Raw genomic sequence first — 113,402 nt, forward strand, 5'->3', positions numbered from 1 at the left:
CGTCCGATGATGGCCTCTGTGGTCACCCAGGGTCCCGACGAAATCAGGGTAGATTGCGAATTTCATCACGAGGGCGAGCTGGCCGGGCTGATCTGGGAAAGCGAGGATACACTCGATCACCCGCTGCTCGCCTACGCTACCGACCGTGACTATGCCCGCACGACTTTGCGCTTCCATTGGCAATCGAGCGGGCTCATTCCGCTCGATCAGCCAAACGGGCCGACATTGACGATCGAAGGGCGCGACCAGGCAGGCGTTTCGCGCAGCTGGTATGTCCGCCTTTGGAACTATGCCTCGGGAGATCCGCACAGCGCCCAGATCACCCTGCCCTTTTCAGAGCTTGAAAGCGGCTATGGATTGCCCGGTGAACCGGTCCACCCCGGTGACATCGACCGGATGTTTATATCGATGGTTCCGCCCGGCTATGCGGCGGGCAGCGATCTGCCACTGCCGCAGCGGGCAAACGCCACTGTCACACTGAGCGGGATTTCTTGCGACGGAGATCGCCCGCTGCTGGAAATCGGTGATGTGATTTTGCCGCCGCATGAAGAGCAAATCGCGACCGGCTATGATGACGCCTACAACCAGACCCCGGCGCGGCTGCTGCGCAATATCCGCGGTCTCGGCTATCGCGGGCGAATATTGCACTATGTCGGGATGAGCCATTTTTTCCGGCTGGAACCGGGAGAAGGCCGCTTGATTGCCGCCGCCAATGGCCAGCTTTGCGTGCCCGCCTTTCGGTGGCATCGCGGTTTTTATACGGGCGCAGCCGAGCAGGGCTTTGAAGTTATCACTTCGCTTTCCTACGAATTATTCGCTGACCATTGCCCCGCCGCTTGGCAGCAGATTGCCCATGACGGAGAGCCCGCGCGGACCGGCTGGGTTCCGCCCTCTGCGCTGTTATCGCCGGCCAATTCGCAAGCGATGAACTGGCTGCAATCGACCGCCCAGTTCTTCGTCGTGATCGTGCAAATGGCCGGGCTTCCCGTGCTCTTCCAGATCGGGGAACCTTGGTGGTGGGTCACGCCAGAGGGCAAGCCATGTCTGTACGATGCCGCCGCGATCGCAGAGTTTGGCGGTTCGCCACCGACGATTGCTTCGATGAAAGAACCGCTCTCGCAGGTCCAGACCGATTTGCTCGATCAGGCGGGCACGCTTTTGGCCCAGTCGACATTCGATCTGGCGCAGGCGGTGCGCGATGCGGCCAATGGCTCTGCCGAAATTTTGCTGCTGGCTTTTACGCCCACTATTCTCGACCCGGACATGCCCGAAGCAAAGCGGGCAAATGTCCCTCTTGAGTGGGCGTGGCCTGCATTCGACCGGTTGCAGCTTGAGGATTACGACTGGCTCACCTCCGGTGCGGACGCCTTGCGGCGGGCCGCCAATTCCGAATTTGATACGCGGCTGGGTTATCCGCTTGAGCAGCAAGACTATCTTTCCGGCTTTGTGCTGAGCGCGGAGGATGCAGATGCCTACTGGCCGCGCATCGATTCCGGTCTTGACCAAGCGAAGAAGCGGGGAATTTCGCACCGCTTCGTCTGGGCGCTCCCGCAAATTACCCGCGATGGCTACACGCGCCTCGCCTTGACAGAGGACGATGAAAAGCAGGCTTTCGACGACATTCTCTACCCGCTTGCGCTGGGCCGCGACACGGGCGTGAGCCCCGAATTTTCAACTTCGGTTGCGGTCACAGCATCGGGCCACGAGCGGCGCAATTCATTGTGGTCCGATGCGCGTTTGCGGTTCGATGTTGGTCCAGGGATCCGGTCCGAAGAAGAGCTCGGGACGTTGATCGCGTTCTTTCGCGCACGCCGCGGCCCCGCGCGCGGTTTTCGGGTGACCGATCCTTTCGATTTCAGTTCGAACGGGATGACCGCGACCCCTACTGCGCAGGATCAACTGCTCGGAATGGGTGATGGCACCACATCCAGCTTTGCATTGACCAAAACCTATGGAGATGTGCCCGAGCCGCAGATTCGCCCGATCACACGGCCACGCATCGAGACGCTGTCGGTCAGCATTGATGGCACAATTTCGAACGAGTGGACATATAGCACAGAGGACGGAATCACTTTCACCCAGGCGCCAGAGGAAGGAGCCGAGATTCGCGCAGGTTTCCTGTTCGATGTGCCTGTTCGCTTCGCCGAAGACCGGCTCGACATCACCGGAGCAAGCTTTGCCGCTGGAGAAGCCCCTTCGGTCCCGCTGGTCGAAATTCGCGAGGCATCATGAGCCACGTTTTCTTTCGAAAAGAGCTGGAGGGCGTCGCCAACTTCTGGCGCATTTTCCGGCGCGATGGTGTGACGTTGGGATTCAACAGCCACGACCGCGATCTGTGGTTTGACGGCATTCTGCATCGCGCGGCGCCCGGGATGGTTCCCAGTGCGATCCGCCGGACCGCTGATCTATCGCCCGACAGCGTCGAGGTCAGTGGCGTTTTGTCGCACAGCTCGATAGGCGCAGAGGACCTCGCCGCGGGACGGTTCGACAATGCCGCGATCATCGTGGGCGCGGTCGATTGGGAAACGCTCGATCGCGCGTCGCTATATAGCGGGAAGTTGGGAGCCGTGACCGAAGATGGGGCGAGCTTCACCGCAGACCTCCATTCGGCCAAGGCAGCGCTCGATTGCGACCATGTCCCGCGAACCAGCCCCACCTGCCGCGCCGCGTTTTGCGGGCCCGGCTGCACATTATCTGCGGCCAAATTTACGACAGAAGCAGCCGCGACCAGCGTTGATCCGAACGCAAACAGCGTCACCTTTTCGGGCATCCAAAATGATCTGTTTGTCCATGGCGAAGTCCGCTGGCTGGGCGGGCCCCATGCAGGAATGCGGATGCAAGTTCTGGCAGACCAGAGCGGTGCATTGCTGTTGGACACCCCGCTATCGACCGACATCCAAACCGGTGCACGCGCGATATTGACGCAGGGTTGCGATCATCTCTTGGCAACATGCTCTGCCCGGTTTGGCAATGCGGTCAACTTCCAGGGCGAGCCATTCTTGCCCGGCAACGATTTGCTCGCGCGATACCCATTGCCGCGATGAGCGATGCGAGAGAGGCCTTTGCCGCTGCAGCAGAGGCTCTGGTCGATACGCCATTCAGGCTTCACGGCCGCAGCACAATCGGCGGGCTGGACTGCGTTGGCCTTGTCGAAATTGCTCTTAAGCAAATTGGCAGGTGCCCGGTCCCGATACCCGCTTACGGATTGCGGAACGCCAACTATCACTTTGTTCCGTCATTTGCCGCGCGCAACGGCTTTGCAGAGGCCCGGCCACCCGCCATTCGTGGTGATGTGGTCGCCACCCGGCCCGGACCGGCTCAACTCCATTTGCTGATCGCCATCGGCACCGACGAGTTTGTTCACGCCCATGCGGGCCTGCGCCGAGTCGCCCGATTGTCCGGCCCATTGCCATGGCCGAAAACGCATCATTTCCGCCTGAAAGAGGACGATTAGATTATGGCCACTTTGGCGCTTGGTGCTTTGGGCACATTGTTCGGCGGTCCCGTAGGCGGGGCGATCGGCGCGCTTGCGGGCAGGCAGATCGACGCGTCCATAATCGGCGGCAGTACGCGCGAAGGCCCCAGGCTGGAAGATCTGACCATCACCACGTCAAGCTACGGCAGCCCGATCGCCAAACATTATGGGCGCATGCGTGTTGCCGGGACCATAATCTGGGCCACCGATTTGCAGGAAAATCGCGAAACAACCGGCGGCGGCAAGGGCAAGCCCAAGACAACTAGGTTTAGCTATTCGACCTCGCTCGCGGTCGCGCTTTCGAGCCGCGCGATACACAGCGTGGGCCGGATCTGGGCTGACGGAAATCTGCTGCGTGGTGCGTCGGGTGACTTGAAAACAGGCGGGCAGATCAGAGTTTATGCGGGCCATGGTGATCAGCCGGTCGATCCCTTGATCGCGGCTGACAAGGGCAGTTCTGCGCCAGCCTTTCGCGGTTGCGCTTATGTCGTGTTCGAGGACTTGCAGCTTGAGGATTTCGGCAATCGGATTCCCGCGCTTTCCTTCGAGGTGTTTGCCGACAACGATGCGCTGACTCTCGAAGGGTTGATTGGGCCGTATGTAGCCGAAGCGACTGGTGATGTTGATCTCGCGAGCCTGGCGGGGTTCTCCTACTCGGGCGGATCGCTGCGCGATGCGATCAGCACTATAGGACAAGTCTATCCCATTTCGGTTTCGGCCAAGGATGAACACATATCCTTTCTGCCAAAACGGCTGGACCCAGCCCAAGCAGTTGCACTTGGTGAAGCGGTCCCGGCATGGACCGATGGCGATTTTGGGGACGCCGACGGTGCAAGCAGAGAGCGATCGACCGGAGCCAGAGTGCCTCCCCAAACGCTGCGCTATTACGATACAGACCGCGATTACCAGCCCGGCACGCAAAGGGCGCATGGCCGCGCGCCAGTAGGAGCCATCTCCGCGATCGAGTTTCCCGGCGCATTGACACCCGCCAATGCCAAATCGCTGATCAACAACGCCGCGCTGCGATCGGGAGACCTTCGCGAATCGCTGCGGTGGCGGATTGCGGAACTCGATCCTGCACTGGCGCCGGGCGCGATTGTGTCTGTGCCGGATATCGCCGGATATTGGACCATCGAAGGGTGGGAATGGCGTGATCGCGGGGTCGAACTGGACCTTGCGCGCGCGCGGGCCGAATCTATCCCATCAGCCTCTGGTGACGCGGGTTTCCCCGCCTTGCCAGACGATCTCCTGCCCGAACCCACTCACTTGCGTGTTTTCGAACTTCCTTGGGATGGCGCGGGTGCATCGGGTGATGTGCATATCTATGCGGCTCTCGCTGGCGAGACCGAAAAATGGTCAGGTGCCGCCTTGTTTGCGGGGGCCAACGGACCGCTTGTTCCCTTGGGGCCAAGCGGTCGCGCGCAAACCGCCTTGGGCGCGCTGGTAACTCCGCTCGCGCCGTCGCAATCGGTCCTGTTTGAACCTGTGGCAGCGCTCGAGGTCGAGCTGATTGCGCCTTCCATGACCTTTGCGTCCAGTGATCTCTCCGGAATTGCCAAAGGGCAAAACCGCCTTCTGATAGGCGAGGAAATTGTCCAGTTCGCGACCGCGGAACAGGTCTCGCCGGCGGGTTGGCGTTTGCATGGATTGCTTCGCGGGAGAGGCGGCAGCGAACATTCCGCCGCCATTTCCCATCCGGCCGGATCGCCCGTCACTTTGCTGGGAAGCCAATTGGTTCCACTCGACACCTCGCTTGTTTCGCAAAGTTCATCCGATGCGATTGCGGCTATCGGACGGGGCGATGAAGAACCGGTCGTCGCGGCGATTGGCAATTCGGGAATGGCTCTGCGGCCGCTTTCGCCGGTCCATCCGAAAATCACATCACTTGCCAATGGTGATTTGTTAGCGTCCTGGACCAGACGCGCGCGCGGCGCGTGGAACTGGCCTGACCATGTTGAAACGCCGTTGAACGAAGAGTCAGAACGGTATCAGATTGGTATCGGCAGCACTTTGGCCCCTGATCTTTCGTGGGAACTGGGCAGCACAGATATCACAATTCCCCAGAGCCAGCTCGCAGCCCATTTGGGCAAAGACTTATGGGTGAAACAGATCGGGCGCGCTTCGCGGTCCCATGCGCTCTTGCTCGGCACGATTCCCTGATCGTGCCGGCGAATCCATGGATTGCAAGCGATTCGCTAGCTCAATCCGTTCCCAACAACGCCCGCCGAAAGGACATCCATAATGGTCGACCCCATCGAGTTCACCGAAACCACACCACGCTTCAAGCTTCCTTTTCTGTTTACAGGTCAATCGCAGAAAGAGTTTTACGTCAATGAAGCGCATGCAATCGCGGACCTTCTGATCCATACTGCTGTCGTGGAGGAATTGACCTCTCCACCCGCTTCTCCTGCAGATGGGGGAATCTGGCTGGTCGGCCCCGGCGCGAGCGGAGAATGGGAAAGCCACGATGGCTGTTTGGCAGGCCGGCAGGCAGGGACATGGAAGTTCGTGACTCCGGTCGAAGGCATGCGAGTGTTTGACGAATCGGCCGGTCAGACGATCATCTACAAATCAGGGTGGATCAGGCCGACCGCGCCCGATTCGCCAACAACCGGCGCGGTGGCCGATGCGGAATTGAGAATCGCTTTCGGCGAGCTAATCGAAACCCTTAGGAATGCGGGAATTTTTCCGGAAACGAGTTAGGAACCACTCGCCTCCACATGCGTTGGTGAGCAAATCGGGGTCGAAAAGCCCCGTATTTCGAGTCCAACCGTGCAAAGAGAGGCATTCTTGCAACAGTTTATTTCATTGATTGCTTGCCTCTCTCAGCGGGAAAAGTTAGATGAACCGCTACTCGGTGGCTCTATTTCGCTAATATAAGGGGAATTACATAATGCGGAAACTCGTCATAGGCATGGCGATGGCTTCAACAGCCCTTGCTTCGCCTGCACTCGCCCGCGACGGTCAATGGTATGTCGAGCTCGGTGGCGGCCCGATGCTCATTGAAGACGTCGAATTCGATGTAGACAATGGGACCGGTGAAATTACTGCCGATACCCAAGAAGGTTACGACTTCGGTGGCGTAGTTGGTTATGACTTCGGTGCGTTCCGCCTCGAAGCTGAAGCTAGCTATCGCGAAGGCGATGTTGACGCGATCAGCGCAACCGTTGGCCTTCCACGCGATGTTGCACCAAACCAAACCGGCCCAGGCACTTTTGATGCCGCTGGTGACGTTAACGTGCTGAGCTTCATGCTGAACGGTCTTTTTGACTTCGGTCCAGACGATGGCCTTCAAGGTTTCGCTGGCGCCGGTATCGGCGTAGCTCGCACTGATGCGCAAGCTTCGATCGACCGTCGTTACCCTCAAGTTGTTGACGATTCGGATACAGGTCTGGCTTGGCAACTGCTTGCTGGCGTTCGCGCTCCATTGAGCGACAGCTGGGATGTTGGCCTGCGTTACCGCATGTTTACAGCCGAGAACGTGGATTTGGTTGACCAAATCGGTCGTAACCTGGACGGCAAGTTCCGTTCGCACTCGATCCTAGGTACGCTGACATACAACTTCGGCGGCGAGCCAGATCTTCCACCACCACCACCAGTGGTTCAAACACCTCCACCACCGGTTGTGACACCTCCACCGGTTGTGACACCTCCTGCACCACCACCGTGCAACAAAGGTCCATACATCGTGTTCTTCGAATGGGATCAGTCAGACATTACGCCTGAAGCTGCAACCATCCTGAACAACGCTGTTTCGGCTTATGCAAATTGCGGTATGGCTTCGGTTATGCTCGCAGGTCACACCGATACTTCGGGTTCACAGCGCTACAACGATGGCCTCGCCAAACGTCGTAACGCCGAAGTAACCAGCTACCTTGCTGGCCGCGGTATCCCAAGCGACCGGATCTCCAGCGAAGCGTTTGGTGAGAACCAGCTTCGTGTTCCAACCGCTGACGGTGTTCGCGAACTGCAAAACCGTCGTGTTGAAGTGAATTACGGTCCAAACGCGGGCATGTAATTTCGCCAACGCGAAAACAAAATTAAAAAGGGGCTGGAGCAATCCGGCCCCTTTTTTGTTATGGCTTCTATAAATCCAATCGGAGGTATTTATGAAGCTCACCAAATTCGCTCTTGCCGCTAGCCTAGCTACCGCACTCACCGCATGCTCTGGCCAAGGAGAGAATGCTCCGGGCGCGGGAGACTCTGACGATCAGGCAGTGCAGACACCGAACCGTATCGCCTATGGCGATCTTGCGCTTGGTGACGGCAGCGAAGCAGGCGCCGTGAAGATCGTATCAGATGGCCAAGCCATCAAGCTCCTCGTCGCGGCACAGAACCTGCCGGAAGGCACCCACGGCTTCCATTTGCACGAAACGGGCTCTTGTGAAGCCCCTGACTTCGCATCAGCCGGTGGCCATCTCAATCCGCTGATGAAAAGCCATGGGACCGAATCAGCCGACGGTGCGCATGTCGGCGATCTCCCCAATCTGGTGATCACAACGGACAAAGACGGACCGCAGGAGTTCGCCCTGCAAGGAAGCGAACAACAGATCTCCGACTGGATTTTTGACGCAGATGGTACCGCCGTGGTGATCCACGCCGACCCTGACGATTACAAAACCGATCCTTCGGGCAATGCCGGGGCCCGGATCGCCTGTGCCGTCCTTACGGGCGGCGACTAGGCGAGCCCGTTAGCCGGCATCGGCTGGCAGGACTTCACCCGCAGCCACCGCCCGCTCCTTAACCGTTCTGGCCGCCGCCGGAACCAGCTTTAGCGCCGCGAGCAGGAGCACGAGCCCGATCGGGAGTGCGATCAAGGTGCTGATCATCCCAGCAGACAAATTGTCTCCATTGGTCGCGGAGACATAGCCTGCCATGAACGGTCCGATCCCCAACCCGATCAAGGTTGTCGCCAAGAAGAATGTCGCCGTTGCCATGCCGCGCATACGCGGAAGGACCAAGGCCTGGCTGCTGGCAGCTGCTGCGCCGAGCGCCGATGCCCCGAACATTTGTGCGAAAAAGCTGGCGACATAGAAGATCACCAGCTGATCGGTGGTGAAGGCGATGTAGAGCGGTAGCGGTGCCGCAACCAAACCGAACAGCACCACCCAAATCCGTCCATCTTCGCGTCGCTCAAGCAGGTAATCCGCCATGCGTCCACCCAGTATGACCCCCGCAAACCCCGCCAGTGCCGACGGCATACCAAGGAACCAGCCCAGATCACTCTTGTCTGCGCCCAATGCACGTTCGGCATAAGGTGCGCCCCAATAGGACGCAGAGTAAGCCATGAAGGCAACCATGCCGTAGCCAAGAATGACCAGCAGGAATGCCGGTGAGCCCCAGGTCAATTTGAAAGTGGGCAAATCCCGAGAGCGGAGCGACATTGCCCAACTGAACACGGCATAATAGCCCACGCCGAGGAACAGCCATTGGTCTGAAAACGCGTCAAAAATTGACGCCTGGCTGGGGACCAGCCGCGACAGAAGAAATGCAAGTCCGGCGAAACCAAGCGCCGCAGCGACATTGATTGCAAAGGCAGCCGGTCCGCGCAGCGCGGCACCAACAAAGGTGAATGGCGGAATAACTTGCAACAGCTCTTGGGCAAATCCCTTGAAGGGCTGCGGATCCTCGGGCGTCGGCAGTCCATCAATCGCCCCGCGCACCGGCTCGCGCAAAGTCAGCACCCATATCGCAAGAATCAAGCCCGGCAGGCCGACCGCCAGGAATGCCGCTTGCCAACCCGCCAGGCCTAGTGGGCCGCCATCAGGATAGGCTTCGTTCCAATTCTCGACGACCAGTGCACCGATCCACAGCGAGATACCGCCACCGATATAGAGGCCGGAAGAATAGATCGCCAAAGCCGTTGCGCGAAGCCGCGCGGGAAACCAGTCTGCAATAAGCGAGTAGGCGGATGGGCTGGCAGTCGCTTCACCGACACCCACGCCGATACGTGCCACGGTAAGAGTGGTTGCATTCTTTGCGAAGCCCGAAAGCGCAGTCATTGCCGACCACAAGGTCAGGCCGAGCGCCATCAAGCGAACTCGTTTCCAGCTATCCGCCAGCTTGCCCAGCGGAATGCCGAATAGCGAATAGAATACCGCAAAGGCTGTTCCGTACAGGAAACCGAGATAGTCATCCCCGACGCCCAAATCGGCTTTGATGTCATTTGCCAGAATTGACAGGATCTGCCGGTCGATAAAATTCAGCACATAGATAATGACAAGCACAGAAAGCGCATACCAGCTGTAGCTTGGAACTTTCTGTTCGCCGCCAGCCACGCTCGCAGTCGCGGCACCATCGTCATTTTGCATAAATTGTCCCATCCTCAATGCCTGCTTCGGCAAATCCCTTCTGCCTCAATCGGCAGCTGTCGCAAACCCCACAAGCTTCGCGATTTTCTGTCGGGTCATAGCATGACCAGCTCAGCCCTGTATCAAGCTTTAACCGGGCCGCCTCGCGGGCGATATCAGCTTTGGTCATATTCTCGAGCGGGGTGTTGATCCGAAACGGCCCATCCTCAACACCGGATTTGGTTCCCAATCGCGCCGTCTCGGCAAAGCTGGCGATAAATTCGGGACGGCAGTCGGGATAGCCCGAATAATCCAGAGCATTCACTCCGATAAAAACATCGTGTGACCCGGTTGTTTCGGCCCAAGCGAGAGTAAGTGAGAGAAACACCAAATTGCGCGCGGGCACATAGGTCACCGGAATATCATCTCCGACGCCGCTCTTTGGTACTTCGATGTCATCAGTTAGCGCAGAGCCCCCAAAGGCGCGCAGATCCAAAGGCAGGATGACGTGTCGCTTGCAGCCGAGCATTTGTGCAATCTGTTTAGCAGATTCCAATTCAATCCGGTGGCGCTGCCCATAGTCGATTGTGAGAGCATATAACGCAAAGCCCTGCTCACGCGCCAACGCGGCTGAGACCATCGAATCAAGCCCGCCCGAGAGCAGCACAACCGCAGATTTTTGGGGTGAAGAATTGTCGCTCATTGCCGACGGGCTAGTCGCAATCACTGCCACTCGCAATCCCGTACAACGATCAAAAGCAAACTAACCGGTGCAGCTACCGATCCTGCGCGCTTCCGCAGTGAATTGAAACGGGCTTTCGTTGGTTGTCCCTTGCCCTTCAATCTGCACCAGCGATGATGTCTCGCGCCGGATACTGGTCCGGCCATAGCCGTTGCCACTGCAAGTATATTGCACGGTAACCTCGTCGGGGCTGTCTTCGACAATGAAACGTTTGCAAGACGATCCTGCATGACGAAGCTGTAACAGCTCGCGTCCGGTCCGAACGCAAATCTTGCGCGATTCCCCTTTGGCCCGGTTGCGGATTTCCCACTGCCCCTTCTGCAGACCATCCAGCATCGCAAGAGTAGGGGCCTGTGCAGTGGCGGGAATCGCAACACAAACGCATGCAGACAGAGCTGCAAACACAGCAGCCAGACCGCGAATTGGCGGTGTTGCCATTGCCTGTTTGATTGTCCTGCGTGTCATAGTCTCTCGCATATCACAAATTGTGCCTTGCCCAGAAGCAATATTCGTTCGGCCGCTCCTACGCCGCAATCGGGAACACTTTGGAACAAAACGCACAATCGACCTGAATGATCCCGTGTTCGTCTTTCATTTCCTCGCGCTCGCTTGCTGAGAACCGGCCGATCAGTTCCTGATAGTGCTCGATCGAGCAGCGGCAGCCGCGCCGCAGGTCCGCACCCGGCTGCACCCGGATTTCGTCCTCTTCATGGAACAGCCGCCAGATAAGTTGATCAAGCGATAGCGCGCTGTCGACCAATTCTTCATAGCGCGTGCTGCCCGCGAGCACCGATACATGCTCCCACTCGGGATGATCGAGCCGGGCATGCAAGCGCTCGCGACCCTCTTCGCCGTCGGGCAGATGCTGGACCAGCAGCCCTGCGGCGACGCAGCTATTACCGGCGGAATGCACCGCGATTTTGATCAGCGTCGGGATCTGTTCCGACTGGATGAAATAGGCTTCGCATGCAGCCGATAGCGTATCCCCTTCCAGCGGTACGATGCCTTGATAGCGCCCCCCCTTACCCGGCCGGTCGAACGTGATCGCAAGATAGCCTTTGCCGAAAAGCGCAAAGAGCGACGGATTGGCACCAAGTTCCGCCAGCCGCGCCGCGTCAAAATCGACATATCCGCGAAGCTCGCCCTCTTTGAAATCGCAAGCGAGAAGGCGCACGACTCCGTCTTCGGTCTGCGCTTGCATTGTCATCTGCGCGCCTTCTTCCTTGAGAAGGCCGCCGATTAACGCCGATAGGACCAGCGCTTCGGCCAGCAAATGGGTGATCGCTGGCGGATAGTCATGCGCCGACAGAATCGTGTCGAGCACCTTGTCCAGACGCACCGCGCGCCCGCGCGCGTTGCGACCCGGGAGAGTAAAGCCCAGCAGTTGATCGCCAAAAATCTCGGATGGTTCGGTCATGACCCGAATATGGGGTCATAGCGGCAGAAAGCCACCCCGAATCATTTCAGAGCTTGCCCAGAGCCCACAGCAGAATCGATTTTTGCGCGTGGATTCGATTCTCTGCCTCGTCGAAAACGCTGGACTGCGGGCCTTCGAACACTGCTTCATTGACTTCGTCACCGACATGCGCGGGGAGGCAATGCAGAAAACGCGCATCGGGTTTCGCCCGCGCCATCAGCGCTTCATTGACCTGAAAAGGCGCCATCGCGCCAAGCTTGTTTTCGACATTTTCCTGACCCATCGACACCCAGGTGTCGGTAATCACGACATCAGCACCTTCAGCCGCCTGTTCCGCGTCTTGCGTTAGCGTGACCACGGAACCCCCAGCGCGGGCCATTTCGACGAATTCTGCATCAGGCTCGAAACCGGCAGGGGTTGCTACGCGCACGTTGAATTTGAGTAATCCGGCTGCCTCCAGAATTGAGTGCAGCACGTTATTCCCGTCTCCGAACCAGGCCACTTCAAGCCCCGGGAGCGGTTTCTTTTGCTCCAAAATTGTCAGCAAATCGGCGACGATCTGGCACGGGTGCGACCGATCGGTCAGGCCATTGATCACCGGAACCGATGCATGCTGCGCCATTTCCTCGATTTTTGCGTGATCGTCTGTTCGGATCATGATCGCATCGGCCATCCGGCTCAGCACGCGGGCGGTGTCAGCAATCGATTCGCCGCGCCCGAGCTGGCTCGTTCCTGAGTCGAGAATGATCGCGCTGCCGCCCAGCTGGCGCATCGCAATGTCGAAGCTCACCCGCGTGCGGGTCGAGTTTTTTTCAAAAATCATCGCCAGCACATACCCATCGAGCGGCTTATCCGCGTCGGGTTTGCCCTTGGGCCAAGATGCGCGGGCGGCTTTTCGCTCATGCGCATCATTCATCATTGCCGCAATGGCATCTGCACCTGCATCGGACAGATCGAGAAAGTGCCTAAGTTCCATCAGCTAGCCTCGGGGATTTTGTAATCAGCAGCGCCCGCCGAAAGTTTCTCGAAGAATTCTTCGATTTCGGCATCGCCGATGACAAGGGGCGGCAGCAACCGCAAGGTGTTGTCGCCTGCCGCGACCATCAGCAATTGGTGATTGTCGCGCAAATGGACAAAAAACGGGCGGCTTTCGACCTTCATCTTTATGCCCAGCATCAAGCCTTTTCCGCGAACCAGTTCAAACAGATCGGGGTAGTTGCCGATGAATTGTTCCAACCGCGTACGGATCCGTTCGCCAGTCTCGCGCACATTGGCGAGAAACGCCTCGTTGGCCACCGCTTCCATCACGGCGGTGCCTGCTGCCATCGCAAGCGGGTTGCCGCCATAGGTCGAGCCATGCGTGCCGAATGTCATCCCGCGCGCAGCTTTCTCTGTCGCAAGGCAAGCGCCCAGCGGGAATCCGCCGCCAATACCCTTTGCCGTAGCGACGATGTCGGGCGTGATTCCGTAATGCTCGTAAGCGTAAAGCTTGCCCGTACGCGCCACACCGCACTGCACTTCGTCGAGCGCGAGCATGAGATCATGCTCGTCGGCAAGCGCGCGCAGCCCTTTGATAAACGCATCGGACGCCGGGCGGATGCCGCCTTCACCCTGAATCGGCTCCACCAGGAAACCGGCGGTGTTGGGACCGATCAACGATTCAGCCATCTCCAGATCGTCAAACTCGCAATATTTGAATCCTTCGAGCAGCGGCTGGAAGCCGTGATGCATTTTGGTTTGGTTCGAAGCGCTGATCGTCGCCATCGTCCGACCATGAAAGGCATTGGTGAAGGTAATCAGCTCATGCTTGTGGTCGTTGCCAGCTGATTGGTGATAAGCGCGAGCGGTCTTGATCGCGGTCTCGACCGCTTCCGCGCCCGAATTGGTGAAAAACACCGTATCGGCAAAAGTGTTGTCGACCAGCATTTGCGCCAGCTTTTCACCCTGCGGACTGCCATAGAGATTGGAGACATGCATCAATGTCTCGGCCTGCTTCTGGATCGCCCCGATCAGCCCTTCATGCGAATGGCCAAGCAGGTTCACCGCAATACCGCTCGCGAAGTCGAGATAGCGCGTGCCATCTTCGTCAATCAGATGACAATGCTCTCCTCGCACAGGGCGAACACCGCAGCGGGGATAGACGGGCATGAGCGGAGTGATAGCCATGAAAAATTCCTACGATTGAATACAGTAAGAGAGTGCCAAAAACGAATGGCGACCCCATAGGAGCCGCCATCCAGAATTTCTATTCACTTGTAACTATATTGGTCAATCGCCGCCCTCAATAAGCGGTTGGCAACTGCCTTTCGCCACAAGTGGGGGTCAAAAAAGCGCGAGCTTACTCAGCCGCGACCAGATTGACCGCCGAATGTTTTCCTCGTCGGTCCACTTCGAGGTCGAACTGGTAACGCTCACCCTCGTTGATCGCCGTCAGGCCCGAACGTTCGACCGCGCTGATATGCACGAATGCATCGGGTTGACCATCATCGCGCACGAGGAAGCCAAAGCCCTTCATGGAATTGAAGAATTTGACTGTGCCGGTTGCTTTTTCGCCGGTTAGTTCGCGCTGCGGAGGCCCGCCGCGATCACCGCCGCTTTCAACGGCAATCACATCGCCAACGACTTGCAAATCCTGGGCAGAGGTTTTCCCGCCGCGATCGACAAGGTTATATTCCAGGCCCTGACCTTCGGCGAGACCCTGCAGGCCTGCGCGCTCTACCGCAGAGATATGCACGAACACATCTTCGCCACCGCCTTCTTGCTGGATGAAGCCAAAGCCCTTCTGGCTATTGAAGAACTTCACCACGCCTTTGCCGGTCCCGACGACCTGTGCGGGCATACGATCGCCGCCACCACGAAAGCCACCGCCTCCGCCGCCACCACGGAAGCCGCCACCACCGCCGCCGCCGCCGCGATTACCACCGCCGAAACGGTCGCCGCCGCCTCCGAAGCGATCACCGCCACCGCCAAAGCCGTCGCCGCCGCCAAAATTGCCGCCACCGCCGAAAGGATCGAAATCTTCACCGATGTTATCGCGCTTGTCACGGCCCCGGCCACGGCGCCCTTTATCATAACCCATAATCTAAAACGTACCTTCGTATTCGCCGTCCAAATTTGTATTCTGTTGGTGATGCGGACAGCAGGCTCACTCAACAAAAAAGACTGTCAGACAATTCTGCACAGACTCGCAAGCAATAATCATAGCGCAGAACGCTCTACAGCGCGACTATTTTCACTTTATCGCGCTTTCTACCGTTCAAATGTGACATTTTCGCATAGCGCATTGGATGCCATGCTCTACATTGCGCCGCACAATTGCATGCTATTGGAGACTGGATGATGAGTGATTTTCGCCGCTTGAGCAGCTCGGTATTGGCGAGCCCGCAGATAAGCACTGACGACATTGACGCGGCGAAGAAGATGGGCGTCACATTGATCATCAACAATCGTCCCGATGGCGAAGCCCCTGACCAGCCCGAAGGCGCGCTGATCGAGCAGGCCGCACGCGCAGCCGGCCTAGACTATCTGGCGATACCGATCGGCCAGGCCGGATTTGGCAAAGAACAAATTGCCGCGATGGCTGACGCGTTCGTGCAAGCTGACGGGACAATACTCGCCTATTGCCGGTCGGGTACACGGTCGACATTCCTGTGGTCGCTTGCGCAAGCGAGCCAAGGGCAGGATCCGGCCGAAATCAGTCAGGCCGCAGCCGATGCGGGCTATGATGTGTCGCCAATCCGGCCGATGCTCGATGCATTTTCCGGAGAAAGTTGAAACGGGAAATTTTGGGGATCGAGTAGGGTGAGAAGCGTATATCTTTGTTTGCTGGGAAGTGTCGCCATGTGCAGCGTGCCGGCCGCATCGCACGCCGATAGCGGCGCGGGCTATCCGCGCGACGACAGTTCATATTTGTATGAACTGACACCCGAAACTGTGAGCACATGTGCCCTGCTGCAGAAAGAATTCTCGCTGCTCAAGAAAGACAGCGATGCCGAATGGTCGCGCCGCCACATGGCTATGTCGCTGACATGGCAGCAATTGCTGCGCACTATTTCTCCTGAGGACCTCGATCCAATGGCCAAGCTGGCCTCCGAAGAGGCGGCGCTTAGCGCGACTCTTGCCAAACAAGCCGATCCAGCCGCCTATCTGGCAGAGCAATCGCGCGTTTGCGAGATTGTCGCGACAATCCATTCGGAAACCTTCAATGGCGCAACGCTTGATATAGAAGATACCGACCCCGAACTCTTTGCCGGCTACGCCGCGAAGAAAAACCAATCGGGGCTCGATGAATTTCCCGAACCCCCGACCAAGACTCTGACATTCGGAGATTGGAACTTCGAAGCAAAGGGCAATTCTTGCATTGCGACCCATACATTCGATGACGGCGCGGTTCTGCAATTGGGCCTCACCAATTTCTTCGATGGCGCATTGCGGTTTACCTGGGATGGATTGCCAGAGCTGGACGCGGAATCAGAAGAGGGCGCGGATGAATATGAGGTGCAAATGGCGCGCCACCGCGCCGGTTCCGCTTTTGATGATGATTACAATACCATCATGGCCGAGGGCGTAACTTTCGAGAACTATCCCGGCACCGCATTGTTCGTCGATGACAAGCTCATTGCGGGCCCGGCCGGTGAAGGTGCGAGCCACGGCCAGCGCTACATTTTCGGCCCCTATATGCAGTCAAATTATTACAACATGCTGCCGCTGGGCACTGAAATTCGCGTCAAAGTTTTGGGCAAAGACACCCATAGCGTGAAGATCGACGATCCGGCGATGTGGAACGAGATTTCCAACTGTATGGCGCAATATCCTTACGGATAATCCGCCAGTATCAGCCAAACCCGCCGGCCTATTTTCGATAATCAAGCGGTGGGTCACGGTCGCCCAGAAGCGATTGGTAGACATAATCGGGTCCGCGCGATTTATCGAATTCAGCGCGTGCAGATTCGCGTAGAGCGGGATTGGTATAAAGCTCCACCGCCATCAGCGACATCGCCTTTGCGGCCAGCTGCGTGCCCTTGGCGCCGGTCGAATGTCCGCTGGCGGCCGCCGACTGCCAGCTATGTGCACTGGTTCCCGGAACCCAAGTGGCTGTGCTCACGCTGACAGTTGGTGTCGCCCAGGAAACATCACCGACATCGGTTGAGCCGTAACCCAAAGTGACTTCGTAGGGTGCGATTTCTTCCACTTCGTCCAGTGGCCGCGCCGCATCGCCCAGCGTCGCCGAGATCTCCTCAGCCCAAGCGGATTCTTCTTCGGTATAGGTGAAGCCGCCCAGCTGGTGCAGCTTGGCATCCATCGCCTTCTGCAGCGTCTCGTTGACCAGTTTGGGATTGTTGCCGTGGATGATTTCCCATTCGACTTTGGTGCCGGTGCCCATCGCAGCACCCTTGGCGGTGTCTTCCAGCCGATCCCAAAGCTCCAGCACTTCGTCCGTGTCGGAATGGCGAATATAGTAGAAGACTTCTGCGAAATCGGGGATCACGTTGGGCGCAGAACCGCCTTCGGTGATCACATAGTGGATGCGCGTATCCATGCTGGTATGTTCGCGCATCATATTGACCATCATGTTCATGGCCTCGACCCCGTCGAGTGCTGACCGGCCGCGCTCTGGCGCGCCAGCAGCATGCGCCGAGACGCCGCGAAAGCGGAATTTGGCCGAACGATTGGCAAGGCTGGTTCGCGCGGCGGCGGAGTTGCGATCGCCGGGGTGCCAGTCAATGGTGAAATCGACATCATCGAACAGGCCCGCTCTGACCATATAGACTTTGCCCGAGCCGCCTTCTTCTGCTGGCGTGCCGTACAGCCGGACCCGCCCCGGCGTGCCGGTTTGCTCCAGCCATTGCTTGATAACAATCGCGGCGGTCAGTGACCCAGCGCCGAACAAATTGTGCCCGCAGGCATGCGCGGCATGTTTGCCATCGATCGGATCGCGGCTGGATGATGCCGACTGGTTGATACCCGGCAAAGCGTCAAATTCGGCAAGCAATGCGATCACCGGTCCGCCTTCGCCCCATTCGGCGACAAAGGCTGTGGGTATGTCGGCCGCATTTTGACGGATCGAGAATCCTTCGCTCTCAAGCTCGGCCTTGAGCAAGCCGCTGGATTTGAGTTCCAGATAACCCAGTTCCGCCCAATCCCAGATTTGCTTGGCCACCCTCCCGGTGCGCTCTTCCTCAGCATCAACAGCGGCTACGGGATCGAAGCTCTGCGCCGAAAGCGGAGCGCCAGCGACCATGGCTAGACAAATCGTTAGGCTGGAAATGAATTTCATCGAGAATCCCCTTCGCTTCACTCTACCGCGCATCAATGCGCAGGCAAGCCTCGACCCAAACTAACATTTGTGTCAGTAGCTGGCCGCATGGACCAAGCTGTGTTCAACCAATTGTTGCAACTGGGCGGATCAATTGTCGCGATCCTCGTTCTCGCATGGCTTGCGGGTAAGCTGGGGCTCGGCGGCGATGAACGTATCCGGGACGAGGCGCATGCCCGGCAATTGGCAGATGAATCGGTCAGCGGGTTTGACCCGGTCGATATCGCGATCGACAAGGCCGGCTATGGCGCATTGCTGCGCGATGCCGACGGCCGCATTCTGGTGTTGAAGCGCCACGGGACATTCTTTGCTGGGCGGCTGATCGAACAAAGGCCTGACGCGCGGCTCGATCGCGAATTGCTGACGATCCAGGCCGACGACAAACCATTCGGCGCAGTGACGTTGAACCTGGGCGCGCAAGCGCAAATCTGGGCGGCCAGCCTCCGCCGGTTGAAAGCGCGCGATGCCTGATTTTTCTCCCACCCAATATGCCGTCCCGGCCTTCGTCTTGCTCGTCCTGATCGAGATGATCTGGGCGCGGTACAAAAGGCCGGACGCCTACGAGCCGCGCGATACGCTGGTCTCGCTCGCATTCGGAACCGGTAGCACCGTTGCCGGCGCATTGTTCGGCGGGTTCGCGTTCTGGCTTTTCATTAAAACCTACGAGTTCCGTCTGTTCGATTTTGGAGAGGAATGGTGGAAAGTATGGTGGGCCTGGCCTCTGGCTTTCCTGCTCGATGATCTCAAATATTATTGGGTCCATCGCGCCGGGCACCGGATACGCTGGATGTGGGCGGCCCATGTGAACCACCATTCCAGCCAGCATTACAATCTCTCGACCGCGCTTCGGCAGACGTGGACGGGAAATTTCACTTTCGGCCTGCTCTTCGCAATTCCGCTGGTGCTGCTCGGCTTCCATCCCTTCATGCTCGGCATCGTCGCCGGTTTCAATCTGATCTACCAGTTCTGGATCCACACAGAGGCGATCAACAAGATGCCCCGTTGGTTCGAGGCAGTGATGAACACACCCAGCCACCACCGTGTCCATCATGCGACCAACCCGCTCTACCTCGACCGCAACTATGCGGGGGTGTTTATCATTTGGGACAAGATGTTCGGCACTTTCCAGCCGGAAGTCGAAAACGAAAAGATCCGGTATGGCATCGTCAAGCAGCTTGGCAGCTTCAATTTGCTATGGGCGGTGTTTCACGAATGGATCGGCATGCTCACCGATATCTGGAGCGCGCCGTGGAAGCACAAATTATCCTACCTGCTGCGCGAACCCGGCTGGACGCATGACGGCAGCCGCGAGACATCGGATATGATCCGCGCTAGCTGGCAGGAGCGAACGCAATCCAAGGCGCCTGAGCCCCTCCCCACCGATGACGGGCAAACAGCCTGACACGCAAAAACAAAAGGCCATTCATGCACGAATTCGATATCATCGTAGTGGGCGGCGGCAGCGCAGGTAGCGCAGCAGCAGCGCGGCTGGCGTCAGACGGAAAATTGCGCGTCTGCCTGATCGAAGCGGGCGGCAAGAACACGCATATGTTCACCCGCACTCCCGGGCTGCTTGCGATGATGCCCGACAAAAGCAATTGGGCGTTCGATACCGAGCCGATGGATGCTTTGAATGGCCGCATCGGTTACCAGCCAAGGGGCCGCGGTATGGGCGGGTCTTCTGCGACCAATGGAATGGTCTATATTCGCGGCAATCCGTGGGACTATGACAATTGGGCGGATCTGGGCTGCACAGGCTGGGCATGGGACGACGTTCTGCCGGTTTTCAAAAGGCAGGAAAACAGCCACCGGAGTGACGATGCGTGGCACGGCACCGGCGGGCCGCTGCATGTCAACAAACAGATTTCGCCCAGCCCGGTCGCGAGCGCTTTTGTCGAGGCTGCCGAACAATTGCAGATTCCGCGCAATGATGATTTCAACGGTGCCCGGCAAGAAGGCGTGGGACTGTACGATGTGACGCAGAGCAATGGCGAGCGGTGGTCCGCCGCGCGCGCCTTCGTCGATCCGATTGCGGATAACCCCAACTTCGCGGTGATTACCGACGCTTTGGTGGAACGGCTGGTGATCGAGGAAGGCCGGGCCACCGGCGTCATTATCCGGCGCGGGGGCAAGCAAGAGAAGATAAAAGCCACCGCAGGCGTAGTTCTTTCAGCCGGTGCTTTCGGTTCCCCGCAAATTCTGATGCTATCGGGCATCGGCCCGGGCGATGAGCTGCAAAAACATGGCATCGAGGTTGTGCTCGACAAACAAGCCGTGGGCGCGGATCTTCAGGACCATTGCGATTTTGTGACCGGTTTCGAGCTTGACGATCCAAGCCTGTTCGGCGGCTCGCTCAAAGTCGCGCTGCGCGTTGCCCGTTCGTTTATCGAACACCGGATGAAGCGCACCGGCATGCTAACGACCAATTTTGCCGAGAGCGGCGGCTTCGTTTCGCTCCGCCCTGACGCGCCGGCGCCTGATATACAGTTCCACTTCATCCGCGCGATCATCCAGAACCACGGCCGCGACAAGCTGAAGGAAAGCGGCTTTTCGCTGCATGTTTGCGTGCTCCGCCCGGAAAGCCGCGGTTGGGTCAAACTCAACAGCGCCAATCCGGCCGATGCCCCCGCGATCAATCCGAATTTCCTTTCGGACGATCGCGATATGGAACTGATGATCGATGCAGCGATATTAATGAACCGGATCGCCGAGACACCGCCCATGTCTGATCTAGGCGCGAAAGACAGGAACCCGATCGATTATGGTGACCGCGCCGCAGTTGAAGCGCGCATCCGCGAAGTGGCGGATACGATCTATCACCCGGTGGGCACGTGCCGGATGGGGCCCAATGAGGATGATGTTGTCGATCCGACATTGGCATTTCGCGGCATCGACAATCTGTGGGTGGCAGATGCCAGCATTATGCCGCGGCTGGTATCCGGGAACACCAACGCGCCAAGCATCATGATTGGCGAGCGCTGCGGCGATTTTGTCAAAGCGGCATTGGGGTAGTTTCTAGGCAGGCCCTCAGTCGCCAAGCGAGGCCAATTACAGAATACAAAAAGGGGCCGGAGCATTGGCCCCGGCCCATTAAGTTGTGTTCGCAGGAGGAACGTTGTGCGGCGGGAACGGGAGGGGAGAGAAATTCTCCCGATCCCACCGTACCTGGGTGTTAGTTGCGGATCATCAGTTGTAGGCCCGCTCACCGTGTTCGCTGATGTCGAGACCGTCGACTTCAACTTCTTCGGTGACGCGCAATCCGATGATCGCTTTGACGATGAGGCCGGCAATCAAGGTGCCGATGGCAGCCCAACCGATGGTGACCAAAACGCCTTCGGTTTGGATCCAAAGCTGTGCGCCGAGACCGGTCGAACCGTCTCCTGGCCCGCCAAGGAATGGCTGGTAGACAACGCCGGTGCCGATCGCGCCGACAATACCGCCAACGCCGTGGATGCCGAATGCATCGAGCGAGTCGTCATAGCCGAACTTTGCCTTGATCTTGGCTACCGCGAAGTAGCAGATGATCGAAGACAGGATGCCGAGCAGGATCGCGCCGAACGGGCCGGAGTTACCCGCCGCAGGGGTCACGGCCACCAGACCGGCGATCACACCCGAGCAGAAGCCGAGAGCAGAGCCTTTGTGTCCGGAAAGCTTCTCGATAACCATCCAGGTCAGCGCACCGGCAGCGGTCGCCACGAATGTGTTGATCATTGCCAGGCCGGCCGAACCGTCTGCTTCAAGAGCCGAACCCGCGTTGAAGCCGAACCAGCCAACCCACAGCAGACCCGTGCCGACCATGGTCAGCGTCATCGAGTGTGGCGGCATTGGTTCCGCAGGGTAGCCGCGACGTTTGCCGAGCAGGTAAGCAAGCACCAGCCCCGAAACACCTGCGTTGATGTGGACCACAGTACCGCCAGCAAAGTCTAGCGCACCTGCTTCAAAAAGCAGTCCGTCGCCGGCCCAAACCATGTGGGCAATGGGGAAATAAACGATGGTCAGCCAGATTGGCACGAAAGCCATCACCGCGCTGAATTTCATCCGCTCAGCCGTCGCGCCCAGGATCAGCGCCGCAGTAATCGCGGCAAAGGTCATCTGGAAGCTGACAAAGACATATTCGCTGATCACTTCGTCAGTGAAAGTTGCAGCGGTGGTCGATGGATCCATCCCGGCAAGGAAGTAACTTCCGCCGCTGATGAATTGCCCAAGGAAACCTTCGATCGGAGTAGAGCCGAAGGCGAGCGAGAAGCCCCACATTACCCAAATCAGCATCGCGAGGCATGCTGTCGCCCCGATTTGCGTCATGGTGGAGAGCATGTTCTTGGAACGGGTCAGGCCGCCATAAAACAGCGTCAGGCCCGGAATGATCATCAGTAGAACAAGAATTGTTGCCGTCATCATCCAGGCATTGTTGCCGGGATTGGCGACCGCCGGTGCGGCCTCGGCAGCCGCTTCGGCGGCTTCTTGAGCGAAGGCAGCGGTGGCTGCGAGCATCGATGTACCCACTGCGCCAACGCCGCAAAGTGCTTTGCGGATCATGGAATTATCCTTTGATGTGAAGTGCAATGTCATAGCGCCGTATCCCCCGTTTCACCGGTGCGGATGCGCGTGGCATCGGCCAGATCGAGCATGAAGATTTTACCGTCGCCGATTGCTTCGGTGCTGGCGACGCTCTGGATCGTTTCGACGACTTGCGCCGCGATATCGTCAGAGGCTGCGATTTCCAGCTTCACCTTTGGAAGCATGTTGGTCGAATATTCTGCACCACGATAGATTTCTGTTTGACCCTTTTGGCGGCCGAACCCTTTAACTTCCGAAACCGTCATGCCCGCAACGCCGATCGCGCCGAGCGCTTCGCGCACTTCGTCGAGCTTGAATGGTTTGATTATGGCTATGATGAACTTCATCTACTGCCCCCGGTTGATTAGTCCGTCGGATGATCCCGACTTCGCTCCTGCAGCAAAAGCCGTGCCAGAATCGAAATATTCGGTCTGTCGAGGGTGTTAGAGCGCAATAAGTCTGCGTCAGACTGCAGCGCGCTGCTTAATTATTGTGCACCGCCCAAAGCCTAGGCAGTTCGAGGCTGGCGACGACCGGCAAGTGGTCGCTGGCAACCGCCGCCGTCGCGCTGTGGTGGACATGTTGTTCGAGGCAGCCCCATTCATCGCATGTCACAATCCGGTCCAGCCGCGCAACCGGTTGCCGCGAAGGAAAGCTGCGGCCGGTTTCGAGAATGTGCCAGTCCGGATGAAATTTGCGCATGGCGCCGGTCCGGTTGCCCCACTGGTTGAAGTCACCCATCAGCACAGTCGGACAGCGCGGTCCGCAAGTGTCGACATGCTTGAGAATGGACACGATTTGAGCGCGCCTGCGCAGCCCCGAAAGGTCGAGATGCATTCCGGCCACACGGATTCGCGCGCCGCCAACTTCGATATCTGCCCTTACCGCTCCGCGGGGTTCAATTCTGGGCAGATCGAGCGGTTCAGCATCAAGCACCGCGTAGGATTTGCGCACGAGCAAGGCATTGCCATGCCAGCCGATACTGCGCGGCCGCTTGGCCACCGGAACAAATTTCCATGGCGTTTCGTCGAGTGCCGCCTTGGCCAGAACGCTGGCTCTCTGGCCCAGCCGCGCATCGGCTTCTTGCAGCGCGATGATATCGGCGTTTATCTCGCGCAGGACAGCCAGAATCCGTTCGGGATCGCGGCGGCCGTCGGTCCCCACTGCCTTGTGGATGTTATAGCTGGCAAATTTAAGCCGCATCCCGGCTCAGGCTTCGCTCTCGCCCGCAATATAACGATCTGTTGCGCGGGTCGGCAGGCCATCGATGCTGGAGAGACGCGTGGCCATTTTGGCTTCCCATTCTGCCGGGTTTGACTGGCGATGCGCCTTTTTCAATGTTTCGCGTTCTTTCTCGAATGTCATCACCGGCACGCCCCAGCCGCAGCTGGTCTGTACGCTTTCGATATCGATGACAAAGATCTGCCGCGTTCCGGGCAGCAGGGTGAAATGGCTGGCGAGCTTATCCCACCCTTCGTCCTGCGGCAGGATTGGAACGCCCCGGCCATAGATACGCAGGATGTTCGCAGGCTGCTGAAAATTGTTGAACATGATCGTGATGCGACCGTCAGCGGCGAGATGCGCATGCGTTTCATTGCCAGATCCACCCAGATCGAGATAGGCGACACGCTTGGGGCTGAGCACACGAAACGCGTCATAGCCTTTGGGCGACAGATTGATCCGGCCCGTCGGCGCGGCGGTCGCGACAAAGAACATCGGTTGTTTCTCAATCATCGCGATGTGATCGTCGGTGAGCGCGTCGGTAAAGTCAGCCATGGTCGGGCATGCTAAGCCGCGACGCAGGGAATGTCACCGCTCTTTCGTCGCCGAGAATTTGAGATCAGGATTCTTCTCTTCCTGATAGCCGACATCCCACGGGCTCTTGGCCATAAACACCAGGTCGCCATCGCGATCTTTGGCCAGGTTGGCACGGTTGAAATTTTCAAACTCGGTCATGGCTGCATCGGGCCCTTTGACCCAGCGCGCTGTCGCAAAGGGCGCGGCCTCAAGCGCAGCTTCGACCTTGTACTCAGCCGACAGGCGCGAAATCAGCACTTCCAGCTGCAACTGGCCGACCACCCCGACAATATGCTGCGCGCCCAGCTCCGGATAGAAAACCTGAATAACGCCTTCTTCGGAGAGGTCGTCCAGCGCTTTGCGCAGCTGCTTGGTCTTGGTCGGGTCTTTGAGCTGAACGCGCCGCAAAATCTCCGGCGCAAAATTGGGCAGGCCGGTAAAGCGGATATCGTTCTTCTCGCTCAGCGTGTCGCCCACACGCAGCGTCCCGTGATTGGGGATACCGATAATATCGCCCGCCTCGGCGGTGTCGGCAATCTCGCGGTCCTGCGCAAAGAACAGGATCGGCGAGTGGATCGCGATGGGTTTCCCGAGGCCCGATGGCGTCAGTTTCATGCCCCGCTTAAACGTGCCCGAAACCTGCCGCATAAAGGCAATCCGGTCGCGGTGGTTCGGGTCCATATTGGCCTGCACCTTGAAGATGAAGCCGGTCACCTCGTCATGATCGGGGCTGACCTGATCTTCCCCGGCAGGCTGAGGGCGCGGCGGCGGGGCCCAGCGGGCAATCGCCTCGATCAACTCGGTCACGCCGAAATTTTTGAGCGCGCTGCCGAAATAAACCGGCGTCAGATCTCCGCTGCGATAGGCATCCAAATCAAATTCGGGATAGCCGATCCGCGCCAGTTCGATTTCTTCTGCGAGTTCTTCCGAGAGGTCGCTCTCAAGTTCCGAGAATGGCTTACGCGTGTCGAGGAATTCCTTGCTCCCGCCTTCGGGCACGCTGACCGTTTCGGATGCAAAATCGAGCACGCCTTTGAAAAGCCCGCCCATGCCCAAAGGCGCGGCTTGCGGGCTGACATCCAGCGCCAACGCATCGGCCACTTCGTCGAGAATTTCGAATAGCGGGCGCCCTTCGCGATCGACCTTGTTGACGAAAGTGATGATCGGGACATTGCGCAACCGGCAGACCTCGAACAGCTTGCGCGTTTGCGACTCGATGCCTTTCGCTCCGTCGATCACCATGATCGCCGAATCGACCGCGGTCAGCGTGCGATAAGTGTCTTCGGAAAAGTCCTCGTGCCCCGGCGTGTCGAGCAGGTTGAAAGTCACACCATCGCGTTCGAACGTCATCACCGATGACGTGACCGAGATGCCGCGTTGCTGTTCGATCTTCATCCAGTCAGAGCGCGCCCGCCGCGCTTCGCCGCGCGCCTTGACCTCACCCGCCTGATGGATCGCGCCGCCTTGCAGCAGCAGCTTTTCGGTCAGCGTGGTCTTACCCGCGTCAGGGTGCGAGATGATTGCAAAAGTACGTCGGTTGGACATGGTTTACCCGCGCAGCTCCGCACCCAGCTTTGTCGCGCCAGCAACGACCTTGTCCGAAATCGCTTTCAGATCATCCTCGGTGTAGCTTTTCTCACCGGGTTGTAGGGTGACTTCCAGCGCAATCGATTTCTTTCCTTCGGCCACTCCCTGGCCGCGGAATTCATCGAATATACGTGCATCGATGATGTTCGCTTTATCCGCACCTTTGACCACTCGCAGCAGATCGCCCGCAGGGAGGTCGGCAGGCACCAGAAACGCAAAATCGCGCATCACCGGCTGCAATGGTGGCGGCGCATACGTTGTGCGGGCAAAGCTTGCTGCGCCCTTTTTGCCAGGGATCGCATCGAGGAAAATCTCGACCGCGACAACGGGACCATCAACATCGAATGCTTCGAGTGTCTTTGGATGCAATGCGCCGAACCGCGCGAGCACATTCTTGGGGCCGAGCCGCAAGGTGGCAGACTGGCCGGGATGGAACTGCTCGCCTGCCTCGCCCATCACCTGGAGTTTCTCCACGGGAGCTCCGGCTTCAGAAAGCAGCGCAATCGCTTCCGCCTTGGCGTCATAAGCATCGAAAGGAACCGCTTTGCCGGTGGCCCAGCCGCGCGGCTGTTTTTCGCCAGCCAGCACGACGCCCAGCGTCGGCTTTTCGTTGCTTGAGCCGTCGGTATTGCGGAAATAGCGACGGCCCACTTCAAACAAACGAAGCGACGATGCGCCGCGGTCCATATTGCGTTTAGCAGCGGCCAGCAGACCCGGAATCATAGACGGGCGCATGGCCTTCATGTCTTCGCTGATTGGATTGTCGAGCACCCACAACTTTGCGCCATCGGCGAATTGTTCGGCTTCTGGCACCGGCAGGAATGCCCATGTCACCGCCTCGTTCAATCCGCGGCCCGCAGCGGCGCGGCGCACGCGGCGTTCCAGCTTTTGCTCCGCCGATGCCGTCGGCAAAGCAACCCCATCGACGCGAGGTAGGGCGACACTCTCGACATCGTCGATTCCAAAGATACGCACGACTTCCTCGACCAGATCGGCCGGGCCCTCAATATCATGGCGGCGCAGAGGCGCGGTCACGGACCAAGGGGAGGAGCCGCTATCGACAGCAAAATCGAGCGACTCCAGAATGCGTTGCTGCTCGGCAGGCTCAACCGAAATCCCGCCAAGACGCTCGGTCAGCGCCGGATCGAAAGAGACGATTTTCGGCTTTGACGGGGCCGCACCCGCGCGCACCGTTTCGCTCGCTTCGCCTCCGGCAAGCTCGACGATCAAGCCGGTCAGCAGATCGAGGCCATCATCCAGAAATTCGGGATCGACGCCGCGTTCGAACCGCGTCCGCGCGTCAGAGCTGAGCCCCAGTTTCCGGCCAGTCGCCCCGATCCGGTCAGGATCGAAATAGGCGATTTCCAGAAGTACGTCGGTCGTGCCGTCGGAGCATCCGGAATCTTCGCCGCCCATAATTCCCGCAATATCGTGCACGCCGGCATCGTCAGCGATCACCGTCATGCTGTCATCGAGAGTGTAGGTCTTCTCGTTGAGAGCGAGCACTTTCTCGCCATTTTTTGCACGCCGCGCAGCCACTGCGCCGGTCAATTTGGATAGATCATACGCATGCGCCGGCCGGCCATAGGCGAGCATCACATAGTTGGTCAGATCGACCAGCAAGGATATCGGACGCTGTCCGGCGCTGGTCAGGCGCTGCTGCAACCAATCCGGCGACGCTCCATTGGAAACACCCTTGATAACGCGCCCGTAGAATGCGGGGCACCCTTCGGGATCGTCAGTGCGGATTGCAACCGGGCATGCGCCTGATGCGGCGAACTCCGGCATGGCAATCGGTTTGAGTGTGCCCATGCCAGCAGCCGCGAGATCACGCGCGATACCGTAGACCCCCATGCAGTCAGGCCGGTTGGGAGTAATCGCGACGTCGAAAACGGGCGAAGCGCCGTGATAATCTGCGAAATTCGCGCCAACGGGTGCGTCATCGGACAATTCGATGATGCCGTCATGCTCGTCGCCCAATTCAAGCTCGCGCACACTGCACATCATGCCGTTGCTTTCGACGCCGCGGATCGCCGATTTGCGCAATTCCATGCCGTTGGATGGCACCACCGCACCCGGTTGACCCAGAACGCCGAGCATCCCTGCGCGCGCATTGGGCGCACCGCACACGACCTGCAAAGGATCGCCAGCTCCGGTGTCGACGGTCAAAACCTGCAGTTTATCGGCATCGGGGTGCTTGGCGGCGGTCAACACTTTGGCAACGGTAAAGCCGGCAAGCCTTTCAGCAGGATCTTCGATTCCTTCAACTTCCAAGCCGATACGGTTCATCGCCGCTGCAAGTTCCGCAACGGTAGCTTCGGTCTCGAGGTGATCCTTGAGCCAGGTCAGAGAGAACTTCATGCGCTTGCTCCTACGCCAGCAGACAATGTCGGCTGGTCGAACGGGCTGAAGCCGTAATGTTGCAACCAGCGAATATCGCCGTCGAAGAAGGCGCGCAGATCGTCCATCCCATATTTGAGCATCGCCAATCGGTCGACGCCGACGCCGAACGCAAAGCCTTGCCATTCGTCGGGTTCGAGCCCTGCAAATTCGATAACGCGGCGATTGACCATTCCGCTGCCGAGCAGTTCCATCCAGGCATGACCCGGCGCGTCGCCCGATCCGCCCAGCACACGCCGGCCTTTGACAACTTCAAAGCCGACATCGACCTCCACCGAAGGCTCGGTGAACGGGAAATAGGACGGGCGCAGCCGCAAGACGATATCGTCGCGCTCGAAGAAGGCTTTGAGGAACGTTTCAAGCGTCCATTTCAGATGGCCAAGATGGATATCCCGGTCGATCACCAGCCCTTCGACCTGATGGAACATCGGCGTGTGGGTCGCATCGCTATCGCTGCGATAGACGCGGCCGGGCGCGATAATCCGCACCGGCGCACCTTCATTGACCATCGTGCGGATCTGCACGGGCGAGGTATGCGTGCGCAGCAACATCCGGCGGCCGTCATCATCATGATCGGGGAAGTAGAATGTGTCATGCATCGCCCGCGCCGGGTGGCTTTCGGGCATGTTGAGCGCGGTGAAATTGTGCCAGTCGTCTTCGACTTCCGGACCGGTTTTGACCGCGAAACCCAGATCAGCAAAGATTTCTGCGAGCTCGTCCATCACCTGACTGACCGGATGCACCGTGCCGCGCGGCGTTTCCGGCGCGGGCAGCGAAAGATCAAGCGTTTCGGTCGCGAGCCGCTCGTTGAGTTCGGCATCATCGATCGCTTGCTTGCGCGCGGCAATGGCATCGGCAATTTCGGCACGTGCCTGCTGGATCACCGGCGCTTTCTCGGTGCGTTCTTCAGGCGTCATTTTGCCCAGTGTCTTGAGCAGCTGGCTGACCCAGCCCTGCTTGCCCAAAGCCTCTACGCGCAGCGCCTCCAGCGCGTCGGGATTCGCCGCAGCAGCAATCGCTTCCAGCGCATCATCTTTACGTGTTTGCAAATCGTCCATAGCGCAGGCGCGCTAGCGGCTATTTCCGCATAAGGCAAAGCAGCAATTGCCGCTGACTTGCGATCCGGTCAGCCAGGCTTGTCGAGCGTCTGCACTGCAGAGCCGTGGGCACGCATACGTTCGCGCACGAAGCTGGCGATGATCGGATGGTCCATTCCCGCATATTCCGATGGCGACATCCCCAGAAAATCCTGACAATCGCGGACGAAATGCGACTGATCGAAATAGAGCGAATCTATCGCGCCGATCCACCCCATAGAAGGATCGAGCATAAAATCCGCCACGCTGCGCATGAAACGCTGGCGTCGAAGCAGGACCTTCGGAGTAAAACCGAAATGTTTACGGCAAAGCCGTTCCAGAGTGCGCTGATTGAGGTCGCATTGCTCAGCCATATCGGAAACATGCGGCAATTCCGGTTTCAGAAGCACCGAATGGATTTTTTGGATGCGATGATCCTCTTTGCCAAATCGCGGTGCCTCCTCGCGGAAGAACCTTTCGATATGGTCCAATTGTTGTTCTTCGGTGGAATTCTGGTCCAACAAACAATCCGCCAGCCCTGCGAAATGGGCGAACACCGTTTCGGTGCGCCCATCAAACAAGGCATTCACATATTGGTCTGCGGGCTGGCCGACAAAGGTCGCCCAACCGAGTGGCAGTAGACCAATGCCCCACAGACGCGACCGGCCCAGCGTAAAATCGAGCGGCTGGCTGCTGGGCCCCGTAATAGTGATATCGGCGCCGGAAAGGCTGGAATTGCCGATCTTGCTATTAGGCAGATCGCCCGAAAAAACTCGGATATTGCCCCATTCAGGGTGCAAGGCATCGGTCACCCGGTCGTCGCCTTCGGGATCAATCTGAACGCAGTAAAACGTTGTGAAGAACCGCTCCAAATCTTTGGGTGGTTCATAAAAATTGACTGCGACCAAGCCGTCGTCTGACACACTTCCCTCCAAAGTGTCGAATTCTTCCTACCCTATTGCAGCAGCATAAAGAAAAGGGAAGGCTTGTATTTCAAAGGATTGGTGTCGGCGCGTGAAATTCAGCTGCTGGTGCCGGGGTCATGAAGCCCTTGCATGGTTTGCCCGGCAGCTTCCGCTCTGCCGCGCACTGCGGCCATCAATATCGGATGCGGGAGATCACGGTACTGGTTGGGTGTCATTGACATGAACCGTTTGAAATCACGCACAAAATGCGCCTGGTCATGGTACAAATGATCCATCGTCTTGAGCCAGCTCAAAGAGGGGTCGAGCATAAATTCGGAAAGGCTTCTCAAGAACCGCTGCCGCCGGAGCAGCAGTTTCGGAGTGAAGCCAAACGCCTTGCGAGAAAAGCGTTCCAACGACCGGACGGACATGTCGGCTTGCTCTGCCAGTTCGGAAACAGTCGCGATCTGCGTGTTGACCAAGGCAGAATGAACCTTGGTCACCGCATCTTCATCGTTCAACCTCTGCCCGACAAGCGCCGCCATATGGGTGTCGATCCGCTTTGCCTCGGCATCCAGATCCGCATTTTCGCCGAAAAGAGATCTGGTCAGCGGGGCGAACATCGCAAATGCCGGGTCAGCACCGCCATCGACAAACCGGTCTGCGTAAAGCCGCGCCGGGGCATTGACGAATTTGAGCCAGCCCAAGGGAAGCAATCCGATCCCCCAGAACCTGCCCGAGCTTACCGAGAAGCGCGTGGACAGGCTGGTCGGCCCGGTGGCCACGAAACGCGGAACCGGGGCCAAGGCTTCGGTGCCGACGCCTGCCGCCAAATCGCCACCCAGGCCTATCCGGATATTGCCCCATTCAGGGTGGAGATAGTCTTCCAGCTTGCCATCGCCCGAAGGGGTGATCTCCATGTGGTAATAGGTCGTGACATAGCGGGAGAGTTCTGCGGAAGGCAGGAAGAAGCGCAATCTGACTTGCGGCAAATCCTGCGGCGGAACGGCGCTGTCAGCCGCATGTTTTGCGCTTGTCATTGCGGTCAGCCTCCCCTTTGCCGTCGCGTTTTTACAATTTGCTGTTGGAAGTCCTCTTTAAGAACAGCGCAACCGACATCAAGCGGTTTTGTTGGCGGCATTTGATGCCGGCACGAATTCTACGCGACTGTATCTGCCAACTTTGCGACCCACTGGCAGATATGGAAAGGGCGCGAATGGCAATGCCATCCGCGCCCTTTCGCCATTCAGTAATGGCCGATTTAGGGGTCGATTTAGGCAGGCAAAGCTTTCTTCGCCTGTTCGATGACGCTCTTGAAAGCAGCGCCTTCATTCATCGCCAGGTCGGCCATCACTTTGCGGTCGAGCTCGATACCGGCGAGTTTCACGCCGTGCATGAACTGCGAATATGTCAGGCCTTCGGCGCGAACCGCAGCGTTGATCCGCTGGATCCACAAAGCGCGGAAATTGCGCTTCTTAACTTTACGATCGCGATAAGCGTACTGGCCGGCTTTCTCGACGGCTTGGCGTGCAACGCGAATGGTGTTTTTGCGGCGGCCGCGATAGCCTTTGGCCTGATCGAGCAACCGTTTGTGCTTCTGGCGTGTGGTCACGCCGCGTTTGATGCGAGGCATATCTTAACTCCTGAAAATTGGGTGGGGGTCCGGCAGGCTTTAGCTAAGCCCGTAAGGAGCCCATTTCTTGATCGTCTTCGCATCGGCGTCAGAGATCACAGAGGTACCACGGTTCTGGCGGATATACTTCGCATTGTGATGCGTCAGGCGGTGGCGTTTGCCGGCCACGCCGTGCTTCACTTTGCCTTTTGCGGTGATCTTGAAGCGTTTCTTCACACCGCTCTTGGTCTTCAGCTTGGGCATTTCATTCTCCTGCAAGGATGTCGAGTCAAAAACACGTCCAACCAGCCCTGGCAGCCCTATCGGCCAGACCGGAAGGTGAATCACGTGTCGGTGAAGGGGGCGCGGATAGTGGGAGTCGCGTGCAATTGCAAGCGGTTTCGCAATTGCACACCGGGCTGGAAAGCCGCTCCAAACCAATGCAGGGTCACCGCGCGCAAAGCCGACAAAGGTGACAGTGTGTCACCTTCGCATGATCCACGCATATAATTGAATTACACAGGATTAATCGCAAATTGTGACGGCGGACGGACAGGGATGCGGAGCCTTATCCGGCCGTCATAACGCGTCAAATGCGTTCACACGGTTTGTGCAGATTGGTGGAAATCTAGCCGCAATGTCGAAGAGCAAGCGCGCGCTAACAGACCAGCTTGGTGTAGAACAGCCATATTGGGTTCGTAGCCAGCGCTACCCCATCGCCTCCAGCACATCATCCAGCCGCGCCGGATCGCCCAGCGCCAAAACGTCGGCCCCTTTGTCCCCCGCACTGCCGGCGTCGAGCGGGTTGCCTTGCCAATCGGACATGGTCCCGCCGGCTCCCTCGACCACCGGCACAAGCGCGGCGTAGTCATAGATCTGCAGGCCTGCCTCGCAAACGATATCGATATGGCCCGATGCGAGAAGGCCGTAATTATAGCAGTCCCCGCCATAGACGATCATGCCTTGCCGCTCGTTCCGGCCAACCGCGCCCGCGACTTTCATATAGGCATCGGCTTGCTCTGCGTCGAAATAATGCGGGCTGCTGGTTGCGAGTTTGGCTTGATCCAGAGCCCGGCACGGCGCGGTGCTCACCGGCTTTCCGTTAAACGTGGTTCCGCCTCCGATCTGGCCGACCCAGCGTTCCCCCGAAATCGGCTGGTCGATCACCCCCAGCACCGGCCATCCATCCTGCATCAGCGCAATGAGTGTGCCGAAAATCGGGCGACCCGCGATGAAGCTGACCGTGCCGTCTATCGGATCGAGCACCCATTGCCGGCCCGCGCTTTCGTTGCGCGTGCCATACTCTTCACCCACGATACCATCAGTCGATCGCTCGCTCTCCAGTATGGCGCGCATCGCCGCTTCGGCCGCGCGATCGGTTTCGGTAACAGGGCTGCTATCGGCTTTGCGTTCCGGCGCGACTTCCTTTCGGAAAGCGGGGCGAATGACGGCTCCTGCGGCGTCGGCAAGGCGGCCAGCGATAATGATGTCTTGCGAAAGATCCATGGCTGTGCCTTCGCTGCGCCGCCCGGTCAGGTCAAGACTGTACGGCGTGTTGGGGGTTGCCAAAGCCGCACAGACGAATAAGGCCTTCTTGTAAATTGTATAAAAGCGACATCGCTTGGGCCACGCCGCTGCGTGGCATAGGGGACAGGGACGTTGATAATGGGCAAGCAAAGCCCGGATAACAAAAATCAATCCAGCACATCGCCTCGTCTGGTCCCCGAAACCGGTGCGACCAAGGACGGTGTGCCGCTGTCATTTAACCGCCCGCCTGCGCCCGATCTGGAGCCTTGGCTGGGCCGGATCATGGTCGCTGTTGCGCATGCGCCTGACTCTACGGTCGATAGCGGATTGTTGTGCAATGATGCAGGCTATGTGCGCACGGCGATTGGCGTCGACTGGACTGTAGAGACCGCTGATGGCGAGCTCGAAATCCGCGACGAGACCTTCCTCTGCGGGCAGCATTCCAAAGCGATGCCGCTCAAATTTGCAGGCGGGATCAAAGTCGCCGGCTTCATGCTGCGGCCCGGCGCAATCCGCGCCTTATGGGGTAAGGATGACGGGAAGCTCGTTGACCGGATCAAGCCGATGGAATTCGTCGGCGTTGCGGACGAGGAACTGACCGGGCTTCATACACCCGATATTTCGCCCGAAGACTGGTTGCTTTCCATCGAGAACTGGCTGCGGACGATGATCGCGCAAAAGGGCCTGCCGGTGCCAGAGCAATTGTCACAGCGTTTCGAAGAAGCAAGCTTTGCCGATCCGAACCAGTCGATCAACGAATTTGCCGATGCCAACAATGTCACCGCGCGCACGCTGCAGCGGATCATCAAACGCGATTTCGGCCTGACGCCCAAGCAGGTTATGCGGCGCGCGCGGACGCTCGATCTGGCAGCGCGGCTATGCGGCGTCGCAGACGAGGAAGAGGAAGAGGAAATGTATCTCCGCTTCTTCGACCAATCGCATCAAATCCGCGAATTTATCGCCTTTTTCGGCATGACCCCGCGCCAGTTCATGACCGACCGGCAAGGCTTGCTGACGCTGAGTCTGGAAATCCGCCAGGCACGGCGGTTGGAATTGCTCGACCGGGTCGCGCCCGACGCGGTGCGCCCCTGGATGCGCGACCCGCTATTGCCTGCTTCCGGAGAACGTTCGGTCAGTTAGGCCCGGGCGATCAATCGAACAAAGAGCTGACCGAGCTTTCATCGGCAATCCGGCTGACCGCTTCGCCGATCAACGGCGCCATTGCCAATATGCGGATTTTCGCAGCGTCCTGCGCCGCGTCCGACGGCAAGATCGTGTCGGAAATAACCAGTTCGGTCAGCGCCGATTCCTCGACCCGTGCGACCGCGCCGCCCGACAGTACGCCATGCGTAATATAGGCTGCGACGCTTTTCGCGCCCTGATCGAGCAGCGCCTGCGCCGCGTTGCACAAAGTGCCGCCTGAATCGACAATATCGTCAATCAGGATGCAGTGACGCCCTTTAACGTCACCAATGATGTTCATCACTTCGGACTCGCCCGGGCGATCGCGGCGTTTGTCGACGATCGCGAGCGGGGCATTGTCGAGCCGTTTGGCCAGCGCGCGCGCGCGAACCACACCGCCAACATCGGGCGATACAACCATCAGATCCTGATCGCCATAACGCGCCTGAATATCCGCCGCCATCACCGGCGCGGCATAGAGATTGTCGGTCGGAATATCGAAGAAGCCCTGAATCTGCCCGGCATGCAAATCGACCGACAGCACGCGATCCGCGCCGGCTTCGGTAATCAGATTGGCCACCAGCTTTGCCGAAATCGGCGTGCGCGGGCCGGGTTTGCGATCCTGCCGGGCATAACCGAAATAGGGAACCACAGCGGTAATCCGGCGCGCCGAGGCGCGGCGCAGCGCGTCGATGCAGATCAGCAATTCCATCAGATTGTCATTGGCGGGAAAGCTGGTCGATTGCAGAACGAACACGTCTTCGCCGCGGACATTTTCGTGTATCTCGACGAAAATCTCTTCATCTGCAAAGCGGCGCACGCTGACATCGCACAGCGGCATTTCGAGATAGGCTGCAACCGCCCGTGCCAAAGGGAGGTTCGAATTGGCGGCCATGATTTTCATGCGACTATATCCCCGATCTGCATGCAGTCGCGCGGCGAATCGCGCAGCGTTGGCTTAGCCAGCGCCATGCGTTTGCAACAGGGGGTAAGCAGCCTTTTCCCAAGCGGGAATCGATCAGCTGATGCGATGTTCGCCTTTGACCCACCGGACAGTGCCCGAGGACGCGCGCATAACCACGCTTTCGGTGGTCATAACTCCGTCGCGGCGGCGCTTTACCCCATCGAGCAAGGAACCGCTGGTCACGCCGGTGGCAGCGAAAATACAGTCACCGCTGGCCAGTTCGTCGAGCTTGTAGATCCGGTCGAAATCTTTGTCTTCGATGCCCCATTTGCGCGCGCGGGCCTTTTCGTCTTCGTTGCGGAAAACAAGCCGCCCGTTGAACTGCCCGCCGACGCAGCGCAGCGCGGCTGCTGCCAGCACGCCTTCAGGGGCGCCGCCTTGGCCCATATACATGTCGATTGTGGTGTCTTCATCGGTCACCGCGATGACACCTGCGACATCGCCATCGCCGATCAGCACCACGCCGCAGCCAAGGCCGCGCAATTCCGCGATCAGATCGGCATGGCGCGGTCGATCAAGCACGCACACTATGATGTCGGAAGGCGAAACACCCTTGGCCTTTGCGACCGCTTCGACATTCTCTGTCGGGCTTTTCGCAAGATCGATGATCCCTTCGGGATAGCCCGGGCCAACCGCCAGTTTGTCCATATAAGTGTCCGGCGCGTTGAGCAGGCAGCCCTCTTCTGCGGCAGCCAGCACAGCGAGCGAGTTTGGCCCGGCTTTCGCAGTGATCGTGGTTCCTTCAAGCGGATCGAGCGCGATATCGATCTTGGGACCTTTGCCCGGCGCGCCGCCTACTTTTTCACCAATATAGAGCATCGGCGCTTCATCGCGTTCGCCCTCGCCGATGACCACGGTGCCATCCATATACAGTTCGTCGAATGCTTTGCGCATCGCCTCGACCGCGGCGGCATCGGCGGCTTTTTCGTCGCCGCGCCCGATAAGCTTGGAAGCAGCAACCGCGGCCGCTTCGGTCACGCGGACCATTTCCAATACGAGGACGCGATCAAGAGTTTGGCTGGCGGAAACTTTGGAAGTGTTCATGGTGAATTCAGTCCCTGTAGGGTGCTTACGCGTTTGAGTGATGGGCTTTGTTCGAAGCGCTTAGACAGGGAGTGTTGCATTGTCGAGAAGCGCGCTGCGGATTGCGGCATCGGGCATGGCTATGCTGGTTTTGACGCTGCACGCATCCACCGCTGCACAAGACCGGCCGATCACCGCCGAACAGGTTATAAAGAATGCCGAAGCCGCCTATGGCCCGCCGGCCCCGAAACCGAAATGCGAAGAGGCAACGGGCGATGAAATCGTGGTCTGTGCCGAAGAACAGGACCAGTCGCAGTTCCGCGTCAAATCGAGCAGCGAGCTCGACCCGACATCCGAAGAAGCGATCGATGACGGCGTGCCGCGCGCGCCCGATGTCGGCGGGCCGGGGATATTTACCGGGCCGGCAACCGTTGGCGGGCTTTGTTTCATCCCGCCTTGCCCGAAAGAGGCTGCATTGATCATCGATGTTACCGCTTTGCCCGAGGCACCGCCCGGATCGGATGCGGACAGGATCGCGAGGGGATTACCGCCTTTGGGCGACGAATCAGGCCCCGTCGGGTCGGTCGCCAATCCGGTCACTTCAGCCGGTGATGCTGATGCTGATGCTGCCCAACAATCGGGCGAAGAAGCTATTCTTCCAGAATCTTCATCACCAGCGGAGGAGCAGTCAGACTCTCCGATCCGCTGAGCAGTTCGACAGCTTTGCTGACCCCGCTTTCTGGCCCGTCATGGGTGACCATGGCGACCAGAACTTCGCCGCCATCATTGGCGCGGCCTTGCTGGATCAGGCTTTCGATCGACACATCGGCATCGCGCATGGCTGCGGTGATCTCTGCCAGAACGCCCGGCTTGTCGGTGACGGTGAAACGCAGATAGGTCTGGCCGACCCGCCCGCCCGATTCCGCAGGCTGCATAGCCACAAGTTCGCCGCTGGGGACCGAGAATGGCGCGCCGATTTCTCCGCGCGCAACGTCGATCAAATCGGCAACGACCGCGCTGGCTGTCGGGCCATCGCCCGCGCCTGCACCCTGGAACAGCAAGCGCCCGGCAAAATTGCCCTCGGCCACGACCGCATTGGTTGCGCCGGTGACATGGGCCAGCGGGTGCCCTTTGGGCACAAGGCACGGCTTGACCTGTTGCAGCAGGACCGGCGCGGCAGCATCCCCCATTTCGATATCGGCCATCCCGATCAGGCGGATCACATATCCCAGCGCATCGGCTTGCGCGATATCTGCTGCCCGGACGCGCGAAATCCCTTCGCAATCCACCGAGTCAAAATCGATATGCGCACCGAACCCGACTGCCGCGAGAATGGCCAGCTTGTGCGCGGCATCGACGCCTTCAATATCGAATGTCGGATCGGCTTCGGCATAACCGAGTTCCTGCGCATCTTTCAGCGTGCTGGAAAAATCCGCGCCGGTCGCTTCCATGGTGGACAGGATGTAATTCGCAGTGCCGTTGAGAATGCCGTAGATCTGCTCGATCGCGTTGGCAGCCGCGCCTTCGCGCAGGCCCTTGATCACGGGAATACCGCCCGCCACAGCGGCTTCGAATTTTAGCGAAACTCCGGCGCTTTCCGCTGCACTGGCCAGCTCCATTCCGTGATGCGCGATCATGGCCTTGTTCGCCGTTACCAGATTTTTCCCCGCATCGATCGCATTGCGCGCAAGCGCCAAGGCTGGCCCGTCAGAACCGCCAACCAGCTCGACCACCACATCCACATCATCGCGCGCCGCCATCGCGGTCATATCATCTTCCCAGGCATAGGGAGACAGATCGATCCCGCGATCGCGCGAGCGGTCACGTGCGCTGACCGAAACAATTTCCAATTCGCGCCCCGAGCGCGCGCTGACCAGATCGCGGTTCGATTCGAGCAGGCGAATAACCCCCGCGCCCACGGTGCCCAGTCCGGCAAGTGCAATTCTGAGAGGTTGGGCCACGGGATTGTCCTTATGTGTTACGATTATTCGGAGAGCGCTTTGCGCACACTGTCTGGAATGGGCGGCGATTTGCCGGTTTCGAGCGAAACATGCACATTGACCAGTTCGATTTCGGCGCGCAGATCATCGCCCGCGGCATCCACATCGGGGCCGGCCCCGTGCAATTCGATCCGCGTCGTCATGCTCGAATTGCCGAACCGCGTCGTTCGCGCACGGCCTTCAATCACTTCATTGGCGCGGATAGGTTTGCGGAAATCGACCTCTGCATGGGCGACATGGAATTCCAGCGCTCCCTCGCCAGACACGCGTATTTGCCTGTCGTTCCAATACTCGCTGACCACCAGATCCGCATAGTCAAGATAGCGGGCATTGAAGACAACGCCCTGCGTGTCGATTTCCGGATAGCGGACTTTGAACCGGTAAGTGAATGGCTTGGTCATAGCCGCGCAATAGACGCGGTTGGCAGCGCATTGGAACCACTTATTCTAACGTTTGCACTAGCTCCGGTTGCGCGGACATGGCCCCAATTGCTCGCGAACGAAACGATAATCGGTTTGGGCCTGGCTTCGCGAAGCTGCGTCGCCTGAAAGGAACGCAGTTTGCGGCAAACCGGCAGGCAGGAAACAGGCAAGCCGGTACCAATCCAGCGTATTGGGCTGTGGCGGAAGGGCTGCCTGATCGACAATGTCCGACCACGAAACGCCCCAGACGGTCGTTTGACCCGGACGGCGAATCACGCTGATCGAAACGGGTCCGTCACTTTCGGTTGAGAGGAACAGCTGCGTTTCCGATTCTCCTGCGAGGTTTCCGGGGATCGATAGAATGTCGCGGATTCCCGTAATCGCAGGCGCCGCATCGGGCCTGACCAATTCGGCCAGAACACCGCGCAACCGCGTTTCCAGGGGCTCGCTCCACAGCAACTGCGAAGAGCGCGTTACAAGCTGGATTTCACCCGGCCGACCGGCCACGGGTCTTGCAAAGATCAGGACATCGCGCTTCTTCAGCTTGGGTGCGCGACCTTTGGCATCACGGGGCACATCAACCAGATAGGTCAGCGATTCACCGACAGCGGCGCGCCCTGATAATAGTGCGCCGGTACGCGCTTCTATATAAAGCCTGACATGGCCCGGCTGAAGCCCGGGCGAGCGCTCCGGCTCAAGCTCGGCCTGCTTGCGAATCTGTGCCCGCAATACAATTTCAGCCTGATCCGCAAGGTCCATCAGATCGGCATAAGTTTCGGCTTGAAACGTTAATTCTTCCTGCGCTGAAACCGCCGGGATAGCGACCAGCAACGCAGTTACAAGCCCGAAAGCGAGCGCGATCTTTGGTTTTTTATGAAATAGTTTCAAATCTTTATTCCATTTCCGATCCATCATCGAATCAAGCGGCTACGGTGCCTCTTGGCGGGCCACCTGTGAATCTGGCGTTAACCCATAAAGCGTTTGCTTGCGCTTCGCATCCTAGCTAAGAACGCAAAAATGCTGGGGACGCTACAACAAAACATCCTTTGCACGTTCGCTTGACTCGAAGGGTCGGGCAGGTGAACAATCTGAACACTACAAGGCAGCTGATTGAGCTGTCTTCGAATGAGCAGCCGGGTACTTATCCGGCGTAAATGGAGTGATGCGACTGAATGGCCTACGCTGACCAACAGATGAGCAATAATAGAGTTATTGCACTGATCCTTGTGGCGTTGATTCATATCGTTCTTGGCTATGCGCTCGTTACTGGACTTGCCTATGAGGCGTTTCAGGAAGCAGTGGAACGCGTAACCACGGTTGATGTTGATGAGCCCGAGCCAGAAGAGCCCGAAGATGAGCCACCACCACCGGAAGAAGTTCCGGAAACTGTGCCCCCGCCATTTGTGCCTCCGCCGCAGCTAAACCTGCCTACCGAGCGGACGCCAACACCGAGTCCTTCGGAAATTCCACCGCGGTCCGACGTTTCGCGGACTCCGAACAAAACTTGCCCTGACGGATCGGTTGTGGCTGCTACGGCAGCTTGCGGCCCCGCGACCAAGCGTTGTCCTGACGGAACCGTTGTTCCCGTTGCCAACGCTTGTCCGGAACCGCCACCACCGCCGCCAAAGTTCCAACCAAAGGACCCGACTCCACGGGGGAGCCCTGGCAATTGGGCAAGCACGCGTGACTATCCATCGCGTGCCCTGCGTGAAGAACGCGAAGGTGTAACCCGCTTCCGCGTCAATGTCGGAGCCAATGGCCGCGTAACCAACTGCACGGTCACCGGTTCCAGTGGACATAGCGATCTCGACCAAGAGACGTGTAAGCTCGTTACACGGCGCGGTCGCTTCAACCCTGCAACCAACGGTGATGGCAACGATGTTGCCGGAACATGGAGCAGCGCCGTCCGCTGGCAGATACCGCAATAACAGTTTTGGCCGCTCGTCATCTGGCGAGCGGCCAGCCCTGAACCAAATTTTTAAATGCTTCTTCTGAGAGGAACCTCGCAATGATTATTGAACTACTACAAGCAGCTGCTGACGAAGCTGCACCAAAGAACAGCTTCGGCTTCATCCAAGCCATGGAAGAAGGCGGCCCGATTGCCTGGGCTATCTTCGGTGTGATGGTTATTATGTCGATCGGATCGTTCTACATCCTGATCACCAAATATCTGGAACAGCGCAAAATCTTCAACCAGTATTCCGATGTGCAAGGGCCTTTCTGGCGGACAAACTCGCTCAAAGAAGGCGCTACCAAGCTGGAGAAAAACAGCGCATGGCGTCAGCTGGTCGACGATGCTCTCAAAGCTGACGACGAGCACGGCAAAATGACCGACAAGCTTGAAGCGCATGACTGGATGCACGGTTCGCTTTCGCGTTCTGAAGCAGCCATCAATGCCAAGCTTGCTGGCGGCCTTCCGTTCCTGGCTTCGGTTGGTGCGACGGCTCCGTTCGTTGGTCTGCTCGGTACGGTTATCGGTATTTACCGCGCGCTGATCGCGATTGGTCTGGCCGGTTCGGCATCGATCGATAAAGTGGCCGGCCCGGTTGGTGAGGCCCTGATCATGACCGCGATTGGTCTGCTCGTGGCTGTTCCTGCCGTTCTTGCTTACAACTGGCTTTCAGCCCGTAACAAGAAGATCTCCGGCATGCTGAGCGGTTTCTCGACCGACATTCTTGCCTACATCAATTCGAATGGTTCGGTTAAGCCGGCAACGATGGCTGCACGTGCTCCTGCTAAGGCACCTGCTGGTAAGCCAGCTGCTGCGAAGCCTGCTGCCGGTACTGCTGCTGGCGCCAAGCCGAAAGCCTGATCGGGTATTCGGGCGGGCCGTATCGCACGGTCCGCCCATCCCTGAACCCGAATTGAAACTTTCTCAGGATAGGAATTAGCAATGGCTATTTCAGCAGGCGGCGGCGGAGAAGAGAAGCCGATGTCAGACATTAACACCACGCCGCTTGTCGACGTGATGTTGGTGCTTCTGATCATCTTTCTCATCGCTGTTCCAGTCGCAATCCAAACGATCGAAAAGCTGGAGATTCCAATCATGGAGTCGGTGGAATCGAAGGACAAGGTTGAAAACCTGCTTCTTACCGTCAGCACAACCGATGCGAATGGAAATAGCGCAGGCGACCCGGGCTATGAAGGTGCCTCACGCCAAGGCGAATGCCGTGTGTATATCAACAACACCACGCTGGTGACATCGCAGGAACTGTTTGACGAAGCATTCGAGCGTCTTGACGCGATTGTGACGCGTGCAGGCGGCCCCGAAGCTATCGCTCAGCAGCCCGATCTGATCCCGCAGGTTCACATCCGCGGTGACATCAACGCACCGTGGCGCTGCGTTGCCGGCACAATCTACAACGTCCAGGTGGCAGGTTATCCTACCGTGGGCTTCATCTCTAACCCGGTCGATCCCAACGGATAATCGACCCGGTTAGACTGAAACGAATTTAGGAGTAATTCACGATGGCAATGTCAGGCGGAAGCGACGATGGCGAGCCAATGATGGAAATCAACACGACGCCGTTGATCGACGTCATGCTGGTTTTGCTCATTATGTTCATCATCACCATCCCGGTTGCAACACACTCGGTCGATATCGATCTTCCGATTCCGGACAATTCCCCTCCTCCACCGGATATGATCGACCCCGTGCAGAACAAGATCGTTCTGACCGAAGGCAATCAGATCCTGTGGAACGGAACTCCGATCGACATCAACGAGCTGGTGCGCAATCTGAACACCACCAAGAATATCGATCCGGAACCCGAATTGCAGTTCGAACCCGAACCGACAGCCAGTTACCAGCTGTCAGCCGAAGTTCTGAACATCATTAAGGGGTCAGGCGTTACACGGTTTGGTTTTGTCGGAAACGAGAAATACCGGACCTGGAACTAACCGGTTCGAACAACCCGAAAGAGAAGGGGGCGGAGCAATCCGCCCCCTTTTTTGTGTCTGGTAGAAGCTTTGAATGAAGCTGCGCCCGCTCCGCCGACCGCGGTATTCGGCGCCCGACTTGCCAATCCACAACATTATGTGATAACATACCATTGATCGGAGGTTAGTATGGGACACGCAAGCCAACCGGACCAGGCCAGACCAATGAGCGAGATGAACACGACGCCGTTAATCGACGTGATGCTGGTCTTGCTGATCATGTTTATCATCACCATCCCGGTTGCGACGCATTCGACCGATGTCGATCTGCCCACACCATGCACCGAAAACTGCCCGCCCATCGTGCCCGATGCCGTCAGCAACAAGATTGTTATCGACGGGACAGACCGGATTCTGTGGAACGGCACCACGGTCAGCGAGAGCCAGCTGCAGGCTTTGCTCATCCAAACCACGCGCATGGAGGTGGAGCCAGAACTGCAATTCGAACCCACCGCCAATGCCGGATACGACCTTACCGCGCGCACTTTGCATAGGATCAAAGCCACTGGCGTCAGCCGGTTTGGATTTGTCGGGAATGAGCGTTATCGGGTGTTTGACCGAGCCAGCTAGACTGTAGGCGCTCAGTCGCCGAAATCCTCCTCCGTTTCGACCCTCATCGCCGCGTCGGCGAGGCTCTCTGCCTCGAGCAAGAGCTCATCGTCGATTGCGCCTTGCGGCACGCTTTCGCGACCAATCATCACCATCACCGGCACGGCCAGCGGACTGACCCGGTCAAGCTCGACATGCACCAGCCTATCGGCTGCATTCTCGAGCAAATCCGCCAGCCTGCCGATGTCGGTCAACCGCGCGCGGGCATCGGCCCAAGCCGCCTCCAGCAGAACATGGTCGGGTTCGTGCTTGCGCAGCACATCATAGATCAGATCGGTCGAGAAGGTGACCTGCTTGCCCGTCTTGCGCTTGCCCGGATGCTGCCGCTCGATCAGGCCGGAGATCACCGCCACTTCCCTGAATGCACGGCGCAGCAGATGCGAATCCTGCACCCAATCGACAAATTCATCGGCCAGAATGTCGGGCGACAGCAGAGGTGCGGGGTCCTTGACCGGCTGCAACCCCCACACCCCCAGCGAATAATCATTGGCGACAAACCCGCCCGGTTGGAGCCCGCGATCCTCCATGCGGCGGGTAATCAGCATCCCCAGAGACTGGTTCGCGTTCCACCCCTCGAACGTATAATAGACCGTGTAATGCCGCTTCGCATGCGGGAAACTCTCGACCAGAAGCTGCCCCGGGGCGGGCATTTGGCTGCGCCAATCCTGCACTTCGAGCCATTCGCGCACATCATCGGGAAAGCGCGCCCAACCCGCGCGATCATCGAGCAAGCCGCGCACCCGGTCGGCCAGATGGGTGCTGAGCGGCATCCGCGCACCGCCATAGGAAGGGATCATCGCCGATTTTTTCGAAGCGCGGACGATCACATCCATGTCCTTGATCTGCTCGACCTCCAGACTGGTTCCGGCGAAAAAGAAGGTGTCTCCCGCCGATAGCGAGGCGGCGAAGCGTTCCTCCACCCTGCCCAGCGATCGCCCGTTCTTGAACCGCACGGTGAGCATTTCGCTGTCGATGATGATCCCGGCATTGAGCCTGTGGCGCGCGGCGTGTTCAGGGTGAGTCAGCCGCCAGATGCCGCTTTTGTCGCGGGTGATCCGTTTGAACCGGTCATAGGCTTTCAGCGCATAGCCGCCGGTTTCGACAAAGCTCAGCACGCGCTGCCACACATCCTCGGTGATGCTGGCATAGGCGAGTGAGGAGCGGATTTCGGACAGAAGCTCCGCCTCGCCAAAGGGTGCGGCGCAGGCACAGGCCATCACATGCTGGGCCAGAACATCGAGGCCGCCGGGGCGGAAATCCTCGCCATCGCGCTGCCCCTCCTCAACCGCATCCTTGGCCGCGGTCGCTTCAAGAAATTCGAAGCGGTTTCCCGGCACCAGCAGCGCCCGGCTGCGCTGGTCGAGCCTGTGGTTCGCCCGCCCGATCCGCTGGAGCAGGCGCGATGAACCCTTGGGCGCGCCCATCTGGACCACGCAATCGATATCGCCCCAATCGACCCCCAGATCGAGGCTGGCAGTGGCAACAAGCGCGCGAAGTTCGCCGCGCGCCATTGCCCCTTCCACCTTTCGGCGCGCCTCGCGCGACAGCGAGCCGTGATGGATTCCGATGGGCAGTTGATCCTCATTCGCTTCCCAAAGATTCTGGAAAATGTACTCGGCCAAAAACCTTGTATTGGTGAAGACCAGCGTCGTCTTGTTCGCGCGGATCTGTTGGTAAAGCTGCGGGATTGCCCAGGTCGCCGCATGCCCGCCCCACGGCACGCGTTCTTCCTGCGGCAACAGGATTTCAAGATCGGGCTCAGCGCCTTCTTCGCCGATCACCAGCTCTACCTGGTCCAGATCACCCCAAGGCGCGAGCCACGCCTGGAACGCCTCCGGGTCAGCCATCGTTGCCGAAAGCGCCGCCCTTTGCATTGACGGAGCTATCGCCTGCAAGCGCGCTAGGGATAGCGCCAACAGGTCGCCCCGCTTGCCGGTTGCGAAAGCATGCACTTCGTCGATCACGACACGCTTCAGGTGCCGGAACAGTTCGAAACTGTCCGGATAAGACAGCAGAAGCGAAAGCGATTCGGGTGTTGTCAGCAGGATATGCGGCGGCTTGCTGCGTTGCCGCTTCTTGCGGTCCGAAGGCGTATCGCCGCTGCGCGTTTCGATGCGTAGCGGCAGGCCCATCTCCTCCACCGGCGTCAGCAGATTGCGCTGCACATCATGCGCGAGCGCTTTTAGCGGTGACACATAGAGCGTGTGCAGTCCTTCGGGCGGGCCGTTATCGCCCAGTTTTGACGGGCAGAAATCGGCCAGCGTCGGCAGGAAACCCGCCAGTGTCTTACCCGCCCCCGTATCCGCCACCAGCATCCCGTGCTTGCCCGCCTGCGATGCGGCAAACATGGCGCTCTGGTGGTCACGAATGCGCCAATCGCGGCTGGCAAACCAGTCCGCGATCTCATGCGGGATCGCGGCTGAGCTCATTTGTCACGCCCGATGGCCAGAGGCATCGCCAGAGACATTGCCAGAGACATGGACCACATGGACCACTGTCCCTGGAGAGAAAAACGCTCCCACATGTTCGTCTCTCCCGCATCCTCGCGGGCAAAAGATTCAAGGGGATAGATGTCGGCCATGCGCGCGATCAAAGCACAATCGCGCAATGTAGGACAGTTGCGGCTTAGTTTTTCTCGTCCGCCTTGGACTCCATGGCGTAGTCATCTTCATAGTCATCGCCAGACGCCACCGACCACTCGCGCAGATTGTCCACCGGGAAGCCGGTCAGTTCGGAAATGCGGGCCTGTTCCTGCTCCGACAGTTCTTCGAAGCTGCGCGCGGCGGGCAAGTCTGCCGCGGCTTCCTTCATTTTCTTTTCGATGGCCCCGATCTGCCCCATCATCGCGGGCAGCGCTTCCATGGTCGCAGACATGACGCGCGGATCGCTGGCCATGGTAAAGGATTTCCGCGCGAAGATCGCGCCGGTTTCGGTTGAGAAGAAGCCGTCAATTTCTACCAGCTGGGGCTGCGTGAAATGGATCGCGTAAAGTTCCGACATTGCCTTGCGCATCGGCGGTTCCATGACGTCCATCATTTCGCCCATGACACCGGGCATGATCTCGGCCTCTTTCTGCTTGCGCTCCAAGCGGGCGGGATCGAACATATTGGCCAGTTCGGATGCCTGCGCGCTGGTCAGCGAAATGTCTGACTGCTCAAGCCCCAATTGGCCGGCCACGAATGCTGCGGGGCTTTCCTCTTCCATCATCGCGCCCAAGCTCATCAGATCGCCGAAGCTGCCGGAGAACATGCCTTCCATCATTTCGCGCATGGCGCCATCCGGAATCATCTTGTCGACGATTCCCTTCGCAAGCGGCAAACGCGCTTCCTGCTCGGCGGTCAGGGGCTCGACTTCGAACATGCCGGTCAAAGCCGCAAACGGATCGACTTCTGCCGTATCCTGTGCTGCCAGCGGTTGGGCGGTCAAGGCGATCGACGCGCCAATCGTGAAAATCACTTTACGAAACATGATGTTATCCTTCCAAACCCGATCCTAATGCCCCACGCTTTCGCCGCGCTCAAGCCCTGATAGCGCAAGCTGCTCGTCAATTTGCGCCATCAATCGCTCCAGCCCGGCTTCGCTTTCGCTTTCTGCCCGCGCAACCAGCACATCTTGCGTGTTCGACGCGCGCAGCAACCACCAGCCATCGTCGGTGGTAACGCGCACGCCATCGGTGCCGTCGACATTCGCCGGGCTGTTGGCGAGCCGTTCTTTCACTTCGTCAATCGCCGCAAATTTGCGCGATTCATCGACCTGGAAACGCATTTCGGGCGTGTTGATCATATCGGGCATTGCACCGCGCAATTGGGTGATAGATTTGCCCAGCCGCGCAGCAGCGGCAATCAAGCGCACGCCTGCATAGAGCGCATCATCATAGCCGTAATAATCATCGGCAAAGAAAACGTGCCCGCTCATTTCTCCCGCCAGCGGTGAACCAGTTTCCTTCATTTTGGACTTAATCAAGCTGTGGCCGGTCTTCCACATCACCGGCTTGCCACCATGCTCCGCGACATGATCGAACAAAGCGCGGCTGGCCTTCACATCGGCGATAATAGTGGAGCCGGGCATTTTCTGGAGCAAGTCCTCGGCATAGATCATCAGCAGCTGATCGCCCCAGATCACCCGCCCTTCACCGTCAATCGCTCCGATCCGGTCGCCGTCACCGTCAAAAGCAATTCCGAAATCGAGCTTCTTTTCCGCGACCAGCGCGCGCAGATCCTCCAGATTTTCCTCAACTGTGGGATCAGGATGATGGTTGGGAAAATTCCCGTCGACTTCGGTATAAAGCAAATGGTGCTCGCCCGGGAGCCGCGCTGTCAGTCGCTCCAGCGCGGGGCCGGCCGCGCCATTGCCATTGTCCCAACCGATCTTGAGATCGGCCAGAGCGGCCTGATCGAGGCCGTCCAGCCCGCCAACCAGCCGGTCGATATAGTCGCCAAGGACATCCCTGTCCTGAGCCGTGCCGACGCCGTCGATCCAGTCGCCGGCTTGCGCCATCCGGCCGATCGTCTGGATATCCTCCCCGAAAAACGGACGCCCCTGAAATACCATTTTGAAGCCGTTATAATTGGCGGGGTTATGGCTGCCGGTTATCTCAATGCCGCCGTCCACATCTTCGGCTGATGCTTCTGCGTAATAGAGCATCGGGGTCGGGCCCATACCAATGCGGACAACGTCACACCCGCTTGCGGTCAGCCCTTCAACCAGCGCGCTTTCCAGAATGGGCGAACTGACGCGGCCGTCATAGCCAACCGCGACTTTCGATCCGCCGGCCCTTTTCAGCAGCGTTGCAAAACCGCGGCCGATTGCGCGCGCATCATCGGGGCCCAAGGTCTCTCCAATAATGCCGCGAATGTCGTATTCGCGCAGAACGGTCGGGTCGAAAACATGGTTCATCGGATAGTCCTAAGGCTTGTCGGGCGTCGGGTATGGCAATTCATTGAGCAGCAAATCGCGCGCCGCATTGGCCTCGTGGACCTGGTCGTTGGTTCCGCCTTTGTCGGGGTGGACCATCGCGATCAGCTGCTTATGCGCCTGCAAAACTTCCTGCCGCGTGGCATTTTCGCGCACACCCAGAAGCTTGCGCGCGCGGAACAGCGCCTGTGCGCGTGTGCTTTTGCTTTGGGCGAATTGCCACGGCCATTTGCCGAAGATCAGCCTGCAGGCAAGGCAGGCCAGACCCGCAAAGAGAAGAAGCCGCAGCATGGTTCAGGCAAGCTCCAGCCTAGGTTCAGCCTTGGCAATGGCCGGCAGATGCAGGCTCGCCAGAAGCGAGCGCATTTCCTGCCGCGCAACCAGATGGCTGGTGCCCAGCTCTCCCAGATGCCCCTTGTCGAGCAACGTCAGGCCGGACGGGAACAATTCGCGGTAGATCACACGCTCCGAAAGGCCCTTGGCAACGCGAAAGCCCGCGCGTTTGCTCAGCTCGCCCAGCGCCTTTTCGATCCGCTGCATATTGCGCGCTTCGGTGTGGCCGCTGCGATTGCGGACAACCACCCAGTCAATTTCTTTGCGCTTCTGGATCGCGCGCATCTTGCGCGTTTCCCAGATCAGTTCGGCATAGAAGGACAGGCGGCGCACTTTGAAAGTCTCGGCGTCAACCTGCCCGATCAAATCGAAGTCCACGAAGCTGTCATTCATCGGTGTGACCAGCGTGTCAGCTTCGGTCGCAGCGTGGCGCGCGAACACATCGTCCCGGCCCGGCGTATCGACGATGAGGAAGTCCATGCCCTTGCCCATTTCCGCCGCCATCGCATCAAATTCTTCGGTCGTGTCACCGCGAAACACCGCGCATTGGGCGGTCGGAAGGTCGATCCCGCGATTGGCGGTGGTTTCTGCGCGGTTTTCGAAATAGCGGTCCATCGTCCGCTGCCGCGGGTCAAGATCGATCGCCGCAACTCTGGCCCCCTGATAAGCGAGCGCCACGGCGACATGCACCGCAGTGGTCGATTTACCCGTGCCGCCCTTCTCGTTGGCGAAGGTGATCCGGTGCGGAGAAGAATCGGGCAAAGCGTTCATTCTGAATTGGGCATCCTGTATCTGGCTTGTTTCGAAGCCCCCGGCGCGGCTAGGGACTTCGTACCTATCTGATACCGGAGGCCCACAGCCCGTGCAAACGATCACCCGATTGGACATGTTGAGAAAAAGCGTCAGCGAGCTTCGCGCAGGCGGTGCAAAAATCGCGCTGGTCCCGACAATGGGCGCGCTGCACGAAGGCCATCTTACTCTAGTGCGCGAGGCGGCAAAGCTGGCCGATCATGTGGCGGTGTCTATTTTCGTGAACCCGACACAGTTCGGCCCGAACGAGGATCTGGATGCCTATCCGCGCCAATTGGCAGAGGATTCCGCCATGCTCGAGAAAGAAGGCGTCGCAATCCTGTGGGCGCCCGAGGTCGGGGAAATGTATCCCGATGGCTTTGCCAGCAGCATCTCTGTCGAAGGGGTGAGCGCGAATTTCTGCGGGGCCGATCGGCCGGGCCATTTTGACGGGGTCGCCACGGTGGTGAACAAGCTGTTCAACCAGGTCCGGCCCGACATTGCATGTTTTGGCGAAAAGGACTGGCAGCAACTCGCGGTGATCCGGCAGATGGCGCGCGATCTTGATCTGGTTCAGCCCTATGCGCGTGACATTATCGGCATTGCGACAGTGCGCGAGCCGGACGGCCTCGCGATGAGCAGCCGTAACCGCTATCTCGACGATAAAGACCGCGCCGCCGCCGCTACTTTGCCCCGCGAAATGCGCGAGGCGATTGCGCGGATTGAGGACGGCCAGCATGTCGGGCGAACATTGGCGGCGCTCGAAGATGCACTGTTAGGCGCAGGGTTCAGTTCGGTCGATTATGCCGAATTGGCCGATGCCGCGAGCCTCGAAAAGCTTGACGAATTGGGCGAGCGCGAAGGCCGCCTACTCGTCGCCGCACGGATTGGCGGGACGCGATTGATCGACAATATGGCGGTCGGGGCGACCTAACTCTTAGTCGGGTTTCTGGGCGCCGCCTTTGCGGTGCTTGAATTTCGCCTTGCCGCGTTCAACTCGTGGGCCGCGTTGCTTGACCGGCTTCTTACCCGCAGGCTTGCCCGATTTCTCGCGATCCCATTTACCTGGACGGACCTTGCCACCGTCTCCATCGTTTTTGGGTCCGCGATCTTTGTGCTGTGCCTTGCGGTAGGGCTTTTTGCCTTGACCGTTCCTGGGGCCATTTCTGGGACCTTTATTGCGCCGCGCCTGTTCGCGCGGACCGCCTTCGGAGCGTTCGATATGGACCGGACGATCCTTGTCATCATCTTTCGCCGTCCGCTTCACAGCATCGTCAAATTTGTCGGCGATGTTAGTCGGAATTTGAAAAAATGTTTCGTCACCACCGATGCGGATCGCGCCCACTTCGTTGCGAGTGATGTGCCCGCGACGACAAACCAGCGGCAAGAGCCAACGCGGATCTGCATTGTGGCGGCGGCCAATATCCATGCGGAACCAGACGGTATTTTCGAAACCGGGGCGATGGCGTTCCTGCTGCGCCTCGCGCCGCGCTTCAGGTGTATTGGCAATCAGCTCTTCGGGCTGCGGCATCTTGGAACGATGCGCTTGCACCAGCGCAGCGGCGATCTCCTCTGCCGAGCGTGTTTCCAGCAACTTGCGACCCAGCGCCAGATCTTCCTCGTCAGCGTCCACCGGGGCGAGCAATGTCTCCATCAATCTCTCGCGGTCCTGGGCGCGGATGGCATCGGGCGTCGGCGCATTGACCCAATCGGCCTTGATCTTCGCATTGCGCAGCATCGATTCGACACGGCGGCGGCGTGGATAGGGCACCAGAATGACCGCGGTCCCTTTCTTGCCCGCACGCCCCGTCCGGCCAGAACGGTGCTGTAGAGCCTCCGCATCGCGCGGGACCTCTACATGGATGACCAGCGTCACCGTTGGCAGATCGATCCCGCGCGCGGCGACATCGGTCGCCACACAAACGCGTGCGCGGCGATCGCGCAGCGCCTGCATCGCCTGATTGCGTTCCTGCTGCGAATGTTCGCCCGACAGCGCAACCACGCCAAACCCGCGTTCCTGCAAGGTCGCGTGCAAACGCCGCACGGCATCGCGTGTCGCGCAGAACAGAATGGCCGTCTCCGCCTCGTGGAAACGCAGCAGGTTGACCACGGTGCTTTCAATTTCAGACGGCGGAATAGTCACCGCCTGATAGGAAATATCGCCATGCCCGCGATCATCGCCCACGGTAGAAATCCGCAGCGCGTCAGTCTGGTAACGCTTGGCCAGCGCAATAATCGATTTGGGCATCGTTGCGGAGAACAGCAGCGTGCGGCGGCCTTCCGGAGCGCCATCAAGAATCGCCTCCAGCTCTTCGCGAAAGCCCATATCGAGCATTTCATCCGCCTCATCGAGAACGACAGCCTTGAGCGCCGACAGATCAAGAGCGCCGCGTTCCAAATGATCACGCAAACGGCCCGGTGTGCCGACAACAATCTGTGCCCCGCCGCGCAGCGACCGGCGCTCTTTCGATGCGTCCATCCCGCCCACACAGGTGGCGATCCGCGCACCGGCTTTCGCATAAAGCCAGCGCAATTCGCGGCTGACCTGCATCGCCAGTTCGCGTGTCGGGGCAATCACTAGCGCCAGCGGCTGAATGCCGTAGGGAACAGCCTCACCATCGGCGAGCAATTGCCCGCCCATGGCGAGGCCGAATGCCACCGTTTTGCCAGAACCGGTCTGGGCCGAGACAATCAAGTCACGCCCGTCCGCCTCGCTCTCGACAACAGCGGACTGGACCGCGGTGAGCTTCTCATAGCCGCGTTCGGTCAATGCATCGCCAAGGACTGGCGGAAGGTCGGAAAAGGTCATGGAACTCGCATTTTCAGGGGGGAGTCGCGCGCAGCAACATCACCAAGGGGCCGCAAAGCGCGGCGGGCAGGCGAAGCCTCTACACGCTTTGTGCCGCTTTGGCTTGTCTTTTTTGTGCAGGTGCGAAGGCAGCCGGCGCGAGAGCCTATACGCCGAGCCGTTTCTTCACTGTCCCGAAGGCCGCGACTGCGCGGTCGATTTCCTCAAACGTCAGGCCCGCGGACATCTGCGTGCGAATGCGCGCTTTGCCCTTAGGAACCACCGGATAGGAGAATGCGACAACATATACGCCTTCTTTGAGCATCTCGTCGGCAAAATGCTTCGCGATTTTCGCATCATACAGCATGACCGGCACGATGGCGTGCTCGCCCGGTAGCAAGTCGAAGCCCAGATCGGTCATTTGCGCACGGAAATGCGCGGTCTTTTCGGTCAGCTCGGCAATCCGGCCCGGGTTCTTTTCGATCGCATCGATCGCCGCGATCGCGCCGCTGACCACGGGCGGTGCAACGGTGTTGGAGAACAGATAGGGCCGCGAACGCTGGCGCAGCAGTTCAACCACTTCGCGCCGCGCGCTGGTATAGCCGCCGCTCGCCCCGCCCAGCGCCTTGCCCAAAGTGCCGGTGGTGATATCGACGCGGTCCATACAGCCGCGATATTCATGCGTGCCTCGGCCCTTCTCGCCGACAAAGCCGGTTGCGTGGCAATCATCGAAATGGACCAGCGCATCATATTTTTCCGCGAGATCGCAGATTTTGTCGAGCTGCGCGATAAAGCCGTCCATCGAGAACACCCCGTCAGTGGTGATCAGCTTGAAGCGCGCACCCGCCGCATCGGCCTCTTTCAGCTTCTTCTCGAGATCGGCCATGTCGTTGTTTTTATAACGATAACGCTGCGCCTTGGAGAGCCGGATACCGTCGATAATGCTCGCATGGTTGAGCTCATCCGAAATGACCGCGTCTTCGGCGGTCAACAGCGTTTCGAACAACCCGCCATTGGCATCGAAGCAGGACGGGTAAAGGATCGTGTCTTCCATCCCGACAAATTTCGAAATCCGGTCTTCCAGTTCCTTGTGCTGGCTTTGCGTGCCGCAGATGAAACGCACCGACGCCATGCCGTAGCCCCAATCATCAAGACCTTGCTTGGCCGCCGCATTGACATCGGCATCCTGCGCTAGGCCGAGATAATTATTGGCGCATAGATTGATGACTTCGCTGTTCTTCAGGTCAACCACTGCGCCCTGCGGCGAAGTGATCAGCCGTTCGTCCTTATACAGGCTGTCGGCCTTGATCTGGTCGATCTCGCTTTGGAGGTGCTGTTGGAATTTTCCGTACATTATGCGTTTTCCCAATTGAGAACGACCTTGCACGCCTCGCCCGAAAGCATCGCTTCGAAGCCTTTTTCGTAATCGGTATAGGGCAGACGATGGGTGATCAGCGGGCTGATATCGAGTCCCGAATCGATGAATACGCTCATCTTGTACCAGGTTTCGAAAATCTCGCGGCCATAGACGCCTTTGAGCGTCAGCATGTTGAAAATGACCTTGTGCCAGTCAATCGCCATGCCCGCTTCGGGCAGGCCAAGGATCGAGACTTTGCCGCCATGCGCCATATTGTCGATCAGCGACTGGAAACCGGCCTCGTTGCCCGACATTTCGAGACCCACATCGAAGCCTTCGGTCATGCCCAATTCGCACTGGACGTCTTCGATCTTTTCGCGCGACACATTGACCGCGCGGGTCACCCCCATCTTGCGCGCCATTTCGAGGCGGGTGTCGTTGACATCGGTGATCACCACATGCCGGGCACCGACGTGACGGCACACCGCGGCGGCCATCATCCCGATCGGGCCCGCACCGACCACCAGTACGTCTTCACCGACTAGATCGAATTGCAGCGCGGTATGGACCGCATTGCCAAACGGATCGAACAGCGACGCGACATCGAGATCGATACCGGCATTGTGGAGCCACAGATTTGCTGCGGGTAGCGAGAGATATTCGGCAAAGGCGCCGGTCCGGTTGACCCCGATACCATCGGCATCGGCGCACATATGGCGGCGACCGGCCATGCAATTGCGGCACCGCCCGCAGACCACATGCCCTTCACCCGAAACGATCTGGCCGATCTCGTAGCCCAGCACATTGCTGCCGATCTCGGCGATCTCGCCGACGAATTCGTGGCCCACGGTCATTGGCACGGGAATCGTGTCCTGCGCCCATTTGTCCCATTTCCAGATATGCATGTCGGTTCCGCAGATCGCGGTCCGTTTTACCTTCACCAGAACATCGTTGATTCCTATTTCGGGCTCGGGAACATCTTCCAGCCACAAACCCGGTTCGGCCTTCGCCTTGACCAATGCCTTCATTGCCGACTCCAATCGCACAGTTTGCGCGCCGGTTATCATAAAATTTCAAAAGAGTGAAATGAATGCCAAGCGCGCGAGGCGCTGTCGGGAGCAGTGATCGCAGGAGTTGGAGCGGGTAAGGGGAATCGAACCCCTCTAGCTAGCTTGGAAGGCTAGAGCATTACCACTATGCTATACCCGCCCGCTGTGGAGGGGCGCTTTCGACCAGAATTGCGGATTCGTCAACGCCCTTTCCGGCTCGCAAGCAAATCTAACTTGTCCGGGCGCCCGGATTGACTAGCTCGCACTCGCTACCAAACGAGAGAGCCGATCCCCTATGCGCCGCCTGACTCACCTTGAACGGCTCGAAGCCGAAAGTATCCATATCATGCGCGAAGTCGTCGCCGAGGCGACCAATCCGGTGATGCTCTATTCGGTGGGCAAGGACAGCGCGGTGATGCTGCATCTGGCGAAGAAGGCATTCTACCCCTCGCCGCCGCCATTTCCTTTGATGCATGTCGATACCACATGGAAATTCAAAGACATGTATGCGCTGCGCGAAAAGGCGGCGCACGATGCGGGGATGGAATTGCTGGTGTGGCAAAATCCCGAGGCGCAAGAGCGCGGCATTAATCCGTTCGATCACGGCGCGCTGCACACCGATATGTGGAAGACGCAGGGGCTTAAACAGGCGCTCGATCACCATGGTTTCGACGCTGCCTTTGGCGGCGCGCGGCGCGACGAGGAAAAAAGCCGCGCGAAAGAGCGGATTTTCAGCTTCCGCACCGCCAGCCATGGGTGGGATCCGAAGCAGCAACGGCCCGAATTGTGGAATCTCTACAACGCCAAAAAGGCCAAGGGCGAAAGCATCCGCGTGTTCCCGCTGAGCAATTGGACCGAGCTGGATATCTGGCAATATATCATGGCCGAAAATATCGAGATCGTGCCGCTCTATTTCGCCGCCCCGCGTCCGACCTATGAATATGAAGGCGGCCTGTTCATGGCCGACGATATTGAGCGGCTGGAAAAAGTCATGGGCGGCAAGCCCGAGATCGTCGAACGTTCCGTGCGGTTCAGGACGCTGGGCTGTTTCCCGCTGACCGGCGCGGTCGAAAGCGAAGCCTCTACGCTGGCGGAAGTGGTTCAGGAAATGCTCCTCACCACCACCAGCGAAAGGCAGGGGCGCACGATCGACAAGGATGATGGCGGCGCAGGGATGGAGCGCAAGAAGCAGGAGGGCTATTTCTGATGGATGACACCTCCTACAAAACAGACGCGCTGATTGCCGACGATATCGACGCCTATCTGGATCAGCACCAGAACAAGTCGCTGCTGCGCTTCATCACTTGCGGCAGCGTGGATGACGGAAAAAGCACGCTGATCGGGCGGCTGCTTTACGATTCCAAGATGATTTTCGAAGATCAACTGGCCGCGCTGGAAAGCGACAGCAAGAAGGTCGGCACGCAGGGGCAGGATATCGATTTTGCGCTGTTGGTGGATGGCCTGGCGGCAGAGCGCGAGCAAGGCATCACCATCGATGTCGCCTATCGCTTTTTCGCGACTGAGAAACGCAAATTCATCGTCGCCGACACGCCCGGACACGAGCAATATACGCGCAATATGGTCACCGGAGCATCGACCGCCGATTGCGCGGTGATTCTGGTCGATGCGCGCAAGGGTGTGCTCGTCCAGACACGGCGGCACAGCTATCTGGCGCATCTGCTGGGCATCAAGCATCTGGTGCTGGCGGTGAACAAGATGGACCTGGTCGAATATGATCAAGCGACCTTTGACGCGATCGTCGCCGATTATTCTGCCTTTGCCGAGGAAATCGGAATCGAAGGCTTCACCGCCACTCCGATCTCCGGTTTCAAAGGCGACAATATCACCGCGGCCCCTTCCCCCAACACCGCGTGGTATGACGGGCCAAGCCTGGTTGACCACCTCGAGACAATCGAGATTGCCAATGTCGCGGCGCAGGAAAAGCCGTTCCGGATGCCGGTGCAGTGGGTCAACCGGCCTAATCTCGATTTTCGCGGTTTCTCCGGCCTGATCGGCAACGGATCGGTCAAAACCGGCGATGCTGTCCGCATTGTTCCTTCGGGCAAGACCAGCACGGTCAAATCCATCGTTACCTATGATGGCGAGCTGGACAAAGCGGTGGCGGGGCAGTCGGTCACGATCACGCTTGCTGACGAAGTCGATTGCAGCCGCGGCGATGTGATTGCCGCCGCTGACAATCCGCCCGAAGCCTCCGACCAGTTCGAAGCGACATTGGTGTGGATGGATGAAGAAGCCCTGAAACCGGGGCGCGGCTATTGGCTGAAACTTGCCAGCCAGATGGTCACGGCGACCATTCAGGAGCCAAAGTACGAGATCAACGTCAATTCGCTAGAACAACTGGCGGCGAAAACGCTGCGGCTCAATTCGATCGGCGTGGCAGAGCTTCATACCGAACGCCCGATCATATTCGAGGCCTATACGGACAGCCGCGCGCTTGGTGGGTTTATCCTGATCGACAAGATCACCAATGCCACGGTTGGTGCAGGGATGCTGCATTTCAGCTTGCGCCGCGCTTCCAACGTGCATTGGCAAGCGACCACGATCACGCGCGATCAACATGCAGATCTGAAGAACCAGAAGCCGCGCGTTTTGTGGTTCACCGGCCTTTCCGGATCGGGGAAATCGACCATTGCCAATGCGGTAGAACAGCGACTCAATATGATGAACCGCCACACCTTCCTGCTCGATGGCGACAATGTCCGCCACGGGCTCAACAAGGATCTGGGGTTTACCGAGGCCGACCGGATCGAGAATATCCGCCGCGTGGGCGAAGTGGCCAAGCTGATGACCGATGCCGGGCTGATCGTGCTCACCGCCTTTATCAGCCCGTTCCGCGCCGAACGCGATCTGGTGCGCGCGATGATGGAAGACTGCGAATTTATCGAGATTTTCGTCGACACACCGCTGGAAGTGGCCGAGCAGCGCGACGTGAAAGGCCTGTATAAGAAAGCACGCAGCGGACAACTCAAGAACTTCACCGGGATCGACAGCCCTTATGAAGAACCCGAAGCGCCGGAGATTCGCGTAAACACGATCGAAATGACGGTGGAAGAAGCGGCCGATCACATCATCCGCCAAATTTTGCCGCTGAAATGAGCGATCTGATTGAAAGCATGGATGACACCGAACTCGCCGCATATCTGGCGGCGGAGGCGGGCAAGATCCTGCTTGAAGTCCGCGCGAGCGGTGAATTTGAAGGCAAGGCGCTGGGCAAAGCCGGTGATGAAACCGCCAACCGCTATTTGGTCGATGCGCTGCGCAAATACCGGCCTGATGACGGGCTGCTGTCAGAGGAAAGCAAGGACACCAAGGACCGCCTTTCCAAATCGCGCGTGTGGATCGTCGATCCGGTTGATGGAACGCGCGAATATGGCGAAGGGCGCGGCGACTGGGCGGTGCATGTCGGCCTCGCTATTGACGGGACCGCGACGAAAGGCGCCGTGGCATTGCCGGGGCTCGATGGCGGCATAGTATTGCGGACCGACAGCCCTGCATCGGGCATCAAATATGCCGCAACGCCGCGGCTAGTGGTCAGCCGTACCCGGCCTGCGAAAGAGGCGGTCAAGGTGGCCAAGCAGATTGGCGGAGAGCTTGTGCCGATGGGTTCTGCCGGCGCGAAGGCCATGGCGGTGGTGCGCGGCGAAGCGGAAATTTACCTGCATTCTGGCGGGCAGTATGAATGGGATAGCTGCGCGCCTGTGGCCGTCGCGCTGGCCAATGGGCTGCATTGTTCACGGATCGACGGATCGCCGCTGCTGTACAACCAGCACGATGTTTACTTGCCTGATTTGCTGATCTGCGTGCCCGAAATGGCTGACGAAGTCCTCGAACGTGTGCGGGCCTTGGCGGCAGAGTCTTAGTTTTCGCCCGAAACCTGCTCGACGAGCGTCGGCTTTTCATCTTCGGGACGCGGCGCGGCCAATTCCGCCGGGATTGCAATCGACAGATCAACCCGCCGGTTGAACGCCCGCCCTGCCTCATCGGGCGAGCCATCCGCTTTTGCATTGGGTCGAGCCGGGTTTTGCTCGCCCATTGCGATCACCCGGATCCGGCCCTCGCTGACACCGTTCTCCACCAGCCAATCGCGGACAGCTTCGGCCCGCCGCTGCGACGCGCGCAAATTGGCTGCGTCGGCGCCTTCCGAATCGGTGTGCCCACGCAAAGTGATCCGGCCGCCTGCGTCAAATTGCGGGCTTTGCAAAACCTGCGCGAGCTCTGCTTTTGCTGTCGCGCCCAGCGTTGACCCGCCCTCATCGAAAGAGATGCGCTGCCGCAAGGGTTCGAGCAATTCGGCCTGCCGTTCGACATCGGCATCCGGACGAATGATCGATACCGAATCTTCCGCCGGTGTTTCATCCTCGGCAGATTCGGTGGGCTCGGGCTCGACATCCGGTTGTTCAGAGGCCTGCCCGCAAGCCGACAGCGCAAGTGCGGCCAGTCCAGCGGTTGCATATCGTGAAATCATGGTGGTCCTCTCCATCATGTCGGCTGCACCTTTGCCCCGCGCTCCGCTTTGCGTGCGGCCATTTCTTCGGCAGAGCGCGCTTTGGGCGGCGAGAATGTTATGATTGTATCGCCGGCACGCGGCTCCGGACGGGCGGCATGGGTAAAGAACCGCATCCGCCCGGATTTGCGCAGCAACAACAGCATATGCGCCGTATCGGGCAGCTTTTCCTGCGCGTCGTCAAAATTGAACTCGTCCGACAGAGTTGTCTTGCGGAATATCCAGCCCTGCTGCTGGCGATCATTGACATCCGACACGCCAAAGCCGGATTCGAACAATGCCCGCCCCCTTAGCGATGGCGGGATCGCATGCCGGTCATCTTCGGCGGTCGATGCGCCCAGCTGATAGACCGAATCGCGCCCAACCTCATGCGCAAACTCGTTGCAGACGAGCGTGTTATACGCCTCGTTCTCCGTCGCCGCGACGAGCACCTGATAGGGCGCAAGGTCGAGATTGTGTTCGGTCGCCTCGTTGAGGATTTCGCCATGGTAGAAGGGCAGACCGGCTTTGCGCGCCGCGCTCAGCCGCTGCCAGCTCGGGTCAACGATCATCACCGGCGTCTTCAGGCTTGCCATCTGCTCGGCAAGCGCGATGCTCCATTGGGTGCTGCCGACAATCAGCAATCCCGGGCGCGTATCGCCTTTCACTTTGAGCAAGCGCGCCACCCAGTTGATGGTAAAGCCATGCGCAACGATTGTGGTGACCACCACCGCAAAGCTCAGCCCGATCAGGACATTGCCATCGGCATAGCCCAGCTCTGTCAGGCGCAAGGCAAACAGGCCGCAGATCGCAACCAGAACGATACCGCGCGGGGCAATCCAAGCGAGAAAGAAACGCTCGTTCCACGGGACCGAACTGCCAAGCAGGCTGAGCAGGATGGTGGCCGGGCGAACCACGAACAGAAGCGCGATAAGGAACAGGATAAAGCCGGGATTGATGCGCGGGTCGATATAGGCAAGGTCTTCTAGCGAAAGCGAAGATGACAGCAGGATAAAGATCCCCGACACCAGCAGCACCGCGATATTTTGTTTGAACGGGTGGATGCTGCGCAGGCTGGACACGTGCATATTGGCCAGCGCGATGCCCATCACGGTCACTGCGACCAGACCTGCCTCATGCTCGATCTTGTTGGAAAGAACGAACACCGCGACGACGGTGGTCAGCAGCACCGGTACTTTTAGATATTCGGGAATGGCCCCGCGCGGGAAAGACCATGCAATCGCTTTGGCCGCGAAATAGCCAAGCAGACCGGCGATGATCGCGGCAAAGATCATCGGCGGGACGACTTCGAACAGGGTCGCCCCGGGGCGCTCTGCGGTCATGCGGAAATATTCGAAAGCGATCACCGCGCATAATGCGCCGATGGGATCGTTGACGATGGCTTCCCATTTGAGGATATCCGACGGGCGTTTTTGCACCGAGGATTGCCTGAGCAGCGGCATCACAACGGTCGGCCCGGTGACAACCAGAATGCCGCCGAACAGGATTGCTACAGGCCACACGAGCCCGGCGACATAGAAACCCGCGAGACTGCCTGCGAGCCAGCCAACCGGAACGCCGAAAATCACCAGACGCCACACGCCGTCCCCGGCATGGCGCAACTCGCGCAAATCCAGGCTTAAACCGCCTTCGAACAGGATCAGCGCGACGCCGATTGCGACCATCGGCTCGAGCAAGTCGCCAAAGGCGCGCTCGGGATTGAAAATTCCCAGAATTGGTCCGGCCAAAAAGCCTGCGGCCAGCATCAGGACAATCGCCGGCCAACCCGTGCGCCATGCGATCCATTGTGCGCCAATGCCGAGAACCCCGACCAGCGCGATGACTAATGCTTGCTCTTCCATGGACTGCTGGTGCCACCAACCCCTTGTTTTGAAACCATGTCCTACAAAGAGCAATTCTCGCCCAAAGGCGAGTCAAAAGCAACGGAAAGCTCAGTCGCCTTCAAATTCCATCAGCGCCGAAACCGCGACATCGGCGGCACCCAGCTTCTGCGCGCCGCCAAGATCGGGGAGGTCGATGACGAACAGCGCATGGTCCGCTTTCGCGCCCGCCATCCGCAGCAGCTCCACCGAAGCCAGCGCGGTGCCGCCGGTTGCGATCAAATCATCGACGATCACCACGCGCTGGCCCGCATCGACCGCGTCAGGATCGATTTCCAACCGATCGGTGCCATATTCCAGCGCGTAATCCACGCCGATTGTCTTGACCGGCAATTTCCCGGGTTTGCGCACCGCGATGAAAGGCAGCCCCAGTTCAACTGCAACAGCAGCGCCGAAGATAAATCCGCGCGCTTCCATTCCCGCAATCGCTTGGGCGCCAGCTTTCTTCGCGTCTGCGGCCAGTAGCCTGACCGTCGCGGCCAGACCCGCGCCATTGCCAATAAGCGTGGTGATATCGCGGAACTGGATGCCCGGTTCGGGGAAATCGGGCACAGTGCGTACCAGCTGCTTCAACTCGTCAGCGGTCATTGATCACCTCGGAAAAAGAAACGCCCCTTGCACCTGATCGATGCAAGGGGCGTTGAAATTAGCATCAGCGAAAGAAAGCCGGTTTAGTCGGCTTTCTTCGGTTTGGTGTCGGACCAAACATGCTTTTTCGCGAAATATGCAAGCACTGTGGCGAAGAGCAGGAACAGCACGACGGGCCAGCCCCTTTGCTTACGCTCGACCAAGCTTGGTTCCGCAGTCCATGTGAGGAACGCCGAAACGTCTGCCGCCATTTGCGGGATCGTGGCTTCGGTGCCGTCAGCATAGCTAACCTGTCCATCGAGCGTCAGCGGCGGAGCCATCGCGAGATTGAGGTTAGGGAAATACTCGTTGAAATGGCCGCCATCGGGGGTCGAGAATTCGGGGAACTGTTCCTTCAGTTCAGCCGGAATCGGGCCGTAGCCGGTCAGCAACGAATTTACATAGGCGGTGCCGTTGGGGCGCGCCTTGGTCATCAGCGACAGATCCGGAGGCGCCACGCCGTTATTGGCAGTCGCGGCTGCAACATTGTTGGGATATGGCGCGGGGAATGTGTCAGTCGGGAGACCCGGCCGGGTAATCGCTTCACCGGTATCCGAATCGATATCGCGGATATTGGTCCATTCAGCGGCCAGCGCTTTCACTTCCTCAGGCGAATAACCCAGCTGCTCGAGGTCGCGGAATGCGACATATTTGAGCGAGTGACAGCTCGAGCAGACTTCCTTGTACACCTGGTATCCGCGCTGAAGCTGCGCGGCGTCCCATGTGCCGAAGGGGCCATCGTGCTGGAATTTGATGGGCTTTGGCGATTTGTGGAATTCGTGCTCCACAGTTGGCTTCACGAAGCGGCCATAGTTGGAAAGATCGGAAAATGCAGGGCCCATGCCGGCAATCAAAGAGATCAGCGCAACGCCTGCGAAACCGATGCCAACTAGAAATGCGATAAGACGGATCATGTCAGGTCTCTTTCTCTCGTCCTTAAGCCGCAGAATCTGCTTTGGCGTTTAGCGCCGCATCATCATCAGAGCCGAGCACAGCTTCGGTAATGGAATAGGGCAACGGATCAGGCTTCTCTATCGAGGAGATGATCGGCAGGATCACCAGGAAGTGCAGGAAGTAATATGCCGTCGCGATCTGGCTGAGCATAATATAGGGTTCTTCCGCATGCGCACCGCCGAGATAGAACAGCGCGGCCATATCCAGCATCAAGATCCAGAAGAAGATGCGGAACAGCGGACGATATTTGCCCGAACGCACAGGTGACTTGTCGAGCCACGGCAGAATGAACCAGATCAGGATCGCCGCGAACATCGCCAGCACGCCCCAAAGCTTGGCCGGCAGGATGAAGTCAAAAGTGAACGCACGCAGGATCGCGTAGAACGGGTAGAAATACCATTCGGGAACGATCAGCGCCGGTGTCGAAAGCGGGTTCGCTTCGATGTAATTGTCCGGGTGACCCAGCGCGTTCGGCATAAAGAACACGAACATCATGAAGATGATCAGAACAACGCCCAGTCCAAAGCCGTCTTTGGCGGTGTAGTAAGGGTGGAAAGGCAGCGTATCGCTTTCCTTCTTCACTTCCACACCGGTCGGGTTGGAGGAACCGGGAATATGCAGCGCCCAGATATGCAGGATGACGACACCGGCAATCACGAAAGGCAGCAGGAAGTGCAAGCTGAAGAAACGGTTTAGCGCGGCATTGTCCGGCGCATAGCCGCCAAGCAGCCACACCTGCAGCGGCTCACCGATCAGCGGGATCGCGCCGAACAGGCCGGTAATAACTTTCGCCGCCCAGAAGCTCATCTGACCCCAGGGGAGAACATAGCCCATAAAAGCGGTTGCCATCATCAGCAGGAAGATAACCACGCCCAGCAGCCACACCATTTCGCGCGGTGCCTTGTACGAACTGTAATAAAAACCGCGGAAAATATGCATGTAAATCACGAGGAAGAAGAAGCTCGCGCCATTGGCGTGCGCATAGCGGATCAGCCAGCCCCAGTTTACATCGCGCATAATGTGTTCGGTGGTCGCAAAGGCCACTTCCGTGTTCGACGCATAATGCATCGCCAGCACGATTCCGGTGACGATCTGCAGCATGAGGAAGAACCCGGCGAGCACGCCGAAATTCCACATATAGCTGAGATTGCGCGGAACCGGATAGCCGGCACCAACCGCATTATAGACGAGCCGCGGCAGAGGCAGCCTCTCGTCCATGAATTTCATAAAGCCGTTAGTCGGCGTATATTCGCGGGCCCAGGGAAAACTCATATCGCTTCTCTTCTCGCTTAGCCGACTTGAATGACTGTGTCTGAGGTGAAGGCATATTCCGGCACTTCAAGATTGGTTGGCGCGGGGCCTTTGCGGATCCGGCCTGCGGAATCATAGTGCGAACCATGGCACGGGCAGAAATAGCCGCCATATTCGCCTTTGACTTCGCCTTCTGCAGCGCCAAGCGGAACGCAGCCGAGGTGAGTACAAACACCCATCGTCACGAGGATATCGCGGTGGCCTTCTTGCGTGCGTTCGTCGAGCGTTTGCGGATCGCGCAGATCGCCAAGCGGCACAGCGTTTTCTTCAGAGATTTCTTCTTCGGTCAAACGCTTCACAAACAAGGGCTGCTTGCGGAAAATCGCCTTGATCGCCTGTCCCGGCTCGATTGCAGAGATATCGAGCTCTGTGCTGCTTTCAGCAAGCACGTCTTTGGAAGGTGCCATCTGGCTGATCAGCGGAAGCAGCGTAACCGCTCCGCCCACGCCTGCAGCACCAACCGCTGCGATATTGATAAAGTCGCGCCGACGTACTCCGTCTTCGCCTCGTTCTTCAGCCATTAGCTTGCCTTGCCCTGCAACTGCGCCGCATACAATGCTGCGCCAACACTCAATCCACCGGTCCGGTCCACGGAACGAATGTAACTTTCGCCCCCGTTTCCCGGCCATCTGGCAGATGCGCGAAGGCAACCTGCCATATGCCGGTTTGGGCGCGCTATTAGCGGTGATTGTCGTGGCTGCCAACCGCCTTTTTGGCACTGTTCATTCGGTTTTGCGCAACCCGGTGGCGCGCGGGGTCAGCCTGCCAAGCCGATCAAACTGAATTGCCGCCCGTAATTCGCCTCGCCCCGATGCGTCGCGCGGCGATAGGAATAGAAGCGGTCGGCTTGGCTATAGGTATCGAGCCCCAGCGCTTCGATGGTGCCGACACCGGCGGCTTCCAGTCGAGAAACCACATAGGCCTCCAGATCGAACTGCCAGTGGCCGGGCTTCCCGCGGGCAAAAAAGCGATCATCGCCGGTTGAAAACCGTGCACGAAAGCCCTCGTCCACTTCGTAGCTGGCTTGCGCGATACAGGGGCCGACCGCGGCACATATATTGGCACAATGCGCGCCGAGGCTTTCCATTGCCTGCACCGTGGCTGCAATCACGCCGTCATGCGCCCCGCGCCAACCGGCATGCGCCGCACCCACGACACCCGCCGACCGGTCTGCCAGCAAAACCGGCGCACAATCGGCGGTAACAATGCCCAGCAACAGTCCGGGGGTCTTTGTCACCAGCGCATCTGCTTCGGGTCGCTTGTCGATACTCCACGGTTTCTCGACCACCACCGCCTTGGCCGAATGCACCTGATAGGGGGAAACCAGCGTCGCATCGGGCAGGACCGCGGCACTCGCGCGCTTGCGGTTTTCGGCAACCGCATCCCCATCATCGTCCGCGCCCAGGCCGACATTCAGGCCCGAAATCGCGCCCAGCGAGACACCGCCGTGCCGGCCGAGGAAGCCGTGCGCTGTCCCCTGCAGGCAGCCCGCGTGAATGATTTCGAGCTCAGCCAAGCGAACGGGCCACCTGTTCAAATGTGTCGCGCGACAGATTCTTGGCGCTCCGGATACGCTCCAGCTCAGCGCGCATCATCGCGGATCGTTTGGGTTCGATCCTGCGCCAGCGCCCGAGCGACGGGACAAACCGCGCGGCTGTTTGCGGGTTGATCGGATCGAGCTCCAGAATGAGGTCGGCAATCAAACGGTACCCTTCACCATCCGCCGCATGGAAGGCATGCGGGTTGGCGGCGAACGCCATATAAAGCGAACGCACGCGGTTGGGGTTCCTGATATTAAAGTCGGCATGATCCGCCAGCGCCTTCACATGCTCAATCGCCTCTGGATGGAGCGAAGAGGCCTGCAGCGCAAACCATTTGTCGACCACCAGCTCATTGTCCGAATAGCGTTCGTGAAAGTCGAGCAGTTTTGCGCTCCGCCTTTCGGTGCTGAGGCCGGTTAGCACCATCAAGGCACCCTGCCGGTCGGTCATATTGTCGGCGGCATCATATTGCGCCGCCGCCATTTCGGAGGCGAGAGCGCCATTGGCCGCAGCGAGATATGCCAGCGCTTGAGTTTTCACTTTGCGTGCGCCGCGCGACGCCGATTCCTGACTATAGGCGACAGCGGATACGCGCCGATGCAGCTTTGCCAGCCCATCTTCAAACCGCGCGCCCAGCCACGCCTTCAACCCTTCGCGTTCCTCGTGGATGCGTGTGGGATCGGCGACCTGTTGCTGCTCAAGCAGATAGGTCAGGCCGGGAAGCATCATCAGCTCTCCGCGCATCGAATCGTCGAGCGTTTCATCGGTCAGGATCGCTTCAAATGCCTGTGCAATCGAGCGGCGCGCTGCCTCTCTCGCATAGTCATCCAAGCCATCGCTCGACGCCGCAGTAAGATGCCGCACGATCAAATCCTGCATCGCCTCGTAGCGCGCAAAGGGATCGTCATCCTTCGCGGCAAGGAATACGAGATCGTCGTCGGAGATGTCGCGCGCAATCCGCACCGGGGCGGAGAAACCGCGATTGACCGACAGCACGGGAGAACTGGCGAATCCGCCAAAGGAAAAGCTCTGCTCGGGCTGGTCGAGCACAATCAGCTGTTCGCCTTCGTGGCTGCCATTATCACGATCGAACAGCGCGATCCGGAGCGGGATCGGCATCGGCTTCTTGCCCGGTTGCCCGGGTGTTGGCGGAACCGTTTGTTTGAGAGTCAGAGTCGCCGTATCGCCCGAGTGTTCAAGGTTGATATCAACCCTTGGCGTACCCGCTTGCGAATACCACAGGCGGAATTGCGACAGGTCCAGCCCTGCGCCATCTTCCATCGCACGGATGAAATCTTCGCAAGTCGCAGCTTCGCCGTCATGCCGGTCGAAATAGAGGTCCGTGCCCTGGCGAAAAGCCTCTGGCCCGCACATTGTCCGCATCATGCGGATCACTTCGGCGCCCTTGTTGTAGACGGTGGCGGTGTAAAAATTGGAGATTTCGCGGAAGCTGTCGGGCCGGATCGGATGCGCGAGCGGGCCGGAATCTTCGGGGAACTGTGCCGAGCGCAAAATCCGCACATCCTCTATCCGCTTGACGGCTTCCCCTTGCATATCCTGGCTGAACAGCTGGTCCCGCAGAACGGTGAAGCCTTCTTTCAGGCTCAATTGGAACCAGTCGCGGCAGGTCACCCGGTTGCCCGACCAATTGTGGAAATATTCGTGCGCGATCACCCCTTCGACACCGTCAAAATCGCCGTCGGTTGCGGTTTCGGGATCGGCCAGAACATATTTGGTGTTGAAGACGTTGAGGCCCTTATTCTCCATCGCGCCCATGTTGAAATCGCTGACCGCAACGATATTGAACACATCCAGATCATATTCGCGTCCGAATGTCTGCTCGTCCCATTCCATCGACTTGATCAGCGACGTCATCGCGTGGCGGGTGCGGCCCAGATCGCCATCTCGGACATAGATTGCGAGATCGACTTCGCGGCCGGACAGTGTTGTGAAACTGTCAGCGTTGGCGACCAGATCGCCCGCGACCAATGCGAAAAGATAGGACGGCTTGGGCCATGGGTCGTGCCATTCCGCCCAGTGGGTGCCATCGCCATTTTCGCCTTCTGCGGCTTTGTTGCCGTTTGAAAGCAGAACCGGAAAATCCGCTTGCGAGCCAGCCATGCGCACGGTGTATGTCGACAGCACATCGGGCCGGTCGGGGAAGAAAGTGATCCGCCGGAATCCCTCTGCTTCGCATTGCGTGCACAGCATGCCGTTGGAGGCGTAAAGCCCCATCAATTGCGTATTCGCGGAAGGGTCAATCTCTGTCGTAATCGACACCTCATGCGCATCGCCCGGCAGGGTCAGAAGCAGCGAGTCGCCGTCCATTTCCCAACCCGAACTTTCCTGACCATCCACCGTAACGCTTGCGGCCGAAATTCCGTCACCATCCAGCCGCAACACGGCCGATGCCTGCGCCGCCGGATTGCGTTCTATCTGCAGGGTCGAGACCACTATGGTCTTGGCCAAGCCCAGCGTGAATTCGAGCCGCGTGGCCGGAACCAGCCACGGAAACGGCTGGTAGTCTTCGCGCCGGATTACCGGGGGTTCGTGAGGGGTGGGCGCGGCATCTGCCATCTCGGGGTTCGTTGAAATATCCATGGCGCCTGTCTGTAAATTGTCCTGAGCGCGGGTCCAGCCCCAACTGCGCCTGTCGAACGGCCCGGCTGGTTCATCGGTGGCAGCGTTGACAGTGTGCAGCAATCGGGGGATGCATCCGGAAAACACGGGAGGGAGCCCAATCATGTTTGATTTTCTTGCCAGCGCCGCAGCGGGAACCGCAGGCAGTTTTGACGTAGAGGCCGCCACGCGCGTTTATCTGGACACGCTTCAAGGGCCGGCCCGCGCAAAGTCGGACGCCTATTTCGTCGGCGGTTATTGGCTGATCCTGTGGGGCACGCTGGTCGCGATCCTTATTGACTGGCTATTCCTGCGTTTCCGGCTCAGCGCGCAATTCCGTGATTGGGGCGAGCGGTTCTTCAAACGCCCGTTCGGTGTCACCTGGGTCACCGCCTTGCTCTACAGCATTGTCGGCTGGGCAATCAGCCTTCCCTGGTCAATCTACACCGGGTTTGTCCGGGAGAAACAATACGACCTTCTCGATCAGGGGTTCGGCGCGTGGTTTGGCGAACAGTTGATCGGCTTCGCTATTTCGCTGTTCTTCGCGCCGCTGCTTATCGCGGTGATCTATTGGGTAATCCGCAAGGCTCCGCGGACATGGTGGCTATGGGGCACGGGCGTTGTCGGGATCTTTCTGTTCCTGATGGTGATGATCGCGCCGGTGTTTATTTCGCCGCTGTTCAACACCTATACCGAAATGGAAGAAGGCCCGCTGCGTGACCGGATCGTGGCGATGGCAGAGGCCTATGATGTGCCAGCCGACAACATCCTCATTTTCGACCAGTCGAAGCAGCACAAAAGAGTTTCGGCCAATGTTTCCGGCCTTGGCCCGACAATCCGGATTTCGCTCAATGACAATCTGCTTGAGCGCACGAGCGAGCAGGAAGTGGTCGCGGTGATGGGGCACGAGCTGGGCCACTACAAGCTCAGCCACGGGCCCAAGCGCGTGTTCTTTATGCTGCTGATTATCGGCATCGGGCTGTTTGTCGTCAGCCGCGCCGCGCCGTGGCTGATCGCGCGCTATGGAGACCGTTGGGGCGTGAAGGATCTCGCTGATCCCGCATCTTTGCCCGTGCTCGGGATCGTGCTTTCCGTATTCTTCATGTTGGCGACCCCCGCCTTCAACAACATCACCCGCGTGCAGGAGAACGAGGCAGATGCCTTCGGCCTTGATGCGGGCAAAGAGCCTGACGGTTTTGCCCGCGCCGCGATGCGGCTGAGCGAATATCGCAAGATCGAAGCCAGCCCGCTGGAGGAGTTCCTGTTCTACACGCACCCCTCGGGCGAAAACCGGGTCCGCCGTTCGATGCAATGGAAAGCGGACAATGTCGCGGATGCGGTGATCGAGGCCCCACCAGAGGGCTATCTCGAAAAATAATGCCGCATTTGTTGATCTTCGGTTTGGGCTACACCGCCACGCGCATTGCAGCCGCGCTGGAGGAACGGGGATGGACTGTCGATGCAACGGGGAGCAGCGGCAATGTCAGCTTTGCCGACCGCGAAGCTGTGTTGGCGAAGCTCTCTTTAGCAACGCATGTTCTGTCTTCGGTTCCACCATCTGACGGCACCGATCCGGTGCTTGACGCTTATGGTGATGCGCTGGGCCAGAGCTGGCTAGGCTATCTCTCATCCACCGGAGTTTATGGAGATACGGGCGGCGCATGGGTCGATGAAAGCGCCCCGATTGCAACGGGCCGCCGGACCGCCCGCTCTGCTTGCGACCAACGCTGGCTTGAAAAGGGCGCGCGGGTCTTCCGTTTGCCGGGCATTTATGGCCCGGGCCGGAGCGCGTTTGAGCGGGTGAGAAACGGCAATGCGAAGCGGATCGATCTGCCCGGCCAGGTCTTCAGCCGGATCCATGTCGATGATATTGCCACCGGCGTATTGGCGGGCCTCGATGGACCTGCTGGCGCCTATAATCTCTCTGACGACCTGCCTTGTGCGCAAGATCTGGTTATCGCGGAAGCCTGCCGATTGATGGGCTGCCAGCCGCCGCCGCTGCTGTCCTTGGAAGAGGCGGATTTGTCCGAAATGGCAAAGGGTTTCTATGTCGAGAATCGCCGTGTTGCAAATGGCAAGGCCAAGCGGGTTTTGGCGTGGCGGCCGCAATTTCCGACTTATCGCGAAGGGCTATCCAGCCTGATCTAGCTCTTCCGCGCCCGCAGCGCCCAGACCATCCCGGCGAGCGACAGAACCGCGCCTGCTTCGGCCAGCAGCGACCATTCATATCCTTCGATAAATGTCGAAATCAGCATCGCGACGATAACCACCAACACCCCATTATAGGCGGCGCGGCCGGGGCCGATTTCGCGCACGATCTGGTAATATAGCGGGAAAGTCACAACCGATCCGGCAATCGCCAGCCAAGCGACCCCGGCCCAGTATTCCCAACGCGCAGGAAATACCGGAGGACCAGCTGTAATCCACGCAACCGTCGCATCAATGATAACACCATAAAGAATCGACCAGGCGAGCAGGCTTGGCATGGGGAGGCCGCGCCCGACCTTTCCCGCCTGGATCACATTGGCAATCGAGGCTGCAAGAATGCCGCCAATCGTCAGCGCCGTCCCCAGCGTGACATTGCCGGTCAGCCGTGAAAGTTGCGCCTCATGCACCAGCAGCAGCACGATCCCCGACATCGCCAGCGCGCCGCCAAGCAGGAACCGCCCGGTGACTTTCTGCCCCAAAAGCGCCCAACCAAGGATCGCATTGGGGATCATCAGCATCCCGAACATCAGCGCAACAATGCCCGAAGTCAGATGCAGTTCCGCGCGATAGACAAAGCCGAAATTTGCGGCGAACTGGAAAAAGCCGATAGCGATCGCGAGCAGATGCCCGTCGCGCCCGATCTTGAGACTGCGCCCCATCGCCAGCGCGACACCGAACATTGCCGGGCACGCCAGCGCGAAACGCCAGGTGATTGACCACGCCGCCGGAACATCGCCGATCTGGCCGGTAATCACATACCAGGTCGATCCCCAGATCAGGCCAACCAGGATGAAAGGCAGGACAATTTTGGGCCGCAGCAATGTGTGCGGATTGTCGCCATCGTTCTGATGCAGGCTCATAGGCTGGCGATTGCCTTGGCGAGCTTGATCGCATGGTCTTGCGGTGTGTTCCACGCGGTGACCAGCCGCGCGGCGCCTTCGCCCCAATCGTAGAAATCAAATCCCTGCGCGCGCACCGCATCGCGTTCTTGCGGCGTGCATTTCAGGAAAATCTCGTTTGCTTCGACCGGATGCATCAAACGGTCACCAGCCGCGCCGGCGACTTCCTGCGCCGCGCCATTGGCCGCCCGCGCATTGGCAAGCCACAGATCCTTGTCCAGCATCGCCAGCAATTGCGCCGCCAGATAGCGCCCTTTACTTTGCAAATGTCCCGCCCGCTTGCGGCGATAGCGCGCGATATCGGCCAATTCCCGGTCAAAGAAGATGATTGCCTCTGCGCTCATCCCGCCATTCTTGACGAAGCCGAAACTGAGCGCGTCGACCGCGCTCGCGGCCTCTGCAGCAGAGCCGCCCAAAAACGCGCAGGCATTGGCGAAGCGCGCGCCGTCCATATGCAGGCCGAGCCCGCGCTCTTTGGCGAGATCGGCAATCGCCGCGATCTCGCCCGGCCGGTAGCTGCAGCCATATTCGCTGGCCTGGGTAATCGAAACGGCATGCGGTTGCACTTGGTGCACGTCATCGCGAATCGGATCGATCACCGCGCGGACCGTATCGGGTGTCAGCTTTGCGCTTTCCCCTTCGGCCAGCATCAATTTCGCGCCGTGCAGATAAAAACCCGGCGCGCCGCATTCATCCTGTTCGATATGCGCTTCGCGATGGCACACGACGCCGCCATGCGGCTGGACCAGCGCTGAAAGCGCAAGGCAATTGGCCGCCGTCCCCGTCGCCACCCAAAGCGCTGCACATTCGCGGCCGAAGACCTCTCCGAAGGCGTCATCCAGCCGCTGTGACACGCCATCGCCATCATAGGGCGCGTCGGGCGCATCGGCTGCCTTCATCGCTTCCCACACAGCGGGATGGACCGAAGCGGCATTGTCGGACAGGAACTGCATGGGTGCATTCATAATGGAACGCCCTTAAGCCACCGGGCGTTCAGTGCAAGAGCCGCAATTAGCAACAAGGACAAGTTGATGAGCATCGAAGGACTTACGATCACACGCCACGAAGAGCAGAGCAAAGGCGAGTATCACGCGCATATCGAAGGCACCAAGGCGATCGGGCGGCTGACATGGGTTGAACGAGAGATCGCCGGAGAAGTGGTTCGTGTGGCCGAACACACGCTCGTCCCGCGCGCAATCGGCGGGCGCGGTGTCGCGGCAAATCTGGTCGACGAACTTGTCAAGGATGCCCGCGAGAACGGGTTCAAGATTGTTCCGCAATGTTCCTATGTCGAAAAGAAATTCGACCAGAACCCGGCATGGTCCGACGTGCGAGCCTAGGGGGTTAGTTCGGAGAAATCCGTCCCGGCGATGCTGCCCAGAATTGCCGATCTCAGCGCACGGGCGCGCTCAAGCGGCAGGCCTTCGACTTCCAGCGTGCCGCCCGCCAGCCCCAACTTCAATGTCGCATAGCCACGCCGTTTCGCAATCGGACCCTGTATGATCTCGACAGATTGCAATTTCACTCGCGAGGCAACATCCAGCTTGGGCGCAAGCCAGCCGCGTTTGACGAAGAAATATTGCGCGCCGAGCGCGTTGAAATCGAACCGCCACAAGAACATCTGCCGCAAGGCAAACAGGCCTCCTGCAGCCAGAGCAATCAGCGCGAATGCCGGTGATGCCGCATTGCTGATCGTCAGCCCCGTGGCCAAACCGATGGCAATCACAAGGAACACGGCAAATTCGATAATGGCGCTGTCGGTGCGGAATTTGCGGCTGCCGCGATGCCAATCGGTGCCCTCGGACGGATCAAGCGAAAAGCCCGCCGCTTTGGCGATGGGCCGCAATTCGCCGACTTGCGCGAAGGGCGCGACATCGTGGCTCGCCGCCCCGCTATCCTGTGCCAGGCTGACAACTTTAAGGCCATGCCAGCCGAACCGGCGGCGCAGAAAGCCTGTACCCATTTTGAGCGCCTGCACGCGGTGGACCGGCATTACGACATCGGTTTTGGTCAGCAATCCGCGCCGACGGCGAAAGCCCTTCTCCGTGCGCTCAAGCCTGAAACCCCAATCGCGCAAGAATGTCCGGACAATGCCCGTGATCGAACCGACGATAACCAGCGTCACAAGGCCCGAGATTACACCCAATATCTGCGCCACGGGTCCCAGATTGGCGAGCCAGCTTCCCGGTCCTGCGATCCAGCCGGCCCAGAAATCTGGATCGGTCAGCTCGATCGAAGCAAAGGTTTCTACATATTGGAAAAGACCGGCCAGCACTGCGAATACGGCCAGCGAGAATTCAAACAGGCCGAATGTCAGCAGGCGTTTTCCGTTCATGGCGAACAAGATTTCGGCCGGCGACTCTACAACGGCATCGACTTCGTCATCGGCTGCACTGGCAACCACGCCATCTTTCCGCGCTTTGACCACTTCGCGCAGACGTTCGCCCTCCGCCTCCGCCAAATAGCTGAGCGCGAGCTCGTCTTTTCCCCCTGCGCCGGTTTCAAAGCGGACCTGCACCAATCCCAGAATGCGCGGGATCAAGGCTTGCTCAAGGCTGACATCCTGAATGCGTTCGTATGGGACCGATCGCGCCGCGCGCGACAGGATGCCGCTTTCGACGCGGATATCGGTGTCGCCCACAAGATAGGTGAAGCGCCGCCAGGAAAAATAGGAAAGCCCCGCGGTCAGCAGCGCTACGACAACGCCGATTCCCAAAGCCGCAAAGATAGCCCAGGGGAATTCCCGCATTGCAAAATAGGCGGCGACCATCGGGAAAATCGCATTTTGCAAGCCTTGTACCGCCTTGACCGCAAAGCTGAGCGGATGCGTTCTTAACGGCTGCGCGGCGTTGTGGGTTTCGGGCAATGTTTCGTGGGGGTCGCTCACCGGCTCGTTCACACCATTTCGCGCTTGATATGCCCGCGGATGGTTTCGCGCATCGCCAAAGCGTCTTCATTTGCGAGGCCGGGAAGATGCACCGACGCGTTGTGCGAACCGGCGGTATGCAGCGTCAGCGTGGCAATCCCATAGGCGCGCTGCAGCGGTCCCTGATTGACATCAATATGCTGGACCCGGCCAAACGGGACCACCGTGTCCGAATTGAACAGAATGCCCTTCACCACGCGCAGCCGGTCGTCACCCATATCATATCCGCGCGCGTGATAGCGGCGCAGCGGAATGCGGATAACAAGGAACGCTGCAACAAGGAAAACCGGTACCACAAACACGCCGAAAGGCAGGATTTGCACCGCTTCGAGCACAATAGAGCCGATAACAAACGGCAGCGCTGTCAGAAACGCGACTATCCGCGTGACTTTCACATGATTGGGATGAAGCGGGGTGAGATTCTCTTCGTTTTCGTCCATGGTGCTTTAGATGGATAATACGCTTCGGCTTGGCAAGGCTTTACCCGATCACTTGGCGCGTTGATTGAACCGGCGACCGATCATCGAAGCGGTGATATTGCTTTTCTGCACATCGGTGGTGCCGCCAGCGATTCCCCATGCAAAACCGTCTCGCAGACGCTGTTCCATCGGATATTCCTTCGAATAGCCATAGCCGCCCATCACTTGCACGCCGAGCGAAGTTACGTCGCGGACCATTTCGTTGGAGAAGCATTTGGCGAGCGAACTTTCATAAACGGTGGGCAGGCCATTGCCGGAATTCGCCGCGGCCCGCCAGATCAACAGCCGCGCAGCATCGACTTGCATGGCCATTTCGGCGAGCTTCATTTGCACCGCCTGAAAATCGACGATCGGCTTCCCGAATGCCTCGCGCTCCTGCGTGTAATCGAGCGCATCTTCGAGCGCCGCCGCCGCTACTCCCAATCCCATCGTTGCATTGCCGCAGCGCTCCAGCCCGAATGCGCTCATCAGCTTGCCGAAACCACCTGCGCCGACGATCAAATTTCCGGCAGGAACGCGCACATCGTCGAGGAAAATATCGGCCGATGGAATTCCCCTGAAGCCCATCAGCTCTTCGGGTTTGCCGAATGATACGCCATTGTCATTCTTACCGACCAGTACGGCACCAATACCCTTGGCGCCTTCAATGGGCTTTCCCCCTTCGGTGAAACGGCAATAGGTTATGTAGTAATGCGAATGCCCAGCACCCGAACTCCAGCGCTTTTGCCCATTCAGCACGATTTCCTCGCCGTCCACAAGCGCCGTCGTGGTGAGATCGGTAAGCGCCGTTCCTGCCCCCGGTTCGGACATCGCCACCGCGACAATCTTCTCTCCCCGGATCACTTCGGGCAGAATGGCGCTCTTCAACGCGTCGGACCCGAATTGTTCGATAGTCCGCACCGGTCCGGTCAAAGCCTCGAACACCGGAAACGCCACCGCGACAGAGATTTGCGCAAATTCTTCCAGCACCAGCAGGGCATCAAGATGGCTTAGCCCCATTCCGCCATATTGTTCGGGCAGATTGATCCCGAGAAATCCCATTTCGCCATAGCGCCGCAACATGTCATCGGGGACGGGCTTGTCATCGCGTTCGAGCTCGCGTGCCAAATCGGGCAGTTCCGCCCGCGCAAATTTGCGCGCCGCTTCCTGCAATTCACGCTGTTGTTCGCTCAAACCAAAATGCATCGAAATCTCCCATATTGAGGGAGATACGCTGCCCGAAGCTTGGGGGCAGCGCAAGAGAGCGGGCGCTGCTCCAGCGCGCCGATTGCAGATACGAAAAGAGCACCCGGATTGGAGGGTCCGGATGCTCTTCCCGTTGGTCCGCTGTCTTACTTCGCAGCGGTATCGCTATCCGGCTGCTGCATTTCCGGTTCGTCAGCATTGTTGCTGGCTTCGGCCTCGCCAGAACCCATCACCAAGGCGTTTCCGCTGGTCGAGAACTGGTTGGCAGGAACAAGCGAACGCGTGCCATTTGCTTCGACCAGGACTTGCTGCACCTGACCGCGGCCATTGGCGATAAGCTCGCGGACCTTGCCAATCCGCTGTCCGCTGGGCGCAATAACAGGCATGCCCGGCGCGACACCGAAAGCGCCCTGGCCATTGGCGGCACTGCTTCCGGCCACCGCCAGCGGCGATGACATCAAGCTGCCATTGCCGCTCGCTTCACCCGAACCTTCGCCCGATGCGCCGGCAGATGTTGCAGCGCCAGCAACGCCGCGCGCCTGACCAACAGCAGATCCGGCGACGCTGCGCGTTGTGCCGATCGCACCGCGCGCTTGCGAAACACCGCGATTTGCCGCGCCGCGCACAGCATCGGTGCCAATCAGCTGCGCTTCTGCGCTGCCATTGCCCGAAGCTTCGGCGTTACCCGACGCGGTCGCGCCCGAAGTGGTCATGGGAATGCTTGCGAGCTGCGAAACGCCGCCCGTCAATCCTGCGTTTGCGTTGCCATTGGCACTGGCCCGGCCATTGCGGGTGTCCACGCTTTGATTGGCATTTGCGTCCGCTTCGCCCTGGGCTGCAGCGCGCGTGGTGCTTTCGACCGAATCGGTTGTTGTGCGCACCGTGCGTTTAACCGTGCGAACCGGAGTTGCCGTGTCGATGCCCGAGGTAATCGACCCGCCGAGGCCGCCGCCCAAACCGCCGCCAAGGCCACCGCTGCCGCCCAGCAATTGTGCCTGCGCGGGAACCGAGATGAGTGTGAGTGCCGATGCGGCAAAAAGTAGAGCTTTCATGGTATGTCCTTCCTTCAAATCACAGCGGGTTTAGTCACCGCTCAAGGACACAACGGATCGGGTGTCTGGTTTAATCCATCCGGCCGGAAACTTTTTGTGAGGCGCGCTTATTTTTGCGCGCAGCCGCCGCAAACCAGGCCGTTGCCATAAGTGGCATCGGGGCCCTTTTTGCCCAGATCAACCGCTTGCGCATTGAGAGTCCCGCGCCAGCTTGTCCCGCGCGACAGGGCGGCCGCGACCCGCGCGGCGACCAGGGGGGTTGCAAAGGACGTACCGCGAACCTTGATCCGCTTCCCCTTGGCATTGATCGCATAGACATCGGCCCCAGGGGCAGCATAATCGAGATGCAGCGCGCGGCCCGCCTCGATCAAGGCACGATTGCGGCGGTCCACACCGGTCACCGCAACCACACCCGAATAGGAAGCGGGATAAGCGGCCGGGGCGGCAGGGCCATCATTGCCCACTGCAGCGACAACGACGACACCCTTGCGCTGCGCTGCGCTGATCGCGCGCTGCACAACCGTATTGCGCGGCCCAACCAGGCTGATCGTGACAACACGGCTGCCTTTGGAAGTGAGCCAGCCCAGCCCGCGCGCTATGGCGAGCGCGTTGCCGCCGGCGCGATCGGTCCCGTAAACATCGGCGACATGGATGGTTTGCACGCCCGTTTTCCTGAGCAAAGACGCAACCGCGCTGCCGTGATTGCTGGGCACCGGCGCGCCTTCGGCAAATCCGCGTGTCGAAACAACGGGCACCGATGAGCCGGCGGCACCGTCGATCACGCCCACGGGAACCGAAATGCTGGAGGCTGCGGCGCGCGAGGCAGTTGCCGCATTGGCGGCCACCGCGGTGCTGCCTTGGGTGAAATGCAGATTGTCGGCCGAGACATCCGCCGATGGCATCAGAGTGGCCAGCGCAGCTTCCGCTTCTGCCAGTTTCATTGCTTTTGGCACCGAAAGCCGCACTACCGAAAAATCGAGGCCTTCGATCTGTTCTTCGCCCAGCAATGCGAAGCCCGCGGCTTTTGCGCGCGCAATCTCGGCGGTGGTGACGCCCATGACCAGCAATTCACCACGCCGTGCGGGCGCGCCTTCTGCATCCAGTTCAATGCTATCGCGATTCTTGCGCACGAGCCGGTTGATGTCGCGCAATCTCTGCTCCGCCAAGCGTTCAACCTGCGCGAGCGTGCCGCGCTCCAGATCCGAAACCGAATTGGTCACAGGGCGCAGCACGTCTCCGGCACCGGGCACACCAACCGGCGGCAGACTAAGCTGCGCGGCTACTGGCGCAGCGCCGAGCACCACAAAGGCTGCCAGCGCAAACAGATGTTTGAGATTGAAACGGGCCATAGGTTCTTTTTTCCATATTTTGCATTAAGCATGGATGAAACGAACCGGGTCATCCGTTTAATCCATGGAAGGCAAAGACACTGAGTAACCGTTTCGAGCAGGATATGCTTGCGATATTGCCCCGGCTGCGTCGTTTCGCAATCGGGCTGTCGGGCAATCCGGCAGACGGGGATGATCTTTGCCAGATGACAATCGAGCGCGCGCTGACCAATCGCGAGAAGTGGCAGGAAGGCACGCGGCTCGACAGCTGGATGTACCGGATTATGCGCAATATCTATATCGATGAAGGACGGGCCAGCACGCGCAGGGTCCAGACCTTTGTAGACGAGGAAGCAGGCCTTTCGGTCGGTGCCGATGGCGGGCAGGAAGCCCAGGTCGAATTGACCAATGTCGACCGCGCTATGGCAAAGCTGCCCGAAGATCAACGCGAAGCCGTGCTGCTCGTGATGGTCGAAGGCTATGCCTATAAAGAAGCCGCAGAGATTGTCGGCTGCCCGGTCGGCACGCTCAATTCGCGGCTGGTGCGCGGGCGCGATGCGCTGATGGAAATTCTGGGAGACGGATCATGATGATCACGCCTGAAGAACTCGCTGCTTTTGCCGATGGCGAAGTGACCGGCGCACGCGAAGCGGAAATCGCCGCGATGGTCGATGCCGATCCAGAGCTGGCGCGCAAAGTGGCCGCGCATAAAGCGCTCAAGGATCAGCTGGGCGCGCATTTCGCGCCGATTCTGGAGCAGGAACTCCCCGAAAACCTGACTGCGCCGCTCAAGAGCGAAGCCGAAATTGTCGACTTCCAGGCTGCCAAAGACGCGCGGACGCCCAAGGCAGCGAATGATGACAACCCCGCGATAAAACGTTGGGGCCGGTTCGCCGGACCAGTGCTGGCGGCATCGCTGGCGGTTGCGATATTCTTGCCGCGCGGTGGCGACGGGGCAGAAGACTATGCCGATGTCCAGCTGGCGGCCGTGCTCGACAGTCAACTGGTTGCCGAACAAGGCAGCAATGCGGACACGCGGATATTGCTGAGCTTCCAGAATGACGATGGCGAATTTTGCCGTGCATTCAGCGGCGCCGACGCGTCGGGCATTGCTTGCCGCGACACCGAAGGCTGGCAATTGCGCCACTCGGGCGGCGCGGGCGACCAACAAAGCACCGAATTCCGCCAGGCAGGCAATGAAGATGCCGATCTGATGGCGATTGTACAGGAGATGGCAGCCGGACCGGCGCTTGACCAGGACCAAGAAGCGGCAGCGAAAGAGAAGGGCTGGCAGTAAAGCCGGCCCGCTTTTGCAAGAGAGCTGGCCAGAGGACCTTGGATACTTAAGTTCCCGCCAAAGAGGGCGGGACTCGCGTTTGTGAAAGCGCATCTATCCATCAACGCCTTTACAGCGCGCACAAAAAAGGGCCGGCGCATTGCCGACCCTTTCCCGCCCAGGGGGGCTGTTCGGATTTAACCGACGGTCACCGAACCCATCCGGTAACCGCGCTCTGCCATTTCCTTGACATAGTGGCGGCGCTCTCCGGCCAGCTCGAATGTATATTCTTCCCACGCATCGCGAATATCTTCGATGTCGCTGGCACGATTGAGATCGCTTGCCAGCTCTTTTTGCGCTTCGTTGATATCGCCGCGGTAGTCGAACCAGAAACGGTTTTCGATACCTGCAATGGGGCTGGTGATGATTCGCTTTTCCTCTTCGCGGGCCAGCGCTTCTTCGGCCAGCAGAGGTGCGGTAGCATTGGCCGTGATCGACAGCGTGCCGATTGCGACAGCGAGAGTGGCTGCGAGTGTCTTTTTCATAATTCGTCTCCAATTGCTGATCTGGGCCGCGATTTGCCGGCCAGTCACAGGGGAAACGAGCGCCACGCGGAATTTAATCCGGCGCAATCGCGAAATTGTGAAAAATTTTCTGGAATTGATGGTGCTGCTAGGGAGAATTGAACTCCCGACTTCGCCGAAGGCGAACGGGCCTATGCCATACGCGCTAAGAGTTCGGCATGTCAGCTGAACCGAAATGAAAATCCGGCAGCGAATCGAACGCCTTGCGCAGAGCCTCTCCCCAACCAGTCGAAATCTGCTGGAAATAAGGATCGGAACGCTCGACGCGCTGCTGTGCTGTGATTGCGAAACTGTCCGTCGCATAAGCTTGAACATCGAGCGGCAAATCAACCGCCAGATTCGCCCTGATTGTCGAATCGAAAGAAACGAGCATCAGTTTGACAGCATCCTCAAAGGACATTTCTGGATTAAACGCCCTCACCAAAATCGGCCTGCCATATTTGGTTTCACCGCTCTGGAAAAAGGGCGCATCATCGCTCGCCTCGATGAAATTTCCTTCGGGATAAATCAGAAAAAGTCGAGGTTCGCTGCCTTTAATCTGGCCGCCGATAATCAGCGTTGCGCCAAAGGGCGATGCAGCCTCTTGGCCCTCAGGTGCAAAGGTCTTCACAACTTCGCGCAAAGTTTCTCCCACAATCGTAGCGACCTGGAACATCGAAGGTGCTTCGAGTATGGAGGGGCTACGATCTTCTGGTGCTTTGCTGCGTTCATCGAGCAAACTGACAACAGCCTGGGTCGTCGCGAGATTGCCTGCGGACAACAACGTGATCACGCGCTCGCCGGGCTTTTCCCAGCTCTTCATCTTGCACACTTGCGAGACATCATCGACGCCCGCATTTGTGCGAGTGTCAGACATGAAAACGAGACCCTTATTGAGCCGAAGCCCGATACAATATGTCATTATCTAATTACCCAGCGGTCGCGCATCATCCGCGCCGTGCGAATTACTGCTGAACCTGCAATTGAACAACCATATTCTCTTTGGCGTTGCCGTATCGCATACCTGATATCGGCGAGGCATCTCGATAGTCGAGGCCGGTTGCGACACGGATATAGCGCTCATCGGGGGAATAGCCGTTTGACACATCAAACCCGACCCAGCCGATTCCGCCAAAATGAGCCTCCGCCCAGGCGTGAGTTGCGTCTTGATCGATCCGGTCATTCATCATCAGATATCCCGACACATATCGCGCCGGGAAACCCAATTTCCGCATCGCTGTCAGGAAAATATGGGCATGATCCTGACAAACCCCGCCGCCTGCGTCCAACGCACCTTCGGCAGTTGAATCGGCATCGGTCCGGCCGACTAAATAGGGAACCCGCTCAACGATCAGCGCCGATAAACGGTGAGCTTTTTCAATGTCGTCGCTGTGATCACTGCCAAGTTGCTCGATCAGAGCGGAAATACCCGCGCCGCCCTGCGTCAAATCGGTTTCGCGCTTGAAATTCCAAAGCGGCATATAGCCATTGTGTGGGCCGACGACGCCCGAAGCCTCGCTAACTTCGATTTCGCCATCGCAGCTTATGGCGATCTCGCTCCCGCCTGGATCAATACTGATCAATTCGACATGGTTATTGTATTGATCCGTGAATGCGAGCTCCTTCTTGCCGCCTTCAATCGTCAAATCCCAGCTGAGCGCCTTCTGCCCGTCCCGCTCCATCGGCGTGAGGCGGACTTGTTGCAGGCCGTAATCAACCGGCACGTCATATTGATAGTGTGTTGTGTGCTTGACAGAGAGCTGCATTGTTATCCCTGAAACCGGTAATCTTGTTCGATTTGCGTTGCGAGCTGGCCATTCTGCATCGTGAATTGTTCGATAAACTCGTGCAGCCCTTGATCGAAGATTTCGTCAATAGTGCTTTTCTGCAAGCGCTCGATAGACGCCTTTGCGGCAACACAACTAGCGTGATTCTCACCGTAGTCCTGTTCTAGCTTAGCGAGATTGTCCGAGATCTTCTGACTGCAGAAAATCAGGGACCGCGGCATATTTTGGTAAAGGATCAGGAACTCCGCAATATTGGACGGGCTGATCTCTGCGCCATTGAGCCAGCGATAGGCGCGCTGCGCGGAAACTGACCGCAAAATCGTTTCCCACTGCATTACGTCGAGCGCCGAGCCGACTTGCGCAATCGAGGGCAGCAGCAGGTAGTATTTAACGTCGAGAATGCGCGCAGTATTGTCCGCTCGCTCGACAAATGTACCCAAGCGAATGAAATTGAAGCCGTCATTGCGAAGCAGCGTTCCCTCCGTAGCACCGCGCACCTGCGCGCTCAGCCGCCGAATGGTGGCCAATGCGTCGGGCAAATCCTGCTCATTAACCGGAGAGGACAATATCTGCTTCAGAGTCATCCAACTTTCATTGGTCGCTTCCCACACTTCACGGGTCAGCGCGGTGCGCACCAACCGGGCATTGTCTCGCGCCTGTTTCATCGTCGAAATGACGCTTGAAGGGTTGGCTGGATCGCGCAACATGAAGTCGACCACTTTGGCCGATTCATAATCATCGTGCTGGCCATCATACCCTTCGAGCGAACCAGCTGTTGTTAGAATCGACTTCCATTCCGATTTGGCCGTTGCCGAGCGGGTCAAGGCGATCCGAAAGCCGGCATCGAGTAGCCGGGCATTGTTTTCGGTGCGCTCAAGATACCGGAACATCCAGAACAGACCGCCTGCTGTTTTTCCTAGCATCGTCTATTCCTCCAGCACCCAAGTGTCCTTGGTGCCGCCTCCCTGACTACTGTTTACCACCAGCGACCCTTCGGTCATCGCAACCCGCGTTAGGCCGCCCGGTGTAATGTCGATCCGTTCCGGCGAGACCAGTACAAATGGCCGCAGATCGACATGCCGCGGCGAGAGGCCCTTCTTGGTGAAAATCGGCACAGTGGAGAGCGCCAATGTTGGCTGCGCGATGTAGTTGGGGGCGTTGTCGATTAACTTGGCTCTGAAGTCCTCAACCTCTTTCTTGCTCGCCGCCGGACCGACCAGCATGCCATACCCGCCCGATCCGTGGACCTCTTTGACAACAAGTTCAGCGAGATTGTCGAGCACATATTGCAATTGATCAGGCTCGCTGCAGCGCCACGTCTGAACATTGTTCAACAGCGGCCTTTCTCCGGTGTAGAATTCCACGATGTCGGGCATGTAACTATAGAGCGCCTTGTCGTCGGCAATCCCGGTTCCTGGGGCATTTGCAATGGTGATGCCACCAGAGCGGTACACATCCATGATCCCGGGCACGCCAAGCATTGAATCAGGATTGAAGTTCATCGGGTCGAGATATTCGTCATCGACCCGCCGGTAGATAACATCGATTGGCGTGTAACCCTGCGTCGTTCGCATCGTAATCCGCCCGTCAACGACGCGAAGATCGTGTCCTTCAACAAGTTCGGCGCCCATCTGGTCAGCCAGATAGCTGTGCTCGAAATAGGCCGAGTTGTGGATGCCCGGGGTCAGGACCGCGACCACTGGTTTGCCGGTGCACGCGTCTGGCGCAGACGCGGCGAGCGAACGGCGCAAATTGGTCGGGTAATCGCTAACCTGTTGGACTGCGATTCGTGAAAACAGCTCGGGAAACATCTGGAGCATCGTCTCGCGGTTTTCGAGCATGTACGACACGCCCGAGGGCGTCCGGGCGTTGTCTTCCAGAACGAAGAACTCGTCGGGCCCGGTGCGCACGATATCGGTGCCCACGATATGGGTGTAGACTCCACCCGGCGGATTGACGCCCACCATATGCGGCAGGAACGCGGCGTTATTGGCAATTAACTCGGTCGGAATGCGGCCCGCCCGCAATATTTCCTGCCGGTGGTAGATATCGTGCAGGAACGCGTTGATCGCGCGCACACGCTGCTCTATCCCGCGCGAAAGCCTTCGCCACTCGGACGCAGAAATAATTCTCGGGACCACGTCGAAAGGAATAAGCCGCTCGTCGGCATCCTCTTCGCCGTAGACGTTGAAGGTAATCCCTGTAGTCCGGAAAAACGCTTCCGCCTGGGCGGACTTTTGCAGAATGCGGGCCGGATCTTCATTATCCAACCAGCCCCCATATGTGGAAAATGGCTCTCGAACAGAGCCGACATGCGCGCTCTTGTTATCAGTTAGCATCTCATCGAAAAAGTCGATCACCTAGCCCCTTTTTAATTTAGTTGGCCAATAGTGTTCCCTGCGATCAAATGACGAGCCTGCTTTTCCGGTCTCGCTTTCAGCCCCGTTTTCGACGTGGCCGCATATGCGACATAGATCAACTCAGCGAAGTTGGGAAGAGCGAGCAAAATCGCTCGGTTTGTCAAGTTGTCACGGCGATTCGATGGAAGTGATGGTGCTGCTAGGGAGAATTGAACTCCCGACCTCGTCATTACCAATGACGCGCTCTACCACTGAGCTACAGCAGCGCTCCGATCAAGGCGCGCGCTATTGTCGCCGCGCCGTGCAAAGTCAAGCCACAGTTTATAGCGGGGCTTGAGCAGAAGCGCCAATAGCGGCAATAGGTTTCGGTAATGTCAAAGCCCGATCCAAAAACTGCGCGGGAAGAGCGCCTCGCGGCCAAGCTGCGGGAAAATCTGCGCCGCAGAAAGGCGCAAGCGCGTGAAATGGGCGGTTCTGGCAAAGAATCTCTTCCCAAAAGCAGCCTTTCCAAATCACGCGGGGAAAGCTAACGCCAAGCGCTCCCAAACGCACATCCATCTGCTGAGGAGCAGTCTCCCTTGCCTACACTCATTCTCGTCCGCCACGGCCAAAGCCAGTGGAACCTCGAAAACCGATTCACCGGATGGTGGGATGTCGATTTGACCGAGAAAGGCGTTGCCGAGGCAAAAGCCGCCGGCGCGCTGATGGCAGAGAAGAACGTGCTGCCGACAACATGCTTCACCTCGTTCCAGACCCGCGCGATCAAGACGCTCAATCTGGCGCTGGAGGAAATGAACCGTCTGTGGCTTCCGGTCACCAAGGACTGGCGGCTCAACGAACGCCATTATGGCGGCCTGACAGGCCTCAACAAGCAGGAAACGCGCGACAAGCATGGCGACGAGCAGGTCCATATCTGGCGCCGCAGTTTTGACGTCCCGCCCCCGCCAATGGAAGCGGGCGGTGAGTATGATCTTTCAGCCGATCCGCGCTATGCCGGGATCGATATTCCCAATACCGAAAGCCTCAAGCTGACAATCGAGCGTGTTCTGCCATATTGGGAAAGCGATATTCTGCCCGTCCTCGCAAGCGGGGAAACGGTGATAATCTCGGCCCATGGCAATTCGCTGCGCGCTTTGGTGAAGCACCTTTCGGGCATTTCGGACGATGACATTACCGGCCTGGAAATTCCCACAGGGCAACCGATTATTTATGAATTTGACACGAATATGCAGCCGGGCGAACGGCGCTATTTGAAGGATATGTGATGGCAAAAGTTGCTATCGTTATGGGCAGCCAGTCCGACTGGCCGACAATGAAGAATGCAGCCGATGTGCTGGGCGAGCTGGGCGTCGAAACCGACGTGCGGATCGTTTCGGCGCACCGCACGCCCGACCGGATGGCCGACTTCGCCAAAGGCGCGGCGGATGAAGGGATCGCGGTCATTGTCGCAGGCGCGGGCGGCGCGGCGCATTTGCCGGGAATGATCGCAGCGATGACACATCTTCCGGTGCTGGGCGTGCCCGTCCAGTCGAAGGCCCTGTCGGGGCTGGATAGCTTGCTTTCGATTGTCCAGATGCCCGCAGGTGTACCCACCGGCACATTGGCGATCGGAGAGGCGGGCGCGACCAATGCCGGATTGCTGGCTGCATCGATACTGGCCGGAAGCGATGCGGATCTGACCGGTCGCCTCAAGGCGTGGCGCGCGGCTCGAAGCGATGCCGTGGCGGAGCGGCCAGTCGACTGATGATCAAACCCGGGGGGACAATCGGCATATTGGGCGGCGGCCAGCTCGGACGGATGACGGCAATATCCGCCGCGCAGCTTGGCTATGACTGTATTACCTATGCGCCAGAGCGCGACAGCGTGGCCGCTCAGGTCAGCAATGATTTCTTCTGCAACAGGTGGGATGATCGCGCAGCGCTCGCTGCCTTTGCCCTGAAATGCGACGTGATCACTTGGGAGTTTGAAAACGTCCCGGTCGAACCGCTGGCGCCGATCGAGAACCAGATATTCCCGCATCCGCGCGCGCTGGAAACCGCGCAGGACCGGCTCAACGAAAAACGCTTTGTCGATCAGCTAGGCGGCACGCCCGCAGCCTATGCAACGGTGGATTCGCGCGAAGACCTGTTCGCCGCGATCGAGCGGATAGGCACGCCGGGGATCCTCAAGACCCGCCGCGATGGATATGACGGGAAAGGCCAGTGGCGGATCAATTCCGCGCGCGATGCCGAAGGGATGCGTCTGCCCGATACGCCGACAATCTACGAAGGGTTTGTCGATTTCTTCGCGGAATTCTCGGTCATTCTGGTGCGCGCGCAGGACGGCGAAGTGCGCTTCTGGGATAGCGCGGAAAATGTCCATGAAGGCGGAATTTTGGCGACCTCTACCGTTCCGGCGAGCGAGCGGGTTGCAGAACAGGTTGGGCCTGCGCGAAAGCTTGCGGCGGCTGTTGCCCAGGCGCTCAACTATGTCGGTGTTCTGACATGCGAATTCTTTGCCACTGCCAATGGCCCGATTTTCAACGAAATGGCGCCGCGCGTTCACAATTCGGGGCACTGGACCATCGAGGGCGCAGCCACCAGCCAGTTCGAAAATCACATCCGCGCGATTGCCGGATTGCCGCTGGGCGACACGGCAACCATCGCCCCGCGGGTGGAGATGCGCAACATCATCGGCAAGGATGTGCACACCGCGCAAGAAATGCTCTCCGAAGCGAGTATGCATTTGCATCTTTACGGCAAGAGGCAGGCTCGCGACGGACGCAAGATGGGGCACGCCACGAAGCTTGTGTGGGACAGCTAGGGTGGCTCAAGCGAGCGGCACTTTCATGATCTATGCACGCGCCAGCAATGGCGTGATCGGCAAAGACGGAAAGATTCCGTGGCATATTCCCGCAGATCTCAAGCGGTTCAAACAACTGACAATGGGCCATGCGATGATCATGGGGCGCAAGACTTTTGAAGGTTTCCCGTCGCCGCTTCCCGGGCGCCGCCATATTGTTCTGACTCGCGACAAGGAATGGTCCGCGGATGGCGCGGAGCCGGTCTATTCGCGCGCCGAAGCGCTGATGCTTGCGGGGAAGGACGCGATAGCGATCATCGGCGGAGCGGAAATCTATCGGCTGTTTTCCAAAGAGGCTGACCGGATCGAAATGACCCAGGTTCATGCCGAATATGACGGCGACACATATATGGATGCGCCCGATGCCCCATGGTCGCTTGCTGCGCAGGAAGACCATCCGGCGCAGGGCGAGCGCCCGGCCTTTTCCTATCTCACTTACACGCGAGACCCGACATGAAAAAAATCCTGCGCATTCTCGCGCTGTTGCTGCTTGTCCTTGCGGCGGCCTTCTTCCTGTTCGCGCCGCGCTATTTCGACAGCACCATGAATGTGGTCGACGGCAAACCGCTCGATCCGGTGAGCGAAGAGGCCAAAGCGCTGCACGCCACGCTGACCATCGTCGATCTGCATTCGGACACGCTGATGTGGAAGCGCAATCTGCTCGATTCGGTTGATTACGGCCATATGGATTTGGGCCGGCTCAAAGACGGCAATGTCGCGCTGCAGGTCTTTTCCAGCGTCACCAAGACCCCGAAAGACCAGAATTACGACAGCAACAGCGCCGAAGGGGACAATATTACCCTGCTGGTGATCGGGCAGCTGCAACCCACGCATACGTGGAATTCGCTGCTGCAGCGATCGCTCTACCACGCGAAGAAGCTGGATGACGCGGTCGAGCAATCGCCGGAGCAATTGCGCAAAGTGAGCGGTGATCCCGAGCTGACCGATCTGCTCGCTTTCCGCAGCAAAGCGGAGGACAAGCCCGTCGGCGCGCTGCTGAGCATTGAGGGATTGCACAATCTTGAAGGCAAGGCGGAAAATCTCGATGCGCTTCATGATGCGGGTTTCCGCATGGCGGGCCTCACCCATTTTTTCGACAACGAACTCGCCGGATCGATGCATGGCGAGAAGAAAGGCGGCCTGACACCCTTTGGTCGCAAGATCGTGAAAGCAATGGAAGCCAAGGGAATGATCGTCGACATTGCTCACCTAAGCAAAACGGCGACCGCAGAATTGCTGGCGATGGTGACGCGCCCGGTGGTGTCCAGCCATGGCGGCGTGCAGGCGACATGCGGGGTCAATCGCAATCTGACCGATGACGAAATCCGCGGAGTGGCCGAAACCGGCGGGGTCATCGGTGTCGGCTATTGGGAGGGCGCGGTGTGCGACACCTCGCCCGCCGCAATCGTCACTGCGATGAAACATATTCGCGATCTGGTGGGCGTTGAACATGTCGCACTGGGCAGCGATTTTGACGGCACCGTCACAACGCGTTTCGATACGACGGGGCTGGTCCATATCACCGACGCGCTGCTCAAGGCCGATTTCAGCGAGGAGGAAATCCGCGCGATCATGGGCGGCAATGCGATCCGCGTGATTTCCGAAGGGCTGAAGCCCGCATCCGCGCTGCCCAAAGAAACGGATACGGCCGAATGAGATGGCTCGACCACCGCGAACCGGTTCCCGAATCGCTGCGCGGGGCAGTGGTTGCGCTGGGCAATTTTGACGGATTTCACAAAGGGCATCAGGCGGTCGCGGGAGAGGCAATCCGCTGGGCGCGCGAGGAAGGCCGGCCGTCGATTGTTGCGACATTCGATCCGCATCCGGTGCGCTTTTTCAAACCCGATGCCGAACCGTTCCGGCTGACCACGCTCGAACAACGGCAGGAACTCTATCTCGAAGCGGGCGCCACCGCGATGCTGGTGCTGCATTTCGATAAGGCGCTGGCTTCGACCACGGCCGAGGATTTTATCGGAGACCTTCTCGCCAAACATCTGGGCGTGGCAGGCGTGGTCACCGGCGAAGATTTCACTTTCGGCAAAGCGCGCGGCGGCAATGCGCAGGTGCTGGCCGAAGTCGGCGCGCAGCATGAAATCCGCGCGCGTACAATCGGCCCGGTCGGCGATTCCGATGAAGTTATCTCTTCGAGCCGCATTCGCGAGGCGCTGCGCAATGGCGATCCGCAGGAAGCCGCACGCCTGCTGACCCGCCCTTTCGCGATCCGCGGAATTGTCGAGCATGGCGACAAGCGCGGGCGCGAAATCGGCTATCCCACCGCGAATCTATCCATCGAAAGCTATTTGCGGCCCAAATTCGGGGTCTATGCGGTGACCGGGCGCATCCTCGCCACCGGGCAGGAACTCAAAGGCGCGGCCAATATCGGCATCCGCCCGCAATTTTCCCCGCCCAAGGAATTGCTCGAGCCCTATTTCTTCGATTTTTCCGGCAATCTGTACGGGCAGGAAGTCGAGGTCAGCTTTCACCACTTCCTGCGACAGGAAGCGAAATTTGAAACGATGGATGCGCTGATGGAGCAGATCGACCGCGATTGTGAAAAGGCAGCGCAGATACTGGCATGAAAATCTGGCTGACGAGAATCGGCACATTTGCCGCCATCGCATTTCTGGTCCTGACCGTGATGAACGCCAGTTGGCTGGCAGACACACCGGGCGGTTCGGTCAAACTGATCGCACATCGCGGCATATCGCAACATTTCGACCGCGCCGGGGTGGAGCAAGACACCTGCACCGCCACGCGAATCGAACAGCCAGTGCATGAATTTGTCGAGAATACGCGATTCGGTGTGGTTCGCGCCGCACGGCTGGGCGCGGAAATGGTCGAGATCGATATTGCCCCCACCGCCGATGGAGAGCTGGTCGCGTTTCACGACTGGACGCTCGATTGCCGCACCGATGGCACGGGGCCGGTGCGCGAGGCTACGCTGGCTGAACTGCAAGCGCTTGATGCAGGGTATGGTTACACCGCCGATGACGGCAAAACCTTCCCGCTACGCGGCACCCCCAACAGCCGGATCCAATCGATCAAAGAGATTGTGCGTTACCTGCCCGCGGGCAAACGCGTGATGTTCAATTTCAAATCGGCCGCCGCAGCAGAGGCGGATATGCTCGCCGCCGTGCTGAAGGATCTTGGCCGCGATCCGGTTGCAGAAGGCGATTCTTTCTACGGCGATGCGCCCCCCGTCGCGCGTATTCGCGAGCTGTACCCCGATGCCTGGGCGTGGAGCCCCGAAGCCGCCAAGCAATGCACCAGCGATTACATTGCCTATGGCTGGACCAGCATCGTTCCGGCAAGCTGCGAGAACGGAACGCTGATCATTCCGATTAACCGGCAATTCCTGTTTTGGGGCTGGCCCAACCGGCTGACCTCGCGAATGGCCGAAGTGAATGCGCGCGTGATCGTGACCGGCCCGCATGTGTCGAACGAACTCAATACCGGGCTGACGCTGCCCGAACAGCTCGGCGACATTCCGCGCAGCTTTAATGGCTATGTCTGGGTGGACGACATCTGGACAATTGGCCCCGCGCTCTACCCCGATCGCGATTTGCGCAGCGCAGACGACATTGCGAAGGCCAATGCCGGGCTGGAGCGCCGTCGTGAAAGGCAGTGAAACCGGCGTGACACGAAAGCGCTCTTCCCCCGCGCGACGCTTTCCTTTAACGGCGCTCGGTAATGACTGAAACGCGTGACTACAGACCCACGGTTTTCCTGCCGAAAACCGACTTCCCGATGAAAGCCGGCCTTCCGCAGAAGGAACCGGGAATTCTGGCGCGCTGGGAAGAGATTGGCCTGTACGAAAAACTGCGTGCGGCGCGTGAAGGCCGCGAGAAATTCATCCTGCATGACGGCCCACCCTACGCCAATGGCGATATGCATATCGGCCATGCGCTGAACCATGTACTGAAAGACACGGTGGTGCGCACGCAAAGCCTGCTGGGCAAGGATGCGCCTTACGTTCCCGGCTGGGATTGCCACGGCCTGCCGATCGAATGGAAGATCGAAGAACTCTACCGCAAGAAAAAGAAGAACAAGAACGAGGTCGAGCCTAAGGAATTCCGCAAGGAATGCCGCGACTATGCGCAGAAATGGGTCGATGTTCAGCGCGAACAGCTCAAAAGGCTGGGCATCGGCGGTCGGTGGGACAAGCCCTATCTGACAATGCGCCCCGAAGCCGAAGGCGCGATTGTCGCCGAGTTGCACAAATTCGCCGAAACCGGACAGCTCTATCGCGGGGCCAAGCCGGTGATGTGGAGCCCGGTCGAGGAAACCGCACTGGCCGATGCCGAGGTTGAATATCAGGACCTGACCGACAGCCCGCAAATCGATGTGGCGTTCGAGATTGTCGAATCGCCGATTGAGGAACTGGTCGGCGCGCATGCGGTGATCTGGACGACCACGCCGTGGACGATTCCGGTGAACCAAGCTTTGGCTTATGGGCCGGATGTTAGTTACTGGTTAGTCCGAGCGAACGACGGGCGAGACTATCTTGTCGCTTTCAAGTTAGTGGAAGATTTTCTCAAGCGTACGGGATTGAATTTTCGCGACAGCGGCGACTCGATTCCAAACACCGATTCTGAACTTGCCGCATTTGTTGGCAAGCTACACTTCAAAGGCTCCGACCTAGCCGGAACAGTCACGCGCCACCCGATGCACCGACTCGGCGGGTTCTACGCCAAGCCGCGTCCGCTGCTGCCCGGCGATTTTGTCACCACCGATAGCGGTACGGGCATCGTCCATATGGCGCCCGATCACGGCGAGGACGATTTCGATCTGTGCCGCGCGCATGGGATTGATCCGGTCTTCGCGGTGATGGGTGACGGGCGATATCGCGATGACTGGCTGTGGCTCGGCGCGGATGATGTTGACGCCGATGGCAAGGAACGCCGCCGCAGCGTGATCAACAAGCCGTTCAATTCGCCCGAGGGTCCGATCTGCTCAGACCTGCGCGAAGCGGGCGCGCTGCTCTCGGCCAGCGCCGATTATGCGCATAGCTACCCGCATTCATGGCGGAGCAAAGCCAAGGTTGTGTATCGGTGTACGCCGCAGTGGTTTATCGCGATTGACGAAAAGCTCGGGCATATTGACGGCGCGCCGACCTTGCGGGGCCGGGCGATGGAAGAGATCGCGAACACGCGCTTCGTCCCCGAAAAGGGCCGCCGCCGCCTCAGCTCCATGGTCGAAGGGCGCCCCGACTGGCTGATCAGCCGTCAACGCGCATGGGGCGTGCCGCTGGCGTTGTTTGTCCATCGCGAATCGGGCGAATTGCTGGTCGACCCAGAGGCCAATGCGCGCATCCAGCAAGCCATCGCAGCCGAAACCGTCGATGCTTGGGAAGAAGCGCGTGCCGCCGAATTCCTCGGCCCCGATCGCAATCCGGACGATTACGAGATGGTCACCGACATTCTCGACGTATGGTTCGACAGCGGATCAACGCATGCATTCGTGCTCGAATCGGATGAATGGCCCGAACTGCAATCGCCCGCCGATCTTTATCTGGAAGGCAGCGACCAGCATCGCGGCTGGTTCCAGTCGAGCCTTCTGGAAAGCTGCGGGACGCGCGGGCGAGCGCCGTATAAGGCAGTTCTGACTCACGGCTTCACCATGGACGCCAAGGGTTTCAAACAGTCCAAATCGCTGGGCAACACCACCGATCCGAACAAGGTGATGGAGCAATTCGGCGCGGATATTATCCGGCTGTGGGCGCTGAGCGTCGATTTCACCGAAGATCACCGGATCGGCGATGAAATCCTCAAAGGCGTGGGCGACACATATCGCAAGCTGCGCAATACGTTCCGTTACCTGCTCGGCGCGCTGGGTGATTTTGACTACGATAAAGAGGCGGTGAATTTCGCCGATATGCCCGAACTGGAGCGCTATATGCTCCACAGGCTGTCGCTGCTCGACGCGAATCTGCGCCGCGCGATCGACGATTTCGATTTCAACGAATATGTCCGGGCGCTGTCCGAGTTTACCAATGAAGACCTGTCGGCATTCTTTTTCGATGTGCGCAAGGACCGGCTTTATTGCGACGATCCGAAAGGGCTGGAACGCCGCGCTTATCGCACCGTGCTCGATATCCTGTTCCAGGCGCTGATCCGTTATATCTCGCCCGTGCTGGTTTACACAGCGGAGGAAGTCTGGAGCACGCGCTTCCCCGACCGGGACAGCATCCATCTGGAAGAATTGCACGTGCTCCCCGGCGAATGGCCCGATGAGGCGCTGGCCACCCGCTTTGACGCGTTGCGCGAACTGCGCGAAACCGTGACCGAAGCGATTGAGCCGCTGCGCCGCGAAAAAACCATCCGCTCGGGTCTCGAGGCCGATATCATCGTTCCCGAAAGTGCAGTCCCCGCGGGCTTTTCCGATGCCGAGCTTGCCGATCTGTTCATCACCGCGACAGTCACTCGCGGCCAAGGGGATGGCGTGACAGTCTCGCGTACATCCGATCATAAATGCGGCCGCTGCTGGCGTTTGCTGCCCGAAGTCACCGAGGATGGTGCACTGTGCGGGCGCTGCGACGGCGTTGTCGCTGAAATGGATGCCAACGCATGACCAATATTCTGACCAAGCCGCGGCTGATCGGCCTCGTTGTTGCAATGGCGATATTCGCCGCCGATCAATGGCTGAAGGATTACGTGCTCAACACGCTGGGCCTGAATCAGGAAGGGCAAAGCGTCGAGATCCTGTCGTTTTTCAATCTCACTTTCATCAAGAACCCCGGCATTTCGCTGGGCATGTTCGAAGCGACATCGCCCGAGATGCGCTGGCTATTGGTGGGGCTGACCGCGCTGATCGCACTGATCGTGTTTGTGTGGATGATGCGCGAGAAAGCACTTGGCGATATTCTTGGCCTTTCGCTGATCCTTGGCGGTGCGCTGGGCAATATCGTTGACCGGTATAATCTGGGCTATGTCATCGACTATGCGGATCTGCATTTTGGCGATTTCCGACCCTTCCTGATTTTCAATGTTGCCGATGCGGCTATCACCATCGGCGTTTTAATCATCCTTGCCCGATCCTTCTTCGTCCGCGATAAGGACGAAAGTGAGACCAACGAGACGGCGCCCGCGTAAAACGGCCCCGTGGAGAGCGAATATGCGTAAGACCCAAACGATCATCCTACTCGGCGTAGCCTGCACTGTCCTGACAGCATGCGGCGCCGGCGGCGGCATTCTGGGCCGTGAACGTCCTGACGAATTTGCCGTGCAACGTCAGGCACCGCTGGTCGTTCCACCCGATTTCAGCCTGGTCCCGCCCGCGCCCGGTGCGCCGCGCCCGACCGAAGGCACCGCAGCCGAACAAGCGCTCGAAGTTCTGTTTGGTGGCCCTGCCCCGCGCAGCGCAGTTGAAACAAGCGCGCTCGATCGCGCAGGCACTTCTGCGCCCGGCATCCGTTCTACCGTTGGCGATCCGGAGACAAACAATGTGGCCAAGGGCCGCGTAACCCGGGACATTATCGCAGCACCCGAAGGTGACGGACAGAATAGCCAGGCGGTGATTCCCGGGTAACTGCGTTACCCGGATTTCTTGTTTTAGCCCCTCAGTCGCCGGGCGGGACGCCTCCGCGTCCCTTGGCTACCTCGCATAAGCTCGCGCGCGCGGTCCGTCCTGCGGCGGACCGGACCATTCCAAGCCATCAATCTTTCTTTGTTCTGAACCCTGGTCGCGGCAGCCAGAGGGCGACCGCCCGACGGCCGGTTAGGCCGGAAGCCTAAGGGAGCGGATGCGACCGCCGGCGCCTGAGGCTAAACAGACAAACGCGCCCGGCGACTGAGGGCCTAATCAAGAGCCTCTTCCTCCACCCTACTGACCAGCAGTTTGTCGATCTTGCGCCCGTCCATATCGAGCACTTCGAAATTCCACCCCTGCTCTTCGAAGCTCTCGCCTTCGAGCGGGAGCTTCTTGATCACTGACAGAATGAATCCGGCGGCCGTCGCAAATTCACGGTCGGGGCCATATTGCAGCCCCAGCCGCTCAGCCAGATCGTCAGCCGACATGCTTCCGGAAACCAGCAGCGATCCGTCCGCCCGTTCGGTGATTGCAGGGGCATCGCCTTCATCCTGATCGCTGACAAACTGGCCGACCAATGCGGTCAGCAAGTCCACCGGCGTTACGATCCCATCGAGATGGCCATATTCGTCATGCACCATGGCCATCGCGATTTCGGCCTGTTGCAGAGTGCGCAGAGCATCCATCGCGTCGAGCTGATCGGGGACGATCTCTGCCTTCTTCATCAGCCGTTTGAGATTCACTTTTCTGCCCGCGACCATCAGCGCCAGCACTTCGCGGACTTTGATCACTCCCAAAATCGTATCGGGCGACCCCTCGGCAACAGGCAGCAAGGAATGCGGGCTGTCATCGATCACCTGGCGGATTTCATCCTCGCTCGCGCCGATATCGATCCAGTCAATCTCGGTCCGCGGCGTCATCACTTCGCGCACAGGCCGTTCGGCGAGCCGCACCGCGCCGGACAGGATCTGGTGCTGTTCCGCCTCGATCACGCCCGAATGCGTTGCGTCGGCAAAGATCATATGTAGCTCTTCGGCGGTGACCGAGGATTGACCGCCCGGACGCACGCCGAATAGGCGGATCAGCAATCCGGAAGAGGTGTCGAGCACCCACACCAACGGGGCCGCGATCTTCGCCAGAAACGCCATCGGGCGCGCCATGACCAGCGAAATCGGCACCGCTGCGCGCAGCGCCAATTGCTTGGGCACCAATTCGCCCACCACCAGGCTGAAATAGGTGGTCAGCGCAATCACCAGCGCAAAACCGGCATCATCGGCATAGCCTTCCGGTATCCCCCAGAATGCCAGCCGTTCGCCAACCGGTTCCCCCAGACTGGCGCCGGAATAGGCGCCGGCAATGATCCCGATCAGGGTAATTCCGATCTGGACGGTGGAAAGAAACTTGCCCGGATCCGCCGCCAGCGACATCGCCAGTTTGGCCGATACGCTGCCTTTGTCCGCGGCGCTTTGCAGCTGCGTTGTGCGCGCGGATACGATCGCCAATTCGGACATCGCGAAGATGCCGTTCAATACGATCAAACAGCCGATAATGATCAGGTCAGGCCAAGGAAAAGGTGTCACCGGCCCGCGCTAGCACAAAAGCGGCCCTGCGCCATCCCGCGCGTGCAGGATTACGCGCCTCTTTCCGCAACACGTCAAAATGTAAAAGGTTGTGGCAGGCTGGACCCGGGAACTGTCTCGTTCCAAGATGGTTAAGGTTGGAGAGCCGTAAATGCATGCACTCTGCTGCAATGTGGCAAGAGATGAACTTACAAGGAGGGGAAACCCCATGAAGAGCCCACGGATTATCGTATCAAGCTTGGCGGCATTGTCGCTGGTCACCGTTTCAGGCTGTGTGACCGATCCCAATACCGGAGAACGCAAAGTTTCGCGCACAGCCATTGGCGGCGTTGGCGGTGCGGTGCTTGGCGGCCTGCTGGGCGGTGTGATCGGCGGCAAAACCGGGCGCATTATCGGCGCCGGTGTAGGCGGCGTGGCCGGCGGTGTTGTCGGATACAAGATGGATCAGCAGATCAAGGAACTTCGCGAACAAACTGCCGGAACAGGCGTGGATGTGACCGAAGTCGATGGCGGCAGCGCAATTTTGGTCAATCTGCCCGATGGCGTGACCTTTGACGTCAACAGCTACACAATCAAACCGGCATTCCGGACGACTTTGGACAGCGTTTCGAACAGTCTGGTGCAATATCCCGATAGTCTGATCGACGTTTACGGCCATACCGATTCGAGCGGATCGGACGCCTACAACCAGCGCCTGTCCGAACAACGCGCCGAAGCGGTGGCCAATTACATGTCATCTCGCGGCGTCAGCTCGGCCCGTATTCGCTGGCAAGGTTTCGGCGAAACAGCGCCGATCGCAGACAATGCAACGGCGCAGGGCCGCGCGCTTAACCGCCGCGTCGAAATCAAGATCATCCCGATCACGCAGGAAGATGTCGAAGCAGCGCAGCGCGCGCAGTAAGCATCACCACTTGTGGAATTGCGAAAGGGGTCGGCTGCGGTCGGCCCCTTTTTCCTTGGCGGCGGAATTTTAAGGGGCAGCGATAGCCTGCGCCCGTTCGGCGAGGTGCGCGACAGCCGCTTCGTGGATCGCCGGCGCACTCACCATCATCCCGAAAGCACGCGGATCGCGCTTGTTATAGGCAAACGGTTTGCCGAATGCGTCGGTCACGGTTGCCCCTGCTTCGCGCGCAATAAGCGTGGCGGCACCGATGTCCCATTCGAACCCCCAGCGCAGCGTCGCAACAAGATCAGCCTCATCAGCCGCCACCATCGCCACGCGCAATGCAATCGAGTTGGGCTGATCGACCATAGACAAGATCTGGTCGACTGGTTGAAGCGATACGGCGGGTACGCGCGCGCCAACCAGTTCGGCGCGCGTAGAGGCGGCCAGCCGCTGATCGTTGCGCCACGCGCCTTTTCCGGCGACCGCGACCCATTTTTCCCCGCGCGCAGGCGCCTCCAGCAGGCCGATCAGGGGCCTTCCTTCGCTGATCAGAGCGACCGAAACGCACCAGCCCGAACGCCCGCGCAGAAAGTCGCGGGTCCCGTCGACCGGATCGACCAGCCAGATCAGACCCTTGCCCAGCCTTTCGGGATCATCGACGGTTTCTTCGGATAGCCAGCCGGCCGATGGCAGCAGCCGCCCCAATTGCTGGCGCAGATACCCATCCACTTCGATATCGGCTTCGCAAACAGGGCTGCCGGGCTCTTTCTCCCAACTGGCGACTTCGTGCCCGTCGCCGGGCCACAGCCGCATCGCAATACGCCCCGCTTCATCGAGGATTTCTTCAAGGCGCGCGCGATCAATCATGCGGATTTATCGTTGCAGGGCCACGCAGCACTTTTCAAGCGCGCCTATCCATGCTTATGCCCGCAAAACACCACATCGGATTCTTACCTCTTCTACAAAAGACGGACACCTCATGAACATTCACGAATATCAAGCCAAGGAACTCCTCGCGAAATATGGCATCGGCATTCCCGCCGGTCATGCGGCTCTCACGGTTGAAGAAGCCGTTGCCGGGGCGGAGAAGTTGCCCGGACCGCTTTACGTTGTGAAGGCGCAAATTCACGCCGGTGGACGCGGCAAGGGCAAGTTCAAGGAGCTTGGCCCCGATGCGAAAGGCGGCGTGCGCCTGGCCAAAAGCATCGATGACGTGAAATCAGACGCGGCCGATATGCTCGGCAACACGCTGGTGACCATCCAGACCGGAGAGGAAGGCAAGCAGGTCAACCGCCTCTACATCACCGATGGCGTCGATATCGAAAGCGAATATTACCTCGCAATGCTGGTGGACCGTGCAACCGGCCAAGTGGCGATGGTCGCTTCGACCGAAGGCGGCATGGACATTGAAGATGTCGCGCATGAAACGCCCGAAAAGATCACCACGATCACGATCGATCCCGCACAAGGCTTCATGCCGCATCACGGCCGCGCAGTGGCCTTCGCGCTGAAGCTGAGTGGTGATCTGAACAAGCAGTGTCAGAAACTGGCGAAGCAGCTCTACACCGCTTTCATGGATCTCGATTGCGAGATGCTCGAGATCAACCCGCTGGTCGAAACCAAGGATAGCCAACTGCTGGTGCTCGACACCAAGATGAGCTTCGACGGCAATGCGCTTTACCGGCACAAGGATGTCGAGGAAATGCGCGACGAGACCGAAGAAGACCCGGCTGAAGTCGAAGCGAGCGAATATGACCTCGCTTACATCAAGCTGGACGGCAATATCGGCTGCATGGTCAATGGCGCGGGCTTGGCGATGGCGACGATGGACATCATCAAGCTGAACGGTGCATTCCCCGCCAACTTCCTCGATGTGGGCGGCGGTGCAACCACTGAAAAAGTGACCGCTGCGTTCAAGATCATCCTGAAAGACCCTGCGGTTGAGGGTATCCTCGTCAACATCTTTGGCGGCATCATGAAATGCGATGTGATCGCCGATGGTATCGTGCAGGCCGCGAAAGACGTGAACCTGTCTGTGCCGCTGGTCGTCCGCCTCGAAGGCACCAATGTCGCCAAGGGCAAGGAAATCCTCGAAAATTCGGGCCTGCCGATTGTCAGCGCTGATGATCTGGGTGACGCAGCCAAGAAAATCGTCGCCGAGGTGAAACAGGCGGCATAATCTGAGCGGGGCCGGCGGCGCTGTGTCTAGCGCGTCGGCCCCGGCTCTGGCCTGACCTGCGGAGAACTATCCGCATAGGTCAGCCAATTTTCCCAGATGTCATAAGTGCGCGCATCGGAAAGGCCGATCGAGCAGGTGAGCGACATCATCGTGCGAATTGTGCCCTCTTTCCAATCTTCCCACACCGCGCCGCATTCTGCGCTTCTGTAGGCGTTGAACGCGGCATCACTGTCGCGGATCATTTGGGCGACTTCGGGCTTGTCAGCGTGACGCTGCACAGCTGCTTCGAGATATTCTGCCTGCCGCGATTGGGCTTTCTTCAGGATATCCGCCATGCACTGGTTCATCTCCAAGGTGGTCCCGTCGCAATCGTAAGACGGGCTTGGCTGCGGCGCTCGGGTGAAGCGGAAAATCAGTTCCTGCGGAACCGGCTTGTCGCTTTTCATCCGCACCGCAGCGACCAAACCGTCATCCCCGTCGCAGCGCAAAGTGAGCGCGTTGAAATAGGCGGCGCAAGGCTCGATCGCGAGCAGGCGGAATGCGAGCATATCGTCCTTTTCTTCCCAACCGGTCAGATCGGCGTTGAAATGCTTCAGCTTCAGAACCAGCGAATCGCCCTGCTCCATCAGATACATGTGCTCGGTAAACATGATCGCGCTGGCACCGCTTTCGTCAGCGGGCGCTTCTTGCACGAAAGTGCCGACCATCGTCCCGCCCGTTGGCGGCAGCCAGCTTTCCATCGCAGGCGCGCCGCGAATGCCGTCGCCAACCCATTGGCCGGTCAACCAGTCCATCTGGTAAATCGAGGCAGGCGGCGATTCGAATCCTTCGGCCCCCACGCGTGTTTCCGGTTCTTGTGCTGCTTCGGGGCAAGGCGTGGTCGCAGACACTGTCTGGCCGTCCGGGCACTGATTCATCGCCGCTTCGATGTTCTGCCCATGGGCGCCGCCGCCCCAAACCGTCAGGCCGGCCAGCATCGCCGCCAAATATGCTGTTTTGCGCATCGCTCTCCCTCTCTTTTGACGCATCCCGGAACGCCGGATCATGGCTTCGGGCAGGATCAATCAGCATTCTCTTCTTGACCTTACCGCCTTGCATCGCGAGGGCATAGCGCAAAGAGTTTGCCGTAACAGGCCGCCCGACTTGCTTGACGTTTACGTAAACGTAGGTTAGTTCGCGGCCACCAGTTTCGAGAGAAGGAAACACGCATGAAGATCCTTGTGCCCGTCAAGCGGGTGATCGATTACAATGTCAAACCGCGCGTCAAAGCCGACGGCAGCGGTGTTGATCTTGCCAATGTCAAAATGAGCATGAACCCGTTCGACGAAATCGCTGTTGAAGAAGCGATTCGTTTGAAAGAAGCGGGCAAGGCCGAAGAAATCGTCGCGGTTTCGGTTGGTCCGGCGAAGGCGCAGGAAACACTGCGTACCGCGCTCGCCATGGGTGCGGACCGCGCTATCCTCGTCGAAACCGACGAAGAGGTCGAGCCGCTGGCCGTTGCGAAAATCCTCAAAGCCATCGCGGCGGAGGAAAATCCTGGCCTGATCATGCTCGGCAAGCAGTCGATTTCCGATGACAGCAACCAGACCGGCCAGATGCTCGCCGCGCTGATGGAGCGTCCGCAAGGCACATTCGCCAACACCGTCGACGTCGATGGTGACAGCGTGACTGTAAAGCGCGAGATTGATGGCGGCCTCGAAACCGTGAAGCTTACGCTTCCGGCAATCGTCACCACCGACCTCCGCTTGAACGAGCCGCGTTACGCCTCGCTGCCCAACATCATGAAAGCGAAGAAGAAGCCACTCGACACCAAATCGCCAGCCGATTTCGGCGTCGACATTGCGCCGCGCCTCACCACCACCAATGTCAGCGAGCCACCGGTTCGCCAGGCCGGTGAGAAGGTTGAAGATGTCGATGCGCTGGTCGCCAAGCTCAAAGCACTGGGGGTTGCATAATGAAAACTCTAGTCCTCGTTGAACACGATAACGCGTCGGTCAAAGACGCAACGCTCGCCACAGTCACCGCGGCTTCCAAGCTGGGTGAAGTGCATCTGCTGGTCGCCGGTTCAGGCTGCGCTGCCGTAGCCGATGAAGCCGCCAAGATCGCCGGTGTGGGCAAAGTCCACCTCGCCGATGACGCCGCTTACGAACATCAGCTGGCTGAAAACGTCGCGCCGCTCGCAGCCGGCCTGATGGCCGATCATGACGCGTTCCTCGCGCCTGCCACCACCACCGGCAAGAACATCGCCCCGCGCGTCGCTGCGCTGCTCGATGTGATGCAGATTTCGGACATCATTTCGGTTGAAGGCGACAAGACTTTCACCCGTCCGATCTATGCCGGCAACGCGATTGCCACGGTCGAAAGCAGCGATGCCAAACTGGTCATCACCGTTCGCGGTACAGCCTTTGACAAGGCAGCAGCCGAAGGCGGCTCGGGCACGGTCGAGGCCGTATCCGGTCCTGGCGACGCGGGTATTTCCAGCTTTGTCAGCGCCGAAATCGCCGAGAGCGAGCGCCCCGAACTGACCAGCGCAAAGATCATCGTATCGGGTGGCCGCGCGCTGAAAGACGCCGCGACATTCGAAGAATATATCACCCCGCTGGCAGACAAGCTGGGCGCCGGCATCGGCGCCTCGCGCGCCGCCGTCGATGCGGGCTATGTTCCCAACGATTATCAAGTTGGCCAGACCGGCAAGATCGTTGCACCGGAAGTCTATATCGCAATCGGCATTTCCGGCGCGATCCAGCACCTTGCGGGCATGAAAGATTCCAAAACGATCATCGCGATCAACAAGGATGAAGATGCCCCGATTTTCCAGGTCGCCGATATCGGCTTGGTTGCGGATCTGTTTAATGCAGTGCCGGAGCTGACCGGGAAGCTGTAATTTTCAAGGACTTGCCGCTCGCAACCCTGCGGGATAGGCTAAGCCCATGAAAATTGAAAAAATCTTCAAGGCCGGGGTCTGCTTCGCTGCAGCCTCCGGCCTTTTTGTTCCACATGCCTTCGCCAAAGAAGAGGGCGAACCGGAACCAGTCAGACTGTCTCCGTCTTCCAAATGGCATGTGGATTTCGCCGACGACAGTTGTCGTTTGGCTCGTTTCTTTGGCGAGGGTGATCAAAGGACGTTGTTTTATATCGAGCGATACGAGCCTGGCGATGCCTTTTCCATGGTAGTGGCCGGAGAGCCCCTCAAACGCCGTAGATATCGCGATAAGATCGTTATTCGATTTGGAAAAGACACCAGCGAAGACGAGATCGCCTATACGATTGGTTCGGTTGGTGAGCAAAAGCCCGCGATAATATTCTCGAACTTGCGCTTCGATCTCAAACCCTTGGCGGAAGGCGATGAAAGTGAGCGGTTAGACCAGCCAGACATATTCGGACAGGAAATTCCCGCATCAACCGAGGCTGGAATCGAGTCGATAATGTTGCAGCACAAAGGTCGCGTACCGGTTATTCTGGAAACCGGTTCTCTAGGCGATCCAATGAAGGTCCTTCGCGACTGCACCGACAATATGCTGCAATATTGGGGAATCGACCTCGAAAAGCATCGCACCATAGCGCAGCTGCCGGAGCCCAGGACCAGCCCGGGACGCTGGCTAAGCTATCGAGACTATCCCTCTGATCTACTTCAAAAGGGGTATCAGGGCTATGTGCAGGTCCGCCTGTCGGTTGATGCGAACGGCAAGCCTACCGATTGTCATATCCAGCAATCAACCCGGCCCGAAGGATTTGACGCGGCGGTCTGTAAAGGTCTGATGCGCAAGGCCCGCTTCAAGCCAGCAATTACCCAAAGCGGAGAAGCTATCTCATCCTATTGGCGAACAGCAGTGCGCTTCGCAATTCCAAGCTAAGGGGGCGGGTTAGCTAACGCTAAAACAACCCATCGACAAAGTGGATGGTCACACCCACCAGCCCGCCGACCAGCGTTCCGTTGATGCGGATAAATTGCAGGTCGCGGCCAACCGCGTTTTCGACGCGGTCGGTGAGCGTTCGCGCATCCCAGCGGCGGACCGTTTCCGAAACCAGCCGCACGATCTGGTCACCATAGCGGGTCGCCACGCCCACGGCGGTGCGGCGGGCAAAGCGGTTCACTTGCGTCTGCAGACGCGGGTCATCGCGCAGCGCAGCGCCCAGCTCTCCCAAGCTGTTGCCCAGCTGGCCGCCCAGCACCGTATCGGGATTGCGCGCCATGCGGATCATGCCCTGACGCATGCGTTCCCAAACGCCTTCCCACCAGCGCGCAACGGCTTCGTTCTCTAGCACTTCGGCCTTCATTTTCTCGACCCGCGCCTTCATCTTCGGATCGTGGACCAGATCATGCGCGAGCTGTTCGAGCCCTTCTTCGATCTTGCCGCGCAGCGGGTGATCGGGATCGACCAGCACTTCGGCGAGCAATTTGTACATCCCGTCTAGCACCGATGCCGATAGCCGCCCGTCAAGGCCGACCCAGCGGATGACGCCATTGGCCCGCTCGCTGATCATTTCGCGGACCATTTCTTCATTGTCTTCGAGCGTCAGACCCGACCAACGGACGATCGAATCGATCAGCGGCAAATGCCGGCGGTCCGCGATTGTGGTGGAGAGCATCTGGCCCAGAAGCGGGGAGATTTCGATTTTAGCAGCCTGCGATTTCAGGCCCGCTTTGACCTGTCCCCCCAGCCTGTCCGGATCGAGCGATTCGAGAATTCCGGCAAGCAGTTCCGCTGCGCCCAATCCAATGCGTGACTGCGACCCCTTGGTAGGGTGGGCCAGAAAATCGCCCGCCGCGCGCGCAATATTCATATGGCCCATGCGCCGTGCGACTACCGCGGGGATCAGGAAATTCGTGCGCAGGAATTGTGCCATGGTTTCCGCGATCCGGTCTTTGTTTTCCGGAATGATTGCCGTGTGCGGGATCGGTATGCCCATCGGATGGCGGAACAAGGCGGTCACCGCAAACCAGTCGGCCAGGCCGCCAACCATCGCGGCTTCGGAAAAGGCGTGCAGATATCCCCATGAGGGATGCAGATCGAGATACTGCTTGGACAGGATAAACAGCCCCGCCATCACCACCAGCATCAGCGTGGCGGTGATGCGCATGCGGCGCGCATTATCGACCGTCAAAGGCGCCCCGATCATTTCACTGCGATTCCGGCTGCGAAGGGGGCCGCGAAATGGGCTCTTGCCGCTCACTCCGCCGGGTGGCCGTCCGTCGGCGGAAGCTTGCTGGCGGGAATGGCAGAAGCGGGTTGGGGTTCTGCGGGCGGGGTGAAGGTCTGCTTATCATCCCCCGGACGGTAAGTCAGGAATTTGCTGCGGAGCCATGGCCCAAGGCGTTTTTCCACCCCGTCAGCAAGGCTGAAGCCTGCTGGTACAATAAGCAAGGTGAGCACGGTTGAGAGGATCAGCCCTCCGATAACCACCACGCCCATTGGCTGCCGCCAAGCACCATCTCCCGATAGAGAGAGCGCAACTGGGACCATCCCTGCGGTCATCGCCACAGTGGTCATCACGATCGGCTGGGCGCGTTTGTGCCCTGCATCCATAATGGCATCGAGTTTGGGCGTGCCCTTGGCCATTTCTTCGATTGCAAAGTCGATCAGCAGAATCGAGTTCTTGGACACGATCCCGAGCAACAGCAGGATGCCGATCAGTACCGGCATGGAGTTAGCCTGCCCAACGGTCCACACCAGGAACAACCCGCCAAGCGGCGCCAGCGCGAGCGAAGTCATGTTCACCAGCGGGCTCATCAGACGTTTGTACAAAAGCACCAGAACCGCGAAGACAAGCAACACGCCTGCGATCAAAGCCACAAAGAAATTCTCCTGCAGCTCTTGCTCGACTGCTTCGGTGCCCACCGAATCGCGAATAACACCAGGCGGGAGATCGGCGAGCGTGGACAGCTTGTTGATGTCCTCCATTGCGCTACCGCGCAAAACGCCCTCGGCGAGATCAGCGCCAATCAAGACACGCCGGTTCTGGTTATAGCGTTGGATCGCGGTCGGCCCGGCCCCGAAGCTGATATCAGCAATGCGGCCCAGTGGCACGGAACCGCCGCGCGATGTCGGCACGGGCAGGTTTTCAATTGTTCCAAGATCCCGGCGCGAGCTTTCCGGCAACTTCACGATGATCGGAATCTGCCGGTCCGAAAGAGAGAATTTTGCAGCATTCTGCTCGATCTCACCCATCGTCGCAATGCGGATGGTCTGGCTGACAGCCGCCGTGGACACCCCGAGGTCTGCCATCAATTCCGCGCGCGGCCGAATGATAATTTCGGGCCGGCTGACATCGGCACTAATGCGCGGCGCGACGAGCGAGGGCAATTGCTTCATTTCCTCGACCATGGCTGCCGCAGTCTCGTTGAGCAGAACCGGGTCCGAACCAGCGAGCATAATCGTAATCGCACGGCCACTTCCCGGTCCGCCCGGCCCCTGCTGATTCTGGAAGCGCACGCGTGCGTCGGCGAATTTGGCGAGCTCTGGCGCCAATTCACGTTCGAACTCCATCTTGGTCCGCTCGCGGTCTTCTTTGAGCGTGACGAAGATCGTGGCGTTGCCCTGGCGAACGCGCTCCAGCGCCAATTCAACTTCGGGTTGCTCGTATAGGAAATCGGCGACTTTGCGCGCGATGCTGTCGGTTGTTTCGATCGTGGTTCCGGGAACCAGCTCGATTTCGACGCGGCTATTCTCGTCATCGATTTCCGGCTCGAACTGGAACGGCATCTGCATGAACAGCACGATGGTCAGCAGGAACGAGAAATAGCCGATCCCGAGCATCCATATCCGGTGGTCGAAAAAGCGCGCCTCGAGATATCGCCAGGCATTGCTGACCGAACTGCCAATGGTCCGCGCGACAAATCCAAACAGCCGGAGTGCGGCAAGCACAGCCAGGAAGCCCAGGGCTGTGGCAACGGCCAGCTGTAGCAATTCAATCGGTTTGGAAATGAGCAGGTACAGCGCGCTGCCTTCCTCTGCTGCAGCCGAGGCCAGCGTGGTGGACACCGCCAATTCGCCCATCGCGCCAAATGATTGGAACAAGACCATGCCCGCGAGGCCAAGCAGGGCAATCACAACGAACAGCAATGCGAAAACATAAAAGAACCGCGGCCCGGCCCCCAGCAGGCGAATGAGCCAGAAAAGGGCTGCAACACCCAACATGGCGGCAGCTATCATCAGATTGGGCATGATCGCGGCCATTCCCCCGCCGCCAAGCACAGCCGTAAGAGCCCCGACCGCGACAAAGATCAGCGCCAAGGACGCCAACACCGCGAACAAGACGCCATAGGCAGCGCGCGCATCAAACTCTGTCAGCCCGGCGCGGGCATTGTTCATTTTTCCCCGGTCAAGCGTCCAGCTAAGGACGTTCATATACCGATCCATCCAAGGGCCTTCGCCATGCGAACCATGACCTTTGGCTTTGAGGAAATAGGCCGCCAGCATCGGTGTAATAGCGCGCGCGACCGCCAGACTCATCAACACTGCAATCACCACGGTGATACCGAAGTTTTCCATAAACTGGCCGGAGATGCCCGGCATTAACCCGACGGGCAGGAAAACCGCGACGATGCAGAACGATGTGGCGACAACCGGCAAACCAATCTCGTCCGCCGCATCAATCGAAGCCTGATAGGCAGATTTGCCCATCCGCATATGGCGCACGATATTCTCGATCTCCACAATCGCATCGTCGACCAGCACACCGGCAACAAGGCCCAATGCCAGCAGTGACAGGAAGTTCAGATTAAAGCCCAGCAGATCCATGAACCAGAAGGTCGGAATGGCTGATAGCGGGATCGCCACCGCGGAAATGATCGTCGCGCGCCAATCGCGCAGGAAGAAAAAGACAACAACCACGGCCAAGACCGCGCCTTCGACCATCGCCGAAATCGAGCTTGAATATTGATCCTTGGTATAGCGCACAGTGTTGAAGAGCTGGATGAATTTCACCCCGGGATTTTCTTCTTCAATCTGTGCGATCACTCGCTCGGCTTCTTCAAAAGCGGTGACATCCGATGCGCCGCGCGCGCGGGAAAGAGAAAAATTGACGACTTCGCGATCGCGCACTTTGCTGATCGACGTCTGCTCGCTGTAGCCGTCTCTTACCGTAGCGACATCGGACAGCTTGATTGTTCCACCATTGCTCAGCCGGATTTGTCGTTGCGACAGCTCGAACGCGGAATCGGTATTGCCAAGAACGCGCACGGATTGGCGGGTACCGCCCACCTCGGCCATGCCGCCTGATGCGTCGACATTGTCCGCGCGCAATGCCTGGTTGATCTGGCTTGCGGTTACGCCAAGTGCCTGCATTTTGGACAGATCAAGTATGACCTCGATCTCGCGATCGACACCGCCAAAGCGATCCACTTCCGCCATTCCGTTGATCGACAACAATCGCTTGGCCACCGCGTCATCGATGAACCAGCTCAATTGCTCGATCGTCATGTCGTTTGCTTCGACCGCATAAATGCCGAGGAAGCCCCCGGCTGCGTTGACCTTGTTGATGCGCGGTTCAAGGATTCCGTCGGGCAAGCTGCCACGTATCGAATCCACGGCATTTTTCACTTCCGCCACAGCCGCATTGGTATCGGTGCCGATTTCAAACTCTACGAATGTATTCGAAGAGCCTTCACTAGCGGTCGAGGATATTTGCCGGACCCCGTCGACGGAACGGACGGCAGATTCGACTCGCTGGGTAATCTGGTTCTCGATCTCGCTTGGCGCAGCGCCGGGCTGGATGATCGTGACATTGGCTGCCGGAAAATCAATCTCCGGATTGTTGACGACATCCATGTTGCGGAAGCTCAGCATGCCGGCAAGCAGGATCGCGGTGAAAAACACCATCGGAATGACAGGATTCCGTATCGACCAAGCGGAGATATTCTGGAAATTCATGCGGCTTATTTCCCGGCTTTGTCAGCGCGTTGCGGACGGACCGTTTCACCCGGATTGAGGAAGCCGCCCGCGCGCACAACCACCGCTTCGGTGCCGTCCAGCCCTCCGGTTATCGAAACCCCTTCGCTGGTGATCGCACCGGTTTGCACCGCGCGGCGCTGAGCCTTGTTCTCTTTGTCGACGATATAGACATAGGCCCCTTCGCTGTCCGAGAGGACGGCAGATTCGGGCAGCACAATCGCAACTGCGGTTCCGCTGGAGATTGTCGCATTGGCAAAACCGCCGGGGCGCAATTCGGGCGCATAAGACAATGCGATACGCGCCGTACCTTGCCGGGTTTGCGGATCGATGGTCGGCGAAACTTGCCACACTTGGCCGGTGAATGATTTGTCGGTGCCGCTCGGCACGATTTTCGCTTCAACGCCGGTGGAGATTTTGGCCAGATCGGTTTCACTGAGCAGCGCCATCATTTCCATCTCGCCGCCTTGTGCAATCCGGAACAACGCGCCCGATCCGCCGCCGACAATTTGCCCCGGCTCCAGATTGCGCTCGAGCACGAGGCCGGATGCAGGAGCCACAATGTTGAGGCGTGCATTGCGCGCGGTCAGTTCGTTGGCTTGCGCTTTGGCGACGCTGACCCGCGCCACGGCGGTGTCACGCGTTGCAGTCAGACGATCAATATCGGCCTTGCTGATGAATCCGCGTTCAACCAGCTTGAGCGCGCGGTCCAGATTGGCCTGCGCAAGTCGAGCTTCGGATTCGGCGACGCGCACCGATGCGGCAGCGCTTGCCGCTTGCTGGTTTTGTACCGAACGATCGATCGAGGCGAGAACCTGCCCCTGTTTGACCCATGACCCCGCATCGACAAAAACTCTCACAACGCGACCGCCCTCGCCGGCGACGCCAACGGGCAATTCGCGGCGGGCCGCCAGCGTTCCGCTGGCCACGATTTCGCCTTCAACGGTGGTCTTGCCGGGCGAAATTACAGTGATCGCGGCACCTTGTGCTTCGGTCTCGGCATCGCCCGCAGCTGCATTTCCGCGTGTGACAAACATATAGGCAGCGCCAATGATCAGAAGAAGCACGACCAGAACCGCCACAACCAGCCACAGCTTGCCGCGGCCTTTGGTTGGCTCGTGACTTGAGTAAGCCTCGCTCGAATAGGCACCATCTTCGGCTTGTACGGGAGTGTCGTAATTCATCGTCTATCCTGATCGTTCAAACCGCCAATGCGAAGGGCAGATTGAAAGGTGTGTTACACACATAAATCACCAGATGCAACATACCGGTGATACGGGTCGGTATCGCCTTAGACCTGTCACGGGCGCAAGAGCAACAATTGGCTCGACCGGTGACGTATAGGGCCGACGAACCGCGACTGGCTTTATTCGGGACGCAAGCGGCGTTCTTCGAACGGGGGTGAGGCAGAAAGGTTCGACGCACTAAAAAGGGCGAGGAGCATTGCGCCCCCCGCCCTCTATTCGATCAATTGATCCAGTTCTTAGCGAACGCGCCCGCGCTGGATCAGGTTTACGATGCCAAGCAGCACGACCGCGCCAACAACGGCGATGATCAGACCGGTCAGCGAGAATTCCTGAACGCTGCCGCCAATTCCGAAGAATGTTTGCGAAATCCAGTTGCCGAGGACCGAGCCGACACAGCCGACAACGATATTCCAGAAAATGCCCATCGAGGCATCACGGTTCATTACCAGGCTTGCGAGCCAGCCGGCGATACCGCCGACCACGAGTGCAATAATCCAACCCATCATTTGAAAGTTCCTCCTGTTTATACACCTTACTATCTGTCACCAACGCACAGAATAGCAAGGCGTTCCTCCTGCATTTTGCGGGGAACAGCTTGGCTAATAGGGGAATTTTCCGGTTTGGCCAATCGCTGACCGCCTGCCCATCGGCAATCGGGGATAGCAGCGAAGGGTTCGGATCAGTATTTGAGCTGCCGCTCGTAGAGATCGCGGTAGTGCTGGATGCGGGTGACGCGCAGCCCTTGCATGCCCGAACGGTCAACCGCGCGTTGCCACGAAGCAAATTCTTCCAGAGTGAGCGTATAACGCTCAAGCACTTCGTCGATGGTCAAAAGCCCGCCATTCACTGCGGCAACCACTTCCGCCTTGCGGCGCACGACCCAGCGCTTCGTCTCCGGTGGGGGGAGATCGTCAATCGAGAGCGGCTCGCCAAGCGGGCCGATTACCTTATCTGGACGTATTTTTTGATTCTCGATCATTACAACTCTCTGTCACCTGGGTCCGCATCATCTGCGGCTGCAGGGACATTGCCCCCGCTGTCTTTGCCATCGGCTGAAGTATTGCGGTTAACGCCGGGAGCCGATTCGTTAAGGATTGCCGATTGCGCGGCAGAAAAGCGTGCGAAGTTACCACCGCTGGCCGATTTACGCCGCGCGTAGACGCTGCGCAGGTCGCGTGCAGCGGCAAGCTGCGCGACAAGCGCATCCCATTGAATCGGCTGCAAAGCAGCGTTTTCAATTGCCTCGGCAAAGCCTGCATCCTGAAGGTTTCCTTCGAACATTCCTCCCCTTTAGAGAGTGATGGTCAAGATCAGGTAAAGCAGGGCTTTACGGCTGGTTAGGATTACCGAACGGGAAGTAAATGGCCCGATTGGCCGCGATGATGCGGGGCTGGTAGCGGGCGCATACCGCGTGTATGGGGCCGCCAATGGACGCTTCCACCCTCTTTGACTCCGCCCTGGACACCGCGGCTCTGTTCGATTTGCCGCGCGCCGCGAAGGATTGCCGCATTGTGGTTGCAATGTCGGGCGGGGTTGATTCGTCCGTAGTGGCCGCGCTTGCCGCCTCTACCGGCGCCGAGGTGATCGGGATTACATTGCAGCTTTATGATTATGGCGCTGCAACCGGCCGCAAAGGGGCGTGCTGCGCAGGGGACGACATCAGCGATGCACGTGCCGTTTCCGACCGTTTGGGCATCGCGCATTATGTGTTCGACCATGAAAGCGCGTTCCGCGAGGAAGTTGTCGAACAATTCGCTGACGATTATCTGTCCGGGCGCACCCCCGTTCCCTGCATCCGCTGCAATATGGGGCCGAAATTCACCGATCTGCTGCGGATGGCGAAAGAGCTGGACGCCGATTGCCTCGCGACCGGCCATTATGTCCGGCGGATCATGGGGCCTGCTGGGCCCGAACTGCACCGCGCGGTCGACCCGGCGCGTGACCAGTCTTACTTCCTCTATGCAACCACCGAAGCGCAGCTCGATTATATCCGCTATCCGCTGGGCGGGCTGCCCAAGACGCAAGTGCGCGAGCTGGCCGAACAGGCGGGCCTGCGCAATGCGGCAAAGCCCGACAGTCAGGATATCTGCTTCGTCCCCGATGGAAATTACGCCAAGATTGTCCGCTCGATGCGCCCCGAAGGCGGGGAGCCTGGCGCGATCGTCCATGCGCAGACGGGCGAAGAGCTGGGCCGGCACAAGGGCGTGATCCATTTTACGGTCGGCCAGCGGCGCGGGCTCGAGATCGGCGGGCTTTCCGAACCGCTCTATGTCGTGGGTCTTGATGCAGAGCAGGCGCAAGTGCGTGTCGGGCCAAAGGCAATGCTGGCGGTGCATTCGGCGCAGATTATTGAAACCAACCGTATCGGCCCGCTGCCCGATACGCCGCTGACCGCCAAAGTCCGCTCGCTTTCCAAGCCCGTTCCGGTCACGCTCGACGGGCCATTGGGCGGCGGGCAATCGACCACTATCCGCTTTGACCAGCCCGAATTCGGCGTAGCCCCCGGGCAAGCAGCGGTGATCTATGCGGGTGAACGCGTGGTCGGCGGCGGCTGGATCGAAGCGACCGACTAGGCGTCAGTCCTCCCACGTCTCCATCACGCAGCCATAGCCTTTGCGGTAAGTCGCGGTATCAGCAGAGATCAACGGGAAGCGGGCGGTCACGCTCTTGGCTTCTTCGTCTTCGCTGAGCGTGACCAGCTCCATCCCCGGCAGCTTGTCTTTCTTGCAATCTTCCAGGCTCCGGCCCGCGACGAAACGGCACGAACAGGCAACCCGCGCCGAGTAAGCTGTGCCGGCGCCAGCATATCCGGTGATCGGGGCGCGATAGGCCCATGCCGCCACTGCCAGCACCGTCACCAAAAGCAGCAGCACCCACGGCCATCGCCGCGCCTTCAAGGTGGATCGTGCCGCTGATTTAGCCATTGCCAAGCGCTCCCCTGTGCGCAATTTATGCGCCCATGACCGAATGCAGATTGTCTTTCTACGGCCCCCTTATCGCGGGCGCTACGCTGTTGCCAAGCCTTGTCGCATGTTCGGATGCGCCGCCGGTGGTAGAACCGCTCAGCGACGAAGCAATGGCGGCCGTTTCGCAAAACGCAGGCGCGCCCAGCGACCAACTTGCGCGGCAAGTGGACGAGCTTTTCACCAAGGACGAGCTGGGCGAAACGCGCGCATTGCTGGTGATGCATGGGGGCGAGATCGCGGCCGAACGCTACGGCGATGGCTATGATCAGGACACGCGCTTTGTCAGCTGGTCGATGGCGAAGACGGTCACAGCTGTGATGATCGGAATGCTGGTGTCCGACGGACGCTTGCGGCTCGACGAATCGGTCCCCGAACCTCGCTGGAGCCAGACCGGCGATCCGCGCGGAGAGATCACTTTGCGCCAGCTGCTGCAAATGCGATCGGGCCTTCGCCATACCGAGGCTGGCGACCCGCCCTATGATTCGTCCGAAGTGCAGATGCTGTTCCGCGAAGGGCGCGATGATATGGCCGATTGGGCAACTTCGCAGCCGCTCGAAGCGGAACCGGGTGCCAAATTCGAATATTCGAGCAACACCACTGTCATCCTGGCCGATATCGCCGCGCGGGTGCTGACCGACAGCAAGGATCCCGAGATACGCCGCGAAGCGGTTGATAGTTTCCTGCGGACGCGCCTG

At 59.0% G+C, this 113,402-nt stretch carries 108 protein-coding genes, 2 tRNA genes and 1 pseudogene (2 of these 111 cut by a window edge); 45 read left to right on the forward strand and 66 right to left on the reverse strand.

Features of this window, described 5'->3' with window-relative positions:
- From GRI41_RS10340 to GRI41_RS10370, 7 genes are all read left to right on the forward strand, one after another.
- Positions 1 to 2,232, forward strand: partial view of a DUF2460 domain-containing protein gene (locus tag GRI41_RS10340; RefSeq protein WP_160604934.1) — the 3' portion only. The gene continues 90 nt to the left of window position 1, outside the view; 2,232 of the gene's 2,322 nt are visible here — the last part of the coding sequence; its start codon lies off the left edge, out of view; the stop codon is at positions 2,230 to 2,232.
- Entirely contained in the window at positions 2,229 to 3,044 is an 816-nt protein-coding gene (locus tag GRI41_RS10345) for a DUF2163 domain-containing protein (RefSeq protein WP_160604935.1), read from the forward strand. Before GRI41_RS10340 ends, GRI41_RS10345 begins: the two co-directional genes overlap by 4 nt.
- Positions 3,041 to 3,454, forward strand: a complete 414-nt coding sequence (locus tag GRI41_RS10350) for an NlpC/P60 family protein (protein ID WP_160604936.1) — start codon at positions 3,041 to 3,043, stop codon at positions 3,452 to 3,454. Before GRI41_RS10345 ends, GRI41_RS10350 begins: the two co-directional genes overlap by 4 nt.
- A 3-nt stretch (positions 3,455 to 3,457) precedes the next feature.
- Positions 3,458 to 5,635, forward strand: coding sequence for a phage tail protein (locus tag GRI41_RS10355; protein WP_160604937.1), 2,178 nt, complete (start codon positions 3,458 to 3,460; stop codon positions 5,633 to 5,635).
- Between the two features lie 81 nt (positions 5,636 to 5,716).
- Positions 5,717 to 6,178 carry a DUF2793 domain-containing protein gene (locus tag GRI41_RS10360; RefSeq protein WP_160604938.1) on the forward strand — a complete coding sequence of 154 codons (462 nt, stop codon included), beginning with the start codon at positions 5,717 to 5,719 and terminating at the stop codon, positions 6,176 to 6,178.
- A gap of 190 nt (positions 6,179 to 6,368) precedes the next feature.
- Entirely contained in the window at positions 6,369 to 7,493 is a 1,125-nt protein-coding gene (locus tag GRI41_RS10365) for an OmpA family protein (RefSeq protein ID WP_160604939.1), read from the forward strand.
- Positions 7,494 to 7,584: 91 nt separating this feature from the next.
- Positions 7,585 to 8,157 carry a superoxide dismutase family protein gene (locus GRI41_RS10370; protein ID WP_160604940.1) on the forward strand — a complete coding sequence of 191 codons (573 nt, stop codon included), beginning with the start codon at positions 7,585 to 7,587 and terminating at the stop codon, positions 8,155 to 8,157.
- A 9-nt stretch (positions 8,158 to 8,166) separates the two neighbouring features.
- Here the strand turns inward: GRI41_RS10370 and GRI41_RS10375 are convergent, their stop codons facing one another.
- The 7 genes from GRI41_RS10375 to GRI41_RS14470 form a co-directional block, all read right to left on the reverse strand.
- Complete coding sequence (locus tag GRI41_RS10375) at positions 8,167 to 9,786, reverse strand: spinster family MFS transporter (RefSeq protein ID WP_160604941.1); 1,620 nt, start codon at positions 9,784 to 9,786, stop codon at positions 8,167 to 8,169.
- Complete coding sequence (queC, locus tag GRI41_RS10380) at positions 9,776 to 10,468, reverse strand: 7-cyano-7-deazaguanine synthase QueC (protein ID WP_160604942.1); 693 nt, start codon at positions 10,466 to 10,468, stop codon at positions 9,776 to 9,778. The genes GRI41_RS10375 and queC overlap by 11 nt, the downstream gene beginning before the upstream one ends.
- 60 nt (positions 10,469 to 10,528) lie before the next feature.
- Complete coding sequence (locus GRI41_RS10385; RefSeq protein WP_235901197.1) at positions 10,529 to 10,972, reverse strand: DUF3617 domain-containing protein; 444 nt, start codon at positions 10,970 to 10,972, stop codon at positions 10,529 to 10,531.
- Positions 10,973 to 11,030: 58 nt separating this feature from the next.
- Positions 11,031 to 11,924, reverse strand: coding sequence for an Hsp33 family molecular chaperone HslO (gene hslO, locus GRI41_RS10390; protein WP_160604943.1), 894 nt, complete (start codon positions 11,922 to 11,924; stop codon positions 11,031 to 11,033).
- 46 nt (positions 11,925 to 11,970) lie between these two features.
- The gene (gene argF / locus GRI41_RS10395; protein ID WP_160604944.1) at positions 11,971 to 12,900 is read right to left on the reverse strand and encodes an ornithine carbamoyltransferase; all 930 of its coding nucleotides are present in this window, start codon (positions 12,898 to 12,900) and stop codon (positions 11,971 to 11,973) included.
- Positions 12,900 to 14,090, reverse strand: a complete 1,191-nt coding sequence (locus tag GRI41_RS10400; protein ID WP_160604945.1) for an aspartate aminotransferase family protein — start codon at positions 14,088 to 14,090, stop codon at positions 12,900 to 12,902. Before GRI41_RS10400 ends, argF begins: the two co-directional genes overlap by 1 nt.
- 172 nt (positions 14,091 to 14,262) lie before the next feature.
- Positions 14,263 to 15,003, reverse strand: coding sequence for a cold-shock protein (locus GRI41_RS14470; RefSeq protein ID WP_160604946.1), 741 nt, complete (start codon positions 15,001 to 15,003; stop codon positions 14,263 to 14,265).
- 257 nt (positions 15,004 to 15,260) lie between these two features.
- On the opposite strand from GRI41_RS14470, the gene GRI41_RS10410 reads away from it, so the two are divergent.
- Positions 15,261 to 15,698, forward strand: a complete 438-nt coding sequence (locus GRI41_RS10410) for a TIGR01244 family sulfur transferase (protein ID WP_328600549.1) — start codon at positions 15,261 to 15,263, stop codon at positions 15,696 to 15,698.
- 66 nt (positions 15,699 to 15,764) lie between these two features.
- Entirely contained in the window at positions 15,765 to 16,748 is a 984-nt protein-coding gene (locus GRI41_RS10415) for a hypothetical protein (RefSeq protein ID WP_160604947.1), read from the forward strand.
- 28 nt (positions 16,749 to 16,776) lie between these two features.
- Here GRI41_RS10415 and GRI41_RS10420 read toward each other — a convergent pair whose 3' ends face one another.
- Entirely contained in the window at positions 16,777 to 18,201 is a 1,425-nt protein-coding gene (locus GRI41_RS10420; RefSeq protein ID WP_160604948.1) for an amidohydrolase, read from the reverse strand.
- Between the two features lie 69 nt (positions 18,202 to 18,270).
- Here GRI41_RS10420 and GRI41_RS10425 point away from each other — a divergent pair, with 69 nt between their 5' ends.
- Genes GRI41_RS10425 through GRI41_RS10435 form a run of 3 tightly spaced genes read left to right on the forward strand, consistent with a single transcriptional unit; the run spans position 18,271 to position 21,252 of the window.
- Positions 18,271 to 18,711 (forward strand): hypothetical protein, encoded by a 441-nt coding sequence (locus GRI41_RS10425; RefSeq protein WP_328600550.1) that lies wholly within the window; start codon positions 18,271 to 18,273, stop codon positions 18,709 to 18,711.
- Positions 18,704 to 19,642: a sterol desaturase family protein gene (locus GRI41_RS10430; RefSeq protein WP_160604949.1), complete on the forward strand. Its 939-nt coding sequence runs from the start codon at positions 18,704 to 18,706 to the stop codon at positions 19,640 to 19,642. Before GRI41_RS10425 ends, GRI41_RS10430 begins: the two co-directional genes overlap by 8 nt.
- Positions 19,643 to 19,665: 23 nt before the next feature.
- Complete coding sequence (locus tag GRI41_RS10435) at positions 19,666 to 21,252, forward strand: GMC family oxidoreductase (RefSeq protein ID WP_160604950.1); 1,587 nt, start codon at positions 19,666 to 19,668, stop codon at positions 21,250 to 21,252.
- A gap of 174 nt (positions 21,253 to 21,426) precedes the next feature.
- On the opposite strand, the gene GRI41_RS10440 is transcribed toward GRI41_RS10435, so the two are convergent.
- From GRI41_RS10440 to GRI41_RS10495, 12 genes are all read right to left on the reverse strand, one after another.
- Entirely contained in the window at positions 21,427 to 22,776 is a 1,350-nt protein-coding gene (locus tag GRI41_RS10440; RefSeq protein WP_160604951.1) for an ammonium transporter, read from the reverse strand.
- Between the two features lie 29 nt (positions 22,777 to 22,805).
- Positions 22,806 to 23,144, reverse strand: a complete 339-nt coding sequence (locus GRI41_RS10445; protein ID WP_160604952.1) for a P-II family nitrogen regulator — start codon at positions 23,142 to 23,144, stop codon at positions 22,806 to 22,808.
- A gap of 136 nt (positions 23,145 to 23,280) precedes the next feature.
- A complete protein-coding gene (locus GRI41_RS10450) occupies positions 23,281 to 24,000 on the reverse strand; it encodes an endonuclease/exonuclease/phosphatase family protein (RefSeq protein ID WP_160604953.1) in 720 nt (239 codons plus the stop codon).
- Between the two features lie 6 nt (positions 24,001 to 24,006).
- A complete protein-coding gene (locus GRI41_RS10455) occupies positions 24,007 to 24,573 on the reverse strand; it encodes a pyridoxamine 5'-phosphate oxidase family protein (protein ID WP_160604954.1) in 567 nt (188 codons plus the stop codon).
- Between the two features lie 33 nt (positions 24,574 to 24,606).
- Positions 24,607 to 26,139, reverse strand: a complete 1,533-nt coding sequence (locus tag GRI41_RS10460; protein ID WP_160604955.1) for a peptide chain release factor 3 — start codon at positions 26,137 to 26,139, stop codon at positions 24,607 to 24,609.
- A gap of 3 nt (positions 26,140 to 26,142) precedes the next feature.
- On the reverse strand, positions 26,143 to 28,542 hold the full coding sequence (gene pheT, locus GRI41_RS10465) for a phenylalanine--tRNA ligase subunit beta (RefSeq protein WP_160604956.1): 2,400 nt from the start codon (positions 28,540 to 28,542) through the stop codon (positions 26,143 to 26,145).
- Entirely contained in the window at positions 28,539 to 29,639 is a 1,101-nt protein-coding gene (gene pheS / locus GRI41_RS10470) for a phenylalanine--tRNA ligase subunit alpha (RefSeq protein ID WP_160604957.1), read from the reverse strand. Before pheS ends, pheT begins: the two co-directional genes overlap by 4 nt.
- A 68-nt stretch (positions 29,640 to 29,707) precedes the next feature.
- Positions 29,708 to 30,580, reverse strand: a complete 873-nt coding sequence (locus GRI41_RS14475) for an AraC family transcriptional regulator (RefSeq protein ID WP_160604958.1) — start codon at positions 30,578 to 30,580, stop codon at positions 29,708 to 29,710.
- Positions 30,581 to 30,678: 98 nt separating this feature from the next.
- On the reverse strand, positions 30,679 to 31,602 hold the full coding sequence (locus GRI41_RS10480) for a helix-turn-helix domain-containing protein (protein ID WP_160604959.1): 924 nt from the start codon (positions 31,600 to 31,602) through the stop codon (positions 30,679 to 30,681).
- 233 nt (positions 31,603 to 31,835) lie between these two features.
- A complete protein-coding gene (gene rplT / locus GRI41_RS10485; protein ID WP_160604960.1) occupies positions 31,836 to 32,195 on the reverse strand; it encodes a 50S ribosomal protein L20 in 360 nt (119 codons plus the stop codon).
- Positions 32,196 to 32,234: 39 nt separating this feature from the next.
- Positions 32,235 to 32,438, reverse strand: a complete 204-nt coding sequence (gene rpmI / locus GRI41_RS10490; RefSeq protein ID WP_160604961.1) for a 50S ribosomal protein L35 — start codon at positions 32,436 to 32,438, stop codon at positions 32,235 to 32,237.
- 444 nt (positions 32,439 to 32,882) lie between these two features.
- Positions 32,883 to 33,680: an inositol monophosphatase family protein gene (locus tag GRI41_RS10495; RefSeq protein WP_160605818.1), complete on the reverse strand. Its 798-nt coding sequence runs from the start codon at positions 33,678 to 33,680 to the stop codon at positions 32,883 to 32,885.
- 159 nt (positions 33,681 to 33,839) lie between these two features.
- On the opposite strand from GRI41_RS10495, the gene GRI41_RS10500 reads away from it, so the two are divergent.
- Positions 33,840 to 34,841 (forward strand): helix-turn-helix domain-containing protein, encoded by a 1,002-nt coding sequence (locus GRI41_RS10500; protein WP_160604962.1) that lies wholly within the window; start codon positions 33,840 to 33,842, stop codon positions 34,839 to 34,841.
- A gap of 10 nt (positions 34,842 to 34,851) precedes the next feature.
- Here the strand turns inward: GRI41_RS10500 and GRI41_RS10505 are convergent, their stop codons facing one another.
- Positions 34,852 to 35,787, reverse strand: a complete 936-nt coding sequence (locus tag GRI41_RS10505; protein ID WP_160604963.1) for a ribose-phosphate pyrophosphokinase — start codon at positions 35,785 to 35,787, stop codon at positions 34,852 to 34,854.
- A gap of 114 nt (positions 35,788 to 35,901) precedes the next feature.
- Positions 35,902 to 36,891 (reverse strand): class II fructose-bisphosphatase, encoded by a 990-nt coding sequence (gene glpX, locus GRI41_RS10510; protein WP_160604964.1) that lies wholly within the window; start codon positions 36,889 to 36,891, stop codon positions 35,902 to 35,904.
- Between the two features lie 79 nt (positions 36,892 to 36,970).
- On the opposite strand from glpX, the gene GRI41_RS10515 reads away from it, so the two are divergent.
- Complete coding sequence (locus GRI41_RS10515) at positions 36,971 to 37,579, forward strand: hypothetical protein (protein WP_160604965.1); 609 nt, start codon at positions 36,971 to 36,973, stop codon at positions 37,577 to 37,579.
- On the opposite strand, the gene GRI41_RS10520 is transcribed toward GRI41_RS10515, so the two are convergent.
- The 3 genes from GRI41_RS10520 to GRI41_RS10530 are packed head-to-tail and all read right to left on the reverse strand — an operon-like array spanning position 37,521 to position 40,180.
- Positions 37,521 to 38,831 (reverse strand): homoserine dehydrogenase, encoded by a 1,311-nt coding sequence (locus GRI41_RS10520; RefSeq protein WP_160604966.1) that lies wholly within the window; start codon positions 38,829 to 38,831, stop codon positions 37,521 to 37,523. The genes GRI41_RS10515 and GRI41_RS10520 overlap by 59 nt on opposite strands.
- 23 nt (positions 38,832 to 38,854) lie before the next feature.
- Positions 38,855 to 39,271, reverse strand: a complete 417-nt coding sequence (locus GRI41_RS10525) for an acyl-CoA thioesterase (RefSeq protein WP_160604967.1) — start codon at positions 39,269 to 39,271, stop codon at positions 38,855 to 38,857.
- A gap of 57 nt (positions 39,272 to 39,328) precedes the next feature.
- Positions 39,329 to 40,180 (reverse strand): hypothetical protein, encoded by an 852-nt coding sequence (locus GRI41_RS10530; protein WP_235901198.1) that lies wholly within the window; start codon positions 40,178 to 40,180, stop codon positions 39,329 to 39,331.
- Positions 40,181 to 40,485: 305 nt separating this feature from the next.
- Between GRI41_RS10530 and GRI41_RS10535 the strand changes: the two genes are divergently transcribed.
- The 5 genes from GRI41_RS10535 (at position 40,486) to GRI41_RS10555 (ending at position 43,801) form a co-directional block, all read left to right on the forward strand.
- Positions 40,486 to 41,220 (forward strand): energy transducer TonB, encoded by a 735-nt coding sequence (locus GRI41_RS10535; RefSeq protein ID WP_328600551.1) that lies wholly within the window; start codon positions 40,486 to 40,488, stop codon positions 41,218 to 41,220.
- An 80-nt stretch (positions 41,221 to 41,300) separates the two neighbouring features.
- Positions 41,301 to 42,104, forward strand: a complete 804-nt coding sequence (locus GRI41_RS10540) for a MotA/TolQ/ExbB proton channel family protein (RefSeq protein WP_160604969.1) — start codon at positions 41,301 to 41,303, stop codon at positions 42,102 to 42,104.
- Between the two features lie 81 nt (positions 42,105 to 42,185).
- The gene (locus GRI41_RS10545; RefSeq protein WP_202388791.1) at positions 42,186 to 42,719 is read left to right on the forward strand and encodes an ExbD/TolR family protein; all 534 of its coding nucleotides are present in this window, start codon (positions 42,186 to 42,188) and stop codon (positions 42,717 to 42,719) included.
- Positions 42,720 to 42,760: 41 nt separating this feature from the next.
- Positions 42,761 to 43,192 carry an ExbD/TolR family protein gene (locus GRI41_RS10550; RefSeq protein ID WP_160604970.1) on the forward strand — a complete coding sequence of 144 codons (432 nt, stop codon included), beginning with the start codon at positions 42,761 to 42,763 and terminating at the stop codon, positions 43,190 to 43,192.
- A 168-nt stretch (positions 43,193 to 43,360) separates the two neighbouring features.
- Positions 43,361 to 43,801, forward strand: a complete 441-nt coding sequence (locus tag GRI41_RS10555; protein WP_160604971.1) for an ExbD/TolR family protein — start codon at positions 43,361 to 43,363, stop codon at positions 43,799 to 43,801.
- A gap of 11 nt (positions 43,802 to 43,812) precedes the next feature.
- Here GRI41_RS10555 and GRI41_RS10560 read toward each other — a convergent pair whose 3' ends face one another.
- From GRI41_RS10560 to GRI41_RS10585, 6 genes are read right to left on the reverse strand one after another with little or no spacing between them, the layout of a single operon-like run.
- The gene (locus tag GRI41_RS10560) at positions 43,813 to 46,269 is read right to left on the reverse strand and encodes a ligase-associated DNA damage response DEXH box helicase (RefSeq protein WP_160604972.1); all 2,457 of its coding nucleotides are present in this window, start codon (positions 46,267 to 46,269) and stop codon (positions 43,813 to 43,815) included.
- Positions 46,266 to 46,421, reverse strand: a complete 156-nt coding sequence (locus tag GRI41_RS10565; RefSeq protein ID WP_160604973.1) for a hypothetical protein — start codon at positions 46,419 to 46,421, stop codon at positions 46,266 to 46,268. The genes GRI41_RS10560 and GRI41_RS10565 overlap by 4 nt, the downstream gene beginning before the upstream one ends.
- 44 nt (positions 46,422 to 46,465) lie before the next feature.
- The gene (locus GRI41_RS10570; RefSeq protein WP_160604974.1) at positions 46,466 to 47,308 is read right to left on the reverse strand and encodes a DUF2059 domain-containing protein; all 843 of its coding nucleotides are present in this window, start codon (positions 47,306 to 47,308) and stop codon (positions 46,466 to 46,468) included.
- A 24-nt stretch (positions 47,309 to 47,332) separates the two neighbouring features.
- The gene (pgmG, locus tag GRI41_RS10575; protein ID WP_160604975.1) at positions 47,333 to 48,736 is read right to left on the reverse strand and encodes a phosphoglucomutase/phosphomannomutase PgmG; all 1,404 of its coding nucleotides are present in this window, start codon (positions 48,734 to 48,736) and stop codon (positions 47,333 to 47,335) included.
- Positions 48,737 to 48,745: 9 nt separating this feature from the next.
- Positions 48,746 to 49,045, reverse strand: a complete 300-nt coding sequence (locus tag GRI41_RS10580; protein ID WP_160604976.1) for a J domain-containing protein — start codon at positions 49,043 to 49,045, stop codon at positions 48,746 to 48,748.
- 3 nt (positions 49,046 to 49,048) lie between these two features.
- Positions 49,049 to 49,858, reverse strand: a complete 810-nt coding sequence (locus tag GRI41_RS10585) for a division plane positioning ATPase MipZ (RefSeq protein WP_160604977.1) — start codon at positions 49,856 to 49,858, stop codon at positions 49,049 to 49,051.
- A gap of 91 nt (positions 49,859 to 49,949) precedes the next feature.
- Between GRI41_RS10585 and panC the strand changes: the two genes are divergently transcribed.
- Positions 49,950 to 50,810: a pantoate--beta-alanine ligase gene (gene panC, locus GRI41_RS10590; protein ID WP_160604978.1), complete on the forward strand. Its 861-nt coding sequence runs from the start codon at positions 49,950 to 49,952 to the stop codon at positions 50,808 to 50,810.
- Positions 50,811 to 50,813: 3 nt separating this feature from the next.
- Here panC and GRI41_RS10595 read toward each other — a convergent pair whose 3' ends face one another.
- From GRI41_RS10595 to GRI41_RS10610, 4 genes are all read right to left on the reverse strand, one after another.
- The gene (locus GRI41_RS10595; protein WP_160604979.1) at positions 50,814 to 52,685 is read right to left on the reverse strand and encodes a DEAD/DEAH box helicase; all 1,872 of its coding nucleotides are present in this window, start codon (positions 52,683 to 52,685) and stop codon (positions 50,814 to 50,816) included.
- A 145-nt stretch (positions 52,686 to 52,830) separates the two neighbouring features.
- Entirely contained in the window at positions 52,831 to 54,018 is a 1,188-nt protein-coding gene (locus tag GRI41_RS10600; RefSeq protein WP_160604980.1) for a glycine C-acetyltransferase, read from the reverse strand.
- Complete coding sequence (gene tdh / locus GRI41_RS10605) at positions 54,018 to 55,049, reverse strand: L-threonine 3-dehydrogenase (RefSeq protein ID WP_160604981.1); 1,032 nt, start codon at positions 55,047 to 55,049, stop codon at positions 54,018 to 54,020. Before tdh ends, GRI41_RS10600 begins: the two co-directional genes overlap by 1 nt.
- Before the next feature lie 107 nt (positions 55,050 to 55,156).
- Positions 55,157 to 55,230 (reverse strand) — tRNA-Gly (locus GRI41_RS10610).
- 129 nt (positions 55,231 to 55,359) lie between these two features.
- On the opposite strand from GRI41_RS10610, the pseudogene cysD reads away from it, so the two are divergent.
- The 3 genes and pseudogenes from cysD to GRI41_RS10625 form a co-directional block, all read left to right on the forward strand.
- Positions 55,360 to 56,277, forward strand: a pseudogene (cysD, locus tag GRI41_RS10615) (sulfate adenylyltransferase subunit CysD); the annotation flags it as partial.
- Positions 56,277 to 58,187 (forward strand): sulfate adenylyltransferase subunit CysN, encoded by a 1,911-nt coding sequence (gene cysN, locus GRI41_RS10620; RefSeq protein ID WP_160604983.1) that lies wholly within the window; start codon positions 56,277 to 56,279, stop codon positions 58,185 to 58,187. The pseudogene cysD and the gene cysN, both read left to right, overlap by 1 nt.
- Complete coding sequence (locus GRI41_RS10625; RefSeq protein ID WP_235901200.1) at positions 58,184 to 58,951, forward strand: 3'(2'),5'-bisphosphate nucleotidase CysQ; 768 nt, start codon at positions 58,184 to 58,186, stop codon at positions 58,949 to 58,951. The genes cysN and GRI41_RS10625 overlap by 4 nt, the downstream gene beginning before the upstream one ends.
- Here GRI41_RS10625 and GRI41_RS10630 read toward each other — a convergent pair.
- The 8 genes from GRI41_RS10630 to pepN form a co-directional block, all read right to left on the reverse strand.
- Entirely contained in the window at positions 58,948 to 59,574 is a 627-nt protein-coding gene (locus tag GRI41_RS10630) for an OmpA family protein (protein ID WP_160604984.1), read from the reverse strand. The genes GRI41_RS10625 and GRI41_RS10630 overlap by 4 nt on opposite strands.
- Positions 59,571 to 61,436, reverse strand: a complete 1,866-nt coding sequence (locus tag GRI41_RS10635; RefSeq protein WP_160604985.1) for a cation:proton antiporter — start codon at positions 61,434 to 61,436, stop codon at positions 59,571 to 59,573. The genes GRI41_RS10630 and GRI41_RS10635 overlap by 4 nt, the downstream gene beginning before the upstream one ends.
- 90 nt (positions 61,437 to 61,526) lie before the next feature.
- A complete protein-coding gene (locus GRI41_RS10640; protein WP_160604986.1) occupies positions 61,527 to 62,063 on the reverse strand; it encodes an adenine phosphoribosyltransferase in 537 nt (178 codons plus the stop codon).
- An 83-nt stretch (positions 62,064 to 62,146) separates the two neighbouring features.
- Positions 62,147 to 63,016, reverse strand: coding sequence for a cytochrome c1 (locus GRI41_RS10645; RefSeq protein ID WP_160604987.1), 870 nt, complete (start codon positions 63,014 to 63,016; stop codon positions 62,147 to 62,149).
- Between the two features lie 22 nt (positions 63,017 to 63,038).
- A complete protein-coding gene (locus tag GRI41_RS10650; protein ID WP_160604988.1) occupies positions 63,039 to 64,328 on the reverse strand; it encodes a cytochrome b in 1,290 nt (429 codons plus the stop codon).
- 17 nt (positions 64,329 to 64,345) lie between these two features.
- The gene (gene petA, locus GRI41_RS10655; protein WP_160604989.1) at positions 64,346 to 64,888 is read right to left on the reverse strand and encodes a ubiquinol-cytochrome c reductase iron-sulfur subunit; all 543 of its coding nucleotides are present in this window, start codon (positions 64,886 to 64,888) and stop codon (positions 64,346 to 64,348) included.
- A 236-nt stretch (positions 64,889 to 65,124) separates the two neighbouring features.
- A complete protein-coding gene (gene pgeF / locus GRI41_RS10660; protein WP_160604990.1) occupies positions 65,125 to 65,883 on the reverse strand; it encodes a peptidoglycan editing factor PgeF in 759 nt (252 codons plus the stop codon).
- Positions 65,876 to 68,509: an aminopeptidase N gene (gene pepN / locus GRI41_RS10665; protein WP_160604991.1), complete on the reverse strand. Its 2,634-nt coding sequence runs from the start codon at positions 68,507 to 68,509 to the stop codon at positions 65,876 to 65,878. Before pepN ends, pgeF begins: the two co-directional genes overlap by 8 nt.
- 142 nt (positions 68,510 to 68,651) lie before the next feature.
- Between pepN and GRI41_RS10670 the strand changes: the two genes are divergently transcribed.
- Positions 68,652 to 69,905, forward strand: coding sequence for a M48 family metallopeptidase (locus GRI41_RS10670; RefSeq protein WP_160604992.1), 1,254 nt, complete (start codon positions 68,652 to 68,654; stop codon positions 69,903 to 69,905).
- Positions 69,905 to 70,675, forward strand: a complete 771-nt coding sequence (locus tag GRI41_RS10675; RefSeq protein WP_202388794.1) for a Rossmann-fold NAD(P)-binding domain-containing protein — start codon at positions 69,905 to 69,907, stop codon at positions 70,673 to 70,675. Before GRI41_RS10670 ends, GRI41_RS10675 begins: the two co-directional genes overlap by 1 nt.
- Here GRI41_RS10675 and GRI41_RS10680 read toward each other — a convergent pair.
- Together GRI41_RS10680 and GRI41_RS10685 are read right to left on the reverse strand one after the other, a co-directional pair.
- A complete protein-coding gene (locus tag GRI41_RS10680; RefSeq protein WP_160604993.1) occupies positions 70,672 to 71,595 on the reverse strand; it encodes a DMT family transporter in 924 nt (307 codons plus the stop codon). The genes GRI41_RS10675 and GRI41_RS10680 overlap by 4 nt on opposite strands.
- A complete protein-coding gene (locus GRI41_RS10685) occupies positions 71,592 to 72,587 on the reverse strand; it encodes a threonine aldolase family protein (RefSeq protein WP_160605823.1) in 996 nt (331 codons plus the stop codon). Before GRI41_RS10685 ends, GRI41_RS10680 begins: the two co-directional genes overlap by 4 nt.
- 78 nt (positions 72,588 to 72,665) lie before the next feature.
- On the opposite strand from GRI41_RS10685, the gene GRI41_RS10690 reads away from it, so the two are divergent.
- Positions 72,666 to 72,974, forward strand: a complete 309-nt coding sequence (locus GRI41_RS10690) for a GNAT family N-acetyltransferase (RefSeq protein ID WP_202388795.1) — start codon at positions 72,666 to 72,668, stop codon at positions 72,972 to 72,974.
- Here GRI41_RS10690 and GRI41_RS10695 read toward each other — a convergent pair.
- The 5 genes from GRI41_RS10695 to GRI41_RS10715 form a co-directional block, all read right to left on the reverse strand.
- Positions 72,971 to 74,521 carry a PH domain-containing protein gene (locus tag GRI41_RS10695; protein ID WP_328600552.1) on the reverse strand — a complete coding sequence of 517 codons (1,551 nt, stop codon included), beginning with the start codon at positions 74,519 to 74,521 and terminating at the stop codon, positions 72,971 to 72,973. The genes GRI41_RS10690 and GRI41_RS10695 overlap by 4 nt on opposite strands.
- Before the next feature lie 8 nt (positions 74,522 to 74,529).
- Complete coding sequence (locus GRI41_RS10700; protein ID WP_160604994.1) at positions 74,530 to 75,000, reverse strand: PH domain-containing protein; 471 nt, start codon at positions 74,998 to 75,000, stop codon at positions 74,530 to 74,532.
- A 48-nt stretch (positions 75,001 to 75,048) separates the two neighbouring features.
- Positions 75,049 to 76,224, reverse strand: a complete 1,176-nt coding sequence (locus tag GRI41_RS10705) for an acyl-CoA dehydrogenase family protein (protein WP_160604995.1) — start codon at positions 76,222 to 76,224, stop codon at positions 75,049 to 75,051.
- Positions 76,225 to 76,370: 146 nt separating this feature from the next.
- Positions 76,371 to 77,276 (reverse strand): hypothetical protein, encoded by a 906-nt coding sequence (locus GRI41_RS10710; RefSeq protein ID WP_160604996.1) that lies wholly within the window; start codon positions 77,274 to 77,276, stop codon positions 76,371 to 76,373.
- Between the two features lie 107 nt (positions 77,277 to 77,383).
- Entirely contained in the window at positions 77,384 to 78,625 is a 1,242-nt protein-coding gene (locus tag GRI41_RS10715; protein ID WP_160604997.1) for a S8 family serine peptidase, read from the reverse strand.
- A gap of 104 nt (positions 78,626 to 78,729) precedes the next feature.
- Here GRI41_RS10715 and GRI41_RS10720 point away from each other — a divergent pair, with 104 nt between their 5' ends.
- A complete protein-coding gene (locus GRI41_RS10720) occupies positions 78,730 to 79,194 on the forward strand; it encodes a sigma-70 family RNA polymerase sigma factor (protein ID WP_160604998.1) in 465 nt (154 codons plus the stop codon).
- On the forward strand, positions 79,191 to 79,901 hold the full coding sequence (locus GRI41_RS10725; RefSeq protein WP_160604999.1) for an anti-sigma factor family protein: 711 nt from the start codon (positions 79,191 to 79,193) through the stop codon (positions 79,899 to 79,901). The genes GRI41_RS10720 and GRI41_RS10725 overlap by 4 nt, the downstream gene beginning before the upstream one ends.
- Before the next feature lie 176 nt (positions 79,902 to 80,077).
- On the opposite strand, the gene GRI41_RS10730 is transcribed toward GRI41_RS10725, so the two are convergent.
- From GRI41_RS10730 to GRI41_RS10755, 6 genes are all read right to left on the reverse strand, one after another.
- Positions 80,078 to 80,425, reverse strand: a complete 348-nt coding sequence (locus tag GRI41_RS10730; protein ID WP_202388796.1) for a hypothetical protein — start codon at positions 80,423 to 80,425, stop codon at positions 80,078 to 80,080.
- Positions 80,426 to 80,609: 184 nt separating this feature from the next.
- Positions 80,610 to 81,365 (reverse strand): peptidase, encoded by a 756-nt coding sequence (locus GRI41_RS10735; protein ID WP_160605000.1) that lies wholly within the window; start codon positions 81,363 to 81,365, stop codon positions 80,610 to 80,612.
- Positions 81,366 to 81,408: 43 nt separating this feature from the next.
- Positions 81,409 to 82,209, reverse strand: coding sequence for a transglutaminase family protein (locus GRI41_RS10740; protein ID WP_160605001.1), 801 nt, complete (start codon positions 82,207 to 82,209; stop codon positions 81,409 to 81,411).
- A 2-nt stretch (positions 82,210 to 82,211) separates the two neighbouring features.
- Positions 82,212 to 83,153, reverse strand: a complete 942-nt coding sequence (locus tag GRI41_RS10745; protein WP_160605002.1) for an alpha-E domain-containing protein — start codon at positions 83,151 to 83,153, stop codon at positions 82,212 to 82,214.
- A 3-nt stretch (positions 83,154 to 83,156) separates the two neighbouring features.
- The gene (locus tag GRI41_RS10750) at positions 83,157 to 84,569 is read right to left on the reverse strand and encodes a circularly permuted type 2 ATP-grasp protein (protein WP_160605827.1); all 1,413 of its coding nucleotides are present in this window, start codon (positions 84,567 to 84,569) and stop codon (positions 83,157 to 83,159) included.
- A 212-nt stretch (positions 84,570 to 84,781) separates the two neighbouring features.
- Positions 84,782 to 84,856: transfer RNA gene (locus tag GRI41_RS10755), tRNA-Thr, on the reverse strand.
- Between the two features lie 312 nt (positions 84,857 to 85,168).
- On the opposite strand from GRI41_RS10755, the gene gpmA reads away from it, so the two are divergent.
- The 10 genes from gpmA (at position 85,169) to GRI41_RS10805 (ending at position 94,958) form a co-directional block, all read left to right on the forward strand.
- The gene (gene gpmA, locus GRI41_RS10760) at positions 85,169 to 85,855 is read left to right on the forward strand and encodes a 2,3-diphosphoglycerate-dependent phosphoglycerate mutase (RefSeq protein WP_160605003.1); all 687 of its coding nucleotides are present in this window, start codon (positions 85,169 to 85,171) and stop codon (positions 85,853 to 85,855) included.
- Entirely contained in the window at positions 85,855 to 86,334 is a 480-nt protein-coding gene (gene purE, locus GRI41_RS10765) for a 5-(carboxyamino)imidazole ribonucleotide mutase (protein ID WP_160605004.1), read from the forward strand. The genes gpmA and purE overlap by 1 nt, the downstream gene beginning before the upstream one ends.
- Positions 86,334 to 87,392 carry a 5-(carboxyamino)imidazole ribonucleotide synthase gene (locus GRI41_RS10770; RefSeq protein ID WP_160605005.1) on the forward strand — a complete coding sequence of 353 codons (1,059 nt, stop codon included), beginning with the start codon at positions 86,334 to 86,336 and terminating at the stop codon, positions 87,390 to 87,392. Before purE ends, GRI41_RS10770 begins: the two co-directional genes overlap by 1 nt.
- A gap of 25 nt (positions 87,393 to 87,417) precedes the next feature.
- On the forward strand, positions 87,418 to 87,888 hold the full coding sequence (locus tag GRI41_RS10775; RefSeq protein WP_160605828.1) for a dihydrofolate reductase: 471 nt from the start codon (positions 87,418 to 87,420) through the stop codon (positions 87,886 to 87,888).
- On the forward strand, positions 87,885 to 89,087 hold the full coding sequence (locus GRI41_RS10780; RefSeq protein WP_160605006.1) for a dipeptidase: 1,203 nt from the start codon (positions 87,885 to 87,887) through the stop codon (positions 89,085 to 89,087). Before GRI41_RS10775 ends, GRI41_RS10780 begins: the two co-directional genes overlap by 4 nt.
- A complete protein-coding gene (locus GRI41_RS10785; RefSeq protein WP_160605007.1) occupies positions 89,084 to 90,010 on the forward strand; it encodes a bifunctional riboflavin kinase/FAD synthetase in 927 nt (308 codons plus the stop codon). The genes GRI41_RS10780 and GRI41_RS10785 overlap by 4 nt, the downstream gene beginning before the upstream one ends.
- On the forward strand, positions 90,007 to 91,059 hold the full coding sequence (locus tag GRI41_RS10790; protein WP_160605008.1) for a glycerophosphodiester phosphodiesterase family protein: 1,053 nt from the start codon (positions 90,007 to 90,009) through the stop codon (positions 91,057 to 91,059). The genes GRI41_RS10785 and GRI41_RS10790 overlap by 4 nt, the downstream gene beginning before the upstream one ends.
- A gap of 62 nt (positions 91,060 to 91,121) precedes the next feature.
- Positions 91,122 to 94,001 (forward strand): isoleucine--tRNA ligase, encoded by a 2,880-nt coding sequence (gene ileS / locus GRI41_RS10795; protein WP_160605009.1) that lies wholly within the window; start codon positions 91,122 to 91,124, stop codon positions 93,999 to 94,001.
- The gene (lspA, locus tag GRI41_RS10800; protein ID WP_160605010.1) at positions 93,998 to 94,522 is read left to right on the forward strand and encodes a signal peptidase II; all 525 of its coding nucleotides are present in this window, start codon (positions 93,998 to 94,000) and stop codon (positions 94,520 to 94,522) included. The genes ileS and lspA overlap by 4 nt, the downstream gene beginning before the upstream one ends.
- Positions 94,523 to 94,544: 22 nt before the next feature.
- Positions 94,545 to 94,958, forward strand: a complete 414-nt coding sequence (locus tag GRI41_RS10805; RefSeq protein ID WP_160605011.1) for a DUF3035 domain-containing protein — start codon at positions 94,545 to 94,547, stop codon at positions 94,956 to 94,958.
- A gap of 269 nt (positions 94,959 to 95,227) precedes the next feature.
- Here the strand turns inward: GRI41_RS10805 and GRI41_RS10810 are convergent, their stop codons facing one another.
- Positions 95,228 to 96,538 (reverse strand): hemolysin family protein, encoded by a 1,311-nt coding sequence (locus GRI41_RS10810; protein ID WP_160605012.1) that lies wholly within the window; start codon positions 96,536 to 96,538, stop codon positions 95,228 to 95,230.
- A 208-nt stretch (positions 96,539 to 96,746) separates the two neighbouring features.
- On the opposite strand from GRI41_RS10810, the gene GRI41_RS10815 reads away from it, so the two are divergent.
- The gene (locus GRI41_RS10815) at positions 96,747 to 97,439 is read left to right on the forward strand and encodes an OmpA family protein (protein WP_160605013.1); all 693 of its coding nucleotides are present in this window, start codon (positions 96,747 to 96,749) and stop codon (positions 97,437 to 97,439) included.
- Between the two features lie 69 nt (positions 97,440 to 97,508).
- Here GRI41_RS10815 and GRI41_RS10820 read toward each other — a convergent pair whose 3' ends face one another.
- On the reverse strand, positions 97,509 to 98,291 hold the full coding sequence (locus GRI41_RS10820) for a 3'(2'),5'-bisphosphate nucleotidase CysQ (protein WP_160605014.1): 783 nt from the start codon (positions 98,289 to 98,291) through the stop codon (positions 97,509 to 97,511).
- A 112-nt stretch (positions 98,292 to 98,403) separates the two neighbouring features.
- Between GRI41_RS10820 and sucC the strand changes: the two genes are divergently transcribed.
- Entirely contained in the window at positions 98,404 to 99,603 is a 1,200-nt protein-coding gene (gene sucC, locus GRI41_RS10825; RefSeq protein WP_160605015.1) for an ADP-forming succinate--CoA ligase subunit beta, read from the forward strand.
- Between the two features lie 26 nt (positions 99,604 to 99,629).
- On the opposite strand, the gene GRI41_RS10830 is transcribed toward sucC, so the two are convergent.
- The gene (locus tag GRI41_RS10830) at positions 99,630 to 100,607 is read right to left on the reverse strand and encodes a DUF6265 family protein (protein WP_160605016.1); all 978 of its coding nucleotides are present in this window, start codon (positions 100,605 to 100,607) and stop codon (positions 99,630 to 99,632) included.
- 204 nt (positions 100,608 to 100,811) lie between these two features.
- On the opposite strand from GRI41_RS10830, the gene GRI41_RS10835 reads away from it, so the two are divergent.
- The 3 genes from GRI41_RS10835 to GRI41_RS10845 are packed head-to-tail and all read left to right on the forward strand — an operon-like array spanning position 100,812 to position 103,457.
- Positions 100,812 to 101,558, forward strand: a complete 747-nt coding sequence (locus GRI41_RS10835; protein WP_160605017.1) for an electron transfer flavoprotein subunit beta/FixA family protein — start codon at positions 100,812 to 100,814, stop codon at positions 101,556 to 101,558.
- Positions 101,558 to 102,487: an electron transfer flavoprotein subunit alpha/FixB family protein gene (locus GRI41_RS10840; RefSeq protein WP_160605018.1), complete on the forward strand. Its 930-nt coding sequence runs from the start codon at positions 101,558 to 101,560 to the stop codon at positions 102,485 to 102,487. The genes GRI41_RS10835 and GRI41_RS10840 overlap by 1 nt, the downstream gene beginning before the upstream one ends.
- 46 nt (positions 102,488 to 102,533) lie before the next feature.
- The gene (locus tag GRI41_RS10845; RefSeq protein WP_160605019.1) at positions 102,534 to 103,457 is read left to right on the forward strand and encodes an energy transducer TonB; all 924 of its coding nucleotides are present in this window, start codon (positions 102,534 to 102,536) and stop codon (positions 103,455 to 103,457) included.
- Positions 103,458 to 103,476: 19 nt separating this feature from the next.
- On the opposite strand, the gene GRI41_RS10850 is transcribed toward GRI41_RS10845, so the two are convergent.
- The 6 genes from GRI41_RS10850 to GRI41_RS10880 all read right to left on the reverse strand — a co-directional run bounded on the left by GRI41_RS10850 (position 103,477) and on the right by GRI41_RS10880 (position 111,022).
- Positions 103,477 to 104,724 (reverse strand): DUF445 domain-containing protein, encoded by a 1,248-nt coding sequence (locus GRI41_RS10850; protein ID WP_235901201.1) that lies wholly within the window; start codon positions 104,722 to 104,724, stop codon positions 103,477 to 103,479.
- 50 nt (positions 104,725 to 104,774) lie between these two features.
- Complete coding sequence (locus GRI41_RS14330; protein ID WP_235901202.1) at positions 104,775 to 108,476, reverse strand: efflux RND transporter permease subunit; 3,702 nt, start codon at positions 108,474 to 108,476, stop codon at positions 104,775 to 104,777.
- A gap of 5 nt (positions 108,477 to 108,481) precedes the next feature.
- Positions 108,482 to 109,678, reverse strand: coding sequence for an efflux RND transporter periplasmic adaptor subunit (locus GRI41_RS10865; protein WP_160605020.1), 1,197 nt, complete (start codon positions 109,676 to 109,678; stop codon positions 108,482 to 108,484).
- A 299-nt stretch (positions 109,679 to 109,977) separates the two neighbouring features.
- A complete protein-coding gene (locus GRI41_RS10870) occupies positions 109,978 to 110,244 on the reverse strand; it encodes a GlsB/YeaQ/YmgE family stress response membrane protein (RefSeq protein WP_160605831.1) in 267 nt (88 codons plus the stop codon).
- 176 nt (positions 110,245 to 110,420) lie between these two features.
- Positions 110,421 to 110,720, reverse strand: coding sequence for a CtrA inhibitor SciP (sciP, locus tag GRI41_RS10875; RefSeq protein WP_160605021.1), 300 nt, complete (start codon positions 110,718 to 110,720; stop codon positions 110,421 to 110,423).
- On the reverse strand, positions 110,720 to 111,022 hold the full coding sequence (locus GRI41_RS10880) for a hypothetical protein (RefSeq protein WP_160605022.1): 303 nt from the start codon (positions 111,020 to 111,022) through the stop codon (positions 110,720 to 110,722). Before GRI41_RS10880 ends, sciP begins: the two co-directional genes overlap by 1 nt.
- Before the next feature lie 146 nt (positions 111,023 to 111,168).
- On the opposite strand from GRI41_RS10880, the gene mnmA reads away from it, so the two are divergent.
- The gene (mnmA, locus tag GRI41_RS10885) at positions 111,169 to 112,314 is read left to right on the forward strand and encodes a tRNA 2-thiouridine(34) synthase MnmA (protein ID WP_160605023.1); all 1,146 of its coding nucleotides are present in this window, start codon (positions 111,169 to 111,171) and stop codon (positions 112,312 to 112,314) included.
- 3 nt (positions 112,315 to 112,317) lie between these two features.
- Here the strand turns inward: mnmA and GRI41_RS10890 are convergent, their stop codons facing one another.
- Positions 112,318 to 112,665 carry a hypothetical protein gene (locus GRI41_RS10890; RefSeq protein ID WP_202388797.1) on the reverse strand — a complete coding sequence of 116 codons (348 nt, stop codon included), beginning with the start codon at positions 112,663 to 112,665 and terminating at the stop codon, positions 112,318 to 112,320.
- Positions 112,666 to 112,700: 35 nt separating this feature from the next.
- Between GRI41_RS10890 and GRI41_RS10895 the strand changes: the two genes are divergently transcribed.
- Positions 112,701 to 113,402: the 5' portion of a serine hydrolase domain-containing protein gene (locus GRI41_RS10895; RefSeq protein WP_160605024.1), read on the forward strand. 435 nt of this gene lie beyond the right edge of the window; the window shows 702 of its 1,137 coding nt (coding positions 1–702); it begins with the start codon at positions 112,701 to 112,703; the stop codon falls past the right edge of the window.

Origin of the sequence: Pontixanthobacter aquaemixtae, from assembly GCF_009827395.1 — a bacterium.
Lineage (GTDB): Bacteria > Pseudomonadota > Alphaproteobacteria > Sphingomonadales > Sphingomonadaceae > Pontixanthobacter > Pontixanthobacter aquaemixtae.

What these genes read in the sequence shown, in the direction of transcription:
- GRI41_RS10345 (WP_160604935.1), top strand. Translation starts at nt 2,229, where the DNA reads ATGAGCCACGTTTTCTTTCGAAAAGAGCTGGAGGGCGTCGCCAACTTC.
- GRI41_RS10350 (WP_160604936.1), top strand. Translation starts at nt 3,041, where the DNA reads ATGAGCGATGCGAGAGAGGCCTTTGCCGCTGCAGCAGAGGCTCTGGTC.
- GRI41_RS10355 (WP_160604937.1), top strand. Translation starts at nt 3,458, where the DNA reads ATGGCCACTTTGGCGCTTGGTGCTTTGGGCACATTGTTCGGCGGTCCC.
- GRI41_RS10360 (WP_160604938.1), top strand. Translation starts at nt 5,717, where the DNA reads ATGGTCGACCCCATCGAGTTCACCGAAACCACACCACGCTTCAAGCTT.
- GRI41_RS10365 (WP_160604939.1), top strand. Translation starts at nt 6,369, where the DNA reads ATGCGGAAACTCGTCATAGGCATGGCGATGGCTTCAACAGCCCTTGCT.
- GRI41_RS10370 (WP_160604940.1), top strand. Translation starts at nt 7,585, where the DNA reads ATGAAGCTCACCAAATTCGCTCTTGCCGCTAGCCTAGCTACCGCACTC.
- GRI41_RS10375 (WP_160604941.1), bottom strand. Translation starts at nt 9,786, where the DNA reads ATGCAAAATGACGATGGTGCCGCGACTGCGAGCGTGGCTGGCGGCGAA.
- queC (WP_160604942.1), bottom strand. Translation starts at nt 10,468, where the DNA reads ATGAGCGACAATTCTTCACCCCAAAAATCTGCGGTTGTGCTGCTCTCG.
- GRI41_RS10385 (WP_235901197.1), bottom strand. Translation starts at nt 10,972, where the DNA reads ATGACACGCAGGACAATCAAACAGGCAATGGCAACACCGCCAATTCGC.
- hslO (WP_160604943.1), bottom strand. Translation starts at nt 11,924, where the DNA reads ATGACCGAACCATCCGAGATTTTTGGCGATCAACTGCTGGGCTTTACT.
- argF (WP_160604944.1), bottom strand. Translation starts at nt 12,900, where the DNA reads ATGGAACTTAGGCACTTTCTCGATCTGTCCGATGCAGGTGCAGATGCC.
- GRI41_RS10400 (WP_160604945.1), bottom strand. Translation starts at nt 14,090, where the DNA reads ATGGCTATCACTCCGCTCATGCCCGTCTATCCCCGCTGCGGTGTTCGC.
- GRI41_RS14470 (WP_160604946.1), bottom strand. Translation starts at nt 15,003, where the DNA reads ATGGGTTATGATAAAGGGCGCCGTGGCCGGGGCCGTGACAAGCGCGAT.
- GRI41_RS10410 (WP_328600549.1), top strand. Translation starts at nt 15,261, where the DNA reads ATGATGAGTGATTTTCGCCGCTTGAGCAGCTCGGTATTGGCGAGCCCG.
- GRI41_RS10415 (WP_160604947.1), top strand. Translation starts at nt 15,765, where the DNA reads ATGTGCAGCGTGCCGGCCGCATCGCACGCCGATAGCGGCGCGGGCTAT.
- GRI41_RS10420 (WP_160604948.1), bottom strand. Translation starts at nt 18,201, where the DNA reads ATGAAATTCATTTCCAGCCTAACGATTTGTCTAGCCATGGTCGCTGGC.
- GRI41_RS10430 (WP_160604949.1), top strand. Translation starts at nt 18,704, where the DNA reads ATGCCTGATTTTTCTCCCACCCAATATGCCGTCCCGGCCTTCGTCTTG.
- GRI41_RS10435 (WP_160604950.1), top strand. Translation starts at nt 19,666, where the DNA reads ATGCACGAATTCGATATCATCGTAGTGGGCGGCGGCAGCGCAGGTAGC.
- GRI41_RS10440 (WP_160604951.1), bottom strand. Translation starts at nt 22,776, where the DNA reads ATGATCCGCAAAGCACTTTGCGGCGTTGGCGCAGTGGGTACATCGATG.
- GRI41_RS10445 (WP_160604952.1), bottom strand. Translation starts at nt 23,144, where the DNA reads ATGAAGTTCATCATAGCCATAATCAAACCATTCAAGCTCGACGAAGTG.
- GRI41_RS10450 (WP_160604953.1), bottom strand. Translation starts at nt 24,000, where the DNA reads ATGCGGCTTAAATTTGCCAGCTATAACATCCACAAGGCAGTGGGGACC.
- GRI41_RS10455 (WP_160604954.1), bottom strand. Translation starts at nt 24,573, where the DNA reads ATGGCTGACTTTACCGACGCGCTCACCGACGATCACATCGCGATGATT.
- GRI41_RS10460 (WP_160604955.1), bottom strand. Translation starts at nt 26,139, where the DNA reads ATGTCCAACCGACGTACTTTTGCAATCATCTCGCACCCTGACGCGGGT.
- pheT (WP_160604956.1), bottom strand. Translation starts at nt 28,542, where the DNA reads ATGAAGTTCTCTCTGACCTGGCTCAAGGATCACCTCGAGACCGAAGCT.
- pheS (WP_160604957.1), bottom strand. Translation starts at nt 29,639, where the DNA reads ATGGACGATTTGCAAACACGTAAAGATGATGCGCTGGAAGCGATTGCT.
- GRI41_RS10480 (WP_160604959.1), bottom strand. Translation starts at nt 31,602, where the DNA reads ATGACAAGCGCAAAACATGCGGCTGACAGCGCCGTTCCGCCGCAGGAT.
- rplT (WP_160604960.1), bottom strand. Translation starts at nt 32,195, where the DNA reads ATGCCTCGCATCAAACGCGGCGTGACCACACGCCAGAAGCACAAACGG.
- rpmI (WP_160604961.1), bottom strand. Translation starts at nt 32,438, where the DNA reads ATGCCCAAGCTGAAGACCAAGAGCGGTGTGAAGAAACGCTTCAAGATC.
- GRI41_RS10495 (WP_160605818.1), bottom strand. Translation starts at nt 33,680, where the DNA reads ATGGATCTTTCGCAAGACATCATTATCGCTGGCCGCCTTGCCGACGCC.
- GRI41_RS10500 (WP_160604962.1), top strand. Translation starts at nt 33,840, where the DNA reads ATGGGCAAGCAAAGCCCGGATAACAAAAATCAATCCAGCACATCGCCT.
- GRI41_RS10505 (WP_160604963.1), bottom strand. Translation starts at nt 35,787, where the DNA reads ATGAAAATCATGGCCGCCAATTCGAACCTCCCTTTGGCACGGGCGGTT.
- glpX (WP_160604964.1), bottom strand. Translation starts at nt 36,891, where the DNA reads ATGAACACTTCCAAAGTTTCCGCCAGCCAAACTCTTGATCGCGTCCTC.
- GRI41_RS10525 (WP_160604967.1), bottom strand. Translation starts at nt 39,271, where the DNA reads ATGACCAAGCCATTCACTTACCGGTTCAAAGTCCGCTATCCGGAAATC.
- GRI41_RS10535 (WP_328600551.1), top strand. Translation starts at nt 40,486, where the DNA reads ATGAGCAATAATAGAGTTATTGCACTGATCCTTGTGGCGTTGATTCAT.
- GRI41_RS10540 (WP_160604969.1), top strand. Translation starts at nt 41,301, where the DNA reads ATGATTATTGAACTACTACAAGCAGCTGCTGACGAAGCTGCACCAAAG.
- GRI41_RS10545 (WP_202388791.1), top strand. Translation starts at nt 42,186, where the DNA reads ATGGCTATTTCAGCAGGCGGCGGCGGAGAAGAGAAGCCGATGTCAGAC.
- GRI41_RS10550 (WP_160604970.1), top strand. Translation starts at nt 42,761, where the DNA reads ATGGCAATGTCAGGCGGAAGCGACGATGGCGAGCCAATGATGGAAATC.
- GRI41_RS10555 (WP_160604971.1), top strand. Translation starts at nt 43,361, where the DNA reads ATGGGACACGCAAGCCAACCGGACCAGGCCAGACCAATGAGCGAGATG.
- GRI41_RS10560 (WP_160604972.1), bottom strand. Translation starts at nt 46,269, where the DNA reads ATGAGCTCAGCCGCGATCCCGCATGAGATCGCGGACTGGTTTGCCAGC.
- GRI41_RS10565 (WP_160604973.1), bottom strand. Translation starts at nt 46,421, where the DNA reads ATGGCCGACATCTATCCCCTTGAATCTTTTGCCCGCGAGGATGCGGGA.
- GRI41_RS10570 (WP_160604974.1), bottom strand. Translation starts at nt 47,308, where the DNA reads ATGTTTCGTAAAGTGATTTTCACGATTGGCGCGTCGATCGCCTTGACC.
- pgmG (WP_160604975.1), bottom strand. Translation starts at nt 48,736, where the DNA reads ATGAACCATGTTTTCGACCCGACCGTTCTGCGCGAATACGACATTCGC.
- GRI41_RS10580 (WP_160604976.1), bottom strand. Translation starts at nt 49,045, where the DNA reads ATGCTGCGGCTTCTTCTCTTTGCGGGTCTGGCCTGCCTTGCCTGCAGG.
- GRI41_RS10585 (WP_160604977.1), bottom strand. Translation starts at nt 49,858, where the DNA reads ATGAACGCTTTGCCCGATTCTTCTCCGCACCGGATCACCTTCGCCAAC.
- GRI41_RS10595 (WP_160604979.1), bottom strand. Translation starts at nt 52,685, where the DNA reads ATGACCTTTTCCGACCTTCCGCCAGTCCTTGGCGATGCATTGACCGAA.
- GRI41_RS10600 (WP_160604980.1), bottom strand. Translation starts at nt 54,018, where the DNA reads ATGTACGGAAAATTCCAACAGCACCTCCAAAGCGAGATCGACCAGATC.
- tdh (WP_160604981.1), bottom strand. Translation starts at nt 55,049, where the DNA reads ATGAAGGCATTGGTCAAGGCGAAGGCCGAACCGGGTTTGTGGCTGGAA.
- cysN (WP_160604983.1), top strand. Translation starts at nt 56,277, where the DNA reads ATGGATGACACCTCCTACAAAACAGACGCGCTGATTGCCGACGATATC.
- GRI41_RS10625 (WP_235901200.1), top strand. Translation starts at nt 58,184, where the DNA reads ATGAGCGATCTGATTGAAAGCATGGATGACACCGAACTCGCCGCATAT.
- GRI41_RS10630 (WP_160604984.1), bottom strand. Translation starts at nt 59,574, where the DNA reads ATGATGGAGAGGACCACCATGATTTCACGATATGCAACCGCTGGACTG.
- GRI41_RS10635 (WP_160604985.1), bottom strand. Translation starts at nt 61,436, where the DNA reads ATGGAAGAGCAAGCATTAGTCATCGCGCTGGTCGGGGTTCTCGGCATT.
- GRI41_RS10640 (WP_160604986.1), bottom strand. Translation starts at nt 62,063, where the DNA reads ATGACCGCTGACGAGTTGAAGCAGCTGGTACGCACTGTGCCCGATTTC.
- GRI41_RS10645 (WP_160604987.1), bottom strand. Translation starts at nt 63,016, where the DNA reads ATGATCCGTCTTATCGCATTTCTAGTTGGCATCGGTTTCGCAGGCGTT.
- GRI41_RS10650 (WP_160604988.1), bottom strand. Translation starts at nt 64,328, where the DNA reads ATGAGTTTTCCCTGGGCCCGCGAATATACGCCGACTAACGGCTTTATG.
- petA (WP_160604989.1), bottom strand. Translation starts at nt 64,888, where the DNA reads ATGGCTGAAGAACGAGGCGAAGACGGAGTACGTCGGCGCGACTTTATC.
- pepN (WP_160604991.1), bottom strand. Translation starts at nt 68,509, where the DNA reads ATGGATATTTCAACGAACCCCGAGATGGCAGATGCCGCGCCCACCCCT.
- GRI41_RS10670 (WP_160604992.1), top strand. Translation starts at nt 68,652, where the DNA reads ATGTTTGATTTTCTTGCCAGCGCCGCAGCGGGAACCGCAGGCAGTTTT.
- GRI41_RS10675 (WP_202388794.1), top strand. Translation starts at nt 69,905, where the DNA reads ATGCCGCATTTGTTGATCTTCGGTTTGGGCTACACCGCCACGCGCATT.
- GRI41_RS10680 (WP_160604993.1), bottom strand. Translation starts at nt 71,595, where the DNA reads ATGAGCCTGCATCAGAACGATGGCGACAATCCGCACACATTGCTGCGG.
- GRI41_RS10685 (WP_160605823.1), bottom strand. Translation starts at nt 72,587, where the DNA reads ATGCAGTTCCTGTCCGACAATGCCGCTTCGGTCCATCCCGCTGTGTGG.
- GRI41_RS10690 (WP_202388795.1), top strand. Translation starts at nt 72,666, where the DNA reads ATGAGCATCGAAGGACTTACGATCACACGCCACGAAGAGCAGAGCAAA.
- GRI41_RS10700 (WP_160604994.1), bottom strand. Translation starts at nt 75,000, where the DNA reads ATGGACGAAAACGAAGAGAATCTCACCCCGCTTCATCCCAATCATGTG.
- GRI41_RS10705 (WP_160604995.1), bottom strand. Translation starts at nt 76,224, where the DNA reads ATGCATTTTGGTTTGAGCGAACAACAGCGTGAATTGCAGGAAGCGGCG.
- GRI41_RS10710 (WP_160604996.1), bottom strand. Translation starts at nt 77,276, where the DNA reads ATGAAAGCTCTACTTTTTGCCGCATCGGCACTCACACTCATCTCGGTT.
- GRI41_RS10715 (WP_160604997.1), bottom strand. Translation starts at nt 78,625, where the DNA reads ATGGCCCGTTTCAATCTCAAACATCTGTTTGCGCTGGCAGCCTTTGTG.
- GRI41_RS10720 (WP_160604998.1), top strand. Translation starts at nt 78,730, where the DNA reads ATGCTTGCGATATTGCCCCGGCTGCGTCGTTTCGCAATCGGGCTGTCG.
- GRI41_RS10725 (WP_160604999.1), top strand. Translation starts at nt 79,191, where the DNA reads ATGATGATCACGCCTGAAGAACTCGCTGCTTTTGCCGATGGCGAAGTG.
- GRI41_RS10730 (WP_202388796.1), bottom strand. Translation starts at nt 80,425, where the DNA reads ATGAAAAAGACACTCGCAGCCACTCTCGCTGTCGCAATCGGCACGCTG.
- GRI41_RS10735 (WP_160605000.1), bottom strand. Translation starts at nt 81,365, where the DNA reads ATGACATATTGTATCGGGCTTCGGCTCAATAAGGGTCTCGTTTTCATG.
- GRI41_RS10740 (WP_160605001.1), bottom strand. Translation starts at nt 82,209, where the DNA reads ATGCAGCTCTCTGTCAAGCACACAACACACTATCAATATGACGTGCCG.
- GRI41_RS10745 (WP_160605002.1), bottom strand. Translation starts at nt 83,153, where the DNA reads ATGCTAGGAAAAACAGCAGGCGGTCTGTTCTGGATGTTCCGGTATCTT.
- GRI41_RS10750 (WP_160605827.1), bottom strand. Translation starts at nt 84,569, where the DNA reads ATGCTAACTGATAACAAGAGCGCGCATGTCGGCTCTGTTCGAGAGCCA.
- purE (WP_160605004.1), top strand. Translation starts at nt 85,855, where the DNA reads ATGGCAAAAGTTGCTATCGTTATGGGCAGCCAGTCCGACTGGCCGACA.
- GRI41_RS10770 (WP_160605005.1), top strand. Translation starts at nt 86,334, where the DNA reads ATGATCAAACCCGGGGGGACAATCGGCATATTGGGCGGCGGCCAGCTC.
- GRI41_RS10775 (WP_160605828.1), top strand. Translation starts at nt 87,418, where the DNA reads ATGATCTATGCACGCGCCAGCAATGGCGTGATCGGCAAAGACGGAAAG.
- GRI41_RS10780 (WP_160605006.1), top strand. Translation starts at nt 87,885, where the DNA reads ATGAAAAAAATCCTGCGCATTCTCGCGCTGTTGCTGCTTGTCCTTGCG.
- GRI41_RS10785 (WP_160605007.1), top strand. Translation starts at nt 89,084, where the DNA reads ATGAGATGGCTCGACCACCGCGAACCGGTTCCCGAATCGCTGCGCGGG.
- GRI41_RS10790 (WP_160605008.1), top strand. Translation starts at nt 90,007, where the DNA reads ATGAAAATCTGGCTGACGAGAATCGGCACATTTGCCGCCATCGCATTT.
- ileS (WP_160605009.1), top strand. Translation starts at nt 91,122, where the DNA reads ATGACTGAAACGCGTGACTACAGACCCACGGTTTTCCTGCCGAAAACC.
- lspA (WP_160605010.1), top strand. Translation starts at nt 93,998, where the DNA reads ATGACCAATATTCTGACCAAGCCGCGGCTGATCGGCCTCGTTGTTGCA.
- GRI41_RS10805 (WP_160605011.1), top strand. Translation starts at nt 94,545, where the DNA reads ATGCGTAAGACCCAAACGATCATCCTACTCGGCGTAGCCTGCACTGTC.
- GRI41_RS10815 (WP_160605013.1), top strand. Translation starts at nt 96,747, where the DNA reads ATGAAGAGCCCACGGATTATCGTATCAAGCTTGGCGGCATTGTCGCTG.
- GRI41_RS10820 (WP_160605014.1), bottom strand. Translation starts at nt 98,291, where the DNA reads ATGATTGATCGCGCGCGCCTTGAAGAAATCCTCGATGAAGCGGGGCGT.
- sucC (WP_160605015.1), top strand. Translation starts at nt 98,404, where the DNA reads ATGAACATTCACGAATATCAAGCCAAGGAACTCCTCGCGAAATATGGC.
- GRI41_RS10830 (WP_160605016.1), bottom strand. Translation starts at nt 100,607, where the DNA reads ATGCGCAAAACAGCATATTTGGCGGCGATGCTGGCCGGCCTGACGGTT.
- GRI41_RS10835 (WP_160605017.1), top strand. Translation starts at nt 100,812, where the DNA reads ATGAAGATCCTTGTGCCCGTCAAGCGGGTGATCGATTACAATGTCAAA.
- GRI41_RS10840 (WP_160605018.1), top strand. Translation starts at nt 101,558, where the DNA reads ATGAAAACTCTAGTCCTCGTTGAACACGATAACGCGTCGGTCAAAGAC.
- GRI41_RS10845 (WP_160605019.1), top strand. Translation starts at nt 102,534, where the DNA reads ATGAAAATTGAAAAAATCTTCAAGGCCGGGGTCTGCTTCGCTGCAGCC.
- GRI41_RS10850 (WP_235901201.1), bottom strand. Translation starts at nt 104,724, where the DNA reads ATGATCGGGGCGCCTTTGACGGTCGATAATGCGCGCCGCATGCGCATC.
- GRI41_RS14330 (WP_235901202.1), bottom strand. Translation starts at nt 108,476, where the DNA reads ATGAATTTCCAGAATATCTCCGCTTGGTCGATACGGAATCCTGTCATT.
- GRI41_RS10865 (WP_160605020.1), bottom strand. Translation starts at nt 109,678, where the DNA reads ATGAATTACGACACTCCCGTACAAGCCGAAGATGGTGCCTATTCGAGC.
- GRI41_RS10870 (WP_160605831.1), bottom strand. Translation starts at nt 110,244, where the DNA reads ATGGGTTGGATTATTGCACTCGTGGTCGGCGGTATCGCCGGCTGGCTC.
- sciP (WP_160605021.1), bottom strand. Translation starts at nt 110,720, where the DNA reads ATGATCGAGAATCAAAAAATACGTCCAGATAAGGTAATCGGCCCGCTT.
- GRI41_RS10880 (WP_160605022.1), bottom strand. Translation starts at nt 111,022, where the DNA reads ATGTTCGAAGGAAACCTTCAGGATGCAGGCTTTGCCGAGGCAATTGAA.
- mnmA (WP_160605023.1), top strand. Translation starts at nt 111,169, where the DNA reads ATGGACGCTTCCACCCTCTTTGACTCCGCCCTGGACACCGCGGCTCTG.
- GRI41_RS10890 (WP_202388797.1), bottom strand. Translation starts at nt 112,665, where the DNA reads ATGGCTAAATCAGCGGCACGATCCACCTTGAAGGCGCGGCGATGGCCG.